The sequence below is a fragment of the Roseovarius sp. EL26 genome (assembly GCF_900327775.1).
Taxonomy (GTDB): Bacteria; Pseudomonadota; Alphaproteobacteria; order Rhodobacterales; family Rhodobacteraceae; genus Roseovarius.
This window is the reverse complement of record NZ_OUMZ01000005.1, coordinates 1-115,343: the sequence shown is the minus strand read 5'-3', so window position 1 is coordinate 115,343 and position 115,343 is coordinate 1. Positions and strand designations below refer to the sequence as shown.

At 53.5% G+C, this 115,343-nt stretch carries 100 protein-coding genes, 1 tRNA gene and 1 pseudogene; 52 read left to right on the top strand and 50 right to left on the bottom strand.

What is annotated here, in order from left to right; translation table 11 throughout:
• Positions 1-111: 111 nt before the first annotated feature.
• The 8 genes from D9A02_RS02485 (at position 112) to D9A02_RS02450 (ending at position 8,596) form a co-directional block, all read left to right on the top strand.
• Positions 112-1,158, top strand: a complete 1,047-nt coding sequence (locus tag D9A02_RS02485) for a rod shape-determining protein (RefSeq protein ID WP_120499397.1) — start codon at positions 112-114, stop codon at positions 1,156-1,158.
• Positions 1,159-1,188: 30 nt separating this feature from the next.
• Entirely contained in the window at positions 1,189-2,115 is a 927-nt protein-coding gene (gene mreC, locus D9A02_RS02480) for a rod shape-determining protein MreC (protein ID WP_120499396.1), read from the top strand.
• Positions 2,108-2,704, top strand: a complete 597-nt coding sequence (locus D9A02_RS02475; RefSeq protein ID WP_120499395.1) for a rod shape-determining protein MreD — start codon at positions 2,108-2,110, stop codon at positions 2,702-2,704. The genes mreC and D9A02_RS02475 overlap by 8 nt, the downstream gene beginning before the upstream one ends.
• Positions 2,701-4,644, top strand: coding sequence for a penicillin-binding protein 2 (gene mrdA / locus D9A02_RS02470; protein WP_120499394.1), 1,944 nt, complete (start codon positions 2,701-2,703; stop codon positions 4,642-4,644). The genes D9A02_RS02475 and mrdA overlap by 4 nt, the downstream gene beginning before the upstream one ends.
• Positions 4,641-5,780 carry a rod shape-determining protein RodA gene (rodA, locus tag D9A02_RS02465; RefSeq protein ID WP_120499393.1) on the top strand — a complete coding sequence of 380 codons (1,140 nt, stop codon included), beginning with the start codon at positions 4,641-4,643 and terminating at the stop codon, positions 5,778-5,780. Before mrdA ends, rodA begins: the two co-directional genes overlap by 4 nt.
• A 5-nt stretch (positions 5,781-5,785) precedes the next feature.
• Positions 5,786-6,718, top strand: coding sequence for a glyoxylate/hydroxypyruvate reductase A (locus D9A02_RS02460; RefSeq protein ID WP_120499392.1), 933 nt, complete (start codon positions 5,786-5,788; stop codon positions 6,716-6,718).
• Positions 6,719-6,908: 190 nt separating this feature from the next.
• The gene (locus tag D9A02_RS02455) at positions 6,909-7,535 is read left to right on the top strand and encodes a hypothetical protein (RefSeq protein ID WP_120499391.1); all 627 of its coding nucleotides are present in this window, start codon (positions 6,909-6,911) and stop codon (positions 7,533-7,535) included.
• Complete coding sequence (locus tag D9A02_RS02450; protein ID WP_120499390.1) at positions 7,535-8,596, top strand: ImmA/IrrE family metallo-endopeptidase; 1,062 nt, start codon at positions 7,535-7,537, stop codon at positions 8,594-8,596. The genes D9A02_RS02455 and D9A02_RS02450 overlap by 1 nt, the downstream gene beginning before the upstream one ends.
• Positions 8,597-8,678: 82 nt before the next feature.
• On the opposite strand, the gene D9A02_RS19115 is transcribed toward D9A02_RS02450, so the two are convergent.
• A complete protein-coding gene (locus D9A02_RS19115) occupies positions 8,679-8,816 on the bottom strand; it encodes a hypothetical protein (protein ID WP_162932936.1) in 138 nt (45 codons plus the stop codon).
• 38 nt (positions 8,817-8,854) lie between these two features.
• Here D9A02_RS19115 and D9A02_RS02445 point away from each other — a divergent pair, with 38 nt between their 5' ends.
• From D9A02_RS02445 to D9A02_RS02435, 3 genes are all read left to right on the top strand, one after another.
• A complete protein-coding gene (locus tag D9A02_RS02445) occupies positions 8,855-9,217 on the top strand; it encodes an EthD domain-containing protein (protein ID WP_120499389.1) in 363 nt (120 codons plus the stop codon).
• Positions 9,218-9,349: 132 nt separating this feature from the next.
• Positions 9,350-10,222 (top strand): LysR substrate-binding domain-containing protein, encoded by an 873-nt coding sequence (locus D9A02_RS02440; protein WP_120499388.1) that lies wholly within the window; start codon positions 9,350-9,352, stop codon positions 10,220-10,222.
• A gap of 104 nt (positions 10,223-10,326) precedes the next feature.
• Positions 10,327-10,968 carry a class I SAM-dependent methyltransferase gene (locus D9A02_RS02435; protein ID WP_120499387.1) on the top strand — a complete coding sequence of 214 codons (642 nt, stop codon included), beginning with the start codon at positions 10,327-10,329 and terminating at the stop codon, positions 10,966-10,968.
• 25 nt (positions 10,969-10,993) lie between these two features.
• Here D9A02_RS02435 and D9A02_RS02430 read toward each other — a convergent pair whose 3' ends face one another.
• The 4 genes from D9A02_RS02430 to D9A02_RS02415 all read right to left on the bottom strand — a co-directional run bounded on the left by D9A02_RS02430 (position 10,994) and on the right by D9A02_RS02415 (position 14,112).
• Entirely contained in the window at positions 10,994-11,338 is a 345-nt protein-coding gene (locus D9A02_RS02430) for an antibiotic biosynthesis monooxygenase (protein ID WP_120499386.1), read from the bottom strand.
• Positions 11,339-11,453: 115 nt separating this feature from the next.
• Positions 11,454-12,176, bottom strand: coding sequence for a type 1 glutamine amidotransferase (locus D9A02_RS02425; protein WP_120499385.1), 723 nt, complete (start codon positions 12,174-12,176; stop codon positions 11,454-11,456).
• A gap of 9 nt (positions 12,177-12,185) precedes the next feature.
• The gene (locus tag D9A02_RS02420; RefSeq protein WP_120499384.1) at positions 12,186-13,373 is read right to left on the bottom strand and encodes an MFS transporter; all 1,188 of its coding nucleotides are present in this window, start codon (positions 13,371-13,373) and stop codon (positions 12,186-12,188) included.
• Positions 13,374-13,377: 4 nt separating this feature from the next.
• Positions 13,378-14,112, bottom strand: coding sequence for a GNAT family N-acetyltransferase (locus D9A02_RS02415; RefSeq protein ID WP_120499383.1), 735 nt, complete (start codon positions 14,110-14,112; stop codon positions 13,378-13,380).
• Positions 14,113-14,254: 142 nt separating this feature from the next.
• Between D9A02_RS02415 and D9A02_RS02410 the strand changes: the two genes are divergently transcribed.
• The gene (locus D9A02_RS02410) at positions 14,255-15,649 is read left to right on the top strand and encodes a PLP-dependent aminotransferase family protein (RefSeq protein ID WP_120499382.1); all 1,395 of its coding nucleotides are present in this window, start codon (positions 14,255-14,257) and stop codon (positions 15,647-15,649) included.
• 43 nt (positions 15,650-15,692) lie between these two features.
• Here D9A02_RS02410 and yghU read toward each other — a convergent pair whose 3' ends face one another.
• Positions 15,693-16,562, bottom strand: a complete 870-nt coding sequence (gene yghU / locus D9A02_RS02405; RefSeq protein ID WP_120499381.1) for a glutathione-dependent disulfide-bond oxidoreductase — start codon at positions 16,560-16,562, stop codon at positions 15,693-15,695.
• Positions 16,563-16,811: 249 nt separating this feature from the next.
• On the opposite strand from yghU, the gene D9A02_RS02400 reads away from it, so the two are divergent.
• Positions 16,812-17,216, top strand: coding sequence for a hypothetical protein (locus D9A02_RS02400; RefSeq protein ID WP_120499380.1), 405 nt, complete (start codon positions 16,812-16,814; stop codon positions 17,214-17,216).
• A gap of 46 nt (positions 17,217-17,262) precedes the next feature.
• Here D9A02_RS02400 and D9A02_RS02395 read toward each other — a convergent pair whose 3' ends face one another.
• A complete protein-coding gene (locus D9A02_RS02395) occupies positions 17,263-18,375 on the bottom strand; it encodes an S-(hydroxymethyl)glutathione dehydrogenase/class III alcohol dehydrogenase (protein WP_120499379.1) in 1,113 nt (370 codons plus the stop codon).
• A gap of 158 nt (positions 18,376-18,533) precedes the next feature.
• On the opposite strand from D9A02_RS02395, the gene D9A02_RS02390 reads away from it, so the two are divergent.
• The gene (locus D9A02_RS02390; protein ID WP_120499378.1) at positions 18,534-18,815 is read left to right on the top strand and encodes an I78 family peptidase inhibitor; all 282 of its coding nucleotides are present in this window, start codon (positions 18,534-18,536) and stop codon (positions 18,813-18,815) included.
• Here D9A02_RS02390 and D9A02_RS02385 read toward each other — a convergent pair whose 3' ends face one another.
• On the bottom strand, positions 18,816-19,265 hold the full coding sequence (locus tag D9A02_RS02385) for a cytochrome c (protein WP_120499377.1): 450 nt from the start codon (positions 19,263-19,265) through the stop codon (positions 18,816-18,818).
• Positions 19,266-19,395: 130 nt separating this feature from the next.
• On the opposite strand from D9A02_RS02385, the gene D9A02_RS02380 reads away from it, so the two are divergent.
• Together D9A02_RS02380 and D9A02_RS02375 are read left to right on the top strand one after the other, a co-directional pair.
• Positions 19,396-19,740 carry a DUF2794 domain-containing protein gene (locus D9A02_RS02380; RefSeq protein WP_120499376.1) on the top strand — a complete coding sequence of 115 codons (345 nt, stop codon included), beginning with the start codon at positions 19,396-19,398 and terminating at the stop codon, positions 19,738-19,740.
• Between the two features lie 23 nt (positions 19,741-19,763).
• Positions 19,764-20,477: a DUF1194 domain-containing protein gene (locus tag D9A02_RS02375; protein WP_162932935.1), complete on the top strand. Its 714-nt coding sequence runs from the start codon at positions 19,764-19,766 to the stop codon at positions 20,475-20,477.
• A gap of 1 nt (position 20,478) precedes the next feature.
• On the opposite strand, the gene D9A02_RS02370 is transcribed toward D9A02_RS02375, so the two are convergent.
• The 5 genes from D9A02_RS02370 to D9A02_RS02350 all read right to left on the bottom strand — a co-directional run bounded on the left by D9A02_RS02370 (position 20,479) and on the right by D9A02_RS02350 (position 24,338).
• Positions 20,479-20,715 (bottom strand): hypothetical protein, encoded by a 237-nt coding sequence (locus D9A02_RS02370; protein ID WP_120499374.1) that lies wholly within the window; start codon positions 20,713-20,715, stop codon positions 20,479-20,481.
• A 9-nt stretch (positions 20,716-20,724) separates the two neighbouring features.
• Complete coding sequence (gene speB, locus D9A02_RS02365) at positions 20,725-21,681, bottom strand: agmatinase (RefSeq protein ID WP_120499373.1); 957 nt, start codon at positions 21,679-21,681, stop codon at positions 20,725-20,727.
• The gene (locus D9A02_RS02360) at positions 21,678-22,514 is read right to left on the bottom strand and encodes a C40 family peptidase (RefSeq protein WP_120499372.1); all 837 of its coding nucleotides are present in this window, start codon (positions 22,512-22,514) and stop codon (positions 21,678-21,680) included. The genes speB and D9A02_RS02360 overlap by 4 nt, the downstream gene beginning before the upstream one ends.
• Positions 22,511-23,890: a M17 family metallopeptidase gene (locus D9A02_RS02355; RefSeq protein ID WP_120499371.1), complete on the bottom strand. Its 1,380-nt coding sequence runs from the start codon at positions 23,888-23,890 to the stop codon at positions 22,511-22,513. The genes D9A02_RS02360 and D9A02_RS02355 overlap by 4 nt, the downstream gene beginning before the upstream one ends.
• A 67-nt stretch (positions 23,891-23,957) precedes the next feature.
• The gene (locus D9A02_RS02350; protein ID WP_254054527.1) at positions 23,958-24,338 is read right to left on the bottom strand and encodes a hypothetical protein; all 381 of its coding nucleotides are present in this window, start codon (positions 24,336-24,338) and stop codon (positions 23,958-23,960) included.
• A gap of 144 nt (positions 24,339-24,482) precedes the next feature.
• Between D9A02_RS02350 and D9A02_RS02345 the strand changes: the two genes are divergently transcribed.
• Positions 24,483-25,130, top strand: coding sequence for a carbonic anhydrase (locus D9A02_RS02345; RefSeq protein WP_120499370.1), 648 nt, complete (start codon positions 24,483-24,485; stop codon positions 25,128-25,130).
• A gap of 66 nt (positions 25,131-25,196) precedes the next feature.
• Here D9A02_RS02345 and D9A02_RS02340 read toward each other — a convergent pair whose 3' ends face one another.
• The 3 genes from D9A02_RS02340 to D9A02_RS02330 all read right to left on the bottom strand — a co-directional run bounded on the left by D9A02_RS02340 (position 25,197) and on the right by D9A02_RS02330 (position 29,345).
• The gene (locus D9A02_RS02340; protein WP_120499369.1) at positions 25,197-26,834 is read right to left on the bottom strand and encodes a DUF4139 domain-containing protein; all 1,638 of its coding nucleotides are present in this window, start codon (positions 26,832-26,834) and stop codon (positions 25,197-25,199) included.
• Between the two features lie 186 nt (positions 26,835-27,020).
• Positions 27,021-28,043 carry an aspartate-semialdehyde dehydrogenase gene (locus tag D9A02_RS02335; protein ID WP_120499368.1) on the bottom strand — a complete coding sequence of 341 codons (1,023 nt, stop codon included), beginning with the start codon at positions 28,041-28,043 and terminating at the stop codon, positions 27,021-27,023.
• A gap of 129 nt (positions 28,044-28,172) precedes the next feature.
• The gene (locus D9A02_RS02330) at positions 28,173-29,345 is read right to left on the bottom strand and encodes an acetyl-CoA C-acyltransferase (protein WP_120499367.1); all 1,173 of its coding nucleotides are present in this window, start codon (positions 29,343-29,345) and stop codon (positions 28,173-28,175) included.
• A 92-nt stretch (positions 29,346-29,437) separates the two neighbouring features.
• Between D9A02_RS02330 and D9A02_RS02325 the strand changes: the two genes are divergently transcribed.
• From D9A02_RS02325 to D9A02_RS02315, 3 genes are all read left to right on the top strand, one after another.
• Positions 29,438-29,776, top strand: a complete 339-nt coding sequence (locus tag D9A02_RS02325; protein ID WP_120499870.1) for an STAS domain-containing protein — start codon at positions 29,438-29,440, stop codon at positions 29,774-29,776.
• A gap of 15 nt (positions 29,777-29,791) precedes the next feature.
• Positions 29,792-30,274 carry an ATP-binding protein gene (locus tag D9A02_RS02320; protein WP_254054526.1) on the top strand — a complete coding sequence of 161 codons (483 nt, stop codon included), beginning with the start codon at positions 29,792-29,794 and terminating at the stop codon, positions 30,272-30,274.
• Positions 30,275-30,490: 216 nt separating this feature from the next.
• Positions 30,491-32,068: a gamma-glutamyltransferase family protein gene (locus D9A02_RS02315; protein WP_120499366.1), complete on the top strand. Its 1,578-nt coding sequence runs from the start codon at positions 30,491-30,493 to the stop codon at positions 32,066-32,068.
• Positions 32,069-32,101: 33 nt separating this feature from the next.
• Here D9A02_RS02315 and hspQ read toward each other — a convergent pair whose 3' ends face one another.
• On the bottom strand, positions 32,102-32,428 hold the full coding sequence (gene hspQ / locus D9A02_RS02310) for a heat shock protein HspQ (protein WP_120499365.1): 327 nt from the start codon (positions 32,426-32,428) through the stop codon (positions 32,102-32,104).
• 85 nt (positions 32,429-32,513) lie between these two features.
• On the opposite strand from hspQ, the gene D9A02_RS02305 reads away from it, so the two are divergent.
• Positions 32,514-33,395: an AEC family transporter gene (locus tag D9A02_RS02305; RefSeq protein WP_120499364.1), complete on the top strand. Its 882-nt coding sequence runs from the start codon at positions 32,514-32,516 to the stop codon at positions 33,393-33,395.
• A 90-nt stretch (positions 33,396-33,485) separates the two neighbouring features.
• A complete protein-coding gene (locus D9A02_RS02300) occupies positions 33,486-34,070 on the top strand; it encodes a lytic transglycosylase (protein WP_120499363.1) in 585 nt (194 codons plus the stop codon).
• 50 nt (positions 34,071-34,120) lie between these two features.
• Here the strand turns inward: D9A02_RS02300 and D9A02_RS02295 are convergent, their stop codons facing one another.
• From D9A02_RS02295 to D9A02_RS02280, 4 genes are all read right to left on the bottom strand, one after another.
• Complete coding sequence (locus D9A02_RS02295) at positions 34,121-34,726, bottom strand: outer membrane lipoprotein carrier protein LolA (protein ID WP_120499362.1); 606 nt, start codon at positions 34,724-34,726, stop codon at positions 34,121-34,123.
• Between the two features lie 76 nt (positions 34,727-34,802).
• Positions 34,803-37,850: a DNA translocase FtsK gene (locus D9A02_RS02290; RefSeq protein WP_120499361.1), complete on the bottom strand. Its 3,048-nt coding sequence runs from the start codon at positions 37,848-37,850 to the stop codon at positions 34,803-34,805.
• A 19-nt stretch (positions 37,851-37,869) separates the two neighbouring features.
• Entirely contained in the window at positions 37,870-39,045 is a 1,176-nt protein-coding gene (locus D9A02_RS02285) for an aminotransferase class I/II-fold pyridoxal phosphate-dependent enzyme (RefSeq protein WP_120499360.1), read from the bottom strand.
• Positions 39,046-39,206: 161 nt separating this feature from the next.
• Positions 39,207-40,535, bottom strand: coding sequence for an amidase (locus D9A02_RS02280; RefSeq protein ID WP_120499359.1), 1,329 nt, complete (start codon positions 40,533-40,535; stop codon positions 39,207-39,209).
• An 89-nt stretch (positions 40,536-40,624) separates the two neighbouring features.
• On the opposite strand from D9A02_RS02280, the gene D9A02_RS02275 reads away from it, so the two are divergent.
• Positions 40,625-41,839: an FAD-dependent oxidoreductase gene (locus D9A02_RS02275; RefSeq protein ID WP_120499868.1), complete on the top strand. Its 1,215-nt coding sequence runs from the start codon at positions 40,625-40,627 to the stop codon at positions 41,837-41,839.
• A 921-nt stretch (positions 41,840-42,760) separates the two neighbouring features.
• Here the strand turns inward: D9A02_RS02275 and rsmD are convergent.
• Both rsmD and D9A02_RS02260 read right to left on the bottom strand, forming a co-directional pair.
• Positions 42,761-43,318, bottom strand: coding sequence for a 16S rRNA (guanine(966)-N(2))-methyltransferase RsmD (rsmD, locus tag D9A02_RS02265; protein WP_120499357.1), 558 nt, complete (start codon positions 43,316-43,318; stop codon positions 42,761-42,763).
• On the bottom strand, positions 43,315-44,526 hold the full coding sequence (locus tag D9A02_RS02260) for an NAD(P)/FAD-dependent oxidoreductase (RefSeq protein WP_120499356.1): 1,212 nt from the start codon (positions 44,524-44,526) through the stop codon (positions 43,315-43,317). Before D9A02_RS02260 ends, rsmD begins: the two co-directional genes overlap by 4 nt.
• Before the next feature lie 88 nt (positions 44,527-44,614).
• Between D9A02_RS02260 and D9A02_RS02255 the strand changes: the two genes are divergently transcribed.
• Positions 44,615-45,103: a peroxiredoxin gene (locus tag D9A02_RS02255; protein WP_120499355.1), complete on the top strand. Its 489-nt coding sequence runs from the start codon at positions 44,615-44,617 to the stop codon at positions 45,101-45,103.
• A gap of 86 nt (positions 45,104-45,189) precedes the next feature.
• Here the strand turns inward: D9A02_RS02255 and D9A02_RS02250 are convergent, their stop codons facing one another.
• Entirely contained in the window at positions 45,190-45,969 is a 780-nt protein-coding gene (locus D9A02_RS02250; RefSeq protein WP_120499354.1) for an arylmalonate decarboxylase, read from the bottom strand.
• 90 nt (positions 45,970-46,059) lie between these two features.
• Complete coding sequence (locus D9A02_RS02245; RefSeq protein WP_120499353.1) at positions 46,060-47,610, bottom strand: hypothetical protein; 1,551 nt, start codon at positions 47,608-47,610, stop codon at positions 46,060-46,062.
• A gap of 222 nt (positions 47,611-47,832) precedes the next feature.
• Here D9A02_RS02245 and D9A02_RS02240 point away from each other — a divergent pair, with 222 nt between their 5' ends.
• Positions 47,833-50,430: an AMP-binding protein gene (locus D9A02_RS02240; RefSeq protein WP_162932934.1), complete on the top strand. Its 2,598-nt coding sequence runs from the start codon at positions 47,833-47,835 to the stop codon at positions 50,428-50,430.
• Positions 50,431-50,491: 61 nt separating this feature from the next.
• The gene (locus D9A02_RS02235) at positions 50,492-51,730 is read left to right on the top strand and encodes a glycosyltransferase family 4 protein (protein WP_254054525.1); all 1,239 of its coding nucleotides are present in this window, start codon (positions 50,492-50,494) and stop codon (positions 51,728-51,730) included.
• 22 nt (positions 51,731-51,752) lie between these two features.
• Here the strand turns inward: D9A02_RS02235 and D9A02_RS02230 are convergent, their stop codons facing one another.
• Together D9A02_RS02230 and D9A02_RS02225 are read right to left on the bottom strand one after the other, a co-directional pair.
• Positions 51,753-54,188, bottom strand: coding sequence for a tetratricopeptide repeat protein (locus D9A02_RS02230; RefSeq protein ID WP_120499351.1), 2,436 nt, complete (start codon positions 54,186-54,188; stop codon positions 51,753-51,755).
• 86 nt (positions 54,189-54,274) lie between these two features.
• The gene (locus D9A02_RS02225; protein WP_120499350.1) at positions 54,275-54,967 is read right to left on the bottom strand and encodes a sugar transferase; all 693 of its coding nucleotides are present in this window, start codon (positions 54,965-54,967) and stop codon (positions 54,275-54,277) included.
• Positions 54,968-55,511: 544 nt separating this feature from the next.
• Between D9A02_RS02225 and D9A02_RS02215 the strand changes: the two genes are divergently transcribed.
• The 4 genes from D9A02_RS02215 to D9A02_RS02200 all read left to right on the top strand — a co-directional run bounded on the left by D9A02_RS02215 (position 55,512) and on the right by D9A02_RS02200 (position 62,610).
• Positions 55,512-56,660: an ExeA family protein gene (locus D9A02_RS02215; protein ID WP_254054524.1), complete on the top strand. Its 1,149-nt coding sequence runs from the start codon at positions 55,512-55,514 to the stop codon at positions 56,658-56,660.
• A complete protein-coding gene (locus D9A02_RS02210; RefSeq protein WP_120499347.1) occupies positions 56,657-58,213 on the top strand; it encodes a lipopolysaccharide biosynthesis protein in 1,557 nt (518 codons plus the stop codon). Before D9A02_RS02215 ends, D9A02_RS02210 begins: the two co-directional genes overlap by 4 nt.
• 19 nt (positions 58,214-58,232) lie before the next feature.
• Positions 58,233-59,090 carry a CpsD/CapB family tyrosine-protein kinase gene (locus D9A02_RS02205; protein ID WP_120499346.1) on the top strand — a complete coding sequence of 286 codons (858 nt, stop codon included), beginning with the start codon at positions 58,233-58,235 and terminating at the stop codon, positions 59,088-59,090.
• Positions 59,091-59,610: 520 nt separating this feature from the next.
• Positions 59,611-62,610 (top strand): calcium-binding protein, encoded by a 3,000-nt coding sequence (locus D9A02_RS02200; protein ID WP_120499345.1) that lies wholly within the window; start codon positions 59,611-59,613, stop codon positions 62,608-62,610.
• A 72-nt stretch (positions 62,611-62,682) separates the two neighbouring features.
• On the opposite strand, the gene D9A02_RS02195 is transcribed toward D9A02_RS02200, so the two are convergent.
• Both D9A02_RS02195 and D9A02_RS02190 read right to left on the bottom strand, forming a co-directional pair.
• Positions 62,683-63,333, bottom strand: coding sequence for a VPLPA-CTERM sorting domain-containing protein (locus tag D9A02_RS02195; RefSeq protein WP_162932933.1), 651 nt, complete (start codon positions 63,331-63,333; stop codon positions 62,683-62,685).
• A 290-nt stretch (positions 63,334-63,623) separates the two neighbouring features.
• On the bottom strand, positions 63,624-63,827 hold the full coding sequence (locus tag D9A02_RS02190) for a hypothetical protein (RefSeq protein ID WP_120499343.1): 204 nt from the start codon (positions 63,825-63,827) through the stop codon (positions 63,624-63,626).
• Between the two features lie 338 nt (positions 63,828-64,165).
• Here D9A02_RS02190 and D9A02_RS02185 point away from each other — a divergent pair, with 338 nt between their 5' ends.
• The 4 genes from D9A02_RS02185 to D9A02_RS02170 all read left to right on the top strand — a co-directional run bounded on the left by D9A02_RS02185 (position 64,166) and on the right by D9A02_RS02170 (position 68,202).
• The gene (locus D9A02_RS02185; protein ID WP_254054523.1) at positions 64,166-64,798 is read left to right on the top strand and encodes a polysaccharide biosynthesis/export family protein; all 633 of its coding nucleotides are present in this window, start codon (positions 64,166-64,168) and stop codon (positions 64,796-64,798) included.
• 19 nt (positions 64,799-64,817) lie between these two features.
• Positions 64,818-66,212, top strand: coding sequence for a hypothetical protein (locus D9A02_RS02180; protein ID WP_120499342.1), 1,395 nt, complete (start codon positions 64,818-64,820; stop codon positions 66,210-66,212).
• Positions 66,213-66,268: 56 nt separating this feature from the next.
• Entirely contained in the window at positions 66,269-66,901 is a 633-nt protein-coding gene (locus D9A02_RS02175) for a rhomboid family intramembrane serine protease (RefSeq protein ID WP_120499341.1), read from the top strand.
• A 107-nt stretch (positions 66,902-67,008) separates the two neighbouring features.
• On the top strand, positions 67,009-68,202 hold the full coding sequence (locus D9A02_RS02170) for a hypothetical protein (protein WP_120499340.1): 1,194 nt from the start codon (positions 67,009-67,011) through the stop codon (positions 68,200-68,202).
• Positions 68,203-68,223: 21 nt separating this feature from the next.
• On the opposite strand, the gene D9A02_RS02165 is transcribed toward D9A02_RS02170, so the two are convergent.
• From D9A02_RS02165 to D9A02_RS02155, 3 genes are all read right to left on the bottom strand, one after another.
• A complete protein-coding gene (locus D9A02_RS02165) occupies positions 68,224-69,636 on the bottom strand; it encodes an efflux transporter outer membrane subunit (protein ID WP_120499339.1) in 1,413 nt (470 codons plus the stop codon).
• Between the two features lie 173 nt (positions 69,637-69,809).
• On the bottom strand, positions 69,810-71,123 hold the full coding sequence (locus D9A02_RS02160) for an HlyD family type I secretion periplasmic adaptor subunit (protein ID WP_120499338.1): 1,314 nt from the start codon (positions 71,121-71,123) through the stop codon (positions 69,810-69,812).
• Positions 71,120-72,853 (bottom strand): type I secretion system permease/ATPase, encoded by a 1,734-nt coding sequence (locus tag D9A02_RS02155; RefSeq protein WP_120499337.1) that lies wholly within the window; start codon positions 72,851-72,853, stop codon positions 71,120-71,122. The genes D9A02_RS02160 and D9A02_RS02155 overlap by 4 nt, the downstream gene beginning before the upstream one ends.
• Before the next feature lie 192 nt (positions 72,854-73,045).
• Here D9A02_RS02155 and D9A02_RS02150 point away from each other — a divergent pair, with 192 nt between their 5' ends.
• Entirely contained in the window at positions 73,046-73,792 is a 747-nt protein-coding gene (locus tag D9A02_RS02150) for a metallophosphoesterase family protein (RefSeq protein ID WP_120499336.1), read from the top strand.
• Between the two features lie 139 nt (positions 73,793-73,931).
• Here D9A02_RS02150 and D9A02_RS02145 read toward each other — a convergent pair whose 3' ends face one another.
• The 9 genes from D9A02_RS02145 to D9A02_RS02100 all read right to left on the bottom strand — a co-directional run bounded on the left by D9A02_RS02145 (position 73,932) and on the right by D9A02_RS02100 (position 85,995).
• Positions 73,932-74,801, bottom strand: a complete 870-nt coding sequence (locus D9A02_RS02145) for a DUF5672 family protein (RefSeq protein WP_120499335.1) — start codon at positions 74,799-74,801, stop codon at positions 73,932-73,934.
• Between the two features lie 63 nt (positions 74,802-74,864).
• The gene (gene rfbA / locus D9A02_RS02140; protein WP_120499334.1) at positions 74,865-75,737 is read right to left on the bottom strand and encodes a glucose-1-phosphate thymidylyltransferase RfbA; all 873 of its coding nucleotides are present in this window, start codon (positions 75,735-75,737) and stop codon (positions 74,865-74,867) included.
• 42 nt (positions 75,738-75,779) lie between these two features.
• Complete coding sequence (gene rfbD / locus D9A02_RS02135; RefSeq protein WP_254054522.1) at positions 75,780-76,661, bottom strand: dTDP-4-dehydrorhamnose reductase; 882 nt, start codon at positions 76,659-76,661, stop codon at positions 75,780-75,782.
• The gene (gene rfbB / locus D9A02_RS02130) at positions 76,661-77,698 is read right to left on the bottom strand and encodes a dTDP-glucose 4,6-dehydratase (protein ID WP_120499333.1); all 1,038 of its coding nucleotides are present in this window, start codon (positions 77,696-77,698) and stop codon (positions 76,661-76,663) included. Before rfbB ends, rfbD begins: the two co-directional genes overlap by 1 nt.
• Complete coding sequence (gene rfbC / locus D9A02_RS02125) at positions 77,695-78,261, bottom strand: dTDP-4-dehydrorhamnose 3,5-epimerase (protein WP_120499332.1); 567 nt, start codon at positions 78,259-78,261, stop codon at positions 77,695-77,697. The genes rfbB and rfbC overlap by 4 nt, the downstream gene beginning before the upstream one ends.
• A 91-nt stretch (positions 78,262-78,352) precedes the next feature.
• The gene (locus D9A02_RS02120; protein ID WP_120499331.1) at positions 78,353-80,566 is read right to left on the bottom strand and encodes a class I SAM-dependent methyltransferase; all 2,214 of its coding nucleotides are present in this window, start codon (positions 80,564-80,566) and stop codon (positions 78,353-78,355) included.
• A 46-nt stretch (positions 80,567-80,612) separates the two neighbouring features.
• Complete coding sequence (locus tag D9A02_RS02115; protein WP_254054521.1) at positions 80,613-82,307, bottom strand: ABC transporter ATP-binding protein; 1,695 nt, start codon at positions 82,305-82,307, stop codon at positions 80,613-80,615.
• A 386-nt stretch (positions 82,308-82,693) separates the two neighbouring features.
• The gene (locus D9A02_RS02105; protein ID WP_120499329.1) at positions 82,694-84,322 is read right to left on the bottom strand and encodes an amidohydrolase; all 1,629 of its coding nucleotides are present in this window, start codon (positions 84,320-84,322) and stop codon (positions 82,694-82,696) included.
• Between the two features lie 80 nt (positions 84,323-84,402).
• Positions 84,403-85,995 carry an ABC transporter substrate-binding protein gene (locus D9A02_RS02100; protein ID WP_216824936.1) on the bottom strand — a complete coding sequence of 531 codons (1,593 nt, stop codon included), beginning with the start codon at positions 85,993-85,995 and terminating at the stop codon, positions 84,403-84,405.
• A gap of 147 nt (positions 85,996-86,142) precedes the next feature.
• Here D9A02_RS02100 and D9A02_RS02095 point away from each other — a divergent pair, with 147 nt between their 5' ends.
• Both D9A02_RS02095 and D9A02_RS02090 read left to right on the top strand, forming a co-directional pair.
• Positions 86,143-86,931 carry a helix-turn-helix domain-containing protein gene (locus D9A02_RS02095; protein ID WP_254054520.1) on the top strand — a complete coding sequence of 263 codons (789 nt, stop codon included), beginning with the start codon at positions 86,143-86,145 and terminating at the stop codon, positions 86,929-86,931.
• A 120-nt stretch (positions 86,932-87,051) separates the two neighbouring features.
• The gene (locus D9A02_RS02090; RefSeq protein WP_162932931.1) at positions 87,052-87,960 is read left to right on the top strand and encodes an alpha/beta hydrolase; all 909 of its coding nucleotides are present in this window, start codon (positions 87,052-87,054) and stop codon (positions 87,958-87,960) included.
• Between the two features lie 81 nt (positions 87,961-88,041).
• On the opposite strand, the gene ahcY is transcribed toward D9A02_RS02090, so the two are convergent.
• Together ahcY and D9A02_RS02080 are read right to left on the bottom strand one after the other, a co-directional pair.
• Complete coding sequence (gene ahcY / locus D9A02_RS02085) at positions 88,042-89,430, bottom strand: adenosylhomocysteinase (protein WP_120499326.1); 1,389 nt, start codon at positions 89,428-89,430, stop codon at positions 88,042-88,044.
• Positions 89,431-89,537: 107 nt separating this feature from the next.
• Positions 89,538-90,194 (bottom strand): cation transporter, encoded by a 657-nt coding sequence (locus D9A02_RS02080; RefSeq protein ID WP_216824944.1) that lies wholly within the window; start codon positions 90,192-90,194, stop codon positions 89,538-89,540.
• Positions 90,195-90,306: 112 nt separating this feature from the next.
• Here D9A02_RS02080 and D9A02_RS02075 point away from each other — a divergent pair, with 112 nt between their 5' ends.
• The 3 genes from D9A02_RS02075 to D9A02_RS02060 all read left to right on the top strand — a co-directional run bounded on the left by D9A02_RS02075 (position 90,307) and on the right by D9A02_RS02060 (position 94,466).
• On the top strand, positions 90,307-90,717 hold the full coding sequence (locus tag D9A02_RS02075; RefSeq protein ID WP_120499324.1) for a helix-turn-helix domain-containing protein: 411 nt from the start codon (positions 90,307-90,309) through the stop codon (positions 90,715-90,717).
• Between the two features lie 439 nt (positions 90,718-91,156).
• A complete protein-coding gene (polA, locus tag D9A02_RS02065) occupies positions 91,157-93,961 on the top strand; it encodes a DNA polymerase I (RefSeq protein ID WP_120499322.1) in 2,805 nt (934 codons plus the stop codon).
• A 49-nt stretch (positions 93,962-94,010) separates the two neighbouring features.
• Positions 94,011-94,466: a DpnI domain-containing protein gene (locus tag D9A02_RS02060; protein WP_216824935.1), complete on the top strand. Its 456-nt coding sequence runs from the start codon at positions 94,011-94,013 to the stop codon at positions 94,464-94,466.
• Positions 94,467-94,654: 188 nt separating this feature from the next.
• Here the strand turns inward: D9A02_RS02060 and D9A02_RS02055 are convergent, their stop codons facing one another.
• The gene (locus D9A02_RS02055) at positions 94,655-94,900 is read right to left on the bottom strand and encodes a type II toxin-antitoxin system Phd/YefM family antitoxin (protein ID WP_120499320.1); all 246 of its coding nucleotides are present in this window, start codon (positions 94,898-94,900) and stop codon (positions 94,655-94,657) included.
• 150 nt (positions 94,901-95,050) lie between these two features.
• Positions 95,051-95,809, bottom strand: a complete 759-nt coding sequence (locus D9A02_RS02050) for a hydroxypyruvate isomerase family protein (RefSeq protein ID WP_120499319.1) — start codon at positions 95,807-95,809, stop codon at positions 95,051-95,053.
• Between the two features lie 118 nt (positions 95,810-95,927).
• Between D9A02_RS02050 and D9A02_RS02045 the strand changes: the two genes are divergently transcribed.
• Entirely contained in the window at positions 95,928-97,061 is a 1,134-nt protein-coding gene (locus D9A02_RS02045; RefSeq protein ID WP_120499318.1) for an aromatic ring-hydroxylating dioxygenase subunit alpha, read from the top strand.
• Positions 97,062-97,070: 9 nt separating this feature from the next.
• On the opposite strand, the gene D9A02_RS02040 is transcribed toward D9A02_RS02045, so the two are convergent.
• Complete coding sequence (locus tag D9A02_RS02040; RefSeq protein ID WP_120499317.1) at positions 97,071-97,649, bottom strand: DUF1285 domain-containing protein; 579 nt, start codon at positions 97,647-97,649, stop codon at positions 97,071-97,073.
• 69 nt (positions 97,650-97,718) lie between these two features.
• Between D9A02_RS02040 and D9A02_RS02035 the strand changes: the two genes are divergently transcribed.
• From D9A02_RS02035 to D9A02_RS02020, 4 genes are read left to right on the top strand one after another with little or no spacing between them, the layout of a single operon-like run.
• Complete coding sequence (locus tag D9A02_RS02035; protein ID WP_120499316.1) at positions 97,719-98,726, top strand: MoxR family ATPase; 1,008 nt, start codon at positions 97,719-97,721, stop codon at positions 98,724-98,726.
• Entirely contained in the window at positions 98,723-99,604 is an 882-nt protein-coding gene (locus D9A02_RS02030) for a DUF58 domain-containing protein (protein ID WP_254054519.1), read from the top strand. Before D9A02_RS02035 ends, D9A02_RS02030 begins: the two co-directional genes overlap by 4 nt.
• The gene (locus D9A02_RS02025) at positions 99,601-102,348 is read left to right on the top strand and encodes a DUF4159 domain-containing protein (RefSeq protein ID WP_120499315.1); all 2,748 of its coding nucleotides are present in this window, start codon (positions 99,601-99,603) and stop codon (positions 102,346-102,348) included. Before D9A02_RS02030 ends, D9A02_RS02025 begins: the two co-directional genes overlap by 4 nt.
• Before the next feature lie 7 nt (positions 102,349-102,355).
• Positions 102,356-104,404 carry a hypothetical protein gene (locus D9A02_RS02020; protein ID WP_120499314.1) on the top strand — a complete coding sequence of 683 codons (2,049 nt, stop codon included), beginning with the start codon at positions 102,356-102,358 and terminating at the stop codon, positions 104,402-104,404.
• A gap of 5 nt (positions 104,405-104,409) precedes the next feature.
• On the opposite strand, the gene D9A02_RS02015 is transcribed toward D9A02_RS02020, so the two are convergent.
• Positions 104,410-104,769, bottom strand: coding sequence for a hypothetical protein (locus tag D9A02_RS02015; protein WP_120499313.1), 360 nt, complete (start codon positions 104,767-104,769; stop codon positions 104,410-104,412).
• 151 nt (positions 104,770-104,920) lie between these two features.
• Here D9A02_RS02015 and D9A02_RS02010 point away from each other — a divergent pair, with 151 nt between their 5' ends.
• From D9A02_RS02010 to D9A02_RS01980, 7 genes are all read left to right on the top strand, one after another.
• The gene (locus D9A02_RS02010) at positions 104,921-106,360 is read left to right on the top strand and encodes an FAD-linked oxidase C-terminal domain-containing protein (protein WP_120499312.1); all 1,440 of its coding nucleotides are present in this window, start codon (positions 104,921-104,923) and stop codon (positions 106,358-106,360) included.
• 6 nt (positions 106,361-106,366) lie between these two features.
• Positions 106,367-107,617, top strand: a complete 1,251-nt coding sequence (locus tag D9A02_RS02005) for an FAD-binding protein (protein ID WP_254054518.1) — start codon at positions 106,367-106,369, stop codon at positions 107,615-107,617.
• Between the two features lies 1 nt (position 107,618).
• The gene (locus D9A02_RS02000; RefSeq protein WP_120499311.1) at positions 107,619-107,960 is read left to right on the top strand and encodes a hypothetical protein; all 342 of its coding nucleotides are present in this window, start codon (positions 107,619-107,621) and stop codon (positions 107,958-107,960) included.
• A 12-nt stretch (positions 107,961-107,972) separates the two neighbouring features.
• Positions 107,973-109,277 (top strand): glycolate oxidase subunit GlcF, encoded by a 1,305-nt coding sequence (glcF, locus tag D9A02_RS01995; RefSeq protein WP_120499310.1) that lies wholly within the window; start codon positions 107,973-107,975, stop codon positions 109,275-109,277.
• Positions 109,278-109,356: 79 nt separating this feature from the next.
• The gene (locus tag D9A02_RS01990) at positions 109,357-110,160 is read left to right on the top strand and encodes a serine protease (RefSeq protein WP_120499309.1); all 804 of its coding nucleotides are present in this window, start codon (positions 109,357-109,359) and stop codon (positions 110,158-110,160) included.
• Entirely contained in the window at positions 110,157-110,948 is a 792-nt protein-coding gene (locus tag D9A02_RS01985) for a serine protease (protein WP_120499308.1), read from the top strand. The genes D9A02_RS01990 and D9A02_RS01985 overlap by 4 nt, the downstream gene beginning before the upstream one ends.
• Before the next feature lie 327 nt (positions 110,949-111,275).
• Entirely contained in the window at positions 111,276-112,124 is an 849-nt protein-coding gene (locus D9A02_RS01980) for a hypothetical protein (RefSeq protein ID WP_120499307.1), read from the top strand.
• A gap of 558 nt (positions 112,125-112,682) precedes the next feature.
• On the opposite strand, the gene D9A02_RS01975 is transcribed toward D9A02_RS01980, so the two are convergent.
• The 3 genes and pseudogenes from D9A02_RS01975 to tuf all read right to left on the bottom strand — a co-directional run.
• Positions 112,683-112,758, bottom strand: a tRNA-Trp gene (locus D9A02_RS01975).
• A 216-nt stretch (positions 112,759-112,974) separates the two neighbouring features.
• Positions 112,975-114,897 carry a DUF3604 domain-containing protein gene (locus D9A02_RS01970; protein ID WP_120499306.1) on the bottom strand — a complete coding sequence of 641 codons (1,923 nt, stop codon included), beginning with the start codon at positions 114,895-114,897 and terminating at the stop codon, positions 112,975-112,977.
• Between the two features lie 196 nt (positions 114,898-115,093).
• Positions 115,094-115,343, bottom strand: a pseudogene (gene tuf, locus D9A02_RS01965) (elongation factor Tu); the annotation flags it as partial.

The window sequence follows — 115,343 nt, the reverse complement described above, 5'->3', positions numbered from 1 at the left end:
TTGATGCGAATCTGACCCTTTCACACTTCGCTTCAGATGCTTATAAGAACGCAAGCTATGGCCTAGTGCCGCCAACCCAAAAATTCGTTTCCGGACAGGACGCATACGCATATGTCGATTTTTTCAAGAATCCCCGGTTTGTTTTCGTCAGACATGGCCATCGATCTAGGGACAGCCAATACGCTGGTTTACGTCAAAGGTCGCGGCGTGATCCTGAGTGAACCCTCTGTAGTTGCTTACCATGTCAAAGATGGTCAGAAAAAAGTGCTGGCGGTTGGCGAAGATGCGAAACTGATGTTGGGCCGGACCCCCGGAAGCATTGAAGCGATCCGCCCTATGCGTGAAGGTGTGATTGCCGATTTCGACACCGCCGAGGCGATGATCAAAGAGTTCATTCGCAAAGTGCACCAGCGCCGGATTGTTGGAAAACCCAAGATCATCGTTTGTGTTCCTCATGGCGCGACCCCGGTTGAAAAACGGGCCATTCGACAATCTGTTCTGTCCGCCGGTGCCGGCCGCGCCGGTTTGATAGCAGAACCTATCGCCGCCGCTATCGGTGCGGGCATGCCGATCACCGACCCAACTGGCAATATGGTCGTCGACATCGGCGGGGGCACCACAGAAGTGGCGGTTCTGTCATTGGGTGATATTGTTTATGCCCGTTCTGTCCGTGTTGGTGGTGACCGCATGGACGAAGCTGTCATCAGTTACCTGCGCCGCCAACAAAACCTTCTGGTCGGCGAAGCCACGGCAGAGCGCATCAAAACCTCGATCGGGACCGCCCGTATGCCGGATGATGGTCGTGGAAGCTCAATGCAGGTTCGTGGCCGTGATCTGCTGAATGGCGTTCCCAAAGAGATCGAAATCTCGCAAGCACAAATCGCCGAGGCTCTGGCCGAACCGGTACAGCAGATCTGCGAGGCAGTGATGACCGCATTGGAAGCCACGCCACCAGATCTGGCCGCTGATATTGTTGACCGTGGGGTCATGCTGACAGGTGGAGGCGCTCTGCTGGGGGACCTTGATTTGGCATTACGCGAACAGACCGGTCTTGCCGTCTCGATTGCCGATGATAGCCTTAACTGTGTGGCACTTGGCACCGGCAAAGCTTTAGAGTTCGAAAAACAGCTTCGTCACGCGATTGACTACGACAGCTGACTACGCACCCTTTGACCAAAGGGGGCACAGTTGGCGAAGGATCGATCACACAGCAGTACATATTCCGGCCCGCTTCGGCGGCTGCTGATAGGTATCTTGATGCTGTTTCTGTTGGGACTGTTTCTGGTGTGGCGGATTGACAGCCCACGGGTCGAACGTTTTCGGGCTCAGGTCGTTGATAATGTAATGCCAAGCTTTGACTGGGCCATGGCGCCAGTAACTGGCTTTATCAATATTATCCGCGACTTTGAAAGCTATCAGCGCATCTATCAACAGAACCAAGAATTGCGTCAAGAATTGCAGCAGATGAAAGCCTGGAAAGAGGCCGCGCTGCAGTTGGAACAAGTCAATGCCCGTCTATTGGATTTGAACAATGTACAGCTCGATTCGCGCCTGACTTACATCACGGGTGTGGTGATCGCGGACAGTGGTTCACCTTTCCGGCAATCCGTATTGATCAACGTTGGTGCTAAAGACGGAATTGTAGATGGCTGGGCTGCGATGGATGGGCTAGGGCTGGTTGGTCGCATCTCTGGTGTGGGCAACAACACCGCACGGGTGATTTTGCTAACCGATACCTCCAGCCGGATTCCGGTCGTCATTCAACCCTCTGGCCAGCGTGCCCTATTGATTGGAGACAATACTCTGGCGCCCTTGGTCGAATTTATTGAAAGTCCTGATCAGGTACGCCCCGGCGACCGTATCATGACCTCTGGAGATGGCGAAGTTTTCCCAACTGATCTGCTGGTTGGTCAGATTGCAGAGGATCCAAACGGGCGGCTGCGCGCGCGGCTTCTGGCCGACTATGGCCGGTTGGAATTCCTGCGTGTCTTGCGTGACTTTGGCCGGGAAAAAATCGAAGATCCGGGTCGTCTGATCGCCCCGGATAGCCTGAACGATGGTGACGCAGTTACACCGGATGAGGCGTCTGCCGAAACAGAGGCGGAAAATGATTGATTATGCACCGCAGAAGGTCTGGATGAAGCGCCTGCTTTATCTGGTGCTGTGCTTTGTGTTGATCTTTTTACATTTACTTCCACTGGATACGACGGCATTTCGTGACGTGGCAAATGACACCAGCGATCTGCTTGATGCGCAATTTTTGCGCCCAGCCAGATGGGCCGGGCCTGATCTGATGCTGGCATTTACCATTGCCTGGGTTCGCAGGCGTCCCAGCTATGTACCCCCTTTATTGATCGCATTTGTCTTTTTGCTGGCGGATCTGTTGTTTCAGCAACCACCAGGGTTGATGACATTGATCGTTTTGCTTGCTTGCGAGATTCAGCGTAATAAAACCGCATCCTTTCGCACTCAAACCTTTCCAAATGAATGGTTTAACGCCGCCTTCATCATTGCCGGTGTGGCACTTGCACAACGTCTTGTCTTAGGTGTGATGTTGAGCGATCAAGTGCCTTTGGGCCTGCACCTCATGCAGGTGGTCATGACAATTGTGGCCTACCCTCTGGTCGTTTTCATTTCACAGGTTATCTTTGGGGTACGCAAAGCCTCGACCAAAGATATCAACGCCATAGGAGGTGGGGTATGAAACGCCCCCCAAAAGACAACGAAGCCAGCCAGCGGATCATTACCCGACGTGGGTTGATCTTAGGTAGCGCGCAATTGGGCCTGGCAGGCGTTCTGGCAGGGCGCATGCGGTATATGCAGGTGGACCAAGCGGATGAGTTTCGGCTGCTGGCAGATGAAAACCGCATCAACCTTCGTCTGATCCCGCCATCGCGTGGGCGGATCTATGACCGCAAGGGAGCGATCATTGCCGAAAATGCCCCCAGTTATCGGATCACCATGATCCGTGAAGATGCCGGCGATGTCGAAGCCGTCATTGAACGTCTGGCCCGGCTGGTCGAGCTGGACCCTGACGAGCTGGATCGTGCGTTAAAAGACCTCAAGAAATTGCGCGGCGATACGCCCGTCACGGTGGCCGAGCGGGTCAGCTGGGAGGATGTCAGCCGGGTAGCCGTCAACACCCCGGCCCTACCCGGCATTGTGCCAGAGGTTGGTCTATCACGTCATTATCCAACTGGGCAAGATTATGCACATGTTATCGGTTACGTCGGGCCGGTGAACGAGCGTGATCTGGAAACCATTGATGCACCGGATGCGCTGTTGCTTATCCCACGTTTTCAGATCGGGAAAATCGGTCTTGAGGCCAAGCGTGAAGATACCCTGCGCGGAAAGGCTGGCAACAAACGGGTCGAGGTGAATGCTGCCGGGCGTGTTATGCGTGAACTAGAGCGGGTCGAAGGGCAGGCCGGTGCCGACATACAGGTTACAATAAACGACCAGCTGCAAGCCTATGTTAATGCCCGACTTGAAGGCCAAAGTGCTGCCGCCGTGGTAATCGATTGCGAAACCGGCGATCTTCTCGCATCGGTTTCAGCCCCCAGCTATGACCCCAACCTCTTTGTGCGCGGCATTTCCGGGAAAAACTACAAGGCTCTGCTCGACAACAAATACCGGCCATTGCCGAACAAAGCGGTTCAAGGTGTTTATCCCCCTGGCTCCACCTTCAAAATGGTTACTGCTCTGGCCGCGTTGGAAAGTGGCAATGCAAACCCGGGTGATACAGTCTATTGCCCAGGGCATCTGTCCGTCAGTGGCCGCCGCTTCCATTGTTGGAAACGCGGAGGTCATGGCAATGTGGATCTGCACCGCTCGCTACGCGAAAGTTGCGATGTCTACTATTACGAAATGGCGAGACGCACCGGCATTGAGAAAATCAGTGAAATGGCACGCCTTCTGGGGCTTGGTACGGTGCACGATTTGCCAATGACCAGTGTGGCCAAAGGGTTGGCACCAACAAAGGAATGGAAACGTATCAACAAAGACGAAGCTTGGCAGGTTGGGGATAGTGTGAATGCCTCAATCGGGCAGGGATTTGTGCTGGCGTCACCACTGCAACTGGCCGTGATGACCGCCCGGTTGGCCACTGGCCGCTCGGTTGAGCCGCGGTTGATCAAATCGATCGACGGCGTTGAACAACCTGCGCGCCCCGGTGAATCACTAGGGCTCAATCCTCGATTCCTTAATCAGGTGCGTGAAGCTATGTACGCGGTATCGAACAGTCGTCGCGGCACGGCTTATCGCAGCCGGATCATCGAGGAAACACTTCGGATGGCTGGGAAAACTGGCACCAGTCAGGTGCGTAACATTTCCGCTGCTGAACGGGCGGCCGGAGTACGCCGGAACAGTGATCTACCATGGGAACGCCGCGATCATGCCCTGTTTGTCAACTTTGCCCCCTACGACAACCCCAAAGTGGCAGTTGCCGTTGTGGTTGAGCACGGTGGTGGCGGCTCCAAAGCGGCCGCACCAATTGCGCGCGATATCACTTTGCAAGCGCTTTATGATGGCGACCCGCCGCTAGATGCATATCCGGCAAAAGACCGGGGAAACATCGAAACCCAGCAAGAAGAATTCCGCAAGAAACGCCCGGACCGCTCTGGCAAGAGAAATAACCGGGCATGAGTTATCTCGAAAATACGGTCAAAATCACGCCCAGTGGGGCCAGCAAGATCTTATATCTGAACTGGCCTCTGGCAATTTTGCTGACTGCAGTCGCTTCGGTTGGATTTTTGATGTTGTATTCGGTTGCGGGTGGCTCGTTTTCCCCCTGGGCTGAACCGCAGATCAAAAGGTACATCGTGGGATTTATCGCCATGTTGATCGTAGCGATGGTACCAATCTGGTTTTGGCGCCACATGTCAATTGTGGCTTATATTGTTTCGATTCTGCTGCTGGTGGCGGTGGATCTGGTCGGGGTCGAAAGCAAGGGCGCGCAGCGCTGGATAGACCTTGGATTCATGCGCCTGCAACCATCTGAGTTGATGAAAATCACGTTAATCATGTTGCTCGCGGCCTATTACGACTGGCTGCCCCTCAAACGTATTTCACGCCCGATATGGATTATCATCCCGATCGTCATCATTCTTCTGCCCGTTGCTTTGGTTCTGCGCCAACCTGACTTGGGAACCTCCATTTTGCTACTGTCTGGGGGCGGTCTTGTGATGTTTGTGGCTGGCGTGCATTGGGGGTACTTTGCAGCCGTGTTTGCCGCAGTTGTCGGATTGGTCAAGGCAGTCTTTTCCAGCCGCGGCACAGATTGGCAGTTGTTGAAGGACTATCAGTACAAACGCATTGATACATTTCTTGACCCGTCAACGGACCCATTGGGCACCGGATACCATATATCTCAGTCTAAAATTGCACTTGGCTCAGGCGGTTGGACCGGCAAAGGGTTTATGCAAGGCACGCAATCCAGGCTGAATTTTTTACCGGAAAAACATACCGACTTCATCTTCACCACGCTGGCAGAAGAGTTTGGATTCATTGGTGGATTCTCACTACTCGGGCTTTACGTTCTGATCATCGTCTTTTGTTTTGCCACCGCGATGAGCAACAAAAACCGGTACTCATCCCTTCTGACCTTTGGCGTTGCGATTACATTTTTCCTGTTCTTCGTGGTAAACATGGCGATGGTTATGGGGCTGGCGCCAGTTGTGGGTGTGCCGTTGCCGATGGTCAGCTATGGCGGGTCTGCGATGTTGATCTTGATGCTGGGATTTGGTCTGGTGCAAAGCGCACATGTCCATAAACCAAGGTAGCCTTTATGCCGATCAATGTCCTGTTTTCTGCCCGTCCTGAGCGTTGGGAAACCTATCAAGAACCCCTGAATAAAGCGTTTAAAGGCAAAGGCTTAGATGTAAATCTGGCAACGGACATTCCACCCGAACAGGTGGATTATATCGTCTATGCACCCAATGGGGATATGAACGATTTCACACCGTATAAAAATTGCAAAGCGGTGCTGAGCCTCTGGGCTGGTGTGGAAAAAATCGTTGTAAATCAAACGCTAACTCAACCTTTGGCCCGAATGGTAGACCATGGTCTGACGCAAGGCATGATCGAATGGGTCACCGGGCATGTGCTGCGCCACCACCTGAACACCGACCTGCATGTATTGGGACAAGACGGCGAATGGCGTGACTATGTGCCACCGCTGGCGCAGGACAGACAGGTCACGATACTTGGGTTGGGGGCACTTGGCACGGCTTGCGGGCAGGCACTGGCAGGGCTTGGATTTCCCGTCACGGGCTGGAGCCGGACCGCAAAAGAGGTTGAGGGCATCACCTGTTTGCACAGCAATGACGGGTTATCACAGGCCCTGAATAATTCTGATATTATTGTTTTATTACTGCCACTTACAGGAAACACCGAGAACCTGATCAACAGCGAACGTCTTGCCCAGATGAAAGACGGCGTGTGCCTGATCAACCCGGGCCGCGGGCCGCTGATCGATGATCAAGCCCTGCTGAAAGCGCTGGATACGGGCAAAGTCGGACATGCCACATTAGATGTCTTTCGGATCGAACCCCTGCCCACTGATCACCCTTACTGGGCGCATCCAAAGGTCACTGTGACGCCGCATATCGCATCAGAAACCCGCCCCGTGACAGCGGCACAGGTGATCGCGGAAAACATCCAGCGGGGGGAAATGGGAAAACCTTTCCTGCATCTGGTGGACCGCACAGAGGGATACTGAGCCAGTTCAATTTGCGTACAACCTGTACAGCCTGTACGCGGGTTATGTACGCAAATTGGAGGATGGCATTTCTCAACGGAAACCTTTGCGGAAGCAATTCAAGGCGATAGTGGCCCCAAAGATCAAAATTCACCTTGCCTTTAACATTCCCTACATCGTATGATGTTTGAAATATTAAAGGGATCGTGTCATGCCAACATTCAACACCGTTATTGTATCTGCACTCGTAGATATAGAAAACCGGCTTGCTGATTTTGGAATTACGCGGGAGCAGCTTATTGAAATTGGAAAGACCGCCCGTGCTTATGCAGATGACGCAAGCCCATCGATGCCACTGAACGCAGCTGGAATGCTTTCGTACATTCACGGTGTCGGAGAACTCCGTCAACAAACAGTTGGCTCCGACTACATTCCTGACCGCACCTGTGGAATCGAAGCTGTAGTTAATCGCAACCGAACCACTCGTATTGGTTTTCAAAATGTCGATAAGTGTTGTGTAGACATGGCACCTATCCCACGCTCCGATAAAGGTAGCGGGGCTGCCAGCCTTTCCGGACCTGATCTTTTTGTAAACGCTGGCGTAGAAGCAGGGCCCCTGACAGGTGTCAAGCAAGATGGTATTCTCACCTACTATGTCATGGTGGGTCAGGACGGCAGCATCGAACTTTCGTGTCCAGTAATTTCAAAAGGAAAATATATTGATTGGTTAGAGCGCATCTTTGTCCACAGCCCAGAAACCGACTGGGAAGTAGAGCCCGATACAGACAAAAGCCCAATTGACGACTTTGACATCAGCGTCTCATTCAAAGAAGTATAATGTTCAATTCTGCACGTTTGAAGATAGCTCGCGAAAGGCGGTTGCTATCCAGTAAGGGACTCGCTGAGCTAGTTGGCGTATCTGCTGTCACTTTGTCCAAATATGAGAATGGATATGAACCTGAAGAAGCGACTATAGATCGTTTGGCAAATGTACTCGGCTATCCTCGCAACTTCTTCTTTTTCGAAGACCCCGAGATGATTGAAGCTGATACTGTCAGCTTTCGTAGTCTTGCGCGAATGAAAGCTAAAGAACGCCGTGCCGCACTCGCCGCCGGAGCTTTGGGTATCGAGCTGTATGAATGGATAGACGCGCGTTTCAACTTGCCGCAAGCTGATCTGATTGACCTAAGCAAAGAGAGAAGACGTCCCGAAGTTGCTGCCCGTTTACTGCGTCAACACTGGCATCTGGGCGATAGGCCAATTGGCAATGTATTGAAATTGATAGAAGCAAAGGGCGTCCGCGTCCTATCACTTTCAGAGGCGACAAAGAATGTAGATGCATATTCCTTTTGGCGCGGGGACCATCCCTATGTTTTCTTGAACCAAGAAAAGACAGCGGAGCGATCTATCTTCGATACGGCACATGAGCTGGGCCATTTGGTGTTACATCATCATGCAGGTGCCAAGACAGACAAAGAAGCTGAAACTCAAGCAGACAAATTTGCATCGGCTTTTCTCATGCCTGAAAATGATCTAATGGATTATGCCCACATATTCACCGCAGGCCAAATTATCGCTGCCAAAAAGCGATGGAACATCTCTGCAATGGCGCTGGCTTATCGCCTTCATAGCTTGAAGTACATAAGTGAATGGAATTACCGGTCTCTATGCATTGAACTTGGGAAGCGAGGATATCGTAGTGGTGAACCGGATGGCATCCAACGGGAAACATCAACCGTTCTTGCAAAGGTGCTGGCAGCTCTATGGTCGAAGCGCCTAACGAAATCTGACATTGCTGATGATTTGGGCATCCCTTTGGAAGAAATTGAAGCGCTGATATTTAGATTATCTCAAGAACGGTCCAAAGTCATAGCGACACAATTGATGGTGGTAAAATAGCGGTAACAGGAACTGTAATATCAACTAGCTAAAGGCCTGCCCCCGGCTTGCCCGGGCAGCGGCAAGACACATTGGGACGTTTTCAATGTGTGGAGAAGATTGCAATCTGGTTAGGGTATTGAACGCCCTCCAGGTCGGGCGCTGCCCTTGTGTCGAGCCGGTGATCGGCCTCGCCAAGCTCTTCTGCATCTGTATTTCCTGCATCGGCAATTCCTGCCATAGTTACGGTCTCTTTTGATACGATAAAGGACATTTCTGATGATAAAATTGATTATGTGTTTGCGCCGGCGGGCAGATATTAGCCGGGCGGAGTTTCAGGATTATTGGCTGAACAAGCATGGCCCGTTCTTTCAGGAAAACGCGGGTGTTATGCGCTCTAAACGGTATGTTCAAAGCCATACCATCGACAGCCCGTTGAATGATGCGATGAAGAGTTCACGCAATATGCAGCCGGAATTTGATGGGGTGGCAGAGGTTTGGTTTACCTCTGAGGATGATTTGATAGAGGCGATGGGCTCAGCTGAGATGCAGGAGCTGAGCGCAGCGCTTTTGCAAGATGAGGCGAATTTCATCGATCACGAGCAATCCTCGGCATTCATTGTGCAAGAGCACGCGCTTTAGGCGACATCGCAGTACTGGATCAGGCGTGGCCCCCTCCATAACACCCCCTACACAGTGGTCACGTTTCCGGGTAAATATTTCCCTGTAAATATTTCTCTGTAAATATTGTTCAAATTTTTTATACGGCTGAGCATGACCCAATTCTTCAAACATCACGACAGTCTGCGCCTGTTCATGGAGATCGCCCGGTTTTCCAGTTTCTCAGATGCGGCTGAGGCGTTGAACATGACCAAAGGCGCGATCAGCTATCAGGTTAAAACGCTGGAAAGTGACCTGCGCGTGGCGCTGTTTGAACGCAAACCGCGCGGCGTGGTGTTGACGAATGAAGGTCAGTCATTGTTGCGCACTTGCCGTGTGCATTATGAGGGGGTTGAAACCGCGCTTGAGGTGTTTCGCAGCCCCGATGTGCCCATGTTGACGGTTGGGGTTTCCACTTACTTTGCCTCGCGCTGGCTGTCGCCCAGATTGATGGGTTTCATGCAGGCGCATCCCGACATTCAGCTGCGCATTCAACCGATGACCCGGCTGTTTGATCTCAAGGCGCAGGGGGTTGATCTGGCGATCCGCTGGGGGGATGGCATGTGGGACGATGTTGAGATCAAGCCCTTCATGCCCTGCCCGGCCTGGCCCGTGGGCAACCCGGAGGCCGCCGAAAAAATTCAGCAGTCAGGGTGGGTTGAGGCCATGAGCGAGCTGACGCTGTTGCGTGATCACGATGACAGCAATGCCTGGTCGGACTGGTTGAATATCGCGGGGTTAGAACCGCAAACCCGCAAGGATGCACTGATCATTCCGGATCCGAATGTGCGGGTGCAGGCGGTGATCGACGGGCAAGGTATTGCGCTGAACGATGATCTGGTTGCGCAGGAGATCCACGATGGGAAATTGGTCCGCCTGTCAGAGGTGGGGCTGGAAAGCTACGGGTATTTTCTGGCCATTCCGCCGCAAAGGCACAAACACGATAGCGTCACGGCGTTTACCGATTGGATATTGCAACACGATTAAATTTTCGCTGAACAGCAAAATTTGCTCGCTTGTACCACTTGGGTTAGGCTGAATGGTCGCTCAGTTTTTCTGTTGGGCGCAATGCGCATAACGGGAAGAAATTTATGAGCAAGAACGAATTGCCAGACACCAAAGCCGGGCGTGTTGATTGGGTCATACGTGCAGAAACCAACGCAGAAATGCGCCGGCGTTACGATCTTTGGGCGCAAGACTATGACAGCGATGTTGGGTCCTATGACGATTATCTAGTCCCTTGGGAGGCCACCAAGGTTGCCGCCCAAGTGTTGGACAAGAATATGCTCATTATGGATGCAGGTGCGGGTACCGGCCTCGTTGGGCAAACCCTGAAAGAGGCAGGTTTTCAAAGGTTGATCGCTGTCGATTATTCAGAAGGGATGCTCGAAATCGCGCGCCAAAAGCAGGTTTATCAAGATGTTCACAAATGTGATTTGAGCCGACCGACCGAATTTGAGGCGGGATCAATCGACTGTGTCATCACCTGTGGAACCACGACACAGATGCCCTGCGCCAGCTTGCGCGAGTTTGCCAGAATTGTCCGGGCCGGAGGGCAGATCATCTTTGCAGTTGTACCGGATGCCTGGGTCGAATGTGGTTATGCAAACATCCTGTCGGAGCTCGAAGCGCAGGGGCAGGTATCCGTTATAAGCCGCGGTGAACCATTTCAAATGTTGCCAACAACCGAGCCCGAATTTTATTGTGAGATCTGGGTGATGGATGTCCATTAAAGGCACAAATCAGACCGCCCATGAATTAGCCGTGCCGTTCCTGACTATCTTGTGGGGCCTGTTCGCGGTCGAACATGCCGTAATCGCGGATCACCTGCGCGACGCGTAGGTGGTAGTTACTGAAAATGCCATTGCGCCCCTTGGTCTGCCCCTGACGGTGAGCCATCAGGTTACGCCAGTTTTGCACAGCGTCCTCATCACGAAAGAAGGAAAGGGACAGCAATTTGTCCGGGTTGCTTAGGCTTTGAAACCGTTCAACCGAGATAAAGCCATCGACCTGCTCCAGAAGCGGTTTCAAATCGGCTGCCACATCCAGATACGCCGGTTTTTGACCCGCGGCGATTTCGACCTCGAAAATAACGGCAATCATGCGGGCGGTCCTTCTGGCAAGCGCTGGAATGTGTTGTCCCTCAAGAGTGCACCTCTGCCCGTAGTTTCACAAGGCGATACGGGGTGAGCACGGTCACATTAAGGTCACTTCAAGTTCAGGCTTGTCTTTTGACCTCAGCCATGAAGTTTTCAAAAACCTGCTCGGCGGTTGTCAGGAAATCCGGCATCGTTTTTATGGCTTGCGCGCGCATCGCATCCAAGCCCCCCGCCCCTAAGGTTTCAACCAATGCCGCATGATAGGCAGGAATAGCGGCCCAGTTGTCCACTGTGTCGGGCTCTACCTCGATATGATACTGGGTTGACCATACATTTTGACCGATGCGCATCGCCTGTACCGAACAGGCCGGAGAGCTGGCCAAAATCACGGCCCCTTCGGGGGGCTGCGCCACCCGGACACCGTGCCATTGCAGGCACTTCTGCCTGTCGGGTAAACCCTGCATCAACGGATCTGCGCGCCCCTCGGCGGTCAGTTCAACTTCCATGACGCCGATTTCTGCCGGATGCATTGGGCCACATGTGCCACCCAGCGCATCAGCCAAAAGTTGATGGCCCAGACACAGTCCAAGATACGGTTTACCCATCTCGATCACCCACCGCCGGATGGCCGCCTTTTCTGCAATCAACCAAGGATGTTCTTCGACATCCCATACATCCATCGGACCACCCATCACCCATAGAACATCGTAATCTTCTAGATCGGGAATTGCCCCACCTTCGTCCAATTCGACCACATCCCATTCAATGCCGTTGCGTTTCAAAAGGTCGCGCAAAGATCCCGGATGCTCACAAGACAGATGTTGAAAAACAAGGAGTTTCATATCTTGATCCTACTGAGATTGAAGGGTTGCGTTTACGCGCACGGCAAGGCTCCGTCTGAGGGCCATGGTCGCCTCAACCCCAGCCAGAACAGCCACCAGCAACAACAAGGTGGCAGAGCCTGCCTCAACAATCAACCAGCCCGCAATCAGTGGAAACCCGAAGATACCAATGAAATAGGTCAGTGCAAAAAACTGCAACGTTTGCGGCAATAGGGTTTCCTTTGCATCATTGGCCGCCATCGCCGCCAGAATGGGATAGGACACGCCGTACCCAATGCCAAACAAGATCGCGGTCAAAAGATATAGCGGTACGCTGGCACCACTGAGCAAGAACAAAACAACAGATCCGCACATCACATACATCAGCGCAGCAATTGTCAGGTAAGGATTTCGCCCCCCCTTGAAGCGTGCCAACACCACCCGAAACAGAACTACAGTGATCGTATAGGTCAGGAAGTAATCAGCATAGTCCAAGCCACGTTCATCAGCGAAGACCGTCTGGAAATTGTTCATACCAGCAAACACACTGGCCCCGAGGCAGACCATGATCACCGGCAGACGCGCGGGAGAACGCATGATGTCGGTGATGGCTGAGAGCGAGAGGTTTGATCGCGCCTCGGGGCCTTTGGCAGCAGCTTGCTGTCGTATGGGTGTGGTGAGCGTGAAGAAGATCAGACCCGCCAGAGCGCAAAGAGCTGCCGTAATATAGAAGGCGTCGGCGATGGTGAAACCTGCATCCTCCAACATGGATGCAAGCACTGGCGACAGGCCAAACCCGGTCATCACCGCAACGCTGAGAATGGCGAAATACCGCACGCGATCCTGAGCCGATATCAACCGGGTCACGACCACGGGAGGCAGCGCATAGGTCAGCCCCCAGCCCGCGCCCAAAAGGATACTGGCAGAGATCAACAAGACGCCGACACCCTGTGCAAGCCCATAGAACGTCAATGCTGCGGCGATGGCAAAACAGGCCCCGCCAAGGGTACGCAGGCGGCCAAAGCGGTCGGCGAGATGGCCGGAATAGTAAACCGCGATAAGGGTTGAAATAGTTGTGATGAATAGCATCCCGCCCACCATCTTTTCATTGGCCCCGAAGGCGTCAAACAGGCGCGGCAGCATGAAGGTCAGACCGTAAGCGCCGGCCTGTAAAAAGACAGCCAGATAGAAGAGAGCAAAGAGGATTGGGCGTGACATGAAATTATCCTGCGTCTGTCAGTTCTGCGCGTTCTTGCACGATCAGGTCATTGAGTTTCTGGCGCTGCTGGCCACCTGCATCAAAGTTCCCCTCAGCCAGCCAGCGCGTGAAAGCACGTTCAACCGGGGGCCACTCGTAATTCAGTAGCGAAAACCAGGCTGTATCGCGATTACGGCCCTTGTAGGTGGCCGCTTGTCGAAAGATACCTTCGGGTGTGAAGCCCATCCGCCGTGCGGCACCGCATGATGGCGCGTTGAGGGCATCACATTTCCATTCATACCGACGATAACCCAGTTCATTGAACACCCGCGCCATCATCAGGTACATCGTCTCTGTCGCCGCCCGTTGCCGTTGCAAAAGTGGCGAATAAGTGATGCCACCCACTTCTATCGATCCAGCCACGGGGGCGATCCGCAGATAGCTGGCAATACCCACAGCCCGATCAGTAGTGCGGTCAATGATCGCAAAATAGGGTTGATCATCCACGCCACTTGCCTTTTGCACCCAATCGCGTAGGGCGCTTTCCGTCTCGAACGGCCCGATGAAATTATATGTCCAGAGTGCGCCGGTTTTGTCGTGACTGTAGGCGGCGAACAGATCGGCGGTGTGTTTGTCGGCATTTAACGGCTCTACCCGGCAATAGCGTCCTTCCATCCCAACATGGCCGGGGTGTTGTGCGCCTACCCAGTCAGCCACAGCCGGGCCAATAGGTTGGCCGTGTTCATTGAGGCGATTCATCGCTGTCTTATCCTTTGTCATATTGGGTGCGTTATCAGCCGTGCGGACGCACCTGTGGAGTTGCGGTGATCTTGCCACATTGATGGACCTCAATTAATATCCAAAATTGAATAATTTGAGCAGACCAATATCAGGCCAACACATGAAACAAACACCATGGCTTGCCCTTTCGATCGATCGTAGCACCGGGGTGCCGATCTTTGAACAGATCTGTGAGGCGATCCGCAGTGGTGTCATTGCGGGCGAACTGACCCAAGGCCAAACCTTGCCCCCTACCCGTGTCTTTGCAACAGAGATAGGCGTATCACGTTCCACCATTGTGACGGCCTATGAACAGTTGGTCGCCGAAGGGTACCTGCACAGCATCCAAGGCTCGGGCTATACGATATGTGCGACGGGTGAGGTGGAGTTGGCCCATAAGCCAGCAGTAACGCCAAGCGCCACACCCCGAGAAGAAAATCGCAAACCGCGGCCCTTTTTGGCCGGGCAGCCGGATATGCGGCTGTTTCCATATCGCCAATGGGCCAAGACAGTTGCGCGTCTTTGCCGGACCAACCCGCAATCGATGCTAAGCAGTGGCAGTGCTTTTGGTAATTTTGAACTTAGGCAGGCAATTTCTACGCATGTGGCCGAGTGGCGTGGCATCACCGCCTCACCTCATCAGATCATCATCACAGCCGGATCTATGGATGCGCTGGAGATCTGCATGCGGACGCTGACGCAAAGTGGGGATGGGATCGGGTTGGAAAACCCCGGCTATCTGCCATTGCGTCGTTTCGTGAAAGATATGCAGCTGCGACCAAGCTTCATGGATCTTGATGCAAATGGTGCCACCATCCCACAGGGCGCGCCACCACGTCTGGTGGTTTTGACCCCATCGCACCAATATCCGATGGGAGGCGCGATGACCCCCAACAGGCGGTTGGAGTTCATCCAATGGGCCGACGCGCAAAATGCATGGATTGTGGAGGATGATTATGACAGCGAATTTCGCTATGCTGGGCGGCCGATACCGGCGATGGCAGGGTTTGATCAGATCAACAGAACCATCTACATCGGCAGCTTTTCCAAGATCTTTTCAAACTCTCTCAGGCTTGGCTATGTCATTGTGCCTGAGGCATTGCTGGGTGCGATGCGCGACACAATTGTGCAGCAGGGTCAGCACGCAAGTTCGATGCCGCAGCAGCCGCTTGCTGAGTTTATTAAAAGTGGCGAATTTTACAGGCATCTCAGACGGGTGCGCCGGATTTACGGCGAACGGCGCAAGTTTTTGCTGGAGCGTCTGGAGCAGGATTTTGGCGAATACGGTCATTTCACCGATCATCAGGCAGGCATGCAGATTGTGTTTCATCTGACCGGGTATATCAAAGATACGGTCATCTCAGAACGTGCGCAGCAGCTTGGGCTGACAGTTGCCCCTTTATCCGCCTATGCGAGTGGTAACGTTACGCAAAACGGGCTTATTTTGGGGTTTTGCGGCTATACCGAAGACGAGATTGCACAGAGTTTGATCTTGCTGCGTCAGACCATGGCATAACCCGCCCGAATTGTATCGGACGGGCAAAGGTTACAAAATGGGATCAGGCGGGTTCGCCGATTTTGTCTTGGGTTTTCAATTCAAAATCCGAGGCGTCATGGCGCTCATGCAATTGCTCGCTTGGGTCACCAAAGCTGCGGTTGACCATGCGACCACGTTGTACAGCGGGACGGGCATCGATTTTCTCGGCCCAAGCCACAACGTTTTTATATTCATGCACGCTTAGGAATTCGCCGGCACCATATTGACGGCCCAGAACCAGATTACCGTACCATGGCCAGATCGCCATATCGGCAATGGTGTATTCATCACCTGCGATATAGGCGTTATCGGCCAACTGACGGTCCAAAACATCAAGCTGACGTTTGACTTCCATTGCAAAACGATCAATCGGATATTGCCATTTTTCTGGCGCGTAAGCATAGAAATGACCAAAGCCGCCACCCAAATAGGGTGCGCTGCCCATTTGCCAGAACAACCAATTCAGCGTCGCGGTGCGTTTGGGGCCTGACGCGGGCAGGAAGGCATCGAACTTTTCGGCCAGATGCATCAAGATTGACGCAGACTCGAACACGTTCACAGGCTCATCGCCGCTCAAATCTACCAGTGCCGGGATTTTTGAGTTGGGATTTACATCAACAAAACCGCTGCCAAACTGATCGCCGTCACCGATGCGGATGAGCCAGGCATCATATTCCGCGTCGTGTCCTGCAGCGAGCAGCTCTTCGAACATCACCGTGACCTTCACACCGTTGGGCGTGCCCATGGAGTGGAGCTGGAACGGGTGTTTGCCAACAGGCAGTTCCTTGTCATGGGTCGCACCTGCGATGGGTCGGTTGGTTGAGGCAAAAGTGCCGCCGTTTTCCTGTTCCCATGTCCACACGGCCGGGGGGGTATATGTATCGTCGCTCATATCGGGTGTCCTCGTGTTCGCTTCGTTGTGACCAGAGGTAACCATCCCCCCTCGGGATGCAAGGTGCAGCGGTGCACAAGGCTGTGTGCATTTCCTCAGTTCAATCGCGCAACGCCCACTCACGCATGGATAACAAAACCAGTGCCCCGTAACACGAAGGCGTCAGAACGCTTGGCAACTTGTTTCGCAGCCCCAGATCAGGTGCAGGACACAGTTCAATACGCAACCGAAGGAAAGGGAGGCCAAACTATGAAACGTAACCACTTTATAGCGATGGTTTTGGGTCTATCCATCGCCACCAGCGGATTTGCCGCAGCGCCTGCAAGGGCCAGTGATAACACTGGAAAAATCATCGCAGGTGTCGCAGCACTGGCTATTATAGGCACCGCAATTGCGAATTCATCTGACGATCATGATGATCACGCCAAAGTCACGCGGCACAAGAACAGCTACGAGAATTATAATGGCTACGGCTACAAGCCATATAAAAAGAGCTACAAGAAAAAGCACCATAAGAAGAAATACGGGCATAAGCGCTATAAAAAGCACTATGGCCACAAGTCATACAAAAAAGGGTATGGCCACAAATATTATAAGAAGAAGTCTTATTCAGGTCATCACAAGAAACGCTTCAAGCGTGCCTACGCATACTAAATGCAGGCTTCAGGTGCGCGTGACAGCACGCGCACCTGACAATTTATCAGAATTCGACAACAGCGCGGATTGATTTACCTTCGTGCATCAGATCGAAGCCATGGTTAATCTCATCCAACGACAATTTATGGGTGATCATCGGGTCGATCTCGATCTTGCCGTCCATGTACCAATCAACGATTTTTGGCACGTCCGTGCGCCCCGATGCGCCGCCAAAGGCGGTGCCGCGCCATGAGCGGCCGGTTACCAGTTGGAATGGACGCGTGGCGATTTCCTGACCTGCGCCAGCCACACCAATGATGATGCTTTCACCCCAGCCTTTGTGCGCTGATTCCAACGCCTGACGCATAACGTTCACATTGCCTGTGGCATCAAACGTGTAGTCGCCACCACCGCCGGTCAATTCGACCAAATGCGCAACAATATCACCGTCAATTTTGGTCGGGTTCACAAAATCGGTCATGCCAAAGTGGCGACCCATTTCTTCTTTGTCATCGTTCAGATCAACACCAACGATTTGATCCGCACCAGCAAGCCGCAAGCCTTGAATCACGTTCAGGCCGATACCACCAAGGCCGAACACAATGCCGGTTGAACCAATTTCAACTTTGGCCGTGTTGATCACCGCGCCGATACCCGTAGTAACGCCGCAACCGATGTAGCAAATCTTATCAAACGGCGCATCTTTGCGGACCTTGGCAAGCGCGATTTCCGGCACCACCGTGTGGTTGGCAAACGTTGAACAGCCCATATAGTGGTGGATTGGTGTTCCATCCAACATCGAAAACCGCGTTGATCCATCTGGCAACAGGCCCGCACCTTGGGTCGAACGGATTGACTGACACAGGTTGGTTTTTGGGTTCAAACAGTAATCGCATTCGCGACATTCCGGCGTGTAAAGCGGGATCACGTGATCGCCGACTTCCAGAGAGGTCACACCTTCGCCGACTTCGATCACGATGCCCGCGCCCTCATGACCAAGGATCGCAGGAAAGATTCCCTCGGGGTCATCGCCCGAACGGGTAAACTCATCCGTGTGACACAGGCCAGTCGCCTTGATCTCAACCAAAACCTCACCAGCTTTTGGTCCTTCAAGGTTCACTTCCATAATTTCAAGTGGTTTGCCGGCCTCTAGGGCGACAGCAGCGGTGGTACGCATGATGCTATTCCTCCAATAATAGTCTAGGCGACTTTTATCCAATGGGCGGGCTATTTCAACAAAATAAGTTACGGAACCCGCTTGCCTTTCATCGGGATTTTCTTAGTCTTAGTTAGGAATTTCTTAAGTTAGACCTAGATTTAGAAGGAAACTGTCAGATGAGACTTGCCGCCGCAGCCCTATTAGCCCTGACAGCCTGCGCCCCAACAGGAGAGACACCAGACACGGATCTGAATCTGCCCGAGGAAGATACCCCCTGCGGCGCGCATGCCCTACGCTATCTTGAGGGTGAACCGCGCGAGAGCTTTGATTTCGACGAACTGGACGGTCCTGTGCGCACGCTCTACCCGGGGTCAATCTCTACCTCAGATTATCTGCCTCAGCGCCTGAATGTGCATATCAACAACGCGGGTATCATCACCAAGTTAGCCTGTGGCTGATCAATTGACCGACTGACGATACACCTGATGGCAAGCCTGACAAGCGGCTTGCAGTTCGCGCAATCCGGACTGCACGGCTGTTTGCGATGAAACATCAAGGCGCTTTGCCGCCCGTTGCATGGTTTTTGCCTTCGCCTTGAATTCCGGCCACCTGTCCCAAATCAACGGAAGTGCTGTTGTTTTGGGATCCATCTGCGGTGATTTAAACAGGCTTTGAATCGCATTGCTGTTGCGGATCAATCTTGCGCGCGCCTGCTCTGCTGCCAGTGCATCAAACCCACGACGCCCCTGCACCATATCCGACAGAGTGACTCGGTCCTTCTCCATATCCTCCATGGCGTGGATGCGGTCATAAACCATCGGATTTTCCACATCAGAATGGGCAAAGGCCAATGGCACAACCAGGGTCATGCACCCTAGCATCGTTAAAATCTGGATTGAGTGCTTCATCGGCTTTCCCCGCAACGTATATAAATCAGCATCGAATAGCCCCGTATAAGATGCAACACAGTTTCGCGATCCTTGCCCCTGGCCTTTCGAATTCTCTTGATTTAACAGGGCGAAACGGCAAAGCTAAAGTATGAGCTATCAATCAATCAGCCCGTTTACCGGCCCGCTTGGGCAAGAACAGGTTGCGTTTCACCGGACCGAGCTTTCCGTGATCATGTCGCTCTATGGCCGTATGGTTGCCGCTGGCGAATGGCGCGATTACGGTATTTCATGCTTGCGGGATATGGCGGTTTTTTCCGTTTTCAAACGCACCGCAGAAAACCCACTGTACCGGATAGAAAAACGTCCCAAGCTGCGCGGACGGCAGGGGCAATATGCGGTTGTCGGAATAGATGGTCAGGTTTTAAAACGTGGCTCGGATCTGAAAGCGGTTTTGCGTGTGCTGGAACGCAAATTGATCCGGGCGGTCGACTAACGACCCATGTGGGAGGCGCGACCGTGTTTCGGCAAATTTTGGCGTCCATTTTATGCAGCGTCGCAATTGCCGCCCCAAACATTGCAGTGGCCGCCTGTAATCCACAGCCCTCGCCCTATGTTGCAACTGAATTGGTGTTGGCTGTCGATACCTCGATCAGTATCAGCGCACAGGAATATCATCTGCAAATGCGCGGCATTGCAGATGCGCTACGCAGCCCAAAAGTGATTAACCTGATCGAACAACAGCCCGGTGGCGTGGCCATGGGGCTGGTGCATTGGAGTGTCGGCGGTTTGAACAAGCTGGCCGTCGATTGGCATCACCTGTGTGACCTGGCTTCGGTCATCTTGTTTGCTGAACGGGTGCAGAATGCGCCGCGCTCTGGCACCGCGCGGGGAACGTCAATCAGTGCAGCGCTGCGGTTTTCAGCCAAACAGATTGAGACAAACCAATTTTACGGCGACCAGCGCAAGATAGACATTTCCGGAGATTCGCGCAGCAACTCTGGCCCTTCGCCCTATTACGCCCGCAATGAGATAGCAGCCAGCGGGATCATCATCAACGGGCTGGTGATCAAGGATGGCGACCGAGAGCTCGACGCCTATTATCTGGCCAATGTGGTGGGTGGAGAGGACAGTTTTGTCTTGTCCATCACCCGCCACAGTGATTTTGCCGAGGCGATGCAGCGCAAGTTGGAGCGGGAACTGACGTTAGAGCTGTCCCAAACTATAAAATAGGTCAACCTATTGCGTCTTCTAGCCAGTGCACACGCTGACGTGCCTCAACCAAAGCCGTCTCTGCGCTTTCAAACTCCTCTGCCCCATAGTGACCGATGCTGTACCAGCCGCGCCCATCCTCGGGGTCGCGGCGAAATTCATCGAAACCAAATGTCCCATCGGGACGGTGGAAGATGTCCACGCAAATTGTTTCACCGTCGAGATTGATCGAGCGGATGACCTTATTCACATGTGCCATTACGGGGCATCACATCTGCGCAGACATCACGCAGAGCAGTTCGAACATGATCGATACGCCAAGGAAGGCCGTGCCGCCGGATTGATCAAACGGTGGAGAGACCTCGACCATATCAGCGCCAACGATATTCAGCCCGGCCAGTTCGCGCACGACCTGCACCGCTTGGAATGAATTTGGGCCACCGATTTCCGGCGTGCCTGTTCCGGGTGCAAAGGTCGGGTCAACGAAGTCGATATCGTAGCTGACATACGTTTCTTGATCGCCGACAATTTCGCGTGCTTCGGCCATCACATCCTCGACCCCGCGGGCGTGGAATTCTTCGATCAGGATCAGGCGAATGCCGTTCGCCTTGGCGAAATCACGATCTTCCTCGTCATACATCGTGCCGCGAATGCCGATCTGGACCACACGCTTGGGATCGAGAAGCCCCTCCTCGACCGCGCGGCGGAACGGGGTGCCATGGGTGTACATCGTGCCGCCGAAATAGGAGTGCATCAGGTCGGTGTGACTATCGAAATGCACCATGCCAATGGGACCGTTTTTGGCCACGGCGCGCAAAACCGGCAACGAAGTCAGGTGATCGCCGCCCGCTGTCAGGGGCATGATGCCCGCCGCCAACGCTTCGTTATAAAATGTGGTGATCCGGTCCATGCTGTCCATGATATCGGCCGGGTTTGGCCCGACATCGCCAAGGTCGGCGCAATTGGCCGCCTCGAACGGGCGTGTGCCGTTAAACTGATGTTGTGCGCGCATCATAGTCGAGGCGTCGCGCAACTGACGCGGTCCGTGGCGTGGGCCGGGGCGGTTGGTTGTGCCCGAATCCCATGGCACGCCAATCAGGCCAATCTGGACATCATTGAAGCGCTCGTGCCCGGGCGGCACATAAGGCAGACGCATGAAGGTGGGCACGCCGGCAAAGCGCGGCAGGTCAAAGCCGGAAACCGGATGGAAATATGTGTCACTCATGTCGTTCCTCCCAAACGTTTGCGTGCGGTCACCGGGCCATCGCCCTGATCCGCGATTCTTTTGATGGCCTCATCGAGCGGTTCAAATGCGACCGCCATATGAAAGGCATTGGCATGCAGTATCGTATCTGGATCGGAAACCCAAGCTACGTGACCTTTCCAAAACAGAAGGTCACCCCGTTGAAGCGCGTCCGTTTCGTCCAAAGACGTGCCAAACCCAATCTCTTGCAGGTCGCTGTCGCCAGGGCATGTGATGCCACAGGACAGACAGCCCGCCTGCACCAAGCCCGAACAATCAATACCAAAAGCAGAATTGCCGCCCCAAAGATAAGGTGTCCCTAGAAACAGCTCGGCAACGGAGACCGGATCATCTGCCAATACCACCAGCGGAGACAAATGTGTCGAAGGAATATGCCCCAGCGCGGTCTGCGCAAATCGACCTTCGCTGGCAAGGACCTGCACCCGGCTGCCATAGCTAAGGCTGGTGCGCTCATGGGACTTGAAATCCGGCTCTGGATAGAGATGGGTTGCGCGCGCCGACACCACATGCGTCACCGGCGTGGGTTCTGATAACTCTGCGCAACGCAGATAGCCAACATAGTTATCTTTTTTCGCCTGAACAAAAGCCCAGCCATCGCGATCCTCGTAGAGCGTGACCTCCTCCCCCAGCAGCAACTGTCGTTCCCGCCGGCCATCCGGCGCGTGCAAGAGGTCAGCCACGGGCACCGAAAGGTGACGCGCCGCCCCGGTGAGAAACTGCGCGGCCTCGACCTGACCACGCAGGGACACATCGGCCACCCGGCCGTTTGCCGGTGTCAAGCGGCGGTCTGTCATAGCTTCAGCATTTCTGGCAGTGCTTCTAACAACGCCCGCGCGCCCATACCTACCCCACCTTTGGGACGGGCCGGGGCGGGGGCCGGATTCCAACCGTAGATGTCAAAATGTGCATAGGGTGTATCGCCAGCAAAGCGGCGCAGGAACAATGCAGCCGTGACCGATCCGGCAAAGCCACCTTTTGGGGCATTGTCGAGATCGGCAATTCCTGGCTCGATCATCGCCTCATAGGGGGTATGAAATGGCATCCGCCAAACCGGGTCTGCCACCTTGTTTGCTGCGCTTTCCAAGGCACCTACAAAGCTGGCGTCGTCGCAATAATAGGGTGACAGATCAGGGCCTACGGCAACCCGCGCTGCACCCGTCAACGTGGCCATTGAAATCATCAGGTCGGGCGTGTCTTCTGCCGCGAAAGCGAGCGCGTCAGCCAGAACCAACCGTCCTTCGGCATCAGTATTATTGATCTCAACTGTCAGCCCGTTGCGCGCGGTCAGAATGTCGCCGGGGCGGTAAGCGTTCGAGCTGACCGCATTTTCGACCGCCGGGATCAGAACCTGCAATTGTATCGGCAATTCCAGCGCCATGATCATATGAGCCAGACCCAAAACCGTCGCAGCCCCGCCCATGTCCTTTTTCATCAGGCCCATTGATGCACCCGGTTTGAGGTTCAACCCGCCGGTATCATAGCATACGCCTTTTCCAACCAGTGTCAGTGTCGGGCCAGTGTTCCCCCAATGCATGTCAATCAGGCGTGGGGCTTGATCAGCGGCGCGGCCCACAGTGTGAATCATCGGGAAATTTTGCTCCAGCAATGCCTCGCCCCGGATCACCGCCATCTCGGCACCAAAGTTTGACGCTAGATCAGCGCAAGCCGCCTCCAAATCCGCAGGGCCCATATCCGACGCAGGTGTATTGATCAGGTCGCGTGTCAGCACCTCCCCGGCAACAATCGCTTCAGCCCGAAGCGCCTGAACACCCTCGGGCGCAACAAGCTGCGCGACTGCGGGTTTTTGCGAGCGGTACCGATCAAAGGCATAACCAGCCAGCAACCAGCCCAGCGCCTCTTCTTCAACGCGGTCTTCGGTCAGACCTTCAAGTCGGTAGATCCCCTTGGGAAGGCTCATTGCAATCGCTGCCAGATGGAACCGGCCCCTGCTGCGTGCCTTGGCGGTACCATAGCCGGCCAGAACCACCGCGATCCGGCTTGTCTCAGACGGAACCAGGCAGCTGCTGCCCAGAGCGGCCGTAAACCCGTTTGCAATAACCCAGTTTGCAACGTGATCCGGCTGTGCGGCCAGCCACCCCTCCAACCCGTCCTGCTCAATCACATGAACCGGGACAGCCTCCGGATCGGGGGCAGCAAAGACAAGCGACATAGGGACACCTTTCAGATGGGATATTCAGTCCCCAAAGCCTAACGTCGCCAGCGCTGCCTGCAAGCCATCAAATCGGTAAATCCTTCAAATCCCAGATTTCGATCAAAGAGCGTTCCCCGGTGCGAACCAAGCGTTCAAGCGTAGCGGATAAGGCAACAAGGTCTTCGCTGTCGATGCAATGCATCACATCCCGGGCAACACGGGCAACAACCGGTAAGCCGATCTGGCCCGCCAGCTGTGCCAAAATCCGCACGTGTTTGCGCATATCCCTTCTGCGCCCTTCGCGACAACAACGCTCAACCCGCGACAACAATGTCGCCAGTTCCTCGAGCACCCGGCAAATTACATCATCGGCGCAGGCCTGCCCTAAATGCTGGTGCAGCTCCTCCAGCTGGTCAATATCGAACTTTTCAAAGTCGCCGTGATCCAGCACTACTATCCGTTCCACTCTTCTACCCACATTTTGTTTCCCACCTCCATCATGACGCATTCTGGTTTTATAATCGTTTCATGACAGAAATTTATCTCTCGAATTATTCGAAAATTACCACTATTTACCACCGGAACGGCTGATTTGAGACAGGGGGAAATCATGAAACACGCGCGTCCACTGCCCGGCTACCTTGCCAAACGCTTCCACGGATGGAAAGCCACGACCTATTCCGAGAACAAAGCTTGGTATCGCCGCCTGTCCGAGGGTCAGCACCCCCGTGCCATGATCATTTCGTGCTGTGACAGCCGGGTGCATGTGACCTCCATCTTTGGGGCCGATCAGGGTGAATTTTTCATCCACCGCAATATCGCCAATCTGGTCCCAGTTTATAACCCTGACGGACAACAACACGGCACATCGGCCGCCGTTGAATATGCTGTGACCGCGCTCAAAGTTGCGCATGTTGTGGTGATGGGCCATTCCAGCTGTGGCGGGGTTCAGGGTTGTCTGAACATGTGTTCAGGCAAAGCGCCAGAGCTGGAAGAAAAGTCCAGCTTCGTTGGTCGCTGGATGGACATTCTGCGCCCCGGTTACGAGCGGGTGCAACATCTGGAAACCGAAGAGGCGCAACGCGATGCACTGGAAAAGCAGGCCGTCATCGTTTCGCTTGAAAACCTGATGAGTTTTCCTTTTGTCGCCGAAGCGGTGGAACAGGGTGATCTGACCCTGCACGGTGTTTGGCACGACATTGGTGAAGGCGGATTAGAGCAATACAGCCCTGAAACTGAAACCTTCAGCGCGGTTTAGCCAAATTCCACACGGCTAGCATACTGCGCCACGGATACATCCGAGGCGCAGTTTCTATTTAAGATATCACTGTAAAATCTGCCCATCTGGCCAGTCGATGCTGTGCTCAAGTGAGATGCTCTGTGTTTGCCCAGCAGGCAGGTCAAACTCCCACGCCAGAACGCCGCGTTTGTTGTCATAATCAGCCTCGGTCGGCTTTGGGGTAGCCTTCCATTCGATCTCAAGGTCTTCCTGTTCTGAGTATGGCACACGGTCCAGCAGGCGCAGTGACCAATTTTCACCGGTCAGGTTTTCCACCTCAATGCGCACCTCTTCGGTGAACGCGTTTGAGCGAGTGAACACACCCTGATCACCTTCATTGCGATCCAGCACGGTGCGGGTCAAACGCAGGCCGTCGATCGGGCCAAAGGACAGATCCGCTTCGCCACCCGCCGGGATCAGATCAAGATACCGTCGTCCAATGAAACGGCCATCGAGATAGAAATTCGCCTCGTTCGAGGGCAGGATCAGCTCTCCGGTATCATTGCCGAAACTCGCCATAAGGTAGGCAGTCTGATCGCTGAGCGGTACCGCCTGTGCGACCAATTCAGCCTTAGTTTCAAGCGTGCCAAGGGTGACACGCAGACGATCAGCCCCCGAAGCGATCGAGACTGGCTGGGGATATTGGTAGGACACAGCGAGCCCATCGAAGGCCGCCGTAGCAACAACCGCCTCGGCAACATCGAACGCAGGTTCAGCCATCACCTGACCCGAGAACGCCCCCATATCAGCCTCTTCGACAGCGGTCTTGGACCGACGCTGCAATTGTTCAGGATCAAAGATGCGACGCAACCAAGGCCAAACCTCGCTTGGGGTGGTTTGCTCTGACGGGCGCACGGTGGAGAGTGTCAGCACGACATCTTCCCAATTCTCGCCGGTGCTTTGTTGAATGAAGGCACCGCGTTCCAAAGCAAGCGCACCTGTGTCACGGGCAAGATGCAAATCATAGACAGGCTGCCATGCCGCCTGCTGGATGTTGTAGGTCACGGTCACTGACCCCTCGCCCGCCTCTGCGGCATCCACGGCGATGGCCAGCATAGCGCGCTCCTCCACTTCGGGGACTAGCGCGCGTAATTCGGCGCGGGCTTTTTCCAGCTCGAGGTGCAGGTCTTGCAGGCCTTCTTTGGCTGTGTCGGCGCGGTAGTCGGCGTCTTGTGCCGCTTGCAGAGCAGACAGTGTTTCATCCCCGACAACTCCGATGAGATCGCGCAAGGCCGTCGCATCCATGTTGGCGATACCTTCGTTATCACCCATTTGATTGAGGAACGTGATCTTGGCACGGGCCGCCTCAGCTTCAAGCCGAATCCGTTCGATCCCTGCAAGGCCTTTGCGCATATCTTGTTCTAACTGTTCGACCTTATCTTCGGCCGCCTGAAGGGCCGCATCTGTTTTATCATCACGCGGGATGACAAAATCATTGCGCGCACTGACGCTGCCCATACGCGCACCGTCCACTGCAACACGCACCGAATGTAATGGCGTTGTACGCGGCAGGTCGCTTAGGATAAGCTGATGCTGCCCCTCATTAACGGTAAATGGCACCTCTCGCGTGATCGTCGCACCGCCGGGATAAAGCGTTACCGCGCTCACATCGCTTTGCAATAGGATGTCCTCGGCCCATAGGGATGTGGGCAACAAAGCCAGCCCCGCCATGAAATACCGCATTATTATTTTCTCCTGCTTTCATTGGGCAAAGTATCAAATACGCAGGGGCGCAATAGCAAGCAGATCATCGAACAATGTGCGGATTTACGCCATTGGTTTCGCAGGGATTTCATAGAAATTTCACAAGGTGAACGCAAATCGGGCGCCCCAATAGAGCGCCCGGTTGTATAGTCTAAGATGGCTCAATCAGCCTTTTTTCAGAACGCGTTTGCCCAGAGTTTCGGCGATCTGAACCGCATTCAGGGCAGCACCCTTGCGCAGGTTGTCCGAAACGCACCACAGGTTCAGGCCGTTTTCGATCGTGCTGTCCTGCCGGATGCGGCTGATGAATGTGGCGAAGTCACCAACACATTCAACCGGTGTGACATAGCCGCCATCTTCACGCTTATCGATCACCATGATGCCCGGCGCTTCGCGCAGGATATCGCGGGCTTCGTCTTCGTCGAGGAACTCTTCGAATTCGATGTTCACAGCTTCAGAGTGGCCAACAAAGACCGGCACACGCACACAAGTGGCGGTCACTTTGATTTTAGGATCGACGATCTTTTTGGTCTCAGCGACCATTTTCCATTCTTCTTTGGTCTCACCAGAATCGAGGAACACATCGATATGAGGGATCACGTTGAAGGCGATCTGCTTTGGGTAAACCTTTGGCGGCACTTCCTGCGTTGGGTTGTAAACAGCCTTGGTCTGATCCCACAGCTCATCAATCGCGTCTTTGCCCGAACCCGATACTGACTGGTAGGTCGAAACAACAACGCGCTTGATGGTCGCGCGGTCATGCAACGGCTTCAGCGCCACAACCATCTGCGCGGTTGAGCAGTTGGGGTTGGCGATGATGTTTTTCTTGCTATACAGTTCGACCGCTTCCGGGTTCACTTCTGGCACGACCAGTGGAACATCAGGATCATAGCGGTAAAGGGATGAGTTATCGATCACAACGCAGCCCGCTGCCGCGGCTTTGGGGGCAAATGTTTTGGTCGCGTCGGAACCGATCGCAAACAACGCCATATCCCAGCCCGTGAAATCAAAAGTTTCCAGATCCTTCGTGGTCAAAGTTCGATCGCCAAAGCTGATTTCCGTGCCCAGTGAACGACGGCTGGCCAGAGCCACAATTTCGTCCACAGGAAACTGGCGCTCGTCCAGAATGTTCAGCATTTCGCGGCCCACGTTACCGGTGGCGCCAACGACAGCGACTTTGTACCCCATCTCGGGAATCCTTTTTTTTGCGTTTAAACGCGCTGCTCTTAACCCAGCAAGCTGGCTTATTAAAGCGGATTCGCCGCGCAAACTGTCACAGAGCGGTGAATAGGCTCCGTTTCGTGTCTGAAATGCAGATCAGGCGCGCTCGATCGCGATGGCCGTGCCTTCGCCACCACCGATACAGATAGCCGCAACCCCGCGTTTGAGCCCGCGTTTTTCCAATGCATTGAGCAAGGTTACCATGATCCGCGCGCCGCTGGCCCCGATAGGATGACCCAGCGCGCAGGCTCCACCGTTCACGTTCACCCGGTCGCGCGGCAGGTTCATTTCATGCATGAAGGCCATAGGAACAACGGCGAAGGCCTCGTTCACTTCCCACAGATCTACATCTTTGGTGGTCCACCCCAGATTTGCCAGCAGCTTTTGCGCGGCAGGCACTGGGGCCGTCGTAAACCAACCGGGGGCCTGCGCGTGGCTGGCATGCCCCATGATCCGGGCGCGAATGTTCAGACCTTGCGCCTGTGCGGCGTCTCGCGAGGTCAAAACCAGTGCCGCTGCGCCGTCTGAAATGGACGATGCATTGGCCGCCGTCACCGTGCCATCCTTGCGAAACGCAGGTTTCAATTGCGGAATCTTATCTGGCCGGGCTTTGCCGGGTTGCTCGTCTTCGGTGATTGTGACCTCGCCCTTGCGGGTTTGGAATGTGACTGGTGCGATTTCTCTATCAAATGCACCCGATGTCTGCGCCTGCAACGCACCTGCAAGAGATCCGAGGGCGTATTCATCCTGCGCCTCTCGGGTGAATTGATATTTTTCGGCGCAGTCTTCGGCAAAGGTGCCCATCAGGCGGCCTTTGTCGTAGGCGTCCTCAAGCCCATCCAGAAACATATGATCCTGTGCGCCTGTATGGCCAATCCGCGCCCCGCCGCGCATGTTTGGCAGCAGATATGGCGCGTTGGACATGCTTTCCATACCACCCGCAATCATCGTGTCAGCATGCCCCAACGCAATCTGATCGAATGCTATCATCGCCACCTTCATGCCCGAGCCGCACATTTTATTAAGCGTGGTGGCAGGCACATCATCGCCCAGCCCTGCGTGAAAGCCGGCCTGGCGCGCAGGGGCTTGCCCCTGACCTGCGGGCAAAACACAGCCCATCAGAACCTCATCCACTGTCTGCGTGTGTGCGTCTTTGAGCGCAGCAGCCATGGCCGCGCCCCCTAACTCAGGGGCCGAAACGCTGGAGAAATCCCCCTGAAACCCGCCCATTGGTGTGCGAGCGGCACCGGCGATGATGACCTCTTTCATAGCGTCTCCTGTTCGGCTTGTTGGTCAGATACGAAATCGTAACCAATACGCTATAGATTGTCATGGATTACGAGCCAAAGGCAGAGGGCCCCATGAAACTGGACAGTCAGATTAGAAGTAACGTCAATATCGTCACCGTCAATGAGACAAGGATTGATGCCGCCGCGGCCATACAGTTCAAAGATGAGATGCGCAGCCTGACCGAGGACAGCCCGTCGCATGTCGTGCTGGACTTGTCACAGGTTGCATTTGTCGATTCCAGCGGACTGGGTGCGATTGTCGCCGTCAAAAAACATTTTGGCACGTCAAAACAATTGGATCTGGCAGGGCTGACAGCAGACGTCGCAAAGGTGTTTCAGCTGACCCGGATGGACAAAATCTTTACCATCCATGACAGTGCAGCACCTTTCACGTCGCAAGCGGCTGGCTGAAGAAAGGGATCACTCTTGTCAGGCCATATCATTTCAACCGCATCTGATCGCCCTCCGCTGACGATACGCATAGATGGCTCTGCAACAGAGACCGGAACGCGGGACATATTGCAGCAGGTCACACAATGGCTGACCCATAACAACCAGCCCGGCGACATCATTTCCACGGTCGAGCTGGTGTTGGCCGAAGCGATCAACAATATCGTCGAACATGCCTATGCTGAAACGGCTGAGCGTAGCGTCCGGAAGAAACCCCTTTGGGCAGATCTGACCCTAACATCACAGCAGTTACATGTGACCTTGAGTGACGCCGGTGTACCCTTTCCGGATGAAACCCTTCCCAACGGTAACTTACCTGACCTGAATGTAGCGTTAGACGATCTGCCCGAAGGTGGTTTTGGCTGGTTCCTTATTTTTTCACAAACACAGTCCGTCCGCTATCACCGCGAAGCAGGTAAAAATTCACTGTCATTGGGTTTCAAATGTGGCACGGAATGAGTCTGACCCGCGATGAAAACCGCAAATTCGCCTAATTCTACACGAAAAACCGCCGAATTCCGCTGTCAGTTAAGCCCTGTAGCTGGAAATAGCTTCTCTCGGCGCCGCGCGGAACAGCCCCCACCCAGCGCGTGGTGCCGAGATATTTACCCCCGAACAATTGGCAATCGCTTAAGGGCGTCCTAGTGTCTGACCAGATCAGAGACAGGAGACCACATGCGCGACTTTCACTTTCCCGGCAGGTCACCCGTGTTGGCCACGAATGGCATGTGCGCCACGTCCCACCCTTTGGCCGCAAAAGTGGCGATTGACATCCTATCACGCGGGGGCAATGCGGTTGACGCAGCCATTGCAGGGGCTGTTTTGCTGGGCATTTGCGAGCCACAGATGACCGGGATCGGTGGCGACTGCTTTGTCTTGTTCAACAAACCCGGCAGCGATGACATTCAGGCGCTCAATGGCTCGGGTCGGGCACCTGCGGCGGCAAGATCCGCCACGCTGCGTGCCCGCGATCTGGATGTGGTGCCGCCCTATTCTGCTGATGCTGTTACCATACCCGGCGCGATCGATGCTTTTTGCCAGTTGAGCGAGGACCACGGCGTATTGGGCCTTGATGCCATTCTGGCCCCGGCAATCCATTACGCTGAAACAGGCGTGCCAATCGCGGCGCGAGTTGGTGCCGACCTGCAGCATGCAAGCCATGTTTTGCAAGGGCACGGCCTTTTGCACTATTCGGATGCAGGGCAACCTTTGCAGATGGGGCAGATTTTCCGCGCGCCCGGACAAGCCGAGGTTCTGCGCCGCATCGCCAAAGACGGTCAACGTGCCTTTTACGAAGGTGAGATTGCTGAAGATATGTGTGCCGCCCTGACTGCATTGGGCGGGGCGCACACGATGGCCGATTTTGCGGATCAAAGTTGTGACTATACCCAACCTGTGTCTGGCACCTACAAAACGGCCGAGCTGGTCGAACACCCGCCCAATGGTCAGGGCGCGACAGCGATTTTGCTGCTCAACATTCTGGCGCAGTTCGATATTGCTGCGATGGACCCTTTTGGGGCTGAGCGCGCGCATCTCGAAGCCGAAGCCACCAAGCTGGCTTATGACGCCCGCAACCGGTTTATCGCCGATCCCGATCACACCGCGCGACTTGATCATATGCTGTCCATGGAGACGGCGCAGTCTCTGGCAGCCCTCATAAATCCGGGCAAAGCCATGCCCGCTGCAGCGCCAATCAGTGAAGCGGTGCATCGCGATACGATTTATATTACCGTGGTTGACCGTGACGGCATGGCGGTATCCTTGATCTATTCAATCTTTCATGGATTCGGATCTGGCATCGCCTCGGAAAAGTTCGGCATCTTGATGCAGAATCGTGGAGCGGGCTTCACCCTTGAGCAGGGCCACCCCAATGAATTTGGTGGCAGCAAACGCCCAATGCACACAATCATTCCCGGAATGCTGCGCGAAAACGGGCGCATTCGCATGCCTTTTGGTGTGATGGGCGGGGCCTATCAACCCTGCGGCCATGCTCGGTTTGTGACGAACTTGCATGATTTTGGAATGGACCCACAAAGCGCAATCGACGCGCCACGCTGTTTCTCAGACAATGGTCAGCTCAAAATGGAACGTGGCTATGACGCCCAAACCCGTCAGGCACTTGTTGATCTCGGGCATGATGTCGTCACACCAGGCGACGCCCTTGGCGGGGCGCAGGCCATCCAAATACGCCCTGACGGTGTATTGGAGGGCGGCAGTGATCCGCGCAAAGATGGTTGTGCTTTGGGATATTAAGAAACGTGGGTGGCCGTTGCGCCACCCGCAGCTTCAGTTCATATCGAAGTGAAGCGGATAGTGCCCGTCTTCGAATGGACCGAACATATCTGGGATATCAGGATGATCGACCGGCTGCCCGGAATAATCAGCTGCCAGGTTTTGCTCACTCACATAGGCGACGTAATAGCTCTTCTCGTTTTCCGCCAAAAGATGGTAAAATGGCTGTGACCGGTCAGGCCGGGCCTCTTCCGGTATGTTATTGTACCACTCTTCAGTATTTGAGAATTCTGGATCAACATCAAAAATCACCCCACGAAAAGGATGTTTTCGATGGCGGACAACCTGCCCTAAACAATATTTTGCACGCGTTTTCAACATAACAATACTAACCTTACTGCGAACAACTTACCTTGCTCAGATAGGTATTGTCCAACTTTTTGCCACATTTCAAAGGAAACAGTCTGTGAACCTAAGCGTAACAGTCCTCAACATCGTTGCCCCGGTCTTCTGTCTCGCAGGCATTGGGTACATCTGGGTCAAGTTAGGCTTTGATTATCCAGTACAATTCATCACACGACTGGCAATGACGATTGCTGTGCCTTGCCTGATATTCACCGCGCTCATGCAGTCAAAAGCTGACCTTGCGTCACTCAAAACGTTGTCCATTGCCTCAATTGCGTCACATTTGGCCATCGTTTTGATTTTCGCAGTATTGCTCAGATTAGGGCAGTTAGATCGGCAAACTTATCTGGCGCCGCTGACCTTTGGCAACACCGGAAATTTAGGCCTGCCGCTTGCGCTGTTTGCGTTTGGGCAGGCTGGTTTGGAAATGGCGGTTGTCATCTTGGCAATCAGCGCAGTCTTGTCTTTTACGGTCGGCATCTGGCTGGTCGCCGGACAAGGAGCGTTTGGCAAGATGCTGCGCGAGCCGATGATCGGGGCCACATTGCTGGGCGCATTGTTCCTGTGGCAGGGGTGGCAAACCCCGCAGGTGGTAACCAGAACGATGGATCTGATTGGACAGATGGCCATACCCTTGATGCTGATGACACTTGGCGTGGCAATCGCACGGCTATCGGCGGCACGTCTGAAATTGGCCACAGCTCTGAGCCTGATCAAACTGCTGATCTGCGTCATCGTGGCCTGGGGGATCGGGCACTGGTTTCAACTTGATCAAGTGGCCTTTGGCGTGTTGGTTTTACAAACCGCAACGCCGGTTGCCGTGACATCATATCTGCTGGCGGAAAAGTATCAGGCCGATTCCGAGGCCGTTGCCGGACTTGTGATGGTGTCTACCCTGATGTCGGTCATTGCATTGCCGGTATTGTTGGCGTTTTTACTATAAGAGCACCAGCATAAAGGGTAAATTTTACATTCCCTCCGGCTCCTATTTCGGTTAAAATGCAGAAAAAATAAATCAAAAAGCGAGAGGCAAATGAGCAGAAAGCTTCGCGCACTAGTGTTAATGACCGTGCTTGCGGCTTGTGGTGGTGGATATGACACCCCCCCTAGTCGTTTAGATAATGCTTGCACGATCCTTGACCAGCGCCCCGAATACAAACGCGCATTCCGTGCGGCTGAGCGCCGTTGGGGGGTGCCAGTACATGTCCAGATGGCGACGATCTATCAAGAGAGCAAGTTCGATTCAGATGCCCGTACGCCGTACCGGTTTACACTGGGCGTGATTCCGATGGGGCGACAAAGCTCGGCCTTCGGGTACAGTCAAGCGCTGGACGGTACTTGGGATGAATACAAAGTCTCAACCGGGAGCCGGTCAGCACGCCGCGATGACATCCGTGATGCGGCTGATTTCATTGGCTGGTACATGGCTGAAAGCAATCAGCGGCTTGGTATTTCGATGCATGACACCCGCAACCAGTATCTAGCCTATCACGAGGGCCGCACGGGCTATTCCCGTCAAAGCTATCAGGGCAAGCCCTGGCTGGTACGGGTGGCTGGAACAGTGCAAGAAAGAGGCGAGACTTATCGCGCCCAACTGCGGCGCTGCGGCGCAATCTGAATGTGAACAGAGCGGGCAGTGCCCGCCCTGTTTAACGTTCTTTCGTCCAATCAGTTACGATCTGACGCCCCAATTCCGGGGATGACGAATTTGTCGTTCGCCAGTTGAACATTCTTGGTCAAATCACCCAAAATCACAGTGGTCTGGCTGCCGCTGCCGTCATTGATTACCCATTGACGCAGCTCGACCGGGCTGCCGGTGAATACCAGATCTATACTGCCATATTCAGGATGATCAGGGTCCTGCGCACGCACCGTTGTGGTCTTGCCATCGCTCTTGTGACCCGTGACCATGCGCGCGCGGCTGAAATCGACCTTGCGTGCCAGAATGATCTTGAGCGGCGTCTGGTTTAACGGATAGCCCTCGGGCCCGGTGTTGGACTTTGGGTCAACGATGCCCACGGTGCTGCCATCGGCCACGACCAGTGTTTTCTCCGGTGGGTTATACTCAAACCGCACACGGCCGGGGCGTTTGATATAAATCTGCCCGGTGCTGATTGTACCATCATCATTGATTTGCGTGAATTCACCTGACGCTGACTTAAAGCTATTCAGGTACTTAGAGATTTCATCAAGCGACAGGCGCTCGGCCATCGCAGGGGCGGCCAGCGCCACAGTGGTAAGGCCTGCGGCCAATATAAGACGTATCGTTTTCATATCTCTTACATAAGTAGAAAGGGCCGGATGTACACCCGGCCCCGTTTGGTTTTTTCCTGTTTGGCGGTGATCCGCCTTATTGTTCAGGAACAAGAATTTCGCGTTTACCAACGTGATTTGCAGAACTCACCACGCCCTCGTCTTCCATTTGTTCAACCAGTTTCGCAGCCTTGTTATAGCCGATCGACAGCTTACGCTGAATGTATGAGGTGCTGCATTTGCGGTCTTTGACAACGATGGCCACGGCCGTGTCATAGAGTGCGTCTTCGACATCGGTGTTGCCACCAGTGCTGAGCCCCAACACCGCATCGATATTGCTGGCTCTGTCATCCTCTGGGCCTTCGACGACACTGCCAATGTATTCTGGTGGGCCATAAGCCTTGAGATTATTGACCACTTCTTCGACTTCTTCATCCGAGACAAACGGACCGTGACACCGGGTAATTTTACCGCCCCCCGCCATATAGAGCATGTCACCCATACCCAAAAGCTGCTCAGCCCCCATTTCACCCAAGATTGTCCGGCTGTCGATTTTGGAGGTCACCTGGAACGAAATCCGAGTCGGAAAGTTGGCTTTGATCGTGCCGGTGATCACATCAACGGACGGGCGTTGCGTGGCCATGATCAGGTGGATACCCGAGGCTCGCGCCATCTGTGCCAAGCGTTGAATACAGGCTTCGATCTCTTTACCTGCAACCATCATCAGGTCGGCCATCTCGTCAACAATGATAACGATATATGGCATCTTTTCGGGGATAATTTCCTCGGTCTCGAACACCGGTTCACCGGTTTCATCATCAAACCCGGTTTGCACTGTGCGGCTGAAGGTTTCGTTTTTGGCAAGTGCCTCCTCGACGCGGCCGTTGTAACCATCGATGTTGCGCACACCCATTTTGGACATCTTCCGATACCGGTCTTCCATTTCGGCCACGACCCATTTCAGGGCAACAACCGCCTTTTTAGGATCAGTCACAACCGGGCTCAGCAGATGCGGGATCCCATCATAAACCGACAGCTCCAACATCTTGGGATCGATCATGATCAGGCGGCATTCATCCGGCGTCAGCTTATAGAGCAGCGATAGGATCATCGTGTTAATCGCCACGGACTTACCCGAACCTGTGGTCCCGGCAATGAGCAAGTGAGGCATCTTGGCAAGGTTCGAAATCACCGGATCACCACCGATATCCTTACCCAACGCCAATGGAAGTTTTTGATTACCATCACCAAAATCGCGAGTGGCCAGCAATTCACGCAAGGCGACCATTTCACGGTTCTCATTTGGCAGTTCAATCCCGATCACACTACGCCCTGGCACCGTAGATACACGGGCAGACAGTGCGCTCATTGAACGGGCGATATCGTCAGCCAAACCAATCACGCGGCTGGCTTTCAAACCTGGGGCAGGTTCCAGTTCGTACATGGTGACAACTGGGCCTGGGCGGACCGAGACGATCTCACCTTTGACACCATAGTCATCCAGCACGTTTTCCAGCATGCGCGCATTTTCCTCAAGCGCTTCATCGCTTAGGTGAAAGCGCTCAATCTTGACCGGATTGGACAGCAGGCTCAAAGGCGGCAATTCAAACTCCACCTTGTTCTTTTCTTCAAACTGCAATGATGGCTGTGCCTCGGCTGCAGCCCGCGTTGACGGCTGTACCGTCTTGCGCGGCGTATGCTGCACGACGCCACGCGGCTCTGGCTCTGGAATGCGCGTGGATGCCGGCTGTGGAACAGCTTGCATCGCATTATCCGGTGTCATCATTGCAGCGTTGATGTCTGCCTCATCCACCACATCGAGATCCATCGGGGCTTCAAACACATCAGATTCGATCTGATATTCCGCCGCCTGTTCAATGGGTTGCAATGATGCGGCAGCTGCCATCGCATCAGGGGTCATATGTGCGGCAGTCAGCGGTGGTTCCGCCGGAATACCGTGGGTCGCCGTCAGGGGCGGCTCTTCTGTCATCGCTTGGCGACGAGTGGTGTCCAAAATCAGCGGATCAGGACCTCGACCACGACCTTTGGTCAGTGGCGCGACGCTTTCGGCCCGCATCGCAGGCGACTGGCGCACGCGCGATTTGATCACGTTGGAAATCTTGGCACGGATACGGTCATCCCCCGGCCCATCCATCAACTCCGGATCCGCTGTCATCTGGTTTTCAACCAGTTCGGGCTCTGGCAGAGGGTCGGAACGACGCATCAAAGATGGCATCAGGGAACGCAAGCCACCGGGCTTTTCAACTTCAATCTCAACCTCTTCTTCAGTTGCGATTTCAACAGCCTGTTCTTGCTGACGCGACAGAATGGGTTCAACTGCGCGGCGGACAACTGATGACGGAATGCGTGGCGCATCGATGTCAACATAATCCATATCATCTTCGAGGATGATGTCTTGTTCATCCGCACGAGCGGCGCGACGTTCGGCCATCCGTGTCTGTGCCCCTTGTGCAGCCTGAACCGCACCCGACGCGCCCTGCCCCAGCACCGCCATCAAGCGGGCATAGGTCATGATCACCCCAAGCAGAAGGAAACGACCGATGCGTGACAGCTCGGGCTTGGTAAAGCCCAGAACAAACGCCCCGAGCACCAACATGGACACCCCCAGAACCAGCGACATCAACTTGATACCCAGTCCGGCGCTCACGGGCAGAATACCCAACAAAGCACCCAGAATGGTATCACCAAACAAACCGCCTAAACCAAAGCTGTGGGTTGCAGACCACTCTGCCCCCGGTGTCAGGGTTGAGGCATAAAGCGCCAGCACCGCGATCCAGATCGGCGCAAAAATCAGGCGGCCAACTGCGCGATCTTCACCTTTGTGCAGGGCAAAACGCAGACCCCATGCCATCAGCACCAAGGCCACGCCCCACGCGCCCCAGCCGACAATCATGAACAACGGCGCAGCGATCGAGGCGCCAAAACTGCCCAGCGCATTTTGCACCGGTGCATCGGTGGCGGAGAGCCAGCTTGGGTCATCCGGAGTGTAAGTTCCGATCATCGTGGCCGCCAGCGCCGCCAGTGCTAAAAGCCCCAGCCCCAGCAACTCCTTGCCGCGCTTTTCAATAGCTTCCGCCATCGAGCTGTCCAGCAATGGTTCGCGTCCACGTGTCTGATATGCCATGTTACCCTCGTCCTCAGTATTACTTGTATAGACAGTCACGCAGGCGGATCAGGCCTTGTTCTGTCTCTTCTTTTGGAGCCACCAAGGCGACCCGAATAAATTTCTTACCGGGGTTATCCCCGTTTGCGTCGCGGCTCAGATAAGCGCCCGGAAGCACCCGAACCCCGGTTTCCACCCACGCTTTTAAAGCGGCCTTTTCACCGTCTTGGATCGGAAGCCACAGGAAAAACCCGGCCTCTGGCCCTTTATAACCCGGGACATCAGCCATAATCTCATCGGCCAAGTCGTATTTTTCGCGGTATAGACGGCGGTTCTCAATCACATGGGATTCATCCGCCCAAACCTTCTCGGCCACGTGCTGTAACGGCATCGGCAGCGGGCTGCCGGAATAATTGCGCAACTGACGAATGCGCGCGATGCTCTCAGGCCCGCCTGCAACAAAGCCACTGCGCAGTCCCGGCAAGTTGGACCGTTTTGACAAGCTGTGAAAGGCCAAGACCCGCTCAGGATCAGCGCCCAGATCATTGGCGACCTGCAAGGCCCCAACCGGGGGCTCATCGCGGTAGATCTCGGAATAACACTCGTCTGCAAAAACCTTGAAATCGTACTTTTCTGCCAGTTGAATCAGATCCGTCCAATAGGCACGGCTGGCCACAGCCCCCTGCGGATTGCTGGGCGAGCACAGATAGGCCACGGTCACCTGATTGAGCACTTCGGGCGCGAGTGCCGTGAAATCCGGCATATAGCCGTTCTCAGGGGTCGCGTTCAAAAATACGGGTTCGGCCCCAACGCTGATCGCCGCAACCATGTAAACCTGATAGAATGGATTGGGCAGCAACACCTTGGGCTGGCCATTCTTTACCTCAGGGCAAACCGCCATCATGGCGTTATACAGCCCCTCTCGCGTGCCATTCAGCGCCATCACGTTTTTAGTCGGGTCCAGCACCACACCATACCGCTGACCAATCCAGGTCGTGATCGCCTCCAACAGCTCGGGCTTACCCTCATTGACCGGGTACTTACCAAAGCCTGCCGCATTTTCTGCAATGATATCAACGATCCAAGGTGGGAAGTCGTGCTTTGGCTCGCCAATGGTCATATGTACAACGTCGCCACCGGGCGCATGCACATCAAGCAAACGCCGCAAACGCGGAAAAGCGTACTCCGGAAGGTTCGAAAACCGCTCAGGAAACATAGGTTACTGCCTCAAAATATCCGGGGACTTTTGTCCCTCTTGAGGTCGAATCTACCCAAGGCGAGGCCTCAGGTCCAGCAAAACCAATGTCTTGACATGCGATTTGTGGCAAATATGGCGATCAGGCCGCTATTGCCACAAAATCATATTTCTTCAGGGTCTTAGCTTAGAGCGGCCTCTGCCGCATGAGCCACGCGCAACAGCTGCTCTTCGCCCAAGGGTTTGCCACACAGCATGATGCCACAGCTGGGCACGCCTGTTGGCAAGGTTACCGCGCTCAGCCCCAACAAATTCCCCACACGCGTATTGCGCAGGGCCAGCAGGTTTTCGGTCACATAATATTCATCATCACTTAGTAACCGGTCGTAATTGGGCGGTAGAATCGGTGCGGTGGGCATCAGCACGGCATCAAATTCGGCAACCCGCGCATTCCACGCAGCGCGCAGTTCCTCCAACCGGTTCCATGCGGAAATGTAGGCAGGCGCAGTAATATCGCGCCCCAAACGGAATCGTTCCAGAATCGGCGGGAACATCTTTTCGGGCGCAGCCTCGATCGTGCCTTGCCAAATGCCATAGGCCTCGGCGGTAAAGATCACACCTGACATCGACAGCGCCTCTTCGACCTCAGGCACATCGATCGGCATGATCTCGGCCCCGGCGGCTTGTAGTCGTTCAACTGCGCTTTGGTAAGCATCGCGCGGGGCATCGCGAATGTCATCCAACACGGCTGTTTGCAATGTCGCAAAGCGCGCACCTTTCAATGATGCACCAGCCAAATCCGCAGCCTTGCCGCCTTCAAGCGCGGCCAGCATCAGCGCGCAATCCTCTACCGAGCGCCCCAGCGGCCCAACCGTATCAAACTTGGAACAAAGTGGCACCGCCCCGTCCAATGACAGGCGCCCGCTGGTGGTTTTCAACCCAACTAAATCATTCCATGCTGATGGAATACGCACCGATCCACCGGTATCGCTGCCAATCCCGCAAGACGCCAAATTAAAGGCCACACTGGCCCCTGCCCCGGAAGAGGATCCCCCCGGCACCGCGCCTTCATCATTCACACAAGGCGGCGTTGCTGTCATCGGGTTCAGGCCAAGCCCAGAAAAGGCCAGCTCGCTCATATGAGTTTTACCCAGACAGATCAGCCCGGCCATTGTCGCATTGTGCAAGACCTCAGCATCGCGCGCCGGGATCCGCCCTTTCAACAACGCGCTGCCAGATTCGGTTGCAGTGCCCGCCGTATCAAATAGATCTTTCCAGCTGATCGGAACACCGTCCAAGGGCCCAAACCGTTGCCCCGCCTTGGCCCGCGCCTGTGCTGCACCGGCCTCTGCCAAAGCCCGCTTATGTGTGACTACTGAATAAATCCGATCACGATGCGGATGCGCGTCAATCGCATCCAGATAGGTCTGGGTCAGTGCCACAGGGTCGATCTCGCCTGTGCCAATACCGCGGCCCAGATCTGCCGCTGTCATGGTCAACCATTTTTGCATCACTACCCCCTAATGATTTTTGCGTTTTGGAGAAGGTAGCGGCATCACAACACATGGACAATCCCGCATCGCCCGGCATATTGACAGGCATGACAAAAGACAGCGATATCCTGATTGTTGGCGGCGGGCTGAACGGCCCGGCACTTGCGCTTGCCTTGTCACAGGCAGGCCACAGCGTAACCATCATCGACGCACAACCTTCTGCCGCCCGCAAAGACGCCGAATTCGATGGGCGTGGCTATGCGCTGGCGCTGGCATCTGTACGGTTGCTGCGTGCGATTGGCATCTGGGATCGTGTGATCGACAACGCCCAACCTATGTTGGAGATAAAAGTTTCTGATGGCCGCGCGGGCGAAGGGCCATCACCGTTTTTCATGCATTTCGATCACGCAGAGATCGAAGAAGGGCCCATGGGGCATATGCTGGAAGATCGCTTTCTGCGCCGTGCGTTTCTGGACGCGATGGATGCAGAACCTCGCATTCGCCAGATCATTGGAAAGGTGGTCGCGCAAAGTGCCGAAGATGCGGGCGTCAGCCTGACGTTGGACAATGGTGACATCCTTAAGGGCCGCATGATCATCGGCTCTGATGGGCGCGCGTCAGACACCGCAACCCGCGCCGGGATTAAACGCACCGGTTGGGGCTATCAGCAAACCGCGCTGGTCGCAGCGATTGAACATGAACTGCCCCACAACGGCATCGCGCATCAGTTTTTCATGCCCCCCGGCCCGCTGGCCATCCTGCCCCTTCCCGGCAACGTCTCATCGATTGTTTGGAGCGAAACCGCTGAGACTGCGGCAAAGTTCGACGCGCTGAACGATGAGGATTTCATGGAAATCCTACGACCGCGCTTTGGCGATTTTCTGGGGCAGATTAAACTGCGCGGCAAACGTTACACCTATCCGCTAGGCCTAACGTTGGCCGACAGCTTCATTGCGCCGCGTCTGGCGTTAATTGGCGACGCCGCCCACGGCATGCATCCCATCGCAGGTCAAGGGTTGAACGCTGGCTTGCGAGATGTGGCCGCACTTGCACAGGTGATATCTGAGGCAGATAAACGCGGCGAAGACATCGCGGCGCCAGATGTTTTGGCCCGTTACCAGCAATGGCGTCGTTTCGATACCGCGACGCTGGCGATGGTCACCGATGCCACCAATCGGCTCTTTTCCAACGACAACGGACTGCTGCGTCTTGGTCGTGATCTGGGCATGGGGCTGATTGGTGCGATGCCGGGCCTGCGCCGCAAGTTCATTCGCGAAGCGGCAGGGTTAACAGGCGAATTACCGGATTTGATGAAGGCTTAAACACGTCACATCAGGCTTGATTCCCGACTCAGCAGTGATTCCCACGTTAGTATTGCGCTGCTTCGATGTTATCGCCTCAACATAAGTTGGGCGCTCAGCCACGCTTCAGACCGAGAAAACCCAAAATACAGTGAGTTTCAAAATCAGACACAATCAAGGGATTGTGAATAATATACGGCATCATTGCTGAAAACTGTAGCAATTTAAGAAACGGAACCTTGCAACTTTCCCATCACTGTTCCGTATGCAGAAACAAATGTATCGATCGTTCATCTGGAAGTTCTGCTCAATGAGCGTTGAACTTGAAAATCCTGTTTAAAGGACTTCTGGTCCCCAATTCAGTCATGTATATAGTAGGTATAGTAAATGGCGACGCGTAAAAGCCTAAGTAACAAAGAGTAACAAGTGACGTTCAGTGTGTGAATGTAACGAGTAAATATTAAGCGAGTGAATGTAATGAGTAACCATCGTAAACCGTTAAACTCTTGGGGCACTGCGCATCCTCACCTTCAGGATCGCGCGGCCCACCCTTCTAATGAGCCAGACTTTGCAAACAATTCACTGATCATGCATGTAGACCTGCGTGAAAAGTGCCGCACTAAGCGCGAGCGTCTTCCAACTCTGCCACCATGTGAAATCTTGCCACAGAAAGCGCAAGAAAAATCACAACTATCGCAACCTCTGCTTTCCCGTAAGGTGCGGGCGTTGCAAGAGAAGAGCAAAAGCTATTTTCAGTCTTTGCTTTTCCCATCGGATGCCGTTGTCGTGCGCCTAAACGAATCAACCGATTAAGGCGGATTATTTGCTCCTTTAGGGGCACTGCACACCGGTAGTTTAGACAACTTTTCGGCCTTTCGTTCGGATTGAAAGGCTCACCGGCTTCGCCGAATACTTACATGAAACATTGCGCCATCGCCGCCTCTAACCTGCTTCCATAATCCGGATAACCGTATCGCCATAGCTGCGCTCATCCAGTAGAGTCAGCCCTTCAGGAATGGTCACATCGGCGCTTTCTTCCCAAACAACCAAAACCTCATCAGCGATCCAGCCACCCTTCAACGCAACACTCAGCGCCATCTCCCCCATGCCTTTGCCGTAAGGTGGATCAAGGAAGATCAGATCGAACGGCGCGACCGGATTATCACCCAATCGCCGTACGTCGCGGGTGATGATATTGCTGTTCTCTTCGGACCTGCACAGGGCAATATTCTCACGGATCAGCGACAGCGATTTGCGGCCATTTTCGACAAAGCTGACATGCGCCGCCCCACGCGATAGCGCTTCCAACCCCAATGCGCCGGTGCCGGCAAAGAGGTCCAACACCCGCGCATCCGCGCAGGGATCGCCGTAAGCATTGGTCAGCACGTTGAACAGGCTTTCGCGCACCCGGTCGGCGGTGGGGCGCAGATGCGCCGCACTGTCCCCTTTGCCCACCGACGCCAACCGGCGGCCACGAAAATCGCCGCCAATGATCCTCACGCTTTCAGCAGCGCCTTAAGTTCGGTCGCCGGGTTTTCTATCGCAGCTGGATCAGGTGATTTTCCCATATCGATCAGGCGCTTACCAACCATATAGGCGCGCGCCTCGTTCATCGCATCCACGGCCAACAGCGTATCGCCCTGATAGTACCAGAACGAAACACCGTTCTCATTATCACCCGGGCGGGTGATGATACGGTCATAGCCGGTGTTCAGCCCAGCGATCTGTAACTTAACGTCATATTGGTCCGACCAGAACCAGATGGTTGGCACATAGGTCTTGTCCGCGCCCAGCATGTTTTCAGCCACAACCTCGGCCATGTCGATGGCATTGGGCACGCTTTCGAGACGTAGACGACCATCTTTGTACGGGAAGGATGCGCAATCGCCCGCAGTCCAGACCGACGGATCACTGGTTTGGCCCAGTTCGTTGGCCTTGATGCCATTGTCAATTTCCAGCCCCGCCGCATCGGCCAGACCAGCGGCAGGCATGATGCCGACACCAACGATGGCAAAATCAATCTCAAGCTCGCTGCCATCTGACAGGCGCGCGCCGGTCACACGACCGTCCCCCAAAAGTGTTTCCAGCCCAACACCCTCACGAATATCGACGCCATGCCCCTTATGCAGGGCGCGGAAGTAATCGGATGTTTCAGGCGAAGCCACTCGTTGCAAGATCCGGTCAGCCATCTCAACCACAGTCACTTGCAGGCCTTTAGAGGCCGCAACCGCCGCCGCCTCAAGCCCGATATAACCGCCACCGATGATCAGCACGCGTTTACCTTCGACGCATTCAGGCGCCATGGCGTCAACGTCTTTCAGGTCACGCACCACATAAACGCCGTCCAGATCGCCACCAATCGCAGCGGGCAGATAGCGTGGCGAGGACCCGGTGGTCAGCGCCAGTTGGTCGTAAGGCACCGCCTCATCACCGATCATCACTTGCTTGGCTGCGGTATCGATGCCGGTCACTGTGGTGCACAGGCGCAGTTCGATATCATTCTCGGTATAAAAACTTTCGGGGCGCAGATACAGCCGCTCCAGGTCCATCTCACCCAACAGGTATTTTTTCGACAACGGTGGGCGCTGATACGGAGGGGCCGTTTCTTCACCGATCAAGGTGATCTTGCCGTCAAACCCCAGGTTGCGCAGCTTCGCCACCAAGGAAGAGCCCGCCTGACCGGCCCCTATTACGACGATATTGGACATTTCCCTCTCCTGTAATTTGGGTGGCAACCGCTGCCAATGCACCTATAACTAAATCAGACCGCATTGCAATTAATGACAGGAAACGACAATGAGCATTTCTACTGGCGACAAACTTCCCGAAGCGACCTTGACCCGCATGGGTGCCGAGGGTCCCGAGGCAGTGAACCTTTCCGATCTGACTAAGGGCCGCAAAGTGGTGATCTTTGCCGTGCCCGGTGCTTATACTCCGACCTGCCATTCGGCGCATGTGCCCAGCTTTATCCGTACCAAGGATGATCTGGCCGCCAAGGGCATTGATGATGTGATCTGCGTGTCGGTCAACGACCCGTTTGTCATGGGATCGTGGGGCAAGGATACCGGCGCATCAGACGCCGGGATTGCCATGTTAGGCGATGCCGAGGCGACGTTCACCAAAGCCATCGGTATGGATTTTTCCGCCCCTCCTGCCGGGCTGATCGACCGCTCAAAACGCTATGCTATGGTGGTGGATGATGGCACCGTGTCGATCCTGCAAGAAGAAGAAAACCCCGGCATCTGCGAGGTGTCCGCCGGTGAGGGGATTTTGGCGTCGCTGTAAGGCGTTACAGTTTTGGGCAGGCGTATGATGCGCCTGCCTTTGTACCTATGATACAAATGGCGGGTGCCAATCCGCCATTCCTTATCTCAGCACTCTCTTAACAACCGCCCCAACCCAGGCAGCTTGTCATCCACACCCGCCAGTCGCAGGCAATCCCAGAGCATGGCTTGGTTGGAACAGATCACCGGCTTGCCCAGCTCCTGCTCGATCGCGTCAACTACATCAATACTGCGCAACGCACCGCAACTGAGCAGGACCGCATCGGCATCGGGCCGGTCAATCGCGCGGGCATAGTCGGCAATGTAATCGGGCGCGACACGGATCATGTCGGTGTCATAATCCAGCCCCATGCCATGCGCCTCCAGCACCGTGAAACCCGCCCCTTCCAGATAGGTCACAACATTGGCGTTCAGCTCGGCCACATAAGGCGAGCCCAGCACAATATTTTGCGCACCCATAGCTGACAGAGCCTTGCGCACAGCACCCGCCAATGTGGTGGTTTTCGCCCCCGGCGCGCCCTTAGTCAGCTCGGCACAGGACTTCTCTTCTCCCACCGCCACGGTGCCCGAGGTGCAGGCAAAGGCGACGACATCCAGCCCGTCATCCGGCAGTATCCGCGCCGCCGTTTCCGCCAAGGACGTCCCCAATTGCGCTAGGCTTTCAGTTGAAATTTCTCGCGGCATCACCGCCCGGCTAAAATAGGCCCCGACACCCGTTGGCAGATAACGGATCATATCATCCTCAATCGTCTGCTCATTCGGGATCAGCACAAAACCAATTTTACCACGCGCATTGCGCCCGCCGTCAAAGCGCACATTGTCCAATATGCTTTGGCGTTGCTCAGTCGGTGAAAGATGTTTGTCCATGGCAAGCGCTCCTATAGTCCAAGGCTTACAGCTTAACACAACCCCACGCTTGTGGCCAAAGCGGGGCATGAATAACCCGGCATACCGCCCCTATTGCGAAGTTTGCGCTTCCAACCGTGGGCCTTTTTTGGTTTTCACCATCTGGTATGTGGGCAGGATCCCGTCTGCTGCGATGATTTTGCTCGTGCCATCGGGCTGCACCCTGCGCCAGCCAATCACTTCGCCCGCTTGGTCATACTCATATTCATCGCGCCAACTGGCCCACCAATGCAAAAGCGGGTCAAAATGCGGGGCCGTCACATTAGAATAATCGACGGATTTCATCAACACATGCCCCGAGGTCGCGCTTTTTTCATAGATACGTTTTTGATGGGTGGGAAAGCTGATCGAAATAAATGCGGGCGCACTGTCATGCGCACCATTATATGCAAATACGCCGATATCAATTCGGTGCGACAGAATATCATTGGCGGCAACGGTCAACGGCATGTTGTGCCATTGAAGTTCAATCTTGGCACGGCGGCCCGGCCCGTCCAGCAGGGTGATTTTGACCCGCTCAGGATCGCCGCGCAAGACGATCCATTCAAACCGCAGGTCACGCCCATTCGGGTCTTTGGTGTCTGCGGCAGACACAATCATTTCCCGCCGGTAAGCAAGGTCGCGCCAAACTCGTGCGATGGCAGAGGGGGTCGTAAACAGTTTTTCAGACAGCCCTGCCAACCCGGCTTGCTTAGAGAAATCTTCGCCTTCGACCTTCAATCGCATCATCGGCGGTATTTCAGTCGGTTTCATACTCGCGGCAAAGGCCACCATGCGTTCCGGGACTAGCTTGTTGCCATCAAAGACAGTCGGATGCGCACGCGGCGAATAATATGCATCGCGCTTGTAATTTCCAGGAAGATTACGCCGCATAATCATTTGCAATGTTGGGGCCAGCAGCTTTTGCTCTCGTAACACCTTGCGGGTCTTTGGGGGCAAAGCCGCAATGGTCATAAAGAACGCATTCAGAAAACCTCGATCAGATCCGGAAGAGCCCTGAGTGATCACCATATAGGGCCAATTTGCTGGAAATGTATCCACCGTGTCATGATCGCGATGTTCGGGATACATATAGATGTGATTGCTGGAATAGGTCAGAAAGGCACGCGGTGGGCCATTCGGTGTGGTCATCCCCAACCGGGCTTGGCTTCGGCCGGTTAATCTGGTCTTCAGCGCTGTTGATGAATTTCCGATCACCGGAAATGGGTAAATGACCTGACCGGCAAGGCCGTAATCAAAACTTTGATTTTGCAACTTTGGGCCGTAGCGCAACCGTGGCAATGCTGGAAATTTTGCGGCTGACACCTCTGAATGCGCACGATCGCGGTTGTCATAAGCCACAATCGGGTTCATCCCCCCGCGCTTTGCCCGCAGGCGACGCAGCAGCACAGCAGCCGGACTTTCGTTACCATCAGTGACCCAAGGGGCCCGCAAGTCAGCTGTGGGAAATTCAACCTCAGGGGCGATCCAGCCAAGCGGCCCCAGACGTTTGAGATCGTCTTGCAAGACAGTGATGGATTCCGCAGTCATACCCGCCCCCGGGGCACCCACCCAAAGCGCCGCAAGAAGACAAAAGCGCACTACAGTGAACCAATTACGCATCTCAGGTTTCCACTTCGGACTGATAAGTTGTTTTCCGCATCTCCCGAACATTTCCCTACAATAAGCTAGGAAATGTCAACTTCTACGTTCATCACTGGTCCGTGTACCGGGCGGCGTGCATCATTTCACCCGTCATGTGATGAAACCGCAAATTATTGTCCCCTCTGGATAATATGCATGTTACATGGTCAAAATACGCCCAGTGGCGACCAAGGTTATTTAATGAACGCACCGCTTGAGACAATTTGCATTGAGGCTGAAAACTCTGTTGAGTTTCTTGAACAGGTCTTTCGTTGTGATCAGGCGGGGCAATTGTTTGCCATTCAGCGTACGGGCCTCGATCTAGCGCAATATCCCGGCTTGTCTGTCACCCAAACCTATCAGGCCTCAGGTGGCAAAACCGGTTGGGGACAACTGCAATTCGCCCCGGCCGATGATCCAACGGCAGTTCAGATCATGTTTTCATCCGGTACCGAAGGCACACCAAAGGCAATTGTCATCAGCCGACAAAACATTTCGGATGTGGTGCGACGCCTGAACCATGCCATGGATATTGATGACCGTATCCGCGAGTACGTCGGTATTCCCGTCAGCTATTCCTTCGGCTTGGGGCGTATTCGTGCCATCTCGGCTGTGGGTGGAAAGTTCTTTTTACCTGAACGGTTTGACCCATCTGAGATCCGCACGATGTTGGACGCAGGTGAGATCAATGCCATCTCCGCGGTACCCTCTTTATGGCGGTTGATCTTATCGACCCCCGAAAGCATCGGTTCCGCAGGGGAAAAGGTCCGCTGGATCGAGATTGGCAGCCAGTACATGTCAGCTGAAGAAAAGGCTGGAATGAAAACGCTTTTTCCAAATGCACGGATCATCCAGCATTACGGCCTAACCGAAGCCTCGCGCACAACATTTCTGAATATATCCGCAAATGATGGCTCGGTGTTGGATTCGGTTGGCAGCCCGGTCCCTCCGACCGGTGTAAAAATCGGATCACAAGGCGAAATCTGTATTCGCGGGCCGCATGTGGCGCTCGGGCAGCTGGATAAAGATGGCACAATTCAATCGCTGACAGATGATCAGGGTTGGCTGCACACCCGCGACAAAGGGGCCCTTCGCGACGGAATGCTGTTTTATCACGGCCGTCTTGATGATCAGATGAACATTTCCGGCATTAAATTGTCTGCAGAACATCTTGAACGGCAGATCACAACGCTGTGCGGATGCGATGGACAATTCGCTGTCACCCGGATTGATGATTCCCTGCGCGGCGACGCCGTGCTTTTGGCTGTCTCCAATCGCATTGATGACAAACTGCCCCTGATCAAGTCAGCGACCGAGATTGCCCTGAAACGCGCCGGTGTCAATCTGGGTGGTAGTTTGCATATACTGCAGCTGGACGAGCTCCCTGTGACCGGCAGTGGCAAGATCCGTCGCAGCGCACTTAGGGAACAATACACGCAAAAATCTACGGAACAGGTCATCCATAGTGACGCCCCTGCTGCTGAGCTGACTGTATCAGAAGCCCAAATTGCTGAGGCATGGCATGCTGTGATCGGTGGTACAGCCTTTGATGTAGGTAGTTCGTTCTATGACCTTGGCGGCGATTCCCTTAGCGCACTTCAGATCGGCCTCAAGATGGAGGGGCAATTCAAACGCGCCACCATCAATGCCACACTTGAGGGCCGAACCCTGCGCGAAGTGGCCGCCACCCAGACCGAAGACGCGCTTGCAGAAAGCCCCACACAGACCTCCCCTGATCTGCCGATCAAAACAGTAGAAAACTGGGCCATCAATATCGCACGCGGATTGATGGTTCTCAGTGTACTTGTCTCTCATTGGGGGCCTGGATTCTTTGCCCGACTGGGGTTGGAAGAACAGGCCGATAACGCCTTGGGTTGGCTATATCAGATGGGCACTGAAGGCTTTGCCACCATATTCGGCATCGGGCTTGGCTATCTCTTTGTGGTTAACTACCCCGCCAATAAAACCAGTTTTACACGCCGGCAACGCTGGTCCCTGGCATTGGTGTTTTCTGCTTTGCTGATCACTGCAGCAGTTAAACTTACCCTTGTTCTGGCCAAGGGGCAGGCCATTGATCAGCAGGCGATTTCTTTCGCCTTCTATAATGTCCTTGCCTACTATTGCCTTGCTTTGATTGGCGCGGGACTGTGGTTCAAATACCTGACCCGCACCCCGAATGTCATTCGCAATGCTCTAATAATAGCCATCATCGGCGTGCCGCTTTACTGGCTGTCGCGCTATGCCTTCCCGGCTCAACTTGATACGTTGTTGGAATGGCCGCGCCTGATGCTGGTTGGGGCTTATAGCTATTTCAGGCTCACTGCGATTGTATTTGGCGGCATTGCTGTTGGCTATTGGTTTGCTCGACAAACAGACCGGAGCCGCGCAACCAAAACCCTGCGCGAGATGGGCGCCTTTGGCATGGTCTTGTCGCTCATCGTTGGTCTGAGCGTCATGCCGTTCGAAAGTTTGATGGGCCGCGCATCCCCCTTCTTTGGTGGCGTGCTGGGCATCTTGTTCTATTTCGCAATATCAGTGTTCCTCATCGGGATGTTTATCCCAGTGCTGACCCGCTGGAGCAGCCTTCCGAGCAGCATCATGACAGGTTGCAAAATCCTGATTACCCTAGGTGGGCTGGCCCTGCCAATCTATGCCTTTCATGGGCTGGTCATTCCGATCAAAGATCTGCTTGTGATAATGGGCCTACCGGGTGTCATCGCCTTAGGTTTCAGCATGGGGGCGTTTTTGATCAGCATCGGATATGGTGGCGTCAAGCTTTGGAAGATGTATTTCAATTGAGCAGATCCCAAATGACCCCATTTCCAACCCATATTGCCATCCGCTTTGATGAGGCCCCGATTTGACTAAGAAGATCGCATATCTGACCGGCGAATACCCCAAAGCTTCGCACACATTCATTCAACGCGAGATCGCAGAGTTGCGCAAATTGGGAATGGAGGTCCTGACCTGTTCCGTGCGGAGGACTGCACCAGAGCATCTGGTTGGTGATATCCAGCGTCAGGAATTCGACAAAACGTATCACCTGCTGCAGGCCGCGCGTTCCCCCTTGCGACTGGTCAGGTCTCACTTCAAGCTTTTGCGGCAATCCCCCAAGCGCTATTTCTCAACTCTCTGCCTGGCGTGGAAAACACGCCCACCCGGAAATATCGCAGCACTCTATCAGTTGTTTTACTTTGCCGAAGCTGGCGTTCTGGCGCGCCACTTGCAAGACAATAGCATCAGCCACCTGCATAATCATTTTGGTGATTCAAGCGGGTCAGTCACCATGCTAGCTGCCGCGCTGGCAGATATCCCGTTTAGTTATACCATGCATGGCCCCACACTGTTTCTGGAGGCAAAACGCTGGCGCATTGACGAGAAAACCGCGCGTGCCAAATTTGTCATCTGCATCAGCCATTTTTGCCGATCTCAGGCCATGTTGTTTTCTGATGAGGCCCATTGGGATAAATTCCATATCGTTCATTGTGGTGTTCTACCTGATAACTATGGCCGAACCCGGAAAACAACACCCGGAAAAAACTTTCTGTTTGTGGGACGGCTGGCTGCGGTCAAAGGCCTGCCAATTCTGTTTGAAGCCTTTCTCGATGTTCTCAAACAGCACCCTGATGCCATCCTGACCCTGATCGGTGACGGGCCGGACCGGGTGAAACTCCAACAACAGGTCAAGCAGTTAGGTTTAGAGCAATCTGTTCTCTTCACCGGGTATCAGACAGAACAAGAAGTCGCAGCACATCTGGAACAAACAGATGCCTTTGTCCTACCCAGCTTTGCCGAAGGGGTTCCTGTGGTTTTGATGGAAGCCATGGCCAGCAAAGTGCCTGTGATCGCGACCCGTATCGCAGGTATTCAGGAACTGGTGACCGATGGACATAGCGGCCACATGGTGCCCCCCGGTGACATACGCGCCTTAAGCGGCAAAATGTGCGACCTTCTGAAGGATCCAAAACATCGCGACCAGATGGGGGCATTTGGTCGTAGGACTGTTGTCGCAGATTTTGACATCGCAAAAGAAACCCGCTGGCTGTTTGATATCCTCATGGAAAAGGCCCCAGCTGGACAGCTGAGGCCTAAAGAGTGAGTGCATTACTGAAATCAGATGGCTATTGATTTTCCAGCTTTTTCAGTTCTTCGCGGGCTTTCTCAAACTGCGGTAAAGGGTCTTCGCCTGCCAGCTTAATGGCTTGCGCCAGCACCTGCTTTGCCTCCTCAACACGATCAAGCGCAGCATAGGTCATACCAAGATGGTATTGCACCAGAGCATGTTCTGACAGACCTTCGGCCGCAGGTTCCAGATATTTCACAGCCTCGCTGAAATTACCGCGACGGTATTCGATCCAACCATATGTGTCTTGCAACGCAGGGATCTCATAGTTCTGCAAGCGACGTGCAATGGCGTAGGCGCGATCCAGATCCTCTGGGCTATCCCGATGGGTTGTAATCAGGCTGGACAGATTGTTTGCGACAATAATGTTGTTGCTGTTTCTCTCATACAGCGTTTCGTAGATCGCAATCGCTCCATCGAAGTCCTTTACGCGTTCCAGCCGCTCTGCCTTCAGCAGATAAGCTGCTGTTGGATCAGGGGCTTTCTCGATCTGATCGTCGATCAGGGCTGCGGCCTCATCCGCTCGATCATCCGCGATCATGATCGCGTTCAGCACTCGCAAAACATTTGCGTTGCCAGGCGCTTTGTCCAATAGCTCATGGTAAATAGCCTCTGCCTGCTCACGCTCGTCTTGCACCATGTGCAGACCCGCGCGCATAAATTTCAGCAGCAGATTATCAGCGTCACCTGCCATGCGCTCTTCCAGCATCACGACCGCTTCATCAACCTGTTGTGCCCCGATTTTGGTCCGCAGCAAGGCGATAAAGGCACCCTCGCTATCAGACCCTTCCTCGGCAGACAAACCTTCCAGCAACGCGATGGTTTCATCCACCCGCTGCTGTCGCAGAAGCATATCAGCCTCAAGTCCATTGGCCGCGGTCAACCCACTATCTGTTTCCAGCGCTTTCAAACGCCAGATGATCCGTGTGGTTTCATTCCATTCTTCAGACTGCAGATGCAAAAGCCCCATGTTACGCAGCAACAACACATTGTCCGGAGCTTTTGTCAGCGCCTCATCAAGAACAGCCTTGGCCGCATCGGTCCGATCATCTTGCGTCAAAAACGTTGCATAGCGCAGCGACTCTGCCGCCGCCTGCAAAGAGACCTCAACCGCCAATGCATATCGCTCACCCGCCAGATCGCGCGACCCGGCCCGTTCATGCGCTCGCGCCATCAAGGTCAGGATGGTTGCATCCCGAGGGGCCTGCGATAGGGCCGTGCGCAAGTCGATGATTGCGTCATCAGGTTTATCTTCATCAATCAGCCATGCGGCACGCATCTTCAAGGCATCAACGTTGGTAGCATCGTCTTCAAGCACTTCTTCGACAGAAGCCCTTGCACCAACAGAGTTACCCGACTGCAAAAGCATTTGGGCCAGAATAACTTTGGCTTTCAAACGTTCCTGTGTCATCTCGCCTTCGGCGACGAGCTCCACCAAGGCTGCAATTGCTTCGGCCTGTGCCCCTGCTTCAAAATCCAACGACGCCACCAAAGTGCGATACGTGATGTTGTTGTCTTCCGATGCAATCAAACGGGTCAGTTCTTCTCGTGCTTCGTCTTCGCTGCGCGCCTCAAGCAAAAAGCGAACCACCGTCATTTTAGCCGCCATCGTTGCATCTGGCGCTTCTGCAATTTCGCGTAGATAAGCCTCGGCATTATCAAGATCACCGCGCTCCAGATACCAAGAGATCAACATACTGCGGATGTCATCATTTTCTGGGAACTTTTGCGCCATCACCTGAAGCGTTTCACCTACGGCATCCAGATTTTCTTCCTGCAACTGCAAACGCAGTTTTGTGGAGTTCAATGCAAGATTATCTGGGTGTACCTCTAGTGCTTTGTTCACCAGCTTCAGCGCGGCCAGTGTTTCCCCTGAACGCAATTTCTGATCAATTGCAATACGCCAGGCGATCATGCTTTCAGGCGTTTCCGCTAGAACCTGCTCTGCAAGCTCCGCCTGATCTGATGCGGCTGAGTTGTCTTGGTCTCGCTGAGCCTGCGCATAGTCTAGCGCAAGAGCAATGGTTTTCACCCGTGAGCTTTCTGGATCCAGCTTCTGCGCCGCTCTACCGTGGCGTTCTGCTTCTTCCCAATTTTGAACATCAATCGCGATTTCAGCCAACTCAATCCGGGCTTCCAAAGTATCCGGATATTGCTCAACCACTTGCAGGAATTGGTTATACGCCTGCGCCCGTTCACCTATTTCCAGCTGACTTCGCGCAAAAACAAGCCGTGCTTCTTTGTGTTCGGGATTGAGTTTGAAAACATTCCGGAATTCAACTGCCGCACGAGACACGTCGCCCTGCTCCAGTAATTCCAATGCCGTTTCAAAATGTCTTTGTGCCCGCTCTTCCGAGGTTTCACAGGCAGATAAAAGCAAAAAGGCCGACATAGCAATAATGCAGAATCGGCCGCTTCCAGGCTTGAAAGTCATTCTTAGGTCCTTTGAAGCTATCAATAAAAGAGAATACTACTATAGCAGCAATAGACCGGATTTCCCCACCAGAAAAGCCCGAAGGCTTAGCATCCAGTTCCACGCAGCATGACCGCAAGTGTTCGGAACATCACCCGCACATCCGATTTGAACGACATGCTCTTGTAATATAGGTCATCAAACCCTGCGCGTGCCGCGAAAGATGAATTGTTGCGATCAGAAACCTGCCACAACCCTGACAAACCAGGGCGCATGTCGAAATAAGAACTTCCAGGGTACAGGCTTTGTTGATTAGGCATCATTGGGCGTGGTCCCACCAAGCTCATATCGCCAACCAAAACATTCAAAAGCTGTGGCAATTCATCCAAAGATGTTTTGCGGATGCCCGCGCCAAGCGCTGTGACCCGAGGATCAGCAGACAGTTTTTGTTTTTCGTCCCATTCGCGACGTGCTTTTGTGTTACCATCCAGATAACGCACAAGCGCATCATCAGCATCCATAACCATTGTTCGAATTTTCCACATTGTGAAAATGCGGCCATTCCGGCCAACACGCATCTGTTTGTAAAACGGGTTACCGCCATCAAGAGCCGTTAAGATTGCAAGCATCAAAACAACTGGAAGAACGATTGGCGCAGCTATTAGCACAAGAATAATATCGAGAGTGCGCTTGCCAAAATTACGATAAAGCCCACCACGAATATAAGACGAAGCGCGACCTGGAAATAGCTCAATAGCGGCATTTCGGTCAGCTAAAAATTTACTATTTTGAACAGTCATTAAAAATTTTCCTTACACGGCACTACAAAACCTCACTTCACCTAAAAAATAGGAAAGTAAGCACACTTACAGATCGATAACACGGTGGATTATGCCACTTCTAAATATGCACGGCCCCAACTCGATCACTCTTTATCCACAATTTGACCATAGTCATTCACAATTTGAACATAATCGTTATGGCTGGCCACCTCAACAAATTTCAGAAAATTAAGCCTTTTTCCGGCATCACAGGACTGCAAACCCTATCTGATCCTTTATTTGTTTCATTATTTCTCAAAAATAACCCGAACAAACCGCCTTTGTTTCCATTCTGGACCTTAAAAGACCCCAAATTTCCGAATCAAAGCACATCAATTCCCTCGGATTTCGGCTTCTGAGACATATATTTGCCCCCGATATGTCTTCTTATTGCCAACGGCCACCTATATTAGGTAGCGTTGCAAGTGGTACGGGTAGAATGAACCCCGGTGCCCTGCGCAATTTGAAGATCAGCGCCTTAGGCTCCTGCCAGAGCATATATAAATTATACGGAACAAACATAATGAGTGGGCAGGGATCCAGAAACAACCCATTTACGGCGGTCAATCGGCGATTGGCCCGACTATTTGCCCCCAAAAGAGCTGCGACCTATGATCCCCCACCGTGTAACGCCGATGAAACTACGTTTCACAGCAGCCGAAAGCCAAATATACCGCAAATGTATGACAAGTCGAAACAAGCAGTGTACATACTAAGAAAGCAAGAGCTTGTCGACGAAACCGATAGTACTTCGTCAGACTGTAATGATCACTCTCCCAATGTTGGGACCATACGGCAAGACAACAGCATGAACAGTTCCCTGGCTATATATGCCGAGCATTTCAATCTGAACATGCGCCCCTTTTCTCTACTACCAGACCCCGATTTTATGTTCTGGTCAGTTGAGCACCGCCGCGCCTATACCATGCTGGAATATGGCATTGTGACCTGCGCCCCGATCACCCTAATCACCGGTGAGGTGGGGTCCGGCAAGACCACCTTGTTGAGGCATTTACTCAATAATATCGAAATTGGTATCAAGATTGGCCTTGTATCAAACGCCCATGGGTCGCGCGGCGAACTGCTTAGGTGGGTTTTGATGTCGCTCGACCAAAGTGCCCCAAAGGATGCAACCTATGTTGATCTGTTTGAGCAATTTCAGTCATACTTGATTCAGGAATACGCCCAAGGCAACAGAGTTGTCATCATTTTTGATGAAGCGCAAAATCTTAGCCGCGAGTCGCTTGAAGAACTCCGCATGTTTACCAATATCAATGCAAACAAAGATGAGCTGATTCAATTAGTATTAGTGGGCCAACCTGAATTGCGGGATATGATCCGCCGGCCCGATCTCAAACAATTCGCACAGCGCGTGGCTGCAAATTTCCATCTGGGATCAATGGACGCTTCCGCTGTGCAAGCTTACATCGGTCACCGCTTGCATCGGGCCGGGGCCACTAAGAATCTATTCAACAGACATGCCTGCAACTTGATTTTCGAACAAACTCAGGGTGTGCCACGCCTAATAAACCAGTTATGTGACCTATCAATGGTCTATGCATTCACCAATAACCAGAAAACGGTTACGGAACGCACAGTGCAACAAGTGCTTGATGACGGTGCTTTCTTCTGCGCAGGTGCATTCGATACGAAAGATGACGTTTTAGAATGATTGAAGATACCAAATTCTATGTTTCTTTATTTTTGCGCCGGCTGCACTATTTCCTGGTCGTAGCGCTGGCTATTTCCACCATGGGGCTCACTGTCGCCTACACCTTACCTCCTGTGTATGAGGCCGAAGCCCAACTTCTGGTCGAATCCCCTCAGATTCCGGGAAACCTTGCGACCTCTACCGTCGAAGCTGACACATCGGAAATCTTACAGATTATCAAACGCCGCATCCTCACGCGGGCGAATATTTTGGAAATTGCGCGCGACTTTGATGTGTACGAAGATCAGCCAGGTATTTCTGCGGACTCAATTGTCGAGGATATGCGTCGTCGTATTGGCATGAGCCTGCCGCGCAATCGTACAGGGGCTTCTTTTGTCATCGTTTCATTCGAAGCCGATAATGGCTTGCTCTCTGCGCAGGTCACCAATGAAGTCGTGACCAGAATTCTAGAAGAAAATGTCTCGATGCGTCAGGCAGCCAGCGGGCAAACTCTGGAATTTTTCAAACGTGAAGTGGCCCGGCTGGATCAGGGATTAGCTGATCAGGGGCAGGAGATACTTCAATTCCAATTGCAGAACAAAGATGCGCTACCAGATAGCCTGAACTTTCGGCGCACACGACTATCGGCTGTTCAGGAACGCAAACTGCAGATCGATCGAGAGCTGGTCAGCCTGCGGGACCGGCGCACTCGCCTTAAGGATTTGTTCGAGCTAACAGGGGAAACTCTGCCGCAAGACGACGCGTTAACTCCAGATGAACGCCGACTAAAGGCACTGCAAGATCAGCTTGCTTCAGCTTTGGCGATCTATTCAGATCAAAACCCCAAAATCCGCCATCTCCGCAAGCAACTTGAGGTTATGGAAGCACGAGTGGCGCGGCAGGCCAACTCTGCTAATGGTGGGATCGAAAAATTATCGCCTTTCGAGCTACAGATGGCCGACATAGAGGGGCAGATTGTTTTCCAGTTAGAACAGTTAGCCAATGTTGAAAGCGAACTGCTTGAACTTGAGAAGAGCATTGATGATACCCCGGCAAACGCAGTGACGCTTGGGGTTTTTGAACGCGACTATGCAAACTTGCGCATTCAGTACAATCAGGCCACCGCCGATCTTGCTGCCGCTCGTACAGGCGACCAAATCGAAGCACAGTCACGTGGACAACGTATCTCCGTGATCGAACAGGCGGTCCCTCCTAGAGAGCCCACAGACCCCGACCGCAAAAAGATTGCTATCGCCGGTATCGGAGGAGGTATCATGGCGGGGCTGGGGCTGATTGCATTGCTCGAGCTTATGAACAGCTCAATCCGCCGGCCTGCGGACTTATCAAACAAGTTGGGTATCACGCCATTTGTAACGATCCCCTACATCAGAACACGTCGGCAGGTTCTAATGCGCCGCACCATAATATTTTCAGCGCTAATCATCGTGATCGCCGGCATCCCAACCTGCCTCTTTTTATTGCATACATATTACCTGCCAATGGATATGTTGATCGAAAAGGCTATTAATAAATCTGGCCTGGGCAGCATCCTTGACCAACTTGAACTAAGATAAGATTGAAGAGGCAATACTAATGGAACGCATTCAATCTGCCATCGAGAAGGCTCGTAAGTCCCGAAGCCAACAGGCACCGGACACCGAGACCCCAACCACACGCGACCCTGCGGTTGTTGCGAATCTGCCCAAACCTGCGCTCAATGTAAGCGATGCTGAGACCACGTTGTGGCAAGCGTTAGAACCCTTCCATCCAGATTTTGCTCACCTTGAGCGCAATCGGATTTTGGTCGGCGATTCCAGCCACCATGCCGCTCCCTATGACATTTTGCGCACCAAATTATTACAGCAAATGCGCAAGCACAACTGGCGCCGGGTGGCCATCACATCGCATGGACCTAGCAACGGTAAAAGCATGACAACCATGAACTTAGCGTTCAGTCTGGCCAAACAGACCGATCTTCGAGTCATGGTGATCGAGCTGGATATGCGTCGTCCGGTCTTTTCCAAGATATTGGGAGTGGAAAATAGGATTCAGTTTTCGCAGGTTCTGTCTGGTAAAGAATCCATTGAAGGGCACATGCTGCGCTATGGTGATAATCTGGCCATCACGATGAACCAATCCAGTATTCGAAACTCCGCTGAAATGCTACAAGGCGTCACTGCAGCGCGTATTCTGGATGACATTGAAGCCCGGTATAAACCTGACCTCATGATTTTTGACACCCCCCCCCTGATGGTCAGTGACGACACGCTGGCATTCCTTGATCAGGTGGACTGCGCATTGTTTGTGGCAGAGGCTGAAAAGACAACGCCCGACAATGTGGACAAAGCTGAGCGCGAGCTGGCATCGCGAACCAATGTGTTGGGCGTGATTCTAAACAAGTGCCGATATATGGGTCATAGTGAGAACTATGGCTACTATTACGGCAACTGATTCCTGATTGCGGCGCGCCTTTTAATTAAGAACCGCTACAAAGCAAGCAGAATTTCGCCATCTCTATAGGCATTTCGGCACCAAGCCGCGTATATCCTAATGGGTATTACGCCTCAAATTCTTGCTGAATAATTTCCAAAACAGCCGCGCTTTAAAGATAATCGATTTACGCGGATATTCAAAATATACCTCAATAACAAGTTGAAAAACATTAATAATACTGAGTCAGTTTGGCCAAAAACAACCGATATACATGGCCATAACAACAAACAGAACAGTGCTTTCAATCTTCAACTTGCGTCACGCTTTCTCCTTATTTGGGTCCCAAAACCACCTATAAATAAAACAAGTCTTCCCTCCGGAAATCTAGTAAAGGATCAACAAAATCTGGCTTTCAGGAAACATTGAAATGAATTCTCAGCAATTGTTTCGCAAGTCAAAAATGCACGCGCCCTGCTCGCCTCACATCACAACAACCACCCTATGCGGGCGGTTAGTGTAAACCGGAGTTCATTCCTCAATGACCATCTATGACGCCTCCACTCAGGCACTAGGAAACGACAATCCGACCGTTGCCTTCAATCTGACCACAACAGGAAGCCACAGCACGCAGCTTCCTTTTCTTGATCTCATGAAATCCTCACGGGATTGGTTAGGACACGCCCACAAAGATTGGGGGGCTATGTCCACTGCCAAATTAAGAGAGGGTGGATATCTTGATGAAAACGGCTGGGTTAAAGAAATCCCAGATGGCATGGTCGAAGTTGGCACCATTTGGAATTGGTCCGATAGTTATGGCATTGGCGATGAACTGGATGTGTTTGTCCTCACTTATGAAGGTGAAGGCAACATAGATGTTGATGGCAATGGGGTTAAAATTCTGTCTCAGGAAGACGGGAAAATTGTCTTTAGTTATGCAGGAGGCCCCTTAGGTCCAAACATTACAGAAACCGACCCGAATGGTACGGGTAACTATATTCGAAATGTCTCAGTGGTGCATCAAGACAATGTAGAGCTGCATGAAGCAGGCGCCCTCTTTAACCCTGAATGGTTGGAAATTGTTGCGGACTCACGGCAGTTTCGTTTCATGGGGTGGACCAACACCAACAGACCCACCATTGAAACGTGGGAAGAATATCCCACGATAGATTCTGCAAACTGGAATACTGTACCCGTCGAAGTCATGGTTCGGCTCGCAAACGAGGCTGGCGTCGACCCTTGGTTCAACATGCCACACATCGTTGATGACAATTTCATTCGTGAATTTGCGGAATACGTTCGTGATAATCTTGATCCAAATCTAACCGTCCGTGTTGAATGGTCAAATGAAGTTTGGAACAATGCTTTTGCTGCCTCAAAATGGGCCCATGCTCAAGGGGAAGCCGAATGGGGTAAAACCGGTTACGATGTACTCCTTAATTATCAAGCCAAGCGCGCCACTGAAGTCGCCTTGATTTGGGAAGAGGTGTTTGCGCAATCCGACACCAGCCCTGAGCTTGTGAATGTTATGGGGTCTCGCCCCGGTGGTGAATTCAGCAACGAGCAGGTTCTGACCGCTCCGCTTTGGGAGGCCAACGACCCGGATGGCTATGTTGCCCCCCACACCGTGTTCGATGAATTGTCAGTTACAACATACTTTGGCCAATACACCGTCACCAACGAAGATCAACGCCTAGAATTAATTGAGAAAATTCAGGACCCGAGCATCGATGCAACCGCATGGCTTGGTGAAAAGCTTCTTGATCCGGAATACTCAGGCTCACTGCCGAGGATCATACCTGGCTTGCTGGAGTCAAAGGCAATCGCAGATAAATATGGAGTCGCGCTGACCGCTTATGAAGGTGGGCAGCACGTTCATCACAGCTTTGCCGTCAGAGGGCTCACTAAAGAACAACAGGAAATTTTGAATGATTTTCTGGCTGACTTTGTCAGAAGCCCGGAGATGGCTGTCCTTTACGAACAGCTTTATGACATATGGGCTGAAATTTCTGATAGCCCGTTTATGCAATTCGGTGACGTTGGCATAAGCAACAAGTATGGCTCCTGGACGCTGCTGACCCATTTGGCCGACACCAACCCACGTGCTGAGTTCCTGCTCGATAAGCTGCACAATGATCGCGCATGGTGGGATGACACCGGCAACGAGGCTTATCTGCAGGGTAAATACGAACGGGGCACCGACGGCAACGACCAAATCATCGGAACCGACGCTGAGGATTTCCTCTCTGGCGGCGCGGGTGATGATGAGTTTTATGCTGCAAAAGGCCGTGACGGTGTCAATGGTGGCGCAGGGACTGACCGGCTGTTTCTCGCAGGTAATCGATCAGAATACACCATCACTGCCGATGGTGACGGGCACATAGTCTCGGGCCCGGATGGTGAAAAGTTCGTCATCAATATCGAAAACTTCGTCTTCCGCGATGGTGAAATCGTTTCACTTGCCGACTTCTTGAGCGGCAATCCTGGAACGACGACGGATATTCCCGAAGAAGAAACCGATACAACCGACCAAACGGATACAGGTGATTCATCTGACGGCGGCGAAGGATCCCAAACAGACAACGGATCAGGCTCTGGTGATGGGTCCCAAACAGACAACGGATCGAGCACTGGTGATGGTGACGGATCCCAAACCGATGGTGGTGGTGCCACAACGGACCCCAATGAAGACCAATCGTCAAACAACCAGAATCAAGACGAAACGCAAGATGCCAATGCAAATCCAACACCAACCACTCCCCAAGATGGAAGCAATTCAAATACCAACCCGCCTTCCACTGAGGATACCGCAGAGAATGAAACTAATCTCTGGCGCGCATCCGAAGCATTTGATGCCCTCTCTAAAGGCATCGCTATCGTTGCCATCAACAGCCACAGCCAGCTCGGAAAAGAGCTCAGCTTGAATGTTAAAGATGGGCCATCATCCGGGTATATCGCCTACGAACACGGCAGCACCGCGAGCTACACCGCGGACAACGGTGAAAACGTCACGGTCGGAACAAATTACTACGCTCTGAACGCTAACACTGACGGTAAAAATGGTGCGCAAATTTCAGATACGGCAATTGAAACGGCCAATCAATTTGGTGAAATCATTCTTGCCCCAGACGCGATCCACGCCACGGAGCTAAATGATAGGTTCATCGGGCGCAGAGCCGATGATGTCGTTTACGGCGAGGCTGGTAATGATCTCCTCGTCGGTAAAAGAGGCAATGATACCCTAGATGGCGGCGCCGACAATGACAGGCTTGTTGGCGGGAAAGGGAATGATGAGATCACCGGTGGATCGGGCAACGATCGCTTTTACTTTTCTGCTGGAGATGGACAAGATGTCATTACCGATTTCGAGCACAATGACAGTCTAGAATTGGCCGGCTATTTCGCAAATGGGGATGCACTATCCAGCGAACACACAAGCCAAGACAATGATGGGAATGCAGTTATCTCAAATGGGGCAGACAGCATTACATTGCTTGGCTTGAGCGAAACTGAATTAGATGGCTGGTTATCAATCGCATAAAGCGCGTTCCAAAAATGTAAAAGAGGGCCAACTGGCCCTCTTTTTTTAACTATGCTTCTGAAATAATCAGGCTTAGCTTTTTTTGCGGCGCATGACGCCAATACCACCAAGCGCAGTCAGCAAAAGCAGACCACCTGCTGGCAGAGGTACGATTGAGATTCTGATGGCTAAATCGTCAAAATCGCCATCTCCCAAACCATCAGCAAATAGCGCTACAACGCTTTTGCCGTCCGAAGAAATCTCTGAGAAACCAATTCTCAGGCCAGTGGCCGAGGCCCCTGTTTCTCCGTTTTGGACAAACTCTCCACCATCAGTCAAATCCCTGAAGAGGAATGCAACAAATCCGGCCAAGCCACCTTTGAACGTGGCTGTGTCGCCTATCGACGCTGCGTCAGGGCCTTTGTTAATGAAAAGCGTATCCCCCATTGCAAGTTCAACAGCTTCGTTAAGATGTCCCGCTTCGGAACCAAGATATGTGACTTCAAAAGTTACATTGTCGGCATCTACGGATAGCCCACCTACACCGATGTCTTTACCCACAGTCGTGATTGTATCACCGACGGAAAGACCAGTGGCTCCCAAATCACCTGCGGAAAATCCTGTGGGGCCACCTGGAAGAATTGCGGTATCCGTGTCACCACTAAAGCTTAGGCTAGCTGCTGTCGCTGATCCTGCGATCATTAACGCGGAAACAGCTGCACTCGCGAAAAGTTTAATATTCATATTAGCTACCTTCTCAAACAACATGTTTGCTTATTACAGACGGATACACTGTACATGATCACCCAACGTCAACCAAAAGAAAAACTTAATTGGAACACATTTACGCCATTAATTCCCGCAAATGGAGCAAAATTTGCACCAAAAAACACCCTAGAGATGCACTTTCGGACATCAGTGACAGCTGATATTTTCTAAATTTGATGAAATATTACGAGAGCGCCCAAATTGTTTCCCTAAAAGAAACCATTTGATTCGCGAGGAGTAGAAGGGTTTCGGACGCTTATCAGCGCTTATCGTTGAGGTTCCGCATCGCCACTCACGGCGGGGCCGTTTACGAATTGAGATATAGTTGTCAGTAGGACAACCGTCATAACCATCGCAACACCACAGCAAACATAGATGAGAAACGCAAACCCAAAAGATGCACCAGATAATAATACCGATACCGCTGCAGTTAAGCCAATCAAAGCGGACAAAAATACGATACCAACCATAGTGTCTTTCCTTACATAGGGCACCACACGCATCTATGACCGCATGGATTGCCTTTGCCGTTCTTGCGATCTTCTCCATTATTTACGGCAACAATTAGGCGAAACCATGCGGTCCAGACACAATTCACCCTTTTTCTAAACCTATGATGTCTTGGCGTTGTACCCCTCCGACGCTAGGTAAAAACACCTTCGCAAACGTCGGAACATGTTGCACAAAGATCACGTTGCTCCTGTCGAAAACCTGTCGCGAGCAACATTTTTTGCGAATCTGCGCAATAGCTGCATTAACATGGACGTCCTAAAGTCATATCCCATTCTAACGTGAAGCCTATAAAACCATGATTATAAAACGGATTATCACGCTCTTATTCGCACTGACCCTGCTGCCTATCTTTGCGGGCGAAGGATCTGCACAAGAAAGTTACCGCATCAAACCCGGTGACATCATTCGAATAGAAGTCCTGGAAGACAGCAGCATCAACCGCGATGCCTTGGTATTGCCAGACGGCCGCGTTTCAGTGCCACTGGCTGGCACCGTACAAGCCGGAGGCCGAACCTTGGGTCAGGTCAAAAACAGCATCACAACTGAGCTGTCACCAAACTTCGCCAGTGCGCCCACCGTTTTTGTATCACTTGCGCGCCTTGCAGAACCCGAACTTGCCTTCCCATCCGCAGGTGCGGCTGACGCAGAGCCCACAATTCCAATCTATATTTTGGGCCAGGTTAGCAGCCCAGGAAAAGTAGAAGTGGCTGAAGGCACAACCTTACTGCAATTGCTGGCAGAAATCGGTGGTTTTTCTAGATTTGCAGCTAAGAAACGTGTACAATTACGCCGCAGAGACGCAACAGGCAAAGAGCGTGTGTACAACGTTAACTATAATAACATCCTTGCAGGCCGTTCCAATATCGGGATGACCGTCATGGCCCCAGGTGATGTGATAATCGTACCGGAAAGACGCCTGTTCGAATAATATAACGAACGAGAGAGCAGTGAAAATCAGGCCCCTTTTCCCCCTCGCGCTTGCGGGCATTTCAGGCTGGATCAGCTACCCGCTGATTGCGCAGGAAGCTAATCCAATTTCAGCGACCTTGGATTTAAGTCAACGTTTTGAGAGCGGTGACAACCTTGCACTTGATATACCAAGTGAAGGCAGCACCAATCTTTCAACAACCGCCCTAACCTTTAATCTGAATTCGCAAACCAGTACGCAAGCATTGAGTTTTTCTGCTGGTGGATTGCTGCGGTTAGGGGATCTACCCAGCAGCTCTGACGCTGAAACGGGTTTCGGAGAACCAAATCTGCGGCTCGGATACGACAGGAACACCGGGAATGCAGCATTATCCTTCGACACATTCTTCCGCCAATCTGAGGTCGGGTTTCTGCGTCCACTGCAGGATTTCGCCGATGGTGAAGGCAATATCGTCTTACCCCCAGACTTCAACGAGTTGAACGGCACCGGGACACGAAACAGTTATGGATTTTCCACCTCGGTGGAAGTTGGACAAAATGCTCCCCTTGGCCTCATTTTTGACGCCAGCTCCAGTGCGATTACCTACGATGATGTGAGCTCAGGTACTCTTGACGACAGCTGGCGTGCCGCAACGGGTGTCACCACCCTGCTCAGAGTTTCCGAGGTGGTAACCGGGCGTCTGGAGCTCGACTATGATCGCTTCGAAGAAGACAATTCAGAAGACACAGAACGTGACACATATTCGGCATTGGCCGGCGTCACATATGACGTCAGTGCAATCACCACACTGGATTTTGGCCTAGGCTACGAAGAAATTGTAACCCGCGAAAACTCAGGAACAGAAACCGAAGAAGGCCCGATCGGGCAGATCGGCTGGAATCGCATCATGCCGAATGGAACGGCTGATGCTTCTTTGGAGTCTAGTCGAGATCAAAGTGGCCAGCGCTATACGTTGCAAGCAGGGCGAAGCCTGAACTTCGCTTTGGGTCAGGAGCTGTCGACATCGATTGGTGTCACAACATTGGATGGCGATGACCCTAACCTCATTGGAAGCATAGACTTCCTTCGGGAACTCGACAGCAGCAGGTTACGGTTCATTTTGAACCGCCGTGTCAGAACCGATAGTGAGGATGAAGAACGTCTGACGACACGTCTTGGGGTTACCTATGACCACGACATCAATTCCATTTCCGGCCTTGGCTTCGATTTCGGATTTTCTCTGGCCGAGGGCAATGCGACCTCAAATGAGGTTGAGCGCACCTCGTTCGACGTCAGTTACCGACGCTCACTGACAGAACAATGGTTCATGCGCACAGGTGTCTCTTATGAATACCGTGATGAAGAAAACCTTGGCAATGCCGATTCAACATCCGTGTTTCTGTCGTTGAACCGAACATTCGATTTGCTGAATTGACCTTTCCGATGGCCACCACCTTGTCAAACTGACAAGAACCTGTTTTGCACGATATCATGCATCAACCGTCAAGCCATTCTAAGACCATGCCTGCCATTCTCTGGATCATGGTCTTGGCTTGCACTGTGCCCGAGGCGCTTTTAATCGGGGCAGATCTGGGGGCGTGGGGCACAATTCGTTGGCGACCCGATAGTTATGCTTACGGGGCCTTTTGGGCGGGCTTGCTGCATGGATGGCTGCCAAACTACCCACTTCAACCCTATGTTATGTTTGTCAGCTATGCGTTTTTGCACGCTGGGTTGTGGCATCTTGTGGTCAATATGATTGTACTGGTCTCACTGGGGCGCCACATTATCGGCCAGATAGGGGCTTGGTGGTTTATAGTTTTTTATATGCTTTGTGTCCTTGGTGGCGCGTTAGCTTTCGCCGCTTTGACGAATACGCTGCAGCCAATGGTTGGCGCTTCAGGCGCCCTGTTTGGTCTGGTCGCCGCCGCGCTTATTTGGAATAGGCGTGGCGTTTCACCTCACCATCCCCTCTCATTCAGCACCATTGCTTGGGCGACTGCGCTCATGATCGTTCTGAATCTGGGAAGCTACTTGCTCGCATCAGGACATTTGGCATGGGAAACGCATCTGGGCGGCACGATTGTCGGCCTGACCTTGGCACCGTTTTTTCGAAACTCATAATGTCCCTTCAGCCGCTGCATACGCCGCAGAGTGGCAGTGTTTGCCAGAATCCGAAATTCAATCTAAGGTAGAATTCATTACACTTACACCTTCATATTGAGGTCGCGATGATTTCTGTAAGCAATATTCACGCCCAGCAGTATGAAACCACCAGAAAGATTTCATGTGATGTTTCCAGCAAGGATCTTCCTGAATATTTGGTCTTTGATGGTGAAACCAATCAGCCCTTAAATGCCCCGGCCTATCTTTGCGACTGGATCGCTATCGCCTTACTTTATCCTGCAATGCTGCGAGGGGCGCCCCTGCATATTGAAGGGCCGATATCACCGACATTACTGTTCAATCTGAACAACGACATTCAAGATCTGCTACGCCATTTCAATCCTGCGCTTTTCAAAATTCAAATTACAGCTCTCCCAGCGGGCATGACGTCTTCCAAACCGGGCACTGATACCGGTTCGGGGTTTTCTGCTGGGGTTGATTCCTTCGCCACACTAGCCGTTCATACCAGCGGCGACACAGCACCGTTTTACCAGTTAAGCAGCCTGTCCACCTTCAACGTCGGAGCCATGGGGCCCGTGGCGGGTAGCGCTGCGATTTATCAACGTTATTGTCAGCGCGTTCAAAAATTCGCCACACAATCCGGGCTGAACTGGACGACCGTAAACAGCAACCTTTCTGATTTCTACGTCGAAGCCGACGCCAATTTCATCCGCACAAGCACATTACGCAACATAGCTGCTGTTTTGTTCTTTCAGGATCTGCACAAATGTTATCTCTATTCTTCCAGCTACTCTTACTCACACACCAACCAATCACACGCAGAAATCACCTATTACGAATCCATCCTGCTCCCCTTGCTATCGACTGAAAACATCGTCTTCACGCTTGCATGTGCTGGGTTGGAACGGTCCCAGAAAATTGCAAAAGTCGCGGCCTATCCCCCATCCCGGCACTTATTGGATGTCTGCGTTTCACCAACAGAAACACGGGACACCATACAGAAAAACAATTGCTCGCAGTGCCGCAAATGCACCCGAACCATGTTGAACCTGGATATACTAGGCGTGTTAGAGGACTTTTCTGACGTCTTCGATCTGGAATACTTCCGTGCAAACCGCGAGGCGATCATCAAACAATGCGCTATCGGCGCCCTTAAGCGCCTCCCCTTGGACAGTGATGTGATCCAGCTGATGCGTGCCGCGGGTCATGACGCACGATTGCCCCTGTTTGATCGGGTGAAACTCAATTCCCGCAAAGCCAAAGCAAAATTGCGCGCGGCACTTTCCATGTCATCATGAAGCGATTGCCGCGCGGTTGATTTAATGAAACCCTTTGCGATTCCGGCTAACGGTCTCTGTTTGCTCGCCCTGCTCTACGGTGCCACCGTCGGTCGGGTCATCAGCAACCAAAGGATGACCACGCCCTAACGCCACCTGAAGTTCAATGTAGCCTGCCGCAATGTCACGCTGGCTTTGTGCCAGTGACGTGCGCGACGCAGCCAAGGAACGTTCCCGGTCCAAGACGTCCAAAACTGTAATATTGCCTCCGCTGGAGACCAGTTCACGTGACAGTTTAAGCGACTCTTGGTCAAGATTGACCGTCCGTTGCGCCGCCCGTGCAGCCCGTTTTGAAGAGCCCAACAATGCTTGGGCATTCTCTACTTCCTCTACGGCGCGCAATACTGCGGTACGCCATTGCAGATAAGCTTGTGTGGCCCGCGCGTCAGCCGCATCAACCTCAGCAGCCAGCGCTGGTTGAGAAAAAACAGGTAACACCAGCCCAGCCAAGAATGTATCTACCGGGCGCGCCACGCCATTAAGCGGATTTGAAATGATACCACTGAGACTCAAACTCGGGTAGCGGGCGGCATTTGCCGCACTCATGTCCGACAATGCTGCTGCATACTGCCGTTCGGCTCGTTGGATGTCCGGGCGTGCGCGTAATAGATCTGCAGGCACTCCAGGATCTGTGACGCCCTGCGGCAACGGCTGCCTTCCCTGATACCCAAGATCGACATTCAGCATGCCAATTGGACGACCCAGCAAGGTAGACAGGCGATTGCGCTGCCGGATGATGTTCGTTTCGATCAGAGGAATTTCTGATTGCGTTTCTGCCAACAAAGATTGTGCGCGCAGAAGGTCCAGCTTTGTCGCTTCACCTGCCTCGACCTGTTTATTGATATCATTGGTGGTTTTCTGACGTGATGCGAGATCCTGCTCGCGTCGTTTGCGCGTGGTTTGGAAAAACCTCAGATCTGTATAGGCATTTGAAATCTCGGATAAGACTGCACGACGGGCTTCCAGCTCGTTTTTCTCTGCAGCTTGCAACCGGGCCTCGGCTGCAGCCCTCCGGTGCCCGGCTTCATTGGCCAGATTCACCCGGGCCCCGATGGTGGTTTCAATACGGTCAGAACCCGGCTTACTGCCGCTGAATTCAACCTCAGCGTCACCGGTGACGGCCACACTGGCGCCACGCAAGCCGGCCTCGGCTTCTTTTAAACGGGCCTGTGCCTCGGCAATTGACAGGTTGTCTGCCAATCCGCGCGCAATCAAACCATCCAATACCGGGTCATTGAAATTTCGCCACCATTCCAGATCCGCCCGCGACGGTGCCTTGACCGGTGCCATAACGTTATAAACATCTGGCAAATCAATTTCGGGTTCCCGATATTGTGCCATGTCCCCACAAGCCGTCAACGCGGCCCAAAACGGAATCCACTTGAAATATTTCATTGAGCTCTGCTCTCAAACTGCCTCATGCGTCCGGCGCGGCCACATCTGACGGTGGCCTACAGCACAAACACTTTCCCAAACGTAACATGCCAATTGCGAAAAACATAATTTTTCCACAATTTAACACCACTTCAACAGCAGCTGTTGTAAACTTGCGGCACCCTTCGCAGGTCTTATTCGCGGAATGCGCGACTGAAAAATCCGGTCATCGGTTCCATCAGATAGGCAAGTGCAGATCGCTCAGAGGTCTGGATGAAGGTGTCCACAGGCATGCCCGGCAGTAATTTTTCATCACCAAGCTTGGCCAGTTCTTCCTCAAAAGGCATGATTTCAGCGTTATAGTAATTCTGCCCGGTTGTTTCATCCTGAACGACATCGGCCGACACTCGTGTCACCGCGCCTCGCAGTTCCGGAACTTCACTTTGATCAAGACCCGGAAAGCGCAGTGAGGCCTCCTGCCCTACGTAGACATTAGTGACGTCAACCGCTTCTACCCGGGTTGAGACAATCAGATCCTGATCTTGTGGAATAATATACAACAGCGGCTCTGCTGCGCGCACAACGGATTGCTCGGCAAAAACCTGCAGACTATAAATCACGCCATCCATTGGTGCACGAATATCCAACCGTGATAGCGTGTCTTCCAGATCCAGTCGGCGCTCGACAAGTTCGATCTCGCGGAACTGCAAATCACGCAGCGTGGTCACCGCCTCTTCGCGACGGCGGGTATCAAGCTGCAGCAATGCAATGTCATTGCTGGCCGCCTGCCCCCTCAACTCTGCAGTTTCAGCCTCTAACCGGCCAACCTGCCCCATCAAATCTGCATGTTCACGCTTGAGCTCATTCACTCGTGACGCGCGCGCCAATTGGTTTTTCAGCAACTCTTTCTGGCTATCAAGTTCGGTTTGCACCAATTCCACTTGCACCTGCAGCGCCTCTAACTGCGCATGAATGCCTTCAATACGCTTGTCGATCTGATTGTTTTGTTCATTTAGCAGCCGAGCTTCTTGTTGCAGGCTTTGTTGGCGCGCTTCAAATAGGGTCTGCTCTCCCTGCACCATACCCGCGATTTCCTCACTGCGCCCCGCCAATTCCAATAGCTTGGCCGAGAATTGAATATCAGGTACTGCATCCCGCTCAGCCTGAAGCCGGGCTTTGCGCGTCGCAATCTCATGAAGCTGACCATTCACAATCGCCAGTTCTGAGCGCAATTGCCTACCATCCAGCCGGATCAGAATATCGCCCTTGCGCACTGTGTCGCTTTCATCGATCAAGATGGCACCAACCACGCCACCATCAGGGTGTTGCACCACCTGACGATTGGTCTCGACCTCGATCATTCCCTGACTCACAACCGCTCCAGACAGCCGGGCTTTGATGCTCCACAGACCCAACCCGCCGATCAGCGCGATCAAGGCTATCGTCCCCGCAACCAGCGGACCTGTGGCACGCCAATCTTTTACTGGATCTGGTTCCTGAATGCTCAAGTCGCCACCTTATTCTTCAACGTTTTACGCAGTGGCTCAACATTTTTGAGCTTCTTCTGCATCACTTCATCCCGAGGGCCAAAGGCAGTAATCACGCCTTTCTCTACCACCATCAACAAATCACATTCGGCAATCGCTGCGGGCCGGTGCGTCATCAAAATAATCGATCTGCCTGAGCTTTTGAAATTACGCACAGTTCTGTTCAAGGCCTCTGACCCTTCGGCATCCAGCATCGAATTTGGCTCATCCAAAATCAATAAAACCGGGTCCCCAAACAACGCCCGCGCCAAGGCGATACGTTGGCGTTGCCCACCAGACAACTGGTTTTCATTACCATCCAAATAGCTGTTATAACCCTTAGGTAATTGCATGATCATGTCATGCGCATTGGCCTGTTTGGCCGCTTTCACCACCATCGCGGAATCCGGGTTGGTTGACATCCGGGCGATATTTTCTGCCACGGTTCCAGGGAACAATGAAACCGATTGCGGCAGATAGCCGATATGTGCCCCTAACGCATCAGGGCTGTATTGATCCAGCGTCGCGCCGCCAAGACGGACTTCTCCTGCCACCAAAGGCCAATATCCCATCAACGCCCGCGCCAGGGTCGATTTGCCTGACCCACTGCGCCCAATCACGCCCAAGGCCTCGCCTGCGCGCAGATCAAACGTCACATTCCGCAACGTCGGTATTTTCTGCCCCGGCGGGATCACCGTCATGCTTTTGGTTGCCAATTGCGGGCTTGGTACAGGCAGTTCTGTCAGCGTTGGCCTTGGCGGCACTTTTTGCAAAAAGCGCCCCAGAGATTTCCAACCGCTGCGCGCTCGTTGTATCACCGGCCAACTGCCCATCGATTGCTCAATCGGCGCAAGCGCCCGCCCCATCAGGATGGAGCCAGCAATCATCGATCCGGGCGTCATCTGCCCACGAATAACCAGCAACGCACCAGCACCCAGCATCATTGACTGTAAAAATAAGCGAAACGACTTCGTGAACGAGGTGAAACTACCAGTCCAGTCATTGGCATGCACTGCCTGTGTCAACGCCGCATTGCGCAATGCCACAAACCTGCGTCGCATGTTGCCGGCCAACCCCTGACTTAAGACAATCTCGCTTCCGGCGCGTGCCTGATCCGCAAAGTTATGCGCCTGTTGGCTGGCATTTTGCGCCATGCGCACCTGATCCCCTGTCATCCTTTGATTAATCAGCGCAAGCACAACAATCACCAATCCACCAGCGACAGCCAACCAACCCAATATGGGATGAAACAAAAAGATGGCTGCAATAAAAATAGGTGCCCAAGGAATATCAAAAAGCGCCAACAGTACCGGCGAAATAAACAGGCCCTGCAAAGAATCCAGATCGCGCAGCGCCCCGGATGACGCGGCATGCTCTTGCGGGTCCGAAGATCGGTATAATGTCGCCTCAAACAGGCGGCCATCCAACGTCGCCTGAAACCGCGCGCCAACCCGTGCCATCACCCGACCACGAGCGAAATCCAGCACTGCCATCAACAGGTACAGCGCGCCAACCAAAATGGTCAACGCCGTCAGCGTTTCAATCGATCGTGATGCAAGTACCCGGTCATAGACCTGCAGCATATAAAGCGGCCCGGTCAACATCAGCAGGTTCACGAACACCGAAAACACAAAAGACCATGCCAGCAATCCCAGCCCCTTGCGGCGTGCGGCATGCAGTTCTGGAAAGCCTGACTTCATCTGCTCTTGCATGATTGCTGTTTAACCCTTCGCATTTCGACCAGTGTTACTGGGTATTCTGACATACATCTCGGAAACAATTCATGAATTACCACCGATTTTGTCCACACTGAACCATATATCTCACGGCTCATAAAGGCTTTCGCTTCCAGAAACCATTCCTTAGCATGCGAGCAACAGCAAACTCTTGCCCGGGCCGCGACGATGACATTTTGGACGACATTGTACCACAGATTGAACCGGCGCAACGCAGGGTCGCAAAGCTCGCTCGCGCCGGATGCCCCATTTGTTGCAATTGGGGACATTCACGGGCGGCTGGATTTGTTAGAAACCCTCGTTGCGAAAATCGATGAGCAAGCCCCGAATTTACCGCTGATTTTCCTAGGCGATTATGTTGACCGGGGGCCAGATAGCGCAGGTGTATTAAGCCGGCTGAAATCCTTGGATGACACCCCTTCGCGCCAAACCACTTGCCTAATGGGCAATCATGACGTGATGATGCTTGATTTTCTGGATCACCCTGAACAGGACGGTCCTAGGTGGTTAAATTACGGCGGCATACAAACACTCGAAAGCTTTGGCATTCCCCCGATGGATCAGTCTCCGACCATGATGCGGGATCAATTACTGTCAAAAATCGATCCAAGCCTGCTTTCCTGGCTAAGGCAGCGCCCACTGATCTGGCAAAGTGGTAACATCGTCGCCTCCCATGCCGGTGGGAACCCTAACCGCCCTATTGAGCCAAATCGCGAACACAGCCTGCTGTGGGGACACCCGGATATCCACACCAAACCCCGCCGCGATGACCTGTGGGTGGTCCATGGCCATTTCGCCGACGATGAAGCCTACATCAAGAACAACCGTATCTGCGTTGACACCCGGGCACACCGCTCTGGTCAATTGACCGCCGCAATCATCTCGCCAGAATCGGTGGAATTCATATCGACCTGAAACACCTTTGCTGCTGATTTGCACCGTGCCGGTACGCGATATGCCTTACGCCAGCGCTTATGGGCTCCAATTGATCAGCATTATGAGAGAGCGCTCCTATCTCAAAGGCGCCGTCACGTTATCTACTCAGCGTTGTCGGTTAGCGGTCAGAACGGTACTCTAAAGTCCATTTTGGGAAGTGCTCATGCCAAAAATCCGGGTCATGGGCTTCGAAAGCATGGCATCCAAATGGCAACTCTCGCCCATTTTTCTCATACAAATAACGCGGCAGAACTTCGAATGCGAAACGCAATGCCGTGTCTAAGCCAGGGGTTGTGAAGCCCGGTACACAAGCCCGTATCTGGCCAGTCCAGATCACGTCTTCGTGCACATTCTCGTTGATGATGACAAAGGATTTCCGCCCGATAAGGCGTAAAACCATATTAGAAATCAAAAGCAACCCTAGTTTTTTGAAGACTCTGCTCCACTTGGATTTTTTGAGAAAGCTAACTTTCTTAAGCGCCCGTTGCGCATCGCCAACATTCCGTAATGAGAGGCCGCCGTTTAGCATATTGGTGAATTTTGGCGGCATGACGGGCTTGGCGAAGCCCTTGAAAATAGGCGCCCCGATATAGGAATAATCCGTCTCCAACCATTGTTGGAGATTGCCAGATAAGATCAGCGCATCAGTCTGGCAAATCAACACATGTGTGACATCCTTGAAACGCTCAAAGAACTCATGCGCCAAAAGCAGCTGACTATACCCATAAACATCTTTGAAATAATGATCATCAAAGCATTCTACGGTAATGTTCGCTCCGGTGTCTTTGATCAGTGTCTCAGCGGTTGAAACAAGGATGTCTCTCTTGCTGCTGGGCCCAAAAAGTGCGGCCTGATGATCCGATAACAACGACAGATTATGCCGAACGATAGCCGCTTCAAAGTCAGACAAGGGGCGGTAAACAGGCACCAGAACCTTGCAGGTTTGAGTGCCAGCTTGTGATCGTGCATTGTGTTTCACATCCGCCATTACAGAGCCCAAAGCTTACATCTTAAAGCCATCACCAAACCTGTCACGAACCAAAGCCAAGCCCTAATTCAACAAGTTTGCAAGATACTTCCCATAGGCATTTTTGCTAAACATCTTGGCGCGCTTTGCCAGATCATCCGCGCTAATCCAGCCATGATCAAAAGCAACCTCCTCAAGGCAGCCAGTTTGCAGCCCCTGGCGTTGCTCCAGCGTGCGCACAAAGTTTCCGGCGTCCAGCAGGCTGGCATGCGTGCCCGTATCAAGCCAGGCATAACCACGCCCCATACGTTTCACATTGAGTTTTCCCGCATGCAGATACATCTCCAGCAAGGTGGTGATCTCCAACTCGCCACGTTCAGATGGGCGTACATCCCGGGCCAGACGCGGCGCATCAGCGTCTAGAAAATAGAGACCAGTGACCGCATAGTTTGACGGCGGCACCTCGGGTTTCTCAATAATTTGCTGTGCGTTATCATTTTCATCAAAGCTGACAACGCCATAACGTTCCGGATCTGCCACGTGATACCCAAAGACAGTACCCCCATCGCGTTGCTGGTCAGCCTCTGCCAGAATGTCGGGCAAGCCGTGACCAAAGAAAATGTTATCGCCCAAAACCATGGCCGAAGGGGCACCATCCAAAAAGTTCTCGGCCAGCAGGTAGGCCTGCGCCAATCCGTCAGGCGAAGGTTGGGTGATATAGGTCAGGGAAATGCCCCACTGACTGCCATCGCCCAGCATACGTTTGAATTGCTCTTGATCTTGTGGCGTCGTGATCATCGCAATCTCGCGGATACCTGCCAGCATCAGAACCGAAATCGGATAATAGATCATCGGCTTATCATAAAGCGGCAGCAATTGCTTTGAGATGCCAATAGTGATCGGATACAGCCGCGTGCCGGATCCCCCGGCCAGAATAATACCTTTACGATCTGTCACATTATACTCCTTGGCGATGCTGGAATAGGGGTGTCATGCCGCTCATGCGGTCTCTCCTATCTCGCGTAATTGCTGAATGATGGTTTGTGTGGCCTCGCGCCAGTCAGGGCGCGATATACCAAAGACATCTTTAGTCGCGCTGCAGTCCATTCTGGAATTAAGCGGTCTCGCGGCCGGGGTCGGGTAGTTTGACGTCGGTATGCCCGTGACGGCCACCTTACGATCAGAGATCTCAAAGATGGCAGCGGCGAAATCCTTCCAGCTAACATCAAGTGCACCGGAAAAATGATAGGTACCGGATTTACCGGGATCCTGCTGAAGCTGAGCAGCAATGCTCAGGCAGGCCTCGGCAATCGCGCGGGCCGGGGTCGGACCGCCGATTTGATCATCAACGATACTCAGTGCATCGCGGGTCTCAGACAGCCGCAGCATGGTTTTCAGGAAGTTATTTCCATGGGCCGAAAACACCCAAGATGTGCGCAGGATGGCATAGGCAGCATCAGAGGCCCGGATGGCATCCTCACCCGCTAATTTTGTGCGGCCATAAGCGTTTTCCGGATCGGTTGCATCGGACGGCGACCATGGCGCAGTACCCTGCCCATCGAAAACATAATCGGTTGAGATATGCACGAGTGGGCAACCCAATTCAGCAGCGGCCCGTGCCATCGCCGTGGGGGCTGCGGCATTGATGGCATGGGCCAGTGCCTCTTCCTCTTCCGCCTTGTCGACAGCTGTATAAGCGGCTGCATTGATGACGGCACGCGGGGCGTGTTGTCGAATGGCCGCGGCACAGCTTTCGGGATTGGACAAATCCACGTCAGACCGCGCCAGAAAAACTGCATCTGGGGCCAGGTTCGCCAATTCGCGGGCAACTTGCCCGGTTTGACCGAAGATCAGTAAAGGACCAGCCATCGCATCAACCATCAGCCGTGTCCCAGCCGGGTGCCGACACCCTCGCTATCCAGCAACGGGCGCCACCAATCTTCGTTGTCCAGATACCAGTTGATCGTACGCTCCAACCCTTCTTCGACTGTGACCGACGGACGCCAGCCCAGCTCGGTCCGGATACGGTCGGGGTCGATGGCATACCGCGCATCATGGCCGGGACGATCAGTGACATAGGTGATCAGCTGCTCATAGGGGGCTGTGCCAGGGCGCTTTTGATCCAGAATGCCACAAATCGTTTTGATCAGCTCGATATTGCTGCGCTCGTTTTCACCACCAATGTTGTAACTGCGCCCAACTTGGCCTTTGTCCAGCACACATAGCAAAGCATCGGCGTGGTCTTCTACATATAGCCAGTCACGCACATTGATGCCCTGCCCGTAAACCGGGATGTCTTTGCCCGACAGGGCATTCAATATCACCTTAGGCACCAGCTTCTCGGGGAAGTGATAGGGGCCATAATTGTTCGAGCAGTTGGTCAACACCACAGGCAGACCGTAAGTTTCTTGCCAAGCCCGGACCAGATGGTCAGACGACGCTTTAGAGGCCGAATACGGGCTACGTGGATCATAGGAGGTATCCTCGGTGAACATACCCTCTTCACCCAATGAGCCGTAAACCTCATCGGTTGAGATGTGGTGAAAGCGAAAGCCCTCAGGTCGGCCTTGTTGCACCCAGAATGTACGTGCCGCCTCAAGCATGTTGTAGGTACCGGTAATGTTGGTCTCAATGAAATCACCAGGTCCATCAATCGAGCGATCCACATGGCTTTCAGCGGCCAAATGCATCACCGCATCGGGGGCATGCTTGGCAAAGATCCGGTCCAAAGCCGCCCGGTCCCGGATGTCAGCATGCTCAAAATGATACAGCGGACTGTCTGCAACCGTAGCCACATTCTCGGGTCGCCCCGCATAGGTCAGCGCATCAAGATTGACCACTTCATGTCCGCGACTAACCGCTAGCCGAACAACCGCCGACCCAATGAAGCCCGCTCCGCCTGTGATCAGAATCTTCATGTCAAATCCTCATATACAAAGGGGCTGTCGAAATCTCTCAGAAATGGCGCATCTGCATCTTTTGCCGACAAGACCGGATCAGTGCTCAGTCCCCAGTCGATGCCAATGTCCGGATCATCAAAGCGAACGGCCCCATCACACTCGGGGGCATAATAATCGGAACATTTATAGACAATCTCGGTGTCTGGCTCGCGGGTGATAAATCCATGCAAGAACCCTTCAGGGATCAAGAGCTGCAAGCCATTTTCAAAACTCAGCTCTGCCCCGAACCATTTACCATAGGTTGGGCTGCCCTTGCGAATATCGACCGCGACATCAAACAACCGGCCCCGACCGCAGCGCACCAGTTTGGCTTGCGCATGGGGGGGCGACTGAAAATGCAACCCGCGTACCGTGCCCACCGTGGCAGACAACGAATGATTATCCTGCACGAAATCAATATCAACGCCATGAGTGGCCAGCGTCTTGCGGTTCCAGCTTTCGCAAAAGAACCCCCTCGCATCGCCAAAACGAGCAGGTTCCAACAGTAGGACATCGGGCAATTCTGTTTGTGTGACCTTCACGAGATCCTCCGCAATAATTGATCTGCCTTTGTATTGGACATCTAAAACAATAGACAATGCCAATTAAGCAGAAAGGTTCTGAGAAACCTAACTAGTTAGACAACTGGCGCCGTTTTTTACGGCGCCGATGTGCATTCAAGCGAACTTTATTGAGCTCTCTAAGAATTTGCCGCCATTCAGCGCGCAAACTTGTGCGAAATAATTCTTGAGTTTGCTTTTTACGCGGGGCCATGTGAGCCACTATAGCCTCAACGTCTACCCCATGCCTTGTCAGCACGCTTTTCCAGTTCAGGATATTGACCTTAAGTGGATTATCACGAACAAGCTCAACCTTAACAAAGGGAAACCCGCTAGCAATCAAATATTCCCAATAATCATGGGTAACATTAATTCTTTGTTGGTCATCAGGATCTATATCAATAAACATTTCCTCTAATGGGAAAAGAATTTGATGTGATAGATCGAATTTTTTTGAGATATAGTTTAAAAACTTCACCTCATACGATTCTATAACATCTTGTTTCTCTGTTAACATCTGAAGTTTTGTCCAGAATGCGATGACATCGGGGTGTGATAGCGCCGCCCCCTGCAGAATGAAAAAGTAGCTTTGGGTGTGGTAGCTAATTTGAAAGGAATCTGTTGCCGCAACATAATCCGCGTCGGATTGAAACGACCTGTTAATGAACTCAGGAAAGATATCCGGGAGCGCAATAATGCTGTCGTTGGTAAATACCAAACGTTCAGCTTCCCAGCATTCTGGCAGTAAGTTGAGCGCACCGGCCCAAGCTGAAAAATCCATCCCACCGTTTTGGCGAACAATAATACCTGCTGCATTTGACAGATTGGTTACATCAACATCTGCTGTTGAATCCTCCGTTGCAAGGCAGGCAACAACGGATAGCCCTTGTTCAGACAACAGATTTATATAGCTTCCTGTAGCCGCGCTCACCTTACCTTGCGGTGCGAAAACGGCCATCAAGCAAACATTCTCACCTTTCAACGCCTTGGGAAACCGAAGCACATATTTATGAGCCGGATCTGGAACGTTTGCGTTCTGTGCCAATAAAGCTGCCTGCGCCAGCTTATGCTCTTTTTTGGCAGTTTCCATGAAATATGCGGAATCTCCTGCAAACTGCTCCGCCAAATCAAGTTCGCTTTGCAGTGTTTCAATTGCAGCAGCAAAAAGCGGCACCAGTTTTTCTACTTGGGTTCCAAGATGCTTTTGTGCGAGCCCAGCATAGAGCATGCCACGTCCCATCCACGATGGGCATCCTCCATTTCCGGGCTCTTGACGTTGTCGCTCATGGGAGAGTTCGATACCTTCAAAATCGATACCATATTGATTGAGTGTCAAAGCCTGGAAGCGAGAATATAAATCCGCCAGCTTATCAAGCTGATCCAAGTCGATAGAATTTTTCAAACCACGATAGAGAGCCCCACATGCAATATGCGGGTCATCTATGCTGGATAGGTTTTCCAGATACTCTAGATATACCGGCCCATCCACAAATTGATCTCTTATCTTTGGCAGGGGAACATGAGACGCCCAGGCAAATAGCCGGGTACCCGTGTCGCGAACCATCACATGCTCAAAACCGCATCTTCGCAAAAGATCCTCTAAACCATCTGGAGAGACGATGAAGGACCGAAACCCCGGGGAAAGCGTAGATAAAAGCACAATGTGCGGACTCTCTTCCGTCAGTGCCGTCGCACTCGGTGTCGACAAAACGAGAATTCCATCTTCACTTAGCGCACCAGATATTTCGGCAACAAAGGCTTCCGGGTCTTCAACATACTCAATGACATCACTGCTAAAAACATAGTCGAACTGCTCATCATGCAGTTCTGTCGCCTGAGAGTAGTCACTGGGGAAAATGGTCACGCCCAGTTTCTCAAAGGCCGCTTGATCTGGGTAACGCCCCTCAAGACCAACTGCTTCACCGTAACCACATTCTCGCCAAAAGTGAGGGACATAACCAAATCCGCAACCAACATCGAGCAACCGCCCCTTTCTGGGACGGTCTATGGCGAGAAGCGGTTCAAGCATTACACGAATGCCTGCGCCGCGACGGGCGCTATGCAAGCAATCATCCTGTGAACGGTTATGTTCGTCATAGCTAGGCACATCAGCGCCAGCCATGAAATATCCGGTGCCGCAAACAGTGCATTTTCTCATGTGCAATTCTGCACCAGAGTACTTTCCACCAGATATGGAAAGCAGGGCTTCTCCGCTGCTTGAGTTACAAATAGGACATTTCCGAGGCCCCGAATCCTCCGGAGCATTCGTAAAATTAATATCAACCATGAGAATATTACTTCATTTTTTTAACGAATTTGTTCGCTTAAACTTCTTATGAATAGCCCTGCTTTTGCGAGGCATACATGGCGGCGTATAGACCATTTTGAGACATCAATTCTTCGTGCGTGCCTTGTTCTGCAACCTTACCCATATCCAAAACATAAATCTTATCGGCGTTGACGACAGACGATAGACGGTGCGCCACGATGATGGTTGTTTTGTTTTTGGACAGGCGACCCAGTGCCCCTTGAATACGCTCTTCGGTCTTTTGATCAAGCGCAGACGTTGCTTCATCCAATAGAAGGATCGGGGCTGAGCGCAGGAACGCTCTCGCGATGGCAATTCGCTGTTTTTGACCACCAGAAAGCTGACTGCCCTTTGGCCCCAAAGGTGCCTCACCCCGGGCACGGATCAGGTCGGCAATCTCGGCCGCTTCGGCCGCAGCCCAGATGTCTTCATCGGTTGCATTAGGCGCAACATAGCGGATGTTTTCCCAGATCGAGGCGTTAAAGATCACGATATCTTGCGCAACAACAGAAAACGCGCTCCGCAACGACTTGACCTTGATATCCCGGATATCCCGGTCGCCTATGGAAATACGTCCGCCCTCAACGTCATACAACCGCGAGGTAAGGCTCAGAATGGACGTCTTACCTGATCCAGTCGCACCGACAACAGCGGTTTTTTTACCGCCCTCAATGGTGATGTTGAAGTTTTCAAACAGCGGGTGCTGAGCGTCGTAGGCAAAATCAACTTGATCAAAGGTAATATCGCCCTGTTCATCAAACTCGGAGACCGAACCTTCGTGATCTTTGATTCGCATCTCTTCGCTGTAAATGCCTCTGACGCTGGCCAGCAAAATCAAACTCGCCTGAAGCTGAGCAAAAAAGGTAGCTAACAAACGCATCGGATCAAACAAAATCACCAGACCCAACAGGAATGTAATGATGCCAGCCGCATCAATGCCATAGCCGCCCTGTATCACCATATAACCGCCACCGCCGATGACCAGCGTATAGACAAAGGCTGATACCAAATCGATAGAGGGCGGGAACAGGGCCTGTGCCGCGTTAAGCCTAATATTGAGGTCACGAATGCCATCGGTTGCATCGAACAAACGCTCACGTTCACTATCTTCTTGGCCTGAGATTTTCACGGTGCGCATCCCGTTACTCATCTCTTCAATGCCTGACATATAATCCCCGAAAGCGTTTTCCGCGTTTGCCTGGATTTCCTTGATGTTGTCAGAAACAAACCGCATCATCAGGACCAATGCCGGGATTACAATAATTGCTGCTGTGAACAAAAGCGGGGATTTGTAAATCAAGTAACCAGATATCACAATAATAGTGATAAAATCACGTGCTGCAGATACGGTACCGTGCCCAACGAAGTTGCTCAGACCGTCGACCTGATTGACCACCCTCAAGATAATATCGCCAGCTTTGGTTCTCTCGAAATACGCCAGATCCAGTCGAAGCAGATGCGTGATGATGTCCTGGCGCATTTCGCGCACGGCATTACAGGCCAGCCAAACAGATATTCGCGGCACAATATACGACAGCACACCTCGCGTCAGAAACAAGGCAAAAACAAAGGCACAGACCTTAGCCAGCTGCAGCATCGAGCCATCGTCAAAGATCACCCTCAATCCGTTTTCAGTCAACGACAAAAACTGTTGATAAACAAGTGCTTGAAGCGCGACCAAGATAAGAACCAAAATCAACCAAGGTGCTTTGTTTTTCAAATAACTATGCCAAAACCACTTGATATTATCTATATCCTGCCGTGTAAAAATTGGCCGTTTATTACTTTTTTTCCACATATCTTTGCATCACCGGGCGCCCGATTTAGGCGCTTTTCGTCTAGAGTTGTACAGGCTGTCGTTAACCCTACCTGAGCTATATGCTCTGGTAGGTAGCTGCTTCAGAGAAGTCAATCCGTATTGCCAGACCGTTGGCGGGGTTTGGCCACCTCAAACCGGGCTTGTGAACGCTCTACCCCGTCATTCGTGCTGAACGTTTCCGCCTTCTCCGCTGTGCTCTCACACATGCTGTCTGGTGTGAAATTGAACTCAATGCAGGATGGGCTCAATCCAAAATCACAATCATCACTCACACTCGCTAGCCTGTCTCAACTGGCACTATAAACGCATCTTCCGCGCCGGATTGTGTGGACCACTTTTGTGCCCTCCAGCCGCTCGGGGTTGTTGACTGGATTGTGTGACAACACCGTAAAATCCGCAACCTTACCAGGAGAGATTGATCCGCGTTCATCCTCTTCAAAAACTTGCCATGCGGCGGTGATTGTCTGGGCTTTAAACGCCGAAAGAACCGAGATCTTTTCGGCATCCCCCAATGTACGGCCCGAGGCCGTTTTGCGGTTCACCGCACAGTGGGTCAGGTGCAGGGGCCGTGTTGGCGTAACAGACGCATCATTGTGCAGGGTATATCGCACCCCATACCGGTCGGCCGAGGCTGCAGGCGAAATGCGCATTGCCCGCTCCGGCCCCAGAAACGTATCATAATGTCGGTCACCCCAGAAATGGATGTGGGCAGAGAAGAAACTGACCGTGACACCGATCTTTGCCATGCGCTCTAACTGATCATCCCGCAGAACCTGACCATGAATGACCGTGTGCCGATGATCACTGCGGGGATGCTCAGCCAAAGCCGACTCAATCGCATCAAGCAACATTTCGGCGCCGGCATCACCATTGCAATGACAATGAATTTGAAATCCCATGCCATGCAACATCCGGACCTTTTGGTTGAAAATATCCGGATCACAATAGGGCATGCCCCGCGGCGCATCAGGGTCAGACGGACGATGATAGGGCGCACTCAGATAGGCAGTTTGCAACTGAAACGCCCCATCAGTGAACAGCTTGCGCGGGCCCAGACGCATATAAGGCGTCTCGGGCCACTCAAACGCGGTGTCCCCTTGTGACAGCTCAGGTTCCAATTCTCCTTGCGGCAAAATCACAAGGTCCATCCCCGGGTCGGCACCTGCAGGCACGCTTGCGAAATGTTCCACCATCTGCCGCGACGCCCAAGCGTTTTGTGCAAAGGTCACGCCATGTTCCAGATATTCATCGCGACAGGCATTGAACCCTTGCCAGAATCTTTCGCGATCAATCAGAAAGTCAGTGTCCCCCAGATCGCCCATAGCCGAGATCCCCTCGATCAACCCGGTCAGCGCACCGGTGTCGGGATCGCGGCCAAATCGCCCACCCACCGGGTCAGGCGTTTCGCGGTTCAATCCTTGTTGCTTCAGCACAAAAGAGTTGGCCGTGCCATTATGGCCCGACGCATGAATAACCCAGACCGGATGCTCCAACGAGACGCTATCCAGTTCGGCCCGCGTTGGCATACGTGCTTCAGCCACTGCGGTATTGTCAAACAACACCCCCATGACCCACTCGCCCTTGGGGGTTTGTTTCGCCTTTTCCGTCAGGCGCGCAAGTGCCGTCGCCATATCCGTGCAATCCCCACGTGGCGGGGCAGACAGATCGACACGAAACAGTTTGATAAACCCCGGATCAGGGAAATGCCCGTGCGGGTCAATAAAGGCCGGGATCATACAATGCCCCTGTAGATCAACCTCTTCGGCCGGGTCCGACAGAAGAGCACGTAAATCAGTCAGATTACCCATCGCCTCGATCCGTTCCCCACGGGTCAAAACCGCCTCCACCTTGGGCTGGCTGTCGTCCATCGTCAGGATTTCACCATTGAAATACAGGGTCGCTGCTGCCTCGCCCATCACTCATGCTCTCCTTGACTGTACGTAAAAATCTCGCCGCACCACGCAGGGTGCGACGAGAGATGTAACCCGGGAGGAGGTTACACCATCCACCAACGGTCCATAATACGGCGGCCATCAAAGCCACGCACCCAAGACAGATCCCCATGGACGATCTTTTCGTTACGCGCATGCACTTCGTTGGCAAACATTGGTACGATATTTCCGCCCTCATCGCGCAGAATAAGCTGAATATCGCGGTACATTTCAGCGCGCAGACCTTCATCCAACTCAGCACGTGCCTGCACCAGCAAGTCATTGAACTGCGGGTGATCCCACTGGGTATCATTCCACGCCGCACCCGGCGCAAAGCCTGTCGATAGCATTGTGTCCTCAGTCGGGTATCCACCCCAATAGCTGGCGCACCATGGCTTTTTCATCCAGACATCTGACCAGTAACCATCGTTGGGTTCACGCACCACGTTGATGTTGATACCCGCCTCTTGCGCTGACGCCTGGAACAGTACGGCTGCGTCCAGTGCTCCACTATAGGCCGCGTCCGATGCACTCAGATCAACTGTAATGTCGCCAAGGCCAGATTTTTCCCAGTGATGGCGCGCCTTGTCGGGGTCATAGCTGTTTTGTTCAATGTCAGCCGCGTGATAGCGGTACGATGGTCCGATCGGGTGATCATTGCCAACCACACCATGGCCAAACAAGATTTTGTCGACGATGTCCTGACGGTTGATGGCAAACTTCATCGCTTTGCGCATTTCAACGTTATCAAACGGCGCAATCTTGGTTAGCATCGGGAAGGTATAATGCAGCGGGCCTGCACCTTCTTCGATGACAACACCGGGTTTGCGCGCCATCAGCGACAACGTCTTCAGCTCAACCCGGTCAATGCAATCGACCTCGCCAGTGATCAACGCGTTTTGGCGTGCTGCCGGGTCAGTGATTGAATGCAATTCAATCGAATCTGGGTGCGCCGCCCCGTCTTTCCAATAGTTTGGATTGCGTTCAAACTCATAACGCTGCCCGGGCTTTTCGCTTTTGAGGATATAGCCACCTGAGCCACCGGCCTGCCAATCAATCGTATTGTCCTTGGCTGGATAAATCCCAAAGGTCGCCTCGTTGAAGTTGAACGGGAAGTCCGCGTTGCCAGACACTAAGGTCATCGTAATGGTGTTGCCATCGATTTTGATCTCTTCAACCGCTTCCATCACCGGCTTACCGACCGAAGTCGAATCTTCGCCACGGTGATAATTGAGCGATGCGACCACATCTTCAGCCGTCATGGTCTTGCCGTTGTGGAATTCGACACCATCACGCAGCTTAAACGTCCAGACCTTGGCGTCCGGGGACGAGCTCCATTCGGTTGCCAAAGACCCAACCAGATTGCCCTGTGCGTCCAACTCGGTCAGCGTGTTGGCAACGCCGTAGGCCACAACCCATTGCAGGCCGTTTGTCAGGGTCGCCGGGTTCAATGTGTCCGAGGTTGCCCCATGGCCCATAGCCAAACGCATGTGCCCGCCCTTTTTGGGTGTTGCGGCCTGGGCTTGGCTGAACAGCCCGGCGCCCATATTCGCCGCGACACCGATGGCTGCAGTGCGCCCCAGAAACTCACGGCGTGACATACGCCCCTTTTCAACCTGACCAATCAGCCATTTTGCGTGTCTATCCTGTGCGTCCATGTCTTTTCCTCCCAAAATATCCACGGCAGGTACCGTGATTTGACCCCACAATTGGCGTTAAGCTTGATTATATAAACTTCTCATGTTTATACATTTGTAAGCAATATGACGCTATCTTGCGCCAACTTGAGAATGAAATATGGCCTAATGGATAACTTTTCTGAAAATCTTCGCAGTATCTGTGCTGAATTCGGCTCAATTGCTCAGGTTTGCCGCGAGATCGGCATCAACCGACAGCAATTCAACAGATACCTCAGCGGCGGCGGCATGCCATCTGCGCATAACCTACGTCGCATCGCGCGACACTTTGATCTGGCCGAAGCTGACTTGTTCGCGGACCACGCCGAATTCACCCGACGCCACATTCTCAACCAGAAACGTACCGCAAGCGGCCCGGTTGATTTGATGATTGGCCCGTTCCGAGATCAAACAAAGACGCTGCGGCAGTACCTTGGGTTTTATCACTCGCATTTCCAGACCCCAACCTGGGATGGCCTAATCTTGCGTAGCCTTATTTGGATTTATGAAAAAGACGGCTATGTCATGTCGCGCTCAGTTGAACGTGTCATCGCCAAAGACGGCAGCGTCAATCAAAAATCCCGCTACGAGGGCATGGTCTCACAACGCGGCAATCGCGTCTATGTGGTTGAACATGAGATGGTGCGCGATGGCAGCATTGTTGAAACCATCCTGACACCATCACATCGCCAGCAGGTCAAATATTTGCGCGGCATGACCATTGGCGTCGCATGGCGCCCACACATTAGCCCCTACGCCTCACGCTCGATCTGGAAACGCATCGACAACAAGACCACCCTGCGCGAGGCGTTGAAAGCCTGCGGTGCTTATCCCACTCAAAGCCGACACATAGACCCAACCGTGCGCAGCTATCTCTCTAGTCAATCAGACAGCGCCGCAGCAAACGTGCTGTTTTGACCCCCCACTGCAACGGAACTGCCGGTCTCATCGACAAGCGCGCGGGATGTGGCATTCGATTGACGAATGCGACAAGGTCAAGACAACGGATCTGAACAAGTTCATGCAAAGGGGCATCATTTGAAACCATTAAGCAAGATCAGCCCAGAAGCCCTAAACATACTGGCCCAGCCCCCTGTTGCGCCAATCCAGCGCAGCACAGAAAACCTGCCGCATTTGCGGGCCAACACCAAGGCTTACATCACCCCGTTTGTCGAACAAGCCCTGAAGGACACAGGTGTTGCGATCCAAAACATCACTATTAGCGGCGTTCCATGCCTGGAAATCACCCCAGCGAAACAAACCGTCGACTGGCAAATTCTGTATGGTTTCGGCGGCGGCTTTGTCCAAGGCAGCCCCTTTGAAGATCTGACAATTTCCGCACACCTATGTACAATGACCGGCGCCAAGATCATCGCTCCCGCCTACCGCTTGGCACCAGAGCACCCCTGGCCCGCAGCCATTGATGACGGGTTCGAGGTTTATCGTCATATGGCCACACATCCCTTTGCCATTGTCGGTGAATCAGCGGGTGGCAACTTCGCCCTGTCCTTGATGCTACGTGCCCAAAGCAAAGGCCTGCCCCTGCCCCGGTGCACCGGTCTCTTGTCACCGTGGTGTGACCTGAGCAATTCCGGTGACAGCCTGACCGCAAATGACGGTCGGGATCCGACACTGACGGCACAAGACGTCCGATCAGCAGCGCAGCATTATGCCTCCGGGCAAAACCTCGAAGACCCGGCCATTTCCCCGATCAACGGTGACTTCAACGCAGGTTTTCCGCCTTGTATCATCACCAGCGGCACGCGTGATTTACTTCTAAGTCAAGCCGTGTGCCTGGCGCAAACATTGCGGGGTCACGCCGTGCACGTAGACCTGCAGGTATGGGAAGGATTGTGGCATGTCTTCGAATGGGACAACCGTGTGCCGGAAGCACGGCGCTCCCTACATAACATTGCGGCGTTTTTATCCGCACATATGAAGCACTAATTCCCCCTGCCGCAGATGATCACTGCCCAAATAAAAAGCCGCCGGGGTAACCGGCGGCTTTTTACAATCATATGACAGAGATCAGTAGCGGTAGTGCTCTGGCTTGTACGGGCCTTCAGGGGCCACGCCGATGTAAGCCGCTTGATCGGCACCCAGTTGGGTCAGCTTCACGCCGATACGATCAAGGTGCAGACGGGCAACTTTTTCATCCAAGTGCTTCGGCAGGATATAAACGTCGTTGTTGTACTCATCACCTTTGGTCCACAGCTCGATCTGCGCCAGAACTTGGTTGGTGAATGATGCTGACATCACGAACGATGGGTGACCAGTGGCGTTACCAAGGTTCAACAAACGACCCTCAGACAACAAGATCATGCGGTTGCCTGACGGCATCTCGATCATGTCGACCTGCTCTTTGATGTTGGTCCACTTGTGGTTCTTCAGCTGCGCAACTTGAATTTCGTTGTCAAAGTGGCCGATGTTGCCAACAATCGCCATGTCCTTCATCGCGCGCATGTGCTCGATCCGGATCACGTCTTTGTTGCCGGTGGTGGTGACGAAAAGGTCAGCACTTTCGACGACATCTTCCAGCACAACCACTTCGAAACCGTCCATCGCGGCCTGCAGTGCGCAGATCGGATCAACTTCGGTTACCTTCACACGGGCACCGGCACCACTCAAAGACGCGGCCGAGCCTTTGCCCACATCGCCGTAGCCACAGACAACGGCAACCTTACCGGCCATCATCGTGTCGGTTGCGCGGCGAATGCCGTCAACCAGTGATTCTTTACAACCATATTTGTTGTCGAACTTCGACTTGGTCACGGAATCGTTTACGTTGATCGCCGGGAACGGCAGGTGGCCGTCTTTCACCAGTTGATACAGACGGTTCACACCGGTGGTGGTTTCCTCGGAAACGCCTTTGATCTGATCACGCATCTTGGTGAACCAGCCTGGTGAGGCGGCCATGCGCTTGGCGATCTGTGCTTTGATCGCTTCTTCCTCTTCCGAGGACGGGACCGGGATAATGTCTTCTCCCGCTTCGGCGCGCGCGCCCAGCAGGATGTACAATGTTGCATCGCCACCATCGTCCAGAATCAGGTTCGGACCATCGTCGAACATGAAGGATTTATCCAGGTAATCCCAATGCTCTTCCAGAGTTTGGCCCTTGATGGCAAAAACCGGCACGCCTGCTTCGGCAATTGCCGCCGCCGCGTGGTCTTGGGTCGAGAAAATGTTGCACGAGGCCCAGCGCACGTCGGCACCCAAATCCACCAATGTTTCAATCAACACAGCGGTCTGAATGGTCATGTGCAATGACCCAACAATCCGCGAGCCTTTCAGCGGCTTGGCTTCGCCGTATTCCGCACGCAAGGACATCAGGCCCGGCATCTCGGTTTCCGCGATGTTCAGCTCTTTGCGACCGAATGCCGCCAGATTGATGTCCTTTACAATATAATCGTTTGCCATCGGGTGGCTCCTTACATTCAAAATTTGCACCGCAGATAGCACCACAATGATAATAGGGCAACGCGTATCACGCCTTACCCTATTGGCTATCATTGCTGAAACTTACTTTAGTGTGCAGGATCATGTTCATGGTCCGCTACCGGACCTGAAATTTCACTTGCGGTGTACTCGGCCCAAGCCTGTTTCAGGATCAACTGCGCAGACCGCAGGAACAACCCCGCCATGATCAACGCGACCAGAATATCAGGCCAAGCCGACGCAGAATACCAAACCGCTACACTGGCCAGCATCACCGCCACATTGCTGATCGCATCATTACGTGAACACAGCCAGACAGATCGCACGTTGGCATCGCCGTCTTTATACTTCATCAACAACAAGACGCTCGCCAAATTGGCCGCCAGCGCCAGAAAGCCAATCATCCCCATGATCTCTGCCTTGGGAACCCCCAGAACAAATACCTGGTAGACGGTTGAGCCGAACACCCAAAGCCCCATCAGCAATAGGCTGACACCTTTGAGCAGCGCCGCAGTGGAACGCACCTTCAGGCTCATGCCTATTACGGCAAGACTCAGGCCATAGGTCAGCGAATCCCCCAGAAAATCCAGCGCATCCGCCTGCAACGCCTGCGACCCGGCCAACTTACCGGCTGACATCTCAACCGCGAACATGGTGGCATTGATGGCAATCACCAACCACAGGATCCGCTTATACATCGGATCCATACCGTCAAACTGCGGATTGCCTGAGCATCCGCATTTCACCTCGTCCATATTACAGCTACTTACTGTGTCTTGCGCCATTGTCATCGCCCTTGTTTCTTTGACAACCCGACATATAATTCCTCTAGGGGCTAGAGGTTCAAGAGGGTTTTTTATGTTTTCGATCGGCCAGCTGTCAAAACGCACCGGTGTCAAAGTACCCACCATCCGGTATTATGAGGAAGTAGGCCTGTTGGCGTCACAAGGGCGCTCGGCAGGCAACCAACGCCGCTATTCACGCGACGGGCTACAACGGTTGTCGTTTATCCGACATTCCCGTGATCTGGGGTTTTCGCTGGATGACATCCGCGAGCTGATCGAATTGAGCCAAAACCCCGAAACCCCCTGCGGCACCGCTGACACCATCGCCAATCGACATCTGGAGGAGGTGCGCGACCGTATTGAAAAACTAATGCGTCTGGAAAAAGAGCTGCTGCGCATTACTGCCTGCAATGGGCACAACGTCGGTGAATGTGCTGTTATCGAAACTTTGGCCGATCATAGCTTGTGCGAGACGGATCATTAGAACTTAGATCGATAACCGATATTAAACTAAAAGAGATCCCATTCGGCTGGCTCTACACAACTCACATCATCCCCTCACCACTGCAAATTGCGCAGCGCGTAGTTTTCATGCCAAAACATCCGTCGCAACGATCAAAGTTCGGCCGCCCCTGCATATCCCGACCTTTGATCACTTGTCCGGCCCCATTGCAGATTTGACAAGGAGCGCGACCTGATCCGCGGCACCGGTGGCAGCGGCGTTTGATCTGATCTTTGTTTTTCTGGCCAATCATGGGTCTGCTCACATAAGTTCATGGAAGTCCCACCACCCATATCACAAAACCGTGACCTCTGTCAGACTCCGAAATCTTGTGTTCTCCATTACACGAAGCCGCTGGCAGCCCGGACGACTTCGTGGCAAAACCGGTAAGACGAATTCACAAACCATCAGGGGCGCGCGCATGACCACTCAATTCGGCAAAGGATGCCACTTGCATCTGATCGACGGCTCAGCCTTCATTTTCCGCGCTTACCACGCGCTGCCCCCCCTCACCCGCAAATCAGACGGGCTGCCCATCGGTGCGGTCAGCGGCTTTTGTAACATGTTGCAGCGCTATATCTCGGATAACGCTGGCCCAGATGCCCCGACCCATGTGGCCGTGATCTTTGACAAAGGCAGCCATACCTTCCGCAACGATCTTTATGACCAATACAAAGCCAATCGCGAGGCCATGCCCGAGGACCTGCGCCCACAGATGCCGCTGACTCGCGACGCCACCCGCGCCTTCAACATCGCTTGTCACGAGATGGAAGGCTACGAGGCCGACGACATCATCGCCACGCTATCCGTTCAAGCACGCGACGCAGGCGGTCGTGTCACCATCATCAGCTCTGACAAAGACATGATGCAACTGGTTGGCGGCGGCGTTGAAATGTTCGACGCCATGAAAAACCGCCGTATCGATGTTGAGGGCGTTGAGGAAAAGTTCGGCGTCGGCCCGGAACGTGTGATCGATGTACAGGCTTTAGCTGGAGACAGCGTCGACAACGTGCCCGGCGCGCCCGGCATCGGCATCAAAACCGCCGCTTTGCTGATCAACGAATACGGTGATCTGGAAACCCTGCTGGACCGCGCGGGCGAGATCAAACAACCCAAGCGTCGTGAGACCCTGCTGGAAAAACGCGAACAGATCGAGCTGTCGAAAAAGCTGGTCACGCTGGATGCCAACACTCCGCTGAATTTCACCCTTGATGATCTTGAGGTCAAAGACCCCGACGCCGAGGTCCTACTGAAATTTCTGTCCGCGATGGAATTCCGCACCCTCACCAAACGTGTTGCCGACACGCTTGGGGCCGAAGCCCCGGCAATCGAAGATACTGCCGCGCCCGCAAGCAGCGACAGCGCCGCCCCCGAATGGCCCACGATTGAACCCGACAAATATGAACGCATCTCGGACATGGCCGCGCTGCACAAATGGATCACTCAGATCACTGCACTGGGCTATGTTGCAGTTGATACCGAAACCACCGGCCTCAACGACATGCAGGCCGATCTTGTCGGCATTTCACTCGCCACAGCGCCCGGCACCGCATGCTATATCCCACTGACCCACAGCGAAGGTGCAGCAGATGATCTCTTTGGCTCTGACAAACTTGCCGATGGGCAGCTGGATCTTGATGAAACGCTAAAAGCCCTCAAACCGGTGCTTGAAGATCCGGCCATCCTGAAGATCGGCCAAAACATGAAATACGACGCCAAGATCCTTGTACGCTACGGCGTCAATGTGGCCCCGTTTGATGACACCATGCTGATGTCCTATGCCCTGCACGCAGGCCTGCATGGGCATGGTATGGACACACTGTCAGATCGGTATCTGAATCACACACCAATCCCGATCAAATCTCTGCTTGGCACTGGAAAATCCGCGATCACCTTTGATAAGGTCGATGTTGACGAGGCCGTCAAATACGCCGCTGAAGATGCCGACATCACCCTGCGCCTGTGGATGACGTTCAAGCCCGAATTGCATCGCATCCAAGTCACCACCGTTTATGAAACACTTGAACGCCCATTGTCCCCAGTATTGGCGCAGATGGAACGCCACGGTGTTCTGGTCGACCGCGAAACACTCAGCCGCATGTCCAATACCTTCGCCCAGAAAATGGCCGGGCTCGAGGCGGAAATTCATGAACTTGCCGGGCGCAGCTTCAATGTTGGCTCTCCCAAGCAGCTGGGCGAGATTTTGTTTGACGAAATGGGCATCGAAGGCGGTAAAAAGGGCAAGACTGGGGCCTATGCCACCGGTGCGGATGTCCTCGAAGACCTGGCGACAGAGCATGACTTGCCCGCGCGTGTGCTGGATTGGCGTCAGCTGAGCAAACTTAAATCCACCTACACCGACGCCCTGCAGGATCATATCGATCCTGATACGGGCCGCGTCCACACCTCTTATTCACAAACCGGGGCCAGCACCGGGCGCATGGCCTCAACCGATCCGAACCTGCAAAACATCCCCGTCCGGTCTGAGGAAGGCCGCCGCATTCGCGAGGCGTTTATCGCCGCCCCCGGAAATACGCTGATCAGCCTCGACTACAGCCAGATTGAGCTACGCATCCTCGCCCACATCGCCAAAATCGATGCCCTAAAACAGGCGTTCAGTGACGGGATAGACATTCATGCCATGACTGCGTCTGAAATGTTCGGCGTGCCTGTTGAAAACATGGATCCGATGGTCCGGCGTCAGGCCAAGGCGATCAACTTTGGTGTGATCTACGGTATCTCGGGCTTTGGTCTGGCGCGCAATCTACGCATCCCCCGGTCCGAGGCGCAGGCGTTCATCGACCGCTATTTTGAGCGCTTCCCCGGCATCCGCACCTATATGGACGAGACGGTGAGTTTCGCCAAAGAGCACGGCTATGTCCAAACCCTGTTTGGCCGCAAGATCAACACCTCTGAGATTGCCGCCAAAGGCCCGCGCGCCGGTTTCGCCAAACGTGCGGCCATCAACGCGCCGATCCAAGGCACCGCCGCCGACGTCATCCGCCGCGCCATGATCCGCATGCCGGACGCGATCAAAGATATCCCGTGCAAAATGCTGCTGCAGGTCCACGACGAACTGCTGTTCGAAGTGCAGACAGGTGCCGAAGAGCAACTCATCACCGCCGCCCGTACCGTCATGGAAGGTGCCGCCAACCCCGCCGTGCATCTTGATGTGCCGCTGATCGTGGATGCCGGTCAGGGCGCGAACTGGGCTGAGGCGCACTAGATGTATTCAGTCTTCGAAAGGCCACCTTGCACTTTCATGGATACTTAATTTGAAAACGAAAACCAAATATCAAACGTTAGGTGACTTTGGCGAAGCGTTTGTTGCTAAAAATTGCCAATGCCCGTCTTGCAAAAGAAACGGCACGCAAAAGCTGCTACCGACAAACTTTAAATGCGCAGACATAATTTGTGATTTTTGCGGGTACCTCTCCCAAGTTAAAACCGCACGTTCGAAAAACATTAATGTTTTACCTGATACCATCCTTGGCGCAGCTTGGAATGTGCAGAATGAACGAATGCAATCTGGGATATACTTTTCGTTGTTTGTGGTGCTGGTGAACGAAGAAACGCGACACCACTCGATTTTTTTCCTTTCGAAAGACCTACAAACGCCAGATATGTTTGTTCCGCGCAAACCGTTATCCAGCACAGCAAAAAGGGCTGGCTGGCAGGGGTTCAAGTTAGATATTAAAAACCTGAAAAATCGCTTTGTGCGGATATTCTAGCCTTATTTCCTAAAATCGATCCACCCAAGTTTGTCTCGGGTCGCACCCGACCTCCCCCTGGAGGGCGTGTTTGCGCCCCCTCAACATGCACAACGTTCTTCATTAAACAGCGCATCCGCCCCACGCGCCGCTCCGAACGCCCTCCAGCTCGGTCGCGACCCTTTTGTTGCTATACATCCAAATAATGCTTACTCCCGCTCCATCACCCGACGCATCCGCCGATACGCCTTCATCCGTTCCTGATGTCGCGCCTCCATAAATTCTTCACGACCTTGATCCACTTCTTCTAATGCGCGCAGATCCCGCAAACTCACCAATGCCGCCACCGCCTGCCCGTGACGTGTGATCACCACGCGTGTACCTGTGCTGGCGACATGGTCTAAATAGCCTCGCCAGTTGTTGCGCAATTTCTGGCAGTTCACTTCCGCTGACATCGCCACTCCCTTTGAAGATACGGCAAATGTCTCAACTTCTGGTTAACAGGGGCTTGGGGCACAGTGCGCTATGACGACAGGTGCGCGCCAACCACTGCGGTCGTTTTGCGTACATAAACCGCGTACAGCCTGTACAGGTTGTACGCAAATTCAGAGCGTGGAACGTATCCAACTCAAACCATCCTCGGTTCGGCCTTTTGGGAAATACTCCCCACTGACCACCCCGGCGTATTTTACTGCATCCAGCACTTCAAAAAATTCAGCATAATCAATGATATCCGAGGTTGGCTCATGCCGCCCGTCGACACCAGCAACCTGTACATGGGCAGCGTATGATCCAAAGTTATCCCATGCCCTCAAAGCGTTACCCGTGATTCTATGCGCATGATAGGCATCGAATTGTAGGTGCAGATTGGCGGCGTTCACAGTCTCTAAAACATCTCTGGCAAGGTCAAAATTATTCAAAAAATACAAAGGCATATCCACGGGGTTAATTGGCTCAATCGTTAGTTTCTGCTCCCCCGCCACATCCACTGCCCAGCGCAGGTTATCAACAAATGTCTCCTTGGCTTCTGCCCCTTGCGCATTCCCGGCCATGATATGAACAAACCGCGCGTTCAGATCCTGCGCCCATTCCAGCGCTTGCAAAAACCCCGTACGGAATAACTCTTGCGCGCCTGGCACGGCCGCAAACCCACGTTCTCCGGCCTCCCAATCCCCTGCTGCCGTGTTGATCAAAACAAGTGATAGTTCATTTAATTCAATCTCTTGCAGTATGCGCTCCTTAGGGTGCGCATAGGGAAACAGCATCTCAACCGCGTCAAACCCTGCCACCTTGGCCGCCGCAAAACGGCTCAGGAACGGGCGCTCTGTAAACAACAGGCTCAGATTGGCAGCAAAGCGAGGCATAGTGTTAACCTTTGTGGTCTCTCTTTTGTTGCTTAGGCAAATTCCACCTTTGTCGCAAACAGAACAGACCAGAGCGCAAAAACCAATCGTAATTCCTCCAAATTAGGGAGGGCGGATCATGAAAGACGCGGTACCGAACACAGAGCTTGAAAACTGCCTAAAACCGGCAGCGCAGGCATCATCCATCCCACCAGAATTTTATACGTCTGACGCGATGGCCAACTCAGAATTAGCAAAGATTTTTCGCGGCGGCTGGATCGGCGTCGGGCGCGCTGATCAGGTGGTCAATCCCGGTGATTTCACCACACTCGACCTGGCCGGGCAAAACATCATTCTAACCCGCGACAAAGATGGAAAAATACAAGCCTTAGCAAATACTTGCCGTCATCGCAGCGCCCGTCTTGTCGATGGCGCAGGCAACTGCAAAGGCTTACGCTGCCCGTTTCATTCGTGGTTCTACGCTCTTGATGGTCGGTTGGTTTCCGCCCCACATATGGAGGCGACAGAGGGGTTTGATAAAGCCGAAAACGGTTTGATCCGCTATCGCGCCGAAGAACGGTTTGGTTTTGTCTTCGTCTGCCTTGACCCTGACGCCGCAGATCTGGACACACATCTTGGCGATTTTGCTGATCTCCATGCCGCATGGCCGCTCGACACACTTGTCACTGCCCGCCGACGTGAACTGGAAGTGGAATGCAACTGGAAAGCTTTCCTAGAGGTATTCAACGAATACTATCACCTTGCCTATGTTCACCCCGATTCCATCGACAGCATTTATGCCGAACCTGACCCAGCAGATGACGTAACCGGCGACTATGCCACACAGTTTGGCGCGACAGAGGGCACCGGCGGATTGTTGGAGGGGGCGCAAGACAATGCCTTACCTCCTATGCCGGGCCTGACAGGACGAGCCAATGATGGCGCGCGCTACACGTGGGTGTTTCCAAACATGACCTTTGCCGCCAATACCGATGCACTATGGATCTACGAGGCCTATCCACTGGGTCCAAACCGCTGTAAAGTAGTACAAACCATCACCGTGCCGCCTGAAACTGCAGCTTCACCGGGATTTGATACGAAAATCGCGGCCTATTTCGAGCGGATGGATGCAGCCTTGAATGAGGACATCCCGGCATTGGAAAACCAGCAACGCGGCCTGCAAAACCCTGATGCGCGCGCAGGTCGGTTTCAACCCGATCTAGAACCGAATGTCGCCAGTTTCGCGCGCTGGTACGCAGGTAAAATTAGCTGATAAAACGCGTTATTCCTGCATTTCAGATGCGGGGATAACTGGGAAAAACGCACCATCTGACCACAGGCCGAACCAGTCTCCCTCGATCACACCCAGATCGATTAACCGGTAAAAGCTTTTGCGGTCGATCAGCGCCTCCAACCTGTCGCGCACCATGACATAGGGCGCTGGTTCACCAGTTTCCGGGTCACGTTCCACCCGGATCGGGTGCTCTTTGCCTGCCAAAACCCGATCTTCCATGTTGGTGTCAAACACCAACGCCTGTGCCTGACCCTCGCCTTCAACATCGAATTCGACCGCCACAAAAGGGGCGTCTTCCACTGTGATTCCGACCTTTTCCACTGGAGTTACAAGGTAGTATTTGTCACCTTCGCGTTTCAAAATCGTGGAGAATAACCGCGCCAGAGCAAAACGGTTGATTGGACGACCTTCGTGAAACCATGTCCCATCGCGGGCGATCCGCATGTCCATATCACCAGAAAAATCAGGATTCCATAGGTGAACCGGGGGTAACCCCTTGCCTTGCGCCGCGCGCGCCGCCTCAGACAGGCTTTCGGCTGACGGGGTTGTGACGGGATTTTCGCTCATAACTTTTGCCATTTCCATTCAAAGCGATACACTCATTGTAACGAATAGCCAGTGTTAAGGAGTTTTGCCATGACGGATGATAATGAATTGTTGGCTCAGATCGAAACGCTTGAGGAAAAGCTGGCGCAGGCACGGGCCTCTATCAATCAGCGTTTCATCGGCCAACAGCAGGTGGTTGATCTGTCGTTGTCGGCGCTATTATGTGGCGGTCACGGTCTGTTGGTCGGCTTGCCCGGATTAGGTAAAACCCGGTTGGTTGAAACCCTGTCGACCGTGATGGGCCTACGCTCGAACCGGGTGCAGTTCACCCCGGATCTGATGCCCGCCGACATTCTGGGATCTGAAGTGCTGGAAACCAGTGCCGATGGCAGCCGCAGCTTTAAATTCATCGAAGGGCCGATTTTCTGTCAACTGCTGATGGCGGATGAAATTAACCGTGCCAGCCCACGCACACAATCGGCCCTATTGCAGGCGATGCAAGAACGACAGGTGACCGTTGCCGGACAAGACCGCACGCTTGAGGCACCATTCCATGTTCTGGCCACGCAAAACCCGATTGAACAAGAGGGCACCTACCCCCTCCCCGAGGCGCAGCTTGACCGTTTCCTTGTGCAAATCGATGTGCCCTATCCCACCCGCGAGACCGAACGTGATATTTTGCTAGCCACGACCGGTGCAGCAGAGACCGAAGCGCATGAGGTGTTTACCGCGGCTGAACTGTTGAAAGCTCAGGAATTGCTGCGGCGTATGCCTGTGGGTGAAAATGTCATGAACACCATTCTTGATCTGGTGCGCGCCTTCCGCCCAGAAGATGAAAGCGCATCAGTGATCGTCAAAGATTCTGTAGCTTGGGGTCCCGGACCCCGTGCGGCACAGGCGTTGATGATGGCCGTGCGTGCCCGTGCCATGTTGCAGGGGCGGCTTGTCCCTGACGCCGATGATGTGGCCGCGCTGGCCTTGCCTGTCCTAAGTCACCGGATGGCGTTGAACTTTGCAACCCGGGCCCGTGGTGAAACATTACCAGATCTGATCGCTTCAGTGACGCAATCAGTCACCCAAGTTGAGGCCGCCGCGTGAGCACCCCCCTCCCCCTTCGTGCCCGCGCCGAAGCTGAGGCTAAAACCCTACCGCCGTTGCTGGCGCGGGCACGGCACTTGGCAGGCGCGGTTATGCTGGGGGACCACGGTCGTCGACGGGCGGGCATGGGTGATGATTTCTGGCAATACCGCCCGGTTCAACCCGGCGATTCCCGCCGACATATCGACTGGCGGCGCTCTGCCCGCAGCGATGCGCAGTTCGTGCGTCAGCGCGAATGGCAGATTGCCCAGACAGTCATGCTCTGGGTCGATAATGCCGCCTCGATGCACTTCACCTCTGACACGGGCCTGCCCGAAAAATCAGATCGTGCGCAGGTATTATCACTGGCACTAACCATATTGTTGAACCGGGGGGGTGAACGTGTCGGACTTACTGAACCTGCGCTGCCACCAAGGCGCGGCGCGGCGCAGATCACTCGGCTGGCAGCGGCCCTTGCCCGCGATCATGACGGGGACTACGGCCAACCAGCCTTTGCCGCCATTCCACCGCATAGCCATGCGCTGTTTGTGTCGGATTTTCTGGGCGACCTAGAGTCGCTACAATCGGCGCTGACCGCCACCGCCGATCGGGGAGTACGCGGTGTTTTACTGCAGGTCCTTGATCCTGCAGAGGAAAGTTTTCCCTACCGAGGGCGCGCCATATTTGAGAGCGGTGGCGGGACACTGAAACACGAAACCCTGCAAGCCAGCGATCTGCGCGACCGTTACCTAAAACGGCTTGCCGCGCGCAAAGATCAGCTGCAACAGCTGTGCCGCGCAACCGGCTGGCGCTATCACTGCCATCATACCAATGACAGCGCACAATCGGCCCTGTTGTGGCTTTACCGTGCCTTTGATCAAGGGGGGAATCCCTCATGACCCTTGGTGCCATCGGCTTCAGCGCGCCTTTGCTATTACTGGCGCTCATCATCCTGCCGGTGCTGTGGTTTATCCTGCGCGCTATCCCACCCGCGCCTGTCCGGCGCAGGTTTCCCGGTGTGGCCTTGTTGCTTGGCCTACGCGACGAAGACAGCAGCTCAGACCGCACGCCATGGTGGCTGTTGTTGCTGCGGATGCTGGCCGTGGCGGCCATCATCATCGGACTGGCAGGCCCGGTGTTGAATCCGCACAAAGACCCCGTACAAAAACACACCGGGCCGCTTTTGATCGTTCTAGATGCAAGCTGGGCCAGCGCCGCAGATTGGTCAGCCCAGCGCACGGTCATTGAATCCTTGCTTGCCGAGGCCGGACGTGAGGCCCGGCCCACCGCAATGTTGCACCTCAGCACACCAGAGCCACTGACCTTTCGTGCAGCCACGGACTGGCGTGGGCAACTTGGCGGTATGGCCCCTGCGCCATGGTCCCCAGATCCCGCGAACACAAATGACATTGTCGCACTTTTGGGGGATGGCCCCTTTGAGACGCGCTGGTTCTCTGACGGTCTGGCCCGCAATGGGCGTGATACTATTCTTGCAGCCTTGCAAAGCCATGGCCCTGTGACCATCCATCAAGGAACCCATTCCCTGATGGCCCTGTCTCCGCCTGTCATTGCAGATGGCGACATCGTGCTGACAGCCCATCGTCTTGATCCCCTTACAGAGCAGGCCATCACCATACAGGCCCACGGTCGTGACCCCACAGGGACGTCTCGTTTGATGGCCAGTCTGCCGCTAAGCTTTGACGCAGGAGAGCGCGCGACCAAAGGCATACTTTCGCTGCCTGCAGAGCTGCGTGCCCGCCTGACCCGATTTCAGATTGCCGGTCAATCCCATGCCGGGGCCGTGTCCCTGACCGGTGACACCCTGAAACAACGCGAAATTGCCCTGATCGCCGGGCGCGAAGACCGCGAGGGCCTCGAACTGCTTTCGCCTTTGCACTACCTCGAACAGGCTTTCTTGCCCGCTGCACATCTGCTTGAGGGCAGCCTACTAGATATTCTGCCTGCCAATCCGGATGTGATTATTCTGGCCGATGTCGCCACACTGACGACCGCCGAGGAAGAGGCCCTGCTGGACTGGGCCAACAACGGCGGTACGCTTTTGCGCTTTGCCGGGCCGCGGCTAGCCGCAAGTGATATCGCCCGCAGTTCCGAGCCTGATTTGATGCCCGTGCGCCTGCGCGCAGGCGGACGCATGATCGGCGGCGCAATGAGCTGGGGTGCGCCTAAAACGCTGGCCCCTTTTGCAGAAGACAGCCCTTTCTTTGGCCTGCCCGTGCCGGACGAGGTCTCTATCGCCGCACAGGTCATGGCCCAACCAGATCCAACTTTGGCTGAACGGGTCATTGCTCAGTTAACCGACGGCACGCCCTTGGTCACCCGCAAGCGTCTTGGCGCTGGGCAGGTGGTTTTGTTCCACGTGACCGCCAATGCGGAATGGTCCAGCCTGCCGCTGTCTGGCCTGTTTGTGCAGATGCTAGACCGGCTGGCCACATCCTCCGCCGCTGCTGTGCCTGACATGATGCAAATGCAAGGCACCACTTGGCAGCCTGTTCAGGTGCTGGATGGGTTTGGCCGGCTTACACAGGCGACAACCTTGCCCGGCGTCGATGGTGCGCGGCTGATTTCAGAGGCTCCCGGCCCCACACTTCAGCCCGGGGTCTATGATGGCCCGGACCGCCGTTTGGCGCTGAATATCATTCCAGCTGAGCCAGATTTGCGCCCTGCTGAGTGGCCAGACGGGCTTCCCATCTCGGATTTATCACCGCAGGTTGAGAAACCTCTTGGCGGATGGCTCTTGTCACTTGCGCTATTGCTGCTGATGACAGACATCATGGCTTCGCTGGCCCTGACTGGACGGTTATTACCCACCCGCACCGCTGTAATCCTATGTGCGCTATTCTTGATACCCGGCGAAGGCCACGCGCAAGATAGCAAGGCGCAGTATGCCACCAACGAAGTGGTGCTCGCCTATGTCCTGACCGGGGATACAAAGCTAGACCGCACATCTGATGCAGGTTTGCGGGGCCTTGGAAGCACATTGTTTTTCCGCACCTCGATTGAACCGGCCAATCCGATCGGAATTGATCTGGAAACGGATGAGCTGTCGTTTTACCCACTGATCTACTGGCCCATCACGCCAGATCAACCACAACCATCTGATTTGGCCTATACCCGCCTGAATGACTATCTGCGCACCGGCGGGTTGATCCTATTTGATACGCGTGATGCCAATATTGCCGGTTTCAGCAGCGCCTCACCCAACGGCAACAAACTTCAGCGGCTGGCCGCACCACTGGATATTCCGCCGCTAGAACCGATACCGCGCGACCATGTTTTAACCCGAACCTTTTATCTACTGCAGGATTTCCCCGGTCGATTCGCCGGACAACCTGTCTGGGCCGAGGCCGCACCGCCTAACGCCGAACAGATCGAAGGCATGCCATTCCGCAATCTCAATGATGGGGTGACGCCGGTGATCATCGGCGGCAATGACTGGGCCGCAGCCTGGGCCATCAGCGATAGTGGCGCACCGCTGTATCCGGTTGGCCGCGGCTATTCTGGCGAACGTCAGCGCGAACTGGCATATCGCTTTGGCATCAATCTAGTAATGCACGTACTGACCGGCAATTATAAATCGGACCAGGTCCATGTGCCTGCGCTTCTTGACAGACTGGGGCAGTGAGACAGCTATGACAACATCGATCCTCTTTGACCCTCTGCTTCCGTGGTCCTTCATTACCACTTTGTTTGGCATGGTTTTGTGCGGTTTAGGCTTATCTTTGTGGCGCGGATTGTCGGGCTGGGCCTTGCGTACGCTGGCCGCATGTGTGGTTCTGGTCGCGCTCACAGGACCGGTGATGCAGCAAGAAGAGCGTGACAAACTCGATGATATCGTGTTCCTTGTCGATGATCGCACCGCCAGTCAGACACTGGGTGATCGCCGCGCCGAGACCAGTAAAGCTTTTGATACTTTGCAACAACGTCTGGCCGCGCGCGCGGATACAGAGCTGCGTACAATTGTTGTCGAAGATGGCCCCGACAATAGTGGCTCGCGCGTAATGGCCGCCCTGTCTGACGCTGTCGCGGAAGCGCCCCAAGGTCGTATCGCCGGGGCTATTTTACTCTCAGACGGGCGGGTGCACGATATCGACCGCGCACCTAACATTCCCGCACCGCTGCACCTGCTGCACAGTGGGCGCGAGGACGATTGGGACAGACGCCTGACCATTGATAATGCCCCCGCCTTCGCCATTCTGGGTGAAGAAATCCAGATGACCCTGCGCATTGATGACCTTGGCACCGCCGCGCCTAGTGACACGCAGGTGCCCTTGGATGTCTCTATCGATGGCGCCGAACCACAACGATTTGAAGTCTCGGTCAATACTGATATCGAATTACCACTGATCCTGCCGCATGGCGGGCGCAACGTGCTGCAATTCACCACCCCGATGGTCGAGGGTGAGCTGACAGACCGCAACAACAGTACCGTGGTGCAAATCAACGGCGTGCGTGACCGGCTTAGTGTTTTGCTGGTCTCCGGCGAACCACACCCCGGCGGGCGCACATGGCGTAACCTGCTGAAATCCGACAGCTCGGTTGATCTGGTGCATTTCACAATTCTGCGCCCGCCAGAAAAACATGACGGTGTACCCGTGAGCGAGCTCTCGTTGATTGCCTTCCCCACGCGGGAACTGTTTTTGGAAAAAATCAATGATTTCGATCTGATCATCTTTGATCGATACAAGCGTCGCGGCATTCTGCCGTCGCTCTATCTTGAAAACGTACGTAACTATGTCGAAGAAGGCGGCGCGGTTTTGATTGCAGCAGGACCGGATTTTGCCACAGCAGAAAGCCTATATCGAACACCATTGGCTGCCATCGTTCCAGCCCGCCCCACTGCCCGCATTTATGAAAAAGCTTACCGCCCCGAAATTTCCGACATTGGGCAACGCCATCCGGTCACCGCCGGACTAAAGCAGGAATTTGACGGGGAATGGGGACATTGGCTGCGCCAGATCGATCTACAGCCCGAAAGGGGTGATATCTTGATGACTGGCGTCGATGAACGCCCCCTACTAGTGCTGGATCACGTCGGACAAGGGCGCGTTGCATTACTGGGCTCAGATCATGCTTGGCTCTGGCATCGTGGATACGAGAGTGGTGGCCCGCAACTAGAGCTGTTGCGCCGCTTGGCTCATTGGTTGATGAAAGAACCTGAGCTTGAGGAAGAAGCACTTTGGGCAGAGGCGACTGGCCAAAAAATGCGCATCATTCGCCGATCGCTGACGGATACCATTGACCCAGTCATCGTGACAGCACCAAACGGTGAAACACAATCGCTTGACCTGTCAGAGACAACGCCGGGCCAGTTTGAAACGTTGTACGACGGGCCCGAAATCGGACTCTATCGGTTGGAAAATGGTGAACATAACGCGGTGATAGGTCTAGGCCCTGCAGCCCCTATTGAATTTGTTGAAACCCTTGCGAGCACAGAGATTCTGGCACCACTGGTCAAACAGACCGCAGGCGGCATCAGTGCGATTGAAGATGGATTGCCACGCTTGCGCGATGTGCGCATGGGGCGGCCTGCCGCTGGACGTGGTTGGATTGGCCTGACCCAACGTAATGCTTATGAGACCCTATCTGTGACACAGATCCCATTGCTGCCCGCATGGTTTGTCTTGTTGCTCAGCATGCTACTGATCACAGGCGCATGGCTTTATGAGGGGCGGCGCTGATCGGCTTAGGGGGTCAGGATGACCTTCGTCACCTGATCTGACCAATCATCAACAGAACAGCGGGCCTTGACCCTGATTTCACGTGTGCCATCCGGTAAAACCAGCGAATGCAAAGAACGGGTAAAGGGCTGTTCTTCGACATGTGGGTGATGCAGTTTGCGCGTGGCAAGAACATTGCCTTCAACATCCATAACCACCCAGCCATCGGCATAATGATCCCAGCCGGTATCACCATGTTGTAATGTGACATGAATGCTCCACATCATGCCCATTTTCTCGACTTTGACGTCAAGAATTTCAGGATCATGCGCCAATGCAGTATTTGCCAGACAGCTTGCAAGGAGGGGTAGGTAAAATCGTTTCATACCCTTCTATATATCGCTGTCATGCACGATTTTGCACTCACGTCTGCGTGTCTTTTTCGTCATCCCTTCCGGGTGTTGTCGCCATGCCGCAGGTTTCCCTTGCGGGACTTGATAATTGGTTATATTTTATTACCAATGACGGAGATCCTTCATGGAAATGCCCACACCCAACCCGATCATTTTAGCGCGCAAGGCAGAATTGCTTGCGCAGCTGCACCAGATTCTGCCCGCCCATGCGGTGATCTCGGATCCATTTGAAACCCGGGCTTACGAATGTGATGCATTGACGGCTTACAAATGCCCACCTCTGGCCGTTGTCTTACCCAACTCAACGACGGAAGTGTCTGAGGTTTTGCGCCTGTGCCATCGGATGGACGTTCCGGTTGTGCCACGCGGTGCGGGCACCTCTTTGGCAGGGGGTGCGCTGCCCACAGCGGATTGCGTCATTCTGGGCGTGGCCAAAATGAACGAGGTCTTGGAAACCGATTACGATAACCGCTTTATACGGGTGCAAACCGGCCGCACCAACCTTAGTGTCACTGGCGCGGTCGAAGAACACGGTTTCTTCTACGCGCCTGACCCATCTAGCCAACTGGCCTGCGCCATCGCGGGAAATATCGCGATGAATTCGGGCGGGGCGCATTGCCTGAAATACGGCGTGACCACCAACAATCTGATGGGTGTGACCATGGTGCTAATGGATGGCACAGTCGTAGAGCTGGGCGGCGCGCATCTGGATGCAGGCGGGCTTGATCTGTTGGGCGTGGTCTGCGGATCAGAAGGGCAACTGGGCGTTGTGACCGAGGCCACCTTGCGCATCCTGCACAAGCCCGAGGGTGCGCGCCCGGCATTGATTGGATTTGATTCCAATGAAGTGGCCGGCCAGTGCGTGTCAGACATCATAAAAGCCGGGGTTCTACCGGTCGCCATCGAATTCATGGACCGCCCTTGCATCCGCGCAACCGAGGCCTTTGCCAAGGCCGGTTATCCGGATTGCGAAGCGCTTTTAATCATCGAAGTCGAAGGATCAGAAGCGGAAATAGACGCACAACTGGATAAAATCGCTACCATCGCTCGCGTCCACAACCCGGTCGAACTGCGGCAAAGTTCCTCTGCCGATGAAAGTGCGCGCATCTGGCTGGGTCGAAAATCCGCTTTTGGTGCGATGGGACAGATCAATGATTATATGTGTCTGGACGGGACCATCCCAGTCAGTCAACTGCCCTATGTACTTCGTCGGATCGGAGAGATGAGCGCCGAGTTTGGCCTAGGTGTGGGTAATGTGTTTCATGCAGGTGACGGCAATATGCACCCGCTGATCCTGTTTGATGCCAACAAACCCGGTGATCTGGAGAAATGCGAGGCTTTTGGCGCTGAAATTCTGAAGCTCTGTGTTGAAGTCGGTGGCTGCCTAACCGGTGAACACGGTGTGGGCGTGGAAAAGCGCGATCTGATGAGCCATCAATATACGCCAGAGGATCTTGATATTCAGATGGCGATCAAGGATGTGTTTGATCCCAAATGGCTGTTAAACCCAGCCAAGGTGTTCCCATTAAACGCCAGTGAACCTCGCAGGGTTGCGGCAGAATGAGGGGCGTTGCCGCTTTTGACCTTTGGCCAATTCACCCCGGAATATTTTGAGAAAGATGAAGTGTTAAAACCAACCAGCGAAACAGAGCTTTCCGACATGATTGCCGCAGCAAAGTCCCCCTTGTGCATACAGGGTGGAGGGACGCGACCTGTTGGCCAGCCTAAGGGAGATTTACTCACCACATCCGGGCTCTCGGGCATCACACTTTATGAGCCGGGCGCTTTGACTATGGTGGCCAAGGCTGGCACACCACTTGCGGAAATTGAAGCTACACTGGACGCGGAAAACCAGCAAGTGGCATTTGAACCCATGGACCATCGCCCATTGCTGGGCACTGGCGGCATCCCAACCATTGGCGGGGTGTTTGCGGCCAACGTTTCAGGCCCCCGGCGTATTCAATGCGGTGCCGCGCGGGATTTTCTCTTAGGAGTACGCTTTGTCGATGGGCAAGGGCGCGTTCTGTCAAATGGTGGGCGTGTGATGAAAAATGTGACCGGCTATGATCTGGTCAAGCTGATGGCCGGCAGCCGGGGCACACTCGGTGTGATCAGTGAAGTATCGTTCAAGGTGCTACCAAAGCCAGAAAGCGTGGCTACACTGGTTTTCAAAGATCTCACCTCCAAAGACACAATTGATGTAATGTCTGGTGCCTTGAGATCCCCATTTGATGTGACTGGCGCTGCGTATCTGTCAGGCAAAACTATCCTGCGCTTAGAAGGTTTCTCAGATTCTGTTAAATACCGTTCACAAAGGCTACTGAACCGTCTCAGCAGTATAGGCAGTGCAGCACTCATCGCGGATGAGGGCGAAAATGCAAGGCTATGGGTTGAAGCCAAAGATGTTCGCGCATTCAGCAACCATAATTCTGTCTGGCGCGTTTCCATCAAACCAAGCGATAGCTTGGAGCTTTTGGACGCGATGAACCAAATGCATTCTTACGACTGGATGCTGGATTGGGGGGGAGGCCTAATTTGGGTTGCTGTGACGCAAGACCACTTGCTTCAAATCGCAAGCTATGGCGACGAAGCAAAGCGCAATGATCCTCTTGAAGGCATCCGTGTTTTACATGCCAATCTACAGTATAATGTTACCCAGCTGGGGGGGCATGCCACATTAGTCAAAGCGCCATCAGAAGCTTGGAACGGGCTGAACGCTTTCCAACCCGAACCAGCCCCTGTAGCGGCCCTGACGCAGGCGATCCGTCAGAAGTTTGACCCAAAGGGCATTCTAAATCGCTATCTCATGAAAGGCGCGTGACATGCTTATATTGTTCACCCCCGGCCCGATCATTTTCCTGATCTCTCTGGCACTCTCAAAGTCATATAAGTCAGCTCTGATCTACGCGGCCCTTGGTATTATTGTGTTCACAATTCATACTTTTTTGCCGCCAATTACCGGCTCGGATGCCGCAGGGAACGGGATGGCATCGGGCTTTCGAGCGATCCTGTACTTTTCTGCAGTTGCTGGTTTGATCTTCGCAGCGATTTACGCCGCACTTTATACCTTACTCACTTTTGACCAAAAGGGATGGGCTGCAAAGCTGGCCTTGGCAACGCCCTGCCTGATTGGTTCAACGCTTTTCTTTCTTCTTTTCGCGTAGCTGGGGGATTTCATGCAAACACAGTTTACGCCTGAACAGCTTAAAAATCCCGGGACCGCCCGTGCCAATGAGATCCTGCGCTCGTGTGTGCATTGCGGATTTTGCACCGCCACCTGCCCCACCTACCAAATACTGGGCGATGAGCTCGATAGCCCTCGCGGCCGGATCTACCTGATCAAGGACATGCTGGAAAACGATCGTGTGCCAGACGCCAAGACCGTCAAGCATATTGACCGCTGTTTAAGCTGCCTGTCCTGCATGACCACCTGTCCCTCGGGCGTGCACTACATGCATCTTGTTGATCATGCCCGCGCTTATATCGAAGAACATTACAAACGACCGTTTAGCGACCGTGCCCTACGCTGGGTATTGGCGCGGATACTACCCTATCCAATGCGGTTTCGGCTCGCGCTTTTAGGGGCAAAAATTGCCCGGCCATTTGCGCGATTAATGCCAGATGCCCGCCTGCGGGCCATGCTAGAGATGGCGCCCAAGGTCATTCCGCCAGTCAGCCGCAATGACGATCCGCAAAGTTTTGTCGCTCAGGGCACGCCACGCAAACGAGTGGCGCTTATGACGGGCTGTGCACAAAAGGCACTGAACACCGATATCAACGATGCCACTATCCGGCTACTGACGCGGTTGGGCTGCGAGGTGGTGATTGCCAAAGGGGCAGGGTGCTGTGGGGCGTTGACACATCACATGGGTCAGGTCGACCAAAGTCATCGCGCGGCGGCAGAAAACATAAATGCCTGGGCTGCAGAGATCGCCGGAAAAGGATTGGATGCAATTGTCATCAACACCTCGGGCTGTGGCACCACAGTCAAGGATTATAGCCATATGTTTCGCAATGACCCACTGGCCAAGGACGCCGAACGTATTGCCGCTATGGCCATGGATGTATCTGAGCTATTGATGCAATTGGATCTGCCACAAGGTGCGCCTAAAAACCTGACCGTTGCGTATCATGCAGCCTGCTCCTTGCAACACGGTCAGCGGATCAAAGCGGCCCCTAAGGACTTATTAAAACGCGCAGGGTTCTCTGTTGTAGAGCCCGCTGACAGCCATCTGTGCTGCGGCAGCGCGGGCACGTATAACCTGATGCAACCTGAAATTTCCGGCCAACTTAAGGCGCGAAAGATTCGCACACTTGAGGTTCAAAAGCCCGACCTTATCGCTGCAGGCAACATCGGGTGTATGATGCAGATCAGTTCAGGTACAGCCCACCCCGTAGTGCACACAGTTGAGTTGCTGGATTGGGCCACAGGCGGGCCTAAACCGGCTGCGTTGTCACAATTTCCCGACGTTAAGATTTAGGTTCACGAATGTGCATTGATGCCCTAATTTGGCCTGAAACCCTGCCTAACTTGCAGCAGCTCATTTGTGAAGGTTCCTGATGCGTCAATTACTTATGGCTGTTTTGCTCTGTCTGTCCGCGCCAATGGTGCTGGCTGGAGACTCTACCCTGAAACGCCTTGATACAGGGGATGACACCCGTGCATGGGAGGCGGTCGGGCGGCTTGATATCGGTGGGCATGGGGTTTGCACCGGTGCATTGATCGCGCCGCATCTGGTACTGACAGCCGCGCACTGCCTGTTTGACAAACGCACTGGTAAAAAAGTCGACCCAGAAGAGATCCAGTTTCTTGCTGGCTGGCGCAATGGTCGGGCTGCCGCGTACCGCAATGTACGCCGGGCAGAAGCGCATCCAAAATACAAACACCGCAAAGATATCGCCGCCGCAACCGTGCGCAATGATGTGGCCCTTCTTGAATTGCAGCACCCGATCAAAAACACCCGGATCATCCCGTTTCAGACAGACGAACGCCCCCGCAAAGGACAGCGCATTGGCGTGGTCAGCTATGCACATGACCGGCTCGAAGCGCCGTCACTACAGGAATACTGCGACGTTAAAGCCCGTCAGCAAGGCGTGCTGATTATGTCCTGCGATGTTGATTTCGGATCCTCAGGCGCGCCTGTTTTCTCATTCGAAGAGAACACACCCCGGGTCGTCTCAGTTGTCTCTGCCATGGCTGAAGTGGACGGCGAAGATGTCTCACTGGGGACGCAACTTAAGCGTCCGCTAGCAGATCTGTTGACGCTGATGGGCTTGGGTGAGTTGGAAAACATCCAGAACGTTTCGGGCTTTACTCCGGTCACCAAACGTCGCGTGAATGGAGCAAAGTTTTCCAAGCCATGAAAATCACTCCTATCCTTACGCTTCTCTGTTTTCTGGCCTCGGGTGCTTTGGCGCAAAGCAGTGGGCTGACACGGCTAACCGATCGTGATGATCTGTTCGGTTGGGAGGCCGTGGGCCGGGTGGAGCAATCCGGCCATGGCTATTGCACCGGTGTCCTGATCGCCCCGGATCAGGTTTTGACAGCGGCACATTGTGTGTACGATCAAAACGCCCGGCTACTATCTACAGACAGCCTGCAATTTCGGGCAGGCCTGCGCGATGGCGTATCTGTTGCGGATCGATCTGTGATTCAGATTGCAGCTCATAAAGGATACAACCCCAAAATACGCACCAGCGCGCAGACCATTCGCTATGACGTCGCATTGTTGAAACTGGACAGTCCGATTTCAAGCTTCGAAGCCGCCCCCTTTGCTCTGCACCGTGGCATCAGCAAAGGCAGCCGGGTCAGCGTTGTGTCCTATGGACGTGGGCGCGATGCAGCACTGTCATGGCAGCGTGATTGCGGGGTGCTGGGTCGCTCTCGCGGGCTTATCACAGTTGATTGTGATATCACCTATGGCTCCTCTGGTGCGCCAATTTTCAAAAAGGAAAACGGGCGCGGCCGCATTCTGTCACTCGTCAGTGCTGGGGCTGTCGGTGAAGGCCCGCCTCTGGCCTGGGGCATGGAACTGCCCGATCTAGTACAAGAATTGAAACGCGACCTGCGTGCCAATCGCCCTGCAACCGGTGCGTTCGGGCAATCCGGTGGCGGGTTCAAACGCGAAAAAGTCTCTAACAGTGGCAGTTAAGAAGATAACGACTAGTTCAATATGCTAGTGACTTCATGTTACCCCATGACAGATCTCCTAGAGCCCAGACGAGAAAATCGCTAAAAAACTTCAGGCTATCACCCTTCTTGTATTTTTGGTTGTTCAGAATGTAGAAAAACTGTCGGCAAGATTGCCGGCAACCGCTTGATGCGGGGCTGATTAAAAGCAAACTTTTAGAACAGATCTTTGCGGTTTCATCGTGACCGATTTTTGTCATGGCTGGGGGTAAATTTTACTGCTACCGTCGAAGCATAAAGCGTGGAGCAGACGCTTGATTGAAGAAACAAAGTAGACAAATTTCAAGATATGAAAAATCAGAAATTTAAAACCAGGGCTTTACCTGAAATTGCGAGTATGTGGATTGGACCCGATTGGTCGTTTATCGAGCAACTGTGCCTTAAATCCTTCATAGATGCAGGGCACAAAGTTACACTGTACACATTGGAAGACATTGACCTTGGAATAGATGGCCTGAACTACGATGATGCACGGACATTTCTTGCACCATTTCAATGTGTTAACCGTGATGATAGAAGGGCCCATGGTGTTTATGCTGACTTTTTCCGCCTACATCTTTTAAGGCGCACCGAGAATGTCATTTGGGCCGATTCTGATGCCATTTGCGTCAAACCTTTTGATTTCAAATCAGAATATGTTTTTGGGAATCACGCGCACGGTGACGAGCCGCTATTTATTGCCAATGGTGTTTTGGGTTTGCCCCGTTCCAGTTTGGCACTTCAACTGGCTATTGAGCTGTCCGAAGAGCGCTGCCCCATACCGCCATTTTTTAACGGAGGGCGGCGCAAAAGGTTAAAGAAAATGCGTTCTGAGGGCGAGGATTTCGGATTTCTCGACTTTGATTGGGGAGTGTCCGGGCCACGTTTGATTGACCACTTTCTGAAGCAAACTGGCGAGGCCGTACACGTGATGGACAAAGACGTGCTATACCCTGGTCCGCGGCCTGTGCGGCAGCCGCTGCTTCTCCCAGTATCATCAACATCAGATGTTGAGAAAACAATGACACATTCCGTGCATATTTATGGAAAGACAAAACATTTTCTTAAGGACAAATACAATGGCGTTCTACCAGAGGGTTGTTACCTAGATCTGCTGTGTAAACGACATGGAATTGATCCAAAAGAAAATCCTGTATAGTCCTTTGGTGATCCAGAGGTGGTTCTGGATTTTCGACCAGCTTTAGTCCGCTAAAGGCGGGTTAGGGTTTCATGTCTGCTGTGAGCGACACATGAGCTGCAGTTCTTGTTGGGTTAGGATCGAGATTTCACTGTAGTTTCACCAATATTTTCCGCTACATACCTCGGCCAATGTCTCCCAGCTAAGGCATTTACCCTTGGCTGCGTCACCGACTCTGACATAGCCAGGCGCGTTATATACTGGGACCACTTGAACCAAGCCGCAAGTGTATCATAAGCATTGTCACCATCAGACCACTATGTCCGTAGCACGACGATAAGATTCCGCGAAAGCCTTTCAGATGGGAATACTTTTGTTTGCCAATAGTCAAAGGTGTTTTGGGCGTAGGACGTGCAGCGCCACTGAGGTTTAACCGCGAGGATGCTATCTGTGAGTGGGCGTTTCAATCGCAGATGGCACAACTCACACTCCGCACCTTCCAAATTCACGAGACTTTCTGATATACGCACAAATTTTGCAACACAGTCACGGCATGGTTGGCAGATGTGTTGAAATTGTTGGCAGGGGCACCAGGGCTCGAACCCGGGACCTACGGTTTTGGAGACCGTCGCTCTACCAGCTGAGCTATACCCCTATATCCGGGATCCGATTACGACACCTAGTTCGAGGAATCAAGCGTCCATTCAATGCTTTTCCAAGAAAACATGAATGGCAAAACGAAGTCGGCAAATAGGTAACAACCTAGTGGTTGTTGGTTCAGCAATGGAAGTGACACTCCCTTGGCAAGCTACGGGCGATCAAGGCGCAACTGAAGAGAAAGAGTTGGCGGGTAGAATCCCGCCCCACACTATCAGTCTGTCGGCGTGTACCAAATTGGCGAGGAATAGGCCCGTTCCTGGTGGATCAGCCGCGCGTCTGGTGGCAGGTCAATACCAAAGCGGACTTTGTCATAGACAATCCAACGCGGGGTTGGAATCTCAAGCACACGCACGTAGTAAAATGCCCGCTCTGCCGGATCAAAATCTGGATCGCTCCAGACACTTACCAACTCAGACGTGCCGATGGTATTGCTCCAGCTGGCGGTTTCCAAATCAACGGTATTGCCAACCTCAGGCAGCTTGCCCTCGTCATTCGGCTCGCGATCCCCGGACCAAGCCACATCATAGACCTTTTCGTGCAATGTTCCGCCGCCGTCCATCCAACCTTTGATCACCTGAACGCGGTCCAGATTGGCCCCAATTGGATCGCGCAGGGCCGCAATTAGAAAGGATGGAGCAGTTTCAGTTTCACGTGGACGCATATCGCTGCCCATCGGCACGCCGCGTGTGTATCCCGCTTCGGCAATTGAGCGGGTACGCAGATCGCCCTCGGAAAACCCCCAACCGCCGAAGAAGCGGAGACCAATACGTGGACCAGTGGTGGCATAGGTTTCTCGACGCTTAAAGGCATCGAAAATTGCTGAACGGGTGTTCTCGGACGCCCAGACAGCGGTGTAACCAGAGGCAACTAACAGATCGCCCGGGATCTCGCCCAGTTCATTGGCAATGAATGGATGCTGGATTCGGGTGGCCGAGGGTTCGACGCTCACGGATTTTCCGAAGAAGTTGTCTTCCTCTGCCGTCGCCAAGGAGGTATGGCTGTCTGTCGCGCCGCCCATGCCAAACTTGTAAGGGTTCACCCCGAACTTTTCTTCAAGCATCAGCCCTTGTTTAAGTGCCTCTCGAGCGTATTCGCCCGTCAGCATGTCGTCAGACTTGAGTTCGGTAATATCAAGGTTTCCGACATCCCAGTTCTCATAATCTGCAAATTCGTCTTCAGGGCTCAGAAACGGATGCGCTTCGCCGTCACCTTTGATCTGGGTAACCTCATAGTGTGGTTCCCATTTGGCGCGCTTATTGACATATTCCTCGTCAACCTTGCCTTCGTGGTAAGTGTCTTCCGTCGGGAACATCCAACCATTCGACAGGTTGCCATTGTGGGCAAATGCCACAGCCCGGCCGCCGGTTTTGCCCTGATACTCTTCAAGCCACGCATAAAGTGCCTTTGGGTCAGTATCGCCATAAGGCGGCTGCGTCACAGGTGGCACCATCTGCAGAGCCCGGACGGGTCCGTCGCGCAGCATGACATTTCGGTGCAAGTTGAAACCTTTGGGCACTGACGTCCATTCAAACCCGATAAAGGCGGTGAAATTACCGGGGTCGTTGTGCCGCTCGGCGGCCATAACAATGTGTTCCCAGGTAAAGGCAAAGGCATCTGCACCCGGGCTATAGGATTCAAGCAAGATCTCAGGCAGCGTCATCTGCGAAAAATTCGTGATGATATCAAATGCGGCCTTACCGGCCTCTTCACCACCAGCTGAATACCCCTCGTACCATTCCAACCCCTTAGGATCAGACAGCACACCTGGTTTGCCGGCTTGCAGATCCGGGGCAAAGCCCATCAGATCGGTGTGATCCGTCAACACCATCCAATCCAATGGTCGTGCCAATCGAACCGGCTGGCCGGTGGATGAGATCACCTGCTCGCCCTTGGCAAAACGCCAAGCTTCGTCCGGAAGCAACGTGTTGCCGAAGGCACCGGCATCCAGCGAAAGGCCGGTATGCAAATGTGAATCCCCCCACAGCGGGCGCTCTGGAAAATTGCGATTGGCGTAGGGCGAAAACGGGCTTTCAGCAAAGGTGCCTTCCGCCGCCTCCTCACTTGGTACGCCATCGGCAATAGCCGGAATTGAAAGCGATGCAGCCAAAGCTGTCGAAATTAAAAACCGAAACATAGTCTCCCCCAAATGTGTCGTTGTGTCAGTTGGCTGGTAAGAAATTCAACTAAAAGAGTGCGCGTTACTGCCTCCAGTATGCACACATTTGATCAATTTCAAAATTCCGGAAATTTTGGAGAAAGGGGCCAGCATCTACCAACAAAAAAGGGCTCCCTGATGGGAGCCCTTTCTGTCGTGTAATCGCTGTTGCGCGTTACGCGAGGATTTTGGCAACCACGCCGGCGCCGACGGTGCGGCCACCTTCGCGGATCGCGAAGCGCAGACCGTCTTCCATCGCAATCGGTGCGATCAGATCAACTTCGAACTTAAGGTTGTCACCAGGCATAACCATTTCTGTGCCCTCTGGCAAAGTAACAGTACCGGTCACATCCGTTGTACGGAAGTAGAACTGTGGACGGTAGTTCGCGAAGAACGGCGTGTGACGGCCACCCTCATCTTTGGTC

Coding starts and splice junctions, on each gene's coding strand:
- D9A02_RS02485 (WP_120499397.1), top strand. CDS start 112: ATGTCGATTTTTTCAAGAATCCCCGGTTTGTTTTCGTCAGACATGGCC.
- D9A02_RS02475 (WP_120499395.1), top strand. CDS start 2,108: ATGATTGATTATGCACCGCAGAAGGTCTGGATGAAGCGCCTGCTTTAT.
- mrdA (WP_120499394.1), top strand. CDS start 2,701: ATGAAACGCCCCCCAAAAGACAACGAAGCCAGCCAGCGGATCATTACC.
- rodA (WP_120499393.1), top strand. CDS start 4,641: ATGAGTTATCTCGAAAATACGGTCAAAATCACGCCCAGTGGGGCCAGC.
- D9A02_RS02460 (WP_120499392.1), top strand. CDS start 5,786: ATGCCGATCAATGTCCTGTTTTCTGCCCGTCCTGAGCGTTGGGAAACC.
- D9A02_RS02455 (WP_120499391.1), top strand. CDS start 6,909: ATGCCAACATTCAACACCGTTATTGTATCTGCACTCGTAGATATAGAA.
- D9A02_RS02450 (WP_120499390.1), top strand. CDS start 7,535: ATGTTCAATTCTGCACGTTTGAAGATAGCTCGCGAAAGGCGGTTGCTA.
- D9A02_RS19115 (WP_162932936.1), bottom strand. CDS start 8,816: ATGGCAGGAATTGCCGATGCAGGAAATACAGATGCAGAAGAGCTTGGC.
- D9A02_RS02445 (WP_120499389.1), top strand. CDS start 8,855: ATGATAAAATTGATTATGTGTTTGCGCCGGCGGGCAGATATTAGCCGG.
- D9A02_RS02440 (WP_120499388.1), top strand. CDS start 9,350: ATGACCCAATTCTTCAAACATCACGACAGTCTGCGCCTGTTCATGGAG.
- D9A02_RS02435 (WP_120499387.1), top strand. CDS start 10,327: ATGAGCAAGAACGAATTGCCAGACACCAAAGCCGGGCGTGTTGATTGG.
- D9A02_RS02430 (WP_120499386.1), bottom strand. CDS start 11,338: ATGATTGCCGTTATTTTCGAGGTCGAAATCGCCGCGGGTCAAAAACCG.
- D9A02_RS02425 (WP_120499385.1), bottom strand. CDS start 12,176: ATGAAACTCCTTGTTTTTCAACATCTGTCTTGTGAGCATCCGGGATCT.
- D9A02_RS02420 (WP_120499384.1), bottom strand. CDS start 13,373: ATGTCACGCCCAATCCTCTTTGCTCTCTTCTATCTGGCTGTCTTTTTA.
- D9A02_RS02415 (WP_120499383.1), bottom strand. CDS start 14,112: ATGAATCGCCTCAATGAACACGGCCAACCTATTGGCCCGGCTGTGGCT.
- D9A02_RS02410 (WP_120499382.1), top strand. CDS start 14,255: ATGAAACAAACACCATGGCTTGCCCTTTCGATCGATCGTAGCACCGGG.
- yghU (WP_120499381.1), bottom strand. CDS start 16,562: ATGAGCGACGATACATATACCCCCCCGGCCGTGTGGACATGGGAACAG.
- D9A02_RS02400 (WP_120499380.1), top strand. CDS start 16,812: ATGAAACGTAACCACTTTATAGCGATGGTTTTGGGTCTATCCATCGCC.
- D9A02_RS02395 (WP_120499379.1), bottom strand. CDS start 18,375: ATGCGTACCACCGCTGCTGTCGCCCTAGAGGCCGGCAAACCACTTGAA.
- D9A02_RS02390 (WP_120499378.1), top strand. CDS start 18,534: ATGAGACTTGCCGCCGCAGCCCTATTAGCCCTGACAGCCTGCGCCCCA.
- D9A02_RS02385 (WP_120499377.1), bottom strand. CDS start 19,265: ATGAAGCACTCAATCCAGATTTTAACGATGCTAGGGTGCATGACCCTG.
- D9A02_RS02380 (WP_120499376.1), top strand. CDS start 19,396: ATGAGCTATCAATCAATCAGCCCGTTTACCGGCCCGCTTGGGCAAGAA.
- D9A02_RS02370 (WP_120499374.1), bottom strand. CDS start 20,715: ATGGCACATGTGAATAAGGTCATCCGCTCGATCAATCTCGACGGTGAA.
- speB (WP_120499373.1), bottom strand. CDS start 21,681: ATGAGTGACACATATTTCCATCCGGTTTCCGGCTTTGACCTGCCGCGC.
- D9A02_RS02360 (WP_120499372.1), bottom strand. CDS start 22,514: ATGACAGACCGCCGCTTGACACCGGCAAACGGCCGGGTGGCCGATGTG.
- D9A02_RS02355 (WP_120499371.1), bottom strand. CDS start 23,890: ATGTCGCTTGTCTTTGCTGCCCCCGATCCGGAGGCTGTCCCGGTTCAT.
- D9A02_RS02345 (WP_120499370.1), top strand. CDS start 24,483: ATGAAACACGCGCGTCCACTGCCCGGCTACCTTGCCAAACGCTTCCAC.
- D9A02_RS02340 (WP_120499369.1), bottom strand. CDS start 26,834: ATGCGGTATTTCATGGCGGGGCTGGCTTTGTTGCCCACATCCCTATGG.
- D9A02_RS02335 (WP_120499368.1), bottom strand. CDS start 28,043: ATGGGGTACAAAGTCGCTGTCGTTGGCGCCACCGGTAACGTGGGCCGC.
- D9A02_RS02330 (WP_120499367.1), bottom strand. CDS start 29,345: ATGAAAGAGGTCATCATCGCCGGTGCCGCTCGCACACCAATGGGCGGG.
- D9A02_RS02325 (WP_120499870.1), top strand. CDS start 29,438: ATGAAACTGGACAGTCAGATTAGAAGTAACGTCAATATCGTCACCGTC.
- D9A02_RS02315 (WP_120499366.1), top strand. CDS start 30,491: ATGCGCGACTTTCACTTTCCCGGCAGGTCACCCGTGTTGGCCACGAAT.
- hspQ (WP_120499365.1), bottom strand. CDS start 32,428: ATGTTGAAAACGCGTGCAAAATATTGTTTAGGGCAGGTTGTCCGCCAT.
- D9A02_RS02300 (WP_120499363.1), top strand. CDS start 33,486: ATGAGCAGAAAGCTTCGCGCACTAGTGTTAATGACCGTGCTTGCGGCT.
- D9A02_RS02295 (WP_120499362.1), bottom strand. CDS start 34,726: ATGAAAACGATACGTCTTATATTGGCCGCAGGCCTTACCACTGTGGCG.
- D9A02_RS02290 (WP_120499361.1), bottom strand. CDS start 37,850: ATGGCATATCAGACACGTGGACGCGAACCATTGCTGGACAGCTCGATG.
- D9A02_RS02285 (WP_120499360.1), bottom strand. CDS start 39,045: ATGTTTCCTGAGCGGTTTTCGAACCTTCCGGAGTACGCTTTTCCGCGT.
- D9A02_RS02280 (WP_120499359.1), bottom strand. CDS start 40,535: ATGCAAAAATGGTTGACCATGACAGCGGCAGATCTGGGCCGCGGTATT.
- D9A02_RS02275 (WP_120499868.1), top strand. CDS start 40,625: ATGACAAAAGACAGCGATATCCTGATTGTTGGCGGCGGGCTGAACGGC.
- D9A02_RS02260 (WP_120499356.1), bottom strand. CDS start 44,526: ATGTCCAATATCGTCGTAATAGGGGCCGGTCAGGCGGGCTCTTCCTTG.
- D9A02_RS02255 (WP_120499355.1), top strand. CDS start 44,615: ATGAGCATTTCTACTGGCGACAAACTTCCCGAAGCGACCTTGACCCGC.
- D9A02_RS02250 (WP_120499354.1), bottom strand. CDS start 45,969: ATGGACAAACATCTTTCACCGACTGAGCAACGCCAAAGCATATTGGAC.
- D9A02_RS02245 (WP_120499353.1), bottom strand. CDS start 47,610: ATGCGTAATTGGTTCACTGTAGTGCGCTTTTGTCTTCTTGCGGCGCTT.
- D9A02_RS02240 (WP_162932934.1), top strand. CDS start 47,833: ATGAACGCACCGCTTGAGACAATTTGCATTGAGGCTGAAAACTCTGTT.
- D9A02_RS02230 (WP_120499351.1), bottom strand. CDS start 54,188: ATGACTTTCAAGCCTGGAAGCGGCCGATTCTGCATTATTGCTATGTCG.
- D9A02_RS02225 (WP_120499350.1), bottom strand. CDS start 54,967: ATGACTGTTCAAAATAGTAAATTTTTAGCTGACCGAAATGCCGCTATT.
- D9A02_RS02215 (WP_254054524.1), top strand. CDS start 55,512: ATGAGTGGGCAGGGATCCAGAAACAACCCATTTACGGCGGTCAATCGG.
- D9A02_RS02210 (WP_120499347.1), top strand. CDS start 56,657: ATGATTGAAGATACCAAATTCTATGTTTCTTTATTTTTGCGCCGGCTG.
- D9A02_RS02205 (WP_120499346.1), top strand. CDS start 58,233: ATGGAACGCATTCAATCTGCCATCGAGAAGGCTCGTAAGTCCCGAAGC.
- D9A02_RS02200 (WP_120499345.1), top strand. CDS start 59,611: ATGACCATCTATGACGCCTCCACTCAGGCACTAGGAAACGACAATCCG.
- D9A02_RS02195 (WP_162932933.1), bottom strand. CDS start 63,333: ATGAATATTAAACTTTTCGCGAGTGCAGCTGTTTCCGCGTTAATGATC.
- D9A02_RS02190 (WP_120499343.1), bottom strand. CDS start 63,827: ATGGTTGGTATCGTATTTTTGTCCGCTTTGATTGGCTTAACTGCAGCG.
- D9A02_RS02185 (WP_254054523.1), top strand. CDS start 64,166: ATGATTATAAAACGGATTATCACGCTCTTATTCGCACTGACCCTGCTG.
- D9A02_RS02175 (WP_120499341.1), top strand. CDS start 66,269: ATGCATCAACCGTCAAGCCATTCTAAGACCATGCCTGCCATTCTCTGG.
- D9A02_RS02170 (WP_120499340.1), top strand. CDS start 67,009: ATGATTTCTGTAAGCAATATTCACGCCCAGCAGTATGAAACCACCAGA.
- D9A02_RS02165 (WP_120499339.1), bottom strand. CDS start 69,636: ATGAAATATTTCAAGTGGATTCCGTTTTGGGCCGCGTTGACGGCTTGT.
- D9A02_RS02155 (WP_120499337.1), bottom strand. CDS start 72,853: ATGCAAGAGCAGATGAAGTCAGGCTTTCCAGAACTGCATGCCGCACGC.
- D9A02_RS02150 (WP_120499336.1), top strand. CDS start 73,046: ATGACATTTTGGACGACATTGTACCACAGATTGAACCGGCGCAACGCA.
- D9A02_RS02145 (WP_120499335.1), bottom strand. CDS start 74,801: ATGGCGGATGTGAAACACAATGCACGATCACAAGCTGGCACTCAAACC.
- rfbD (WP_254054522.1), bottom strand. CDS start 76,661: ATGGTTGATGCGATGGCTGGTCCTTTACTGATCTTCGGTCAAACCGGG.
- rfbB (WP_120499333.1), bottom strand. CDS start 77,698: ATGAAGATTCTGATCACAGGCGGAGCGGGCTTCATTGGGTCGGCGGTT.
- D9A02_RS02120 (WP_120499331.1), bottom strand. CDS start 80,566: ATGGTTGATATTAATTTTACGAATGCTCCGGAGGATTCGGGGCCTCGG.
- D9A02_RS02105 (WP_120499329.1), bottom strand. CDS start 84,322: ATGGGCGAGGCAGCAGCGACCCTGTATTTCAATGGTGAAATCCTGACG.
- D9A02_RS02100 (WP_216824936.1), bottom strand. CDS start 85,995: ATGGACGCACAGGATAGACACGCAAAATGGCTGATTGGTCAGGTTGAA.
- D9A02_RS02095 (WP_254054520.1), top strand. CDS start 86,143: ATGGATAACTTTTCTGAAAATCTTCGCAGTATCTGTGCTGAATTCGGC.
- ahcY (WP_120499326.1), bottom strand. CDS start 89,430: ATGGCAAACGATTATATTGTAAAGGACATCAATCTGGCGGCATTCGGT.
- D9A02_RS02075 (WP_120499324.1), top strand. CDS start 90,307: ATGTTTTCGATCGGCCAGCTGTCAAAACGCACCGGTGTCAAAGTACCC.
- polA (WP_120499322.1), top strand. CDS start 91,157: ATGACCACTCAATTCGGCAAAGGATGCCACTTGCATCTGATCGACGGC.
- D9A02_RS02055 (WP_120499320.1), bottom strand. CDS start 94,900: ATGTCAGCGGAAGTGAACTGCCAGAAATTGCGCAACAACTGGCGAGGC.
- D9A02_RS02050 (WP_120499319.1), bottom strand. CDS start 95,809: ATGCCTCGCTTTGCTGCCAATCTGAGCCTGTTGTTTACAGAGCGCCCG.
- D9A02_RS02045 (WP_120499318.1), top strand. CDS start 95,928: ATGAAAGACGCGGTACCGAACACAGAGCTTGAAAACTGCCTAAAACCG.
- D9A02_RS02040 (WP_120499317.1), bottom strand. CDS start 97,649: ATGAGCGAAAATCCCGTCACAACCCCGTCAGCCGAAAGCCTGTCTGAG.
- D9A02_RS02035 (WP_120499316.1), top strand. CDS start 97,719: ATGACGGATGATAATGAATTGTTGGCTCAGATCGAAACGCTTGAGGAA.
- D9A02_RS02025 (WP_120499315.1), top strand. CDS start 99,601: ATGACCCTTGGTGCCATCGGCTTCAGCGCGCCTTTGCTATTACTGGCG.
- D9A02_RS02020 (WP_120499314.1), top strand. CDS start 102,356: ATGACAACATCGATCCTCTTTGACCCTCTGCTTCCGTGGTCCTTCATT.
- D9A02_RS02015 (WP_120499313.1), bottom strand. CDS start 104,769: ATGAAACGATTTTACCTACCCCTCCTTGCAAGCTGTCTGGCAAATACT.
- D9A02_RS02010 (WP_120499312.1), top strand. CDS start 104,921: ATGGAAATGCCCACACCCAACCCGATCATTTTAGCGCGCAAGGCAGAA.
- D9A02_RS02000 (WP_120499311.1), top strand. CDS start 107,619: ATGCTTATATTGTTCACCCCCGGCCCGATCATTTTCCTGATCTCTCTG.
- glcF (WP_120499310.1), top strand. CDS start 107,973: ATGCAAACACAGTTTACGCCTGAACAGCTTAAAAATCCCGGGACCGCC.
- D9A02_RS01990 (WP_120499309.1), top strand. CDS start 109,357: ATGCGTCAATTACTTATGGCTGTTTTGCTCTGTCTGTCCGCGCCAATG.
- D9A02_RS01985 (WP_120499308.1), top strand. CDS start 110,157: ATGAAAATCACTCCTATCCTTACGCTTCTCTGTTTTCTGGCCTCGGGT.
- D9A02_RS01980 (WP_120499307.1), top strand. CDS start 111,276: ATGAAAAATCAGAAATTTAAAACCAGGGCTTTACCTGAAATTGCGAGT.
- D9A02_RS01970 (WP_120499306.1), bottom strand. CDS start 114,897: ATGTTTCGGTTTTTAATTTCGACAGCTTTGGCTGCATCGCTTTCAATT.